Source organism: Pseudomonas sp. Leaf58 (assembly GCF_003627215.1).
In the GTDB taxonomy this organism is placed as follows: Bacteria; Pseudomonadota; Gammaproteobacteria; order Pseudomonadales; family Pseudomonadaceae; genus Aquipseudomonas.
Map to the genome: position 1 here is coordinate 387,734 of NZ_CP032678.1, position 113,726 is coordinate 501,459.

Annotated in this window: 118 protein-coding genes and 1 tRNA gene (2 of these 119 running past the window's edge); 24 read left to right on the forward strand and 95 right to left on the reverse strand. The window is 56.1% G+C overall.

The features are described from left to right. A protein-coding gene (locus DV532_RS27325; protein ID WP_056798993.1) for a hypothetical protein crosses the window boundary here: on the forward strand, positions 1-983 show its 3' portion. The gene continues 298 nt to the left of window position 1, outside the view; 983 of the gene's 1,281 nt are visible here — the last part of the coding sequence; the start codon falls outside the window, past its left edge; it ends in the stop codon at positions 981-983. Positions 984-993: 10 nt separating this feature from the next. Here DV532_RS27325 and DV532_RS27330 read toward each other — a convergent pair whose 3' ends face one another. The 27 genes from DV532_RS27330 to DV532_RS27460 all read right to left on the reverse strand — a co-directional run bounded on the left by DV532_RS27330 (position 994) and on the right by DV532_RS27460 (position 27,772). Beyond that, positions 994-1,539, reverse strand: coding sequence for a hypothetical protein (locus DV532_RS27330; protein WP_156675933.1), 546 nt, complete (start codon positions 1,537-1,539; stop codon positions 994-996). A gap of 62 nt (positions 1,540-1,601) precedes the next feature. Continuing rightward, entirely contained in the window at positions 1,602-1,853 is a 252-nt protein-coding gene (locus DV532_RS27335; protein WP_056798988.1) for a hypothetical protein, read from the reverse strand. A gap of 3 nt (positions 1,854-1,856) precedes the next feature. Beyond that, complete coding sequence (locus DV532_RS27340) at positions 1,857-2,198, reverse strand: hypothetical protein (RefSeq protein WP_120715458.1); 342 nt, start codon at positions 2,196-2,198, stop codon at positions 1,857-1,859. Continuing rightward, complete coding sequence (locus tag DV532_RS27345) at positions 2,126-2,923, reverse strand: hypothetical protein (protein ID WP_120715459.1); 798 nt, start codon at positions 2,921-2,923, stop codon at positions 2,126-2,128. The genes DV532_RS27340 and DV532_RS27345 overlap by 73 nt, the downstream gene beginning before the upstream one ends. A 116-nt stretch (positions 2,924-3,039) precedes the next feature. After that, positions 3,040-4,212, reverse strand: a complete 1,173-nt coding sequence (locus tag DV532_RS27350) for a hypothetical protein (RefSeq protein WP_056798984.1) — start codon at positions 4,210-4,212, stop codon at positions 3,040-3,042. Positions 4,213-4,214: 2 nt separating this feature from the next. Further along, a complete protein-coding gene (locus DV532_RS27355; protein ID WP_056798980.1) occupies positions 4,215-5,336 on the reverse strand; it encodes a hypothetical protein in 1,122 nt (373 codons plus the stop codon). A gap of 94 nt (positions 5,337-5,430) precedes the next feature. After that, positions 5,431-6,369, reverse strand: coding sequence for a hypothetical protein (locus DV532_RS27360; RefSeq protein WP_056798977.1), 939 nt, complete (start codon positions 6,367-6,369; stop codon positions 5,431-5,433). Next, entirely contained in the window at positions 6,366-7,028 is a 663-nt protein-coding gene (locus tag DV532_RS27365; RefSeq protein WP_056798974.1) for a hypothetical protein, read from the reverse strand. The genes DV532_RS27360 and DV532_RS27365 overlap by 4 nt, the downstream gene beginning before the upstream one ends. Before the next feature lie 95 nt (positions 7,029-7,123). Then, the gene (locus DV532_RS27370) at positions 7,124-8,374 is read right to left on the reverse strand and encodes a hypothetical protein (RefSeq protein WP_056798971.1); all 1,251 of its coding nucleotides are present in this window, start codon (positions 8,372-8,374) and stop codon (positions 7,124-7,126) included. Continuing rightward, positions 8,371-9,570 carry a hypothetical protein gene (locus DV532_RS27375; RefSeq protein ID WP_056798968.1) on the reverse strand — a complete coding sequence of 400 codons (1,200 nt, stop codon included), beginning with the start codon at positions 9,568-9,570 and terminating at the stop codon, positions 8,371-8,373. The genes DV532_RS27370 and DV532_RS27375 overlap by 4 nt, the downstream gene beginning before the upstream one ends. 64 nt (positions 9,571-9,634) lie before the next feature. Continuing rightward, positions 9,635-10,711, reverse strand: a complete 1,077-nt coding sequence (locus tag DV532_RS27380; protein ID WP_056798964.1) for a hypothetical protein — start codon at positions 10,709-10,711, stop codon at positions 9,635-9,637. A gap of 2 nt (positions 10,712-10,713) precedes the next feature. Beyond that, complete coding sequence (locus tag DV532_RS27385) at positions 10,714-11,844, reverse strand: hypothetical protein (RefSeq protein WP_056798961.1); 1,131 nt, start codon at positions 11,842-11,844, stop codon at positions 10,714-10,716. Beyond that, positions 11,841-12,206, reverse strand: a complete 366-nt coding sequence (locus DV532_RS27390) for a hypothetical protein (RefSeq protein WP_162949004.1) — start codon at positions 12,204-12,206, stop codon at positions 11,841-11,843. The genes DV532_RS27385 and DV532_RS27390 overlap by 4 nt, the downstream gene beginning before the upstream one ends. Next, on the reverse strand, positions 12,182-12,985 hold the full coding sequence (locus tag DV532_RS27395) for a hypothetical protein (protein ID WP_120715461.1): 804 nt from the start codon (positions 12,983-12,985) through the stop codon (positions 12,182-12,184). Before DV532_RS27395 ends, DV532_RS27390 begins: the two co-directional genes overlap by 25 nt. Beyond that, positions 12,982-13,863 (reverse strand): hypothetical protein, encoded by an 882-nt coding sequence (locus DV532_RS27400; protein WP_056798957.1) that lies wholly within the window; start codon positions 13,861-13,863, stop codon positions 12,982-12,984. The genes DV532_RS27395 and DV532_RS27400 overlap by 4 nt, the downstream gene beginning before the upstream one ends. A gap of 28 nt (positions 13,864-13,891) precedes the next feature. Further along, positions 13,892-15,229: a hypothetical protein gene (locus DV532_RS27405; protein ID WP_156675932.1), complete on the reverse strand. Its 1,338-nt coding sequence runs from the start codon at positions 15,227-15,229 to the stop codon at positions 13,892-13,894. A 6-nt stretch (positions 15,230-15,235) separates the two neighbouring features. After that, positions 15,236-16,498 (reverse strand): hypothetical protein, encoded by a 1,263-nt coding sequence (locus tag DV532_RS27410; protein WP_056798950.1) that lies wholly within the window; start codon positions 16,496-16,498, stop codon positions 15,236-15,238. 59 nt (positions 16,499-16,557) lie between these two features. Then, positions 16,558-17,826 (reverse strand): hypothetical protein, encoded by a 1,269-nt coding sequence (locus DV532_RS27415; RefSeq protein ID WP_056798947.1) that lies wholly within the window; start codon positions 17,824-17,826, stop codon positions 16,558-16,560. Positions 17,827-17,913: 87 nt separating this feature from the next. After that, positions 17,914-19,110: a hypothetical protein gene (locus DV532_RS27420; RefSeq protein WP_056798944.1), complete on the reverse strand. Its 1,197-nt coding sequence runs from the start codon at positions 19,108-19,110 to the stop codon at positions 17,914-17,916. Between the two features lie 17 nt (positions 19,111-19,127). Beyond that, complete coding sequence (locus tag DV532_RS27425) at positions 19,128-20,318, reverse strand: hypothetical protein (RefSeq protein WP_056798940.1); 1,191 nt, start codon at positions 20,316-20,318, stop codon at positions 19,128-19,130. Then, complete coding sequence (locus tag DV532_RS27430) at positions 20,315-21,154, reverse strand: hypothetical protein (protein ID WP_056798939.1); 840 nt, start codon at positions 21,152-21,154, stop codon at positions 20,315-20,317. The genes DV532_RS27425 and DV532_RS27430 overlap by 4 nt, the downstream gene beginning before the upstream one ends. A 60-nt stretch (positions 21,155-21,214) precedes the next feature. After that, a complete protein-coding gene (locus DV532_RS27435) occupies positions 21,215-22,189 on the reverse strand; it encodes a hypothetical protein (protein WP_120715462.1) in 975 nt (324 codons plus the stop codon). Continuing rightward, a complete protein-coding gene (locus DV532_RS27440) occupies positions 22,186-22,557 on the reverse strand; it encodes a hypothetical protein (protein ID WP_120715463.1) in 372 nt (123 codons plus the stop codon). The genes DV532_RS27435 and DV532_RS27440 overlap by 4 nt, the downstream gene beginning before the upstream one ends. Before the next feature lies 1 nt (position 22,558). Further along, the gene (locus DV532_RS27445; RefSeq protein ID WP_056798933.1) at positions 22,559-23,926 is read right to left on the reverse strand and encodes a hypothetical protein; all 1,368 of its coding nucleotides are present in this window, start codon (positions 23,924-23,926) and stop codon (positions 22,559-22,561) included. A gap of 1 nt (position 23,927) precedes the next feature. Then, on the reverse strand, positions 23,928-24,977 hold the full coding sequence (locus DV532_RS27450; RefSeq protein WP_056798931.1) for a hypothetical protein: 1,050 nt from the start codon (positions 24,975-24,977) through the stop codon (positions 23,928-23,930). A 3-nt stretch (positions 24,978-24,980) separates the two neighbouring features. Then, entirely contained in the window at positions 24,981-26,585 is a 1,605-nt protein-coding gene (locus tag DV532_RS27455) for a hypothetical protein (protein ID WP_056798928.1), read from the reverse strand. A 47-nt stretch (positions 26,586-26,632) separates the two neighbouring features. Beyond that, positions 26,633-27,772 (reverse strand): hypothetical protein, encoded by a 1,140-nt coding sequence (locus DV532_RS27460; RefSeq protein ID WP_056798925.1) that lies wholly within the window; start codon positions 27,770-27,772, stop codon positions 26,633-26,635. Positions 27,773-27,988: 216 nt separating this feature from the next. Between DV532_RS27460 and DV532_RS31095 the strand changes: the two genes are divergently transcribed. Beyond that, entirely contained in the window at positions 27,989-29,044 is a 1,056-nt protein-coding gene (locus tag DV532_RS31095; RefSeq protein WP_201785242.1) for an RNA ligase family protein, read from the forward strand. Between the two features lie 32 nt (positions 29,045-29,076). Here the strand turns inward: DV532_RS31095 and DV532_RS27470 are convergent, their stop codons facing one another. The 6 genes from DV532_RS27470 to DV532_RS27495 all read right to left on the reverse strand — a co-directional run bounded on the left by DV532_RS27470 (position 29,077) and on the right by DV532_RS27495 (position 34,201). Continuing rightward, on the reverse strand, positions 29,077-29,466 hold the full coding sequence (locus DV532_RS27470; protein ID WP_056798922.1) for a hypothetical protein: 390 nt from the start codon (positions 29,464-29,466) through the stop codon (positions 29,077-29,079). A 359-nt stretch (positions 29,467-29,825) separates the two neighbouring features. After that, a complete protein-coding gene (locus DV532_RS27475; protein ID WP_056798920.1) occupies positions 29,826-30,173 on the reverse strand; it encodes a hypothetical protein in 348 nt (115 codons plus the stop codon). Positions 30,174-30,492: 319 nt separating this feature from the next. Continuing rightward, positions 30,493-30,978, reverse strand: coding sequence for a hypothetical protein (locus tag DV532_RS27480; RefSeq protein ID WP_056798917.1), 486 nt, complete (start codon positions 30,976-30,978; stop codon positions 30,493-30,495). A 77-nt stretch (positions 30,979-31,055) separates the two neighbouring features. Next, positions 31,056-32,192, reverse strand: a complete 1,137-nt coding sequence (locus DV532_RS27485; protein WP_120715464.1) for a hypothetical protein — start codon at positions 32,190-32,192, stop codon at positions 31,056-31,058. Between the two features lie 84 nt (positions 32,193-32,276). Beyond that, complete coding sequence (locus tag DV532_RS27490) at positions 32,277-33,197, reverse strand: hypothetical protein (RefSeq protein WP_056798912.1); 921 nt, start codon at positions 33,195-33,197, stop codon at positions 32,277-32,279. A gap of 50 nt (positions 33,198-33,247) precedes the next feature. After that, positions 33,248-34,201, reverse strand: coding sequence for a hypothetical protein (locus tag DV532_RS27495; protein ID WP_156675931.1), 954 nt, complete (start codon positions 34,199-34,201; stop codon positions 33,248-33,250). A gap of 168 nt (positions 34,202-34,369) precedes the next feature. Between DV532_RS27495 and DV532_RS27500 the strand changes: the two genes are divergently transcribed. Then, the gene (locus DV532_RS27500) at positions 34,370-35,920 is read left to right on the forward strand and encodes a hypothetical protein (protein ID WP_156675930.1); all 1,551 of its coding nucleotides are present in this window, start codon (positions 34,370-34,372) and stop codon (positions 35,918-35,920) included. Between the two features lie 59 nt (positions 35,921-35,979). Here the strand turns inward: DV532_RS27500 and dcd are convergent, their stop codons facing one another. The 11 genes from dcd to DV532_RS27560 all read right to left on the reverse strand — a co-directional run bounded on the left by dcd (position 35,980) and on the right by DV532_RS27560 (position 47,199). Further along, positions 35,980-36,615, reverse strand: a complete 636-nt coding sequence (dcd, locus tag DV532_RS27505; RefSeq protein ID WP_056798900.1) for a dCTP deaminase — start codon at positions 36,613-36,615, stop codon at positions 35,980-35,982. A 294-nt stretch (positions 36,616-36,909) separates the two neighbouring features. Then, complete coding sequence (locus DV532_RS27510; RefSeq protein WP_156675929.1) at positions 36,910-37,587, reverse strand: hypothetical protein; 678 nt, start codon at positions 37,585-37,587, stop codon at positions 36,910-36,912. 24 nt (positions 37,588-37,611) lie between these two features. Continuing rightward, positions 37,612-38,979: a hypothetical protein gene (locus DV532_RS27515; protein WP_056798893.1), complete on the reverse strand. Its 1,368-nt coding sequence runs from the start codon at positions 38,977-38,979 to the stop codon at positions 37,612-37,614. 11 nt (positions 38,980-38,990) lie between these two features. Next, positions 38,991-40,487 (reverse strand): DUF6384 family protein, encoded by a 1,497-nt coding sequence (locus DV532_RS27520; RefSeq protein ID WP_120715465.1) that lies wholly within the window; start codon positions 40,485-40,487, stop codon positions 38,991-38,993. Positions 40,488-40,643: 156 nt separating this feature from the next. Then, positions 40,644-41,840 (reverse strand): hypothetical protein, encoded by a 1,197-nt coding sequence (locus DV532_RS27525; protein WP_056798888.1) that lies wholly within the window; start codon positions 41,838-41,840, stop codon positions 40,644-40,646. 126 nt (positions 41,841-41,966) lie between these two features. After that, positions 41,967-42,191, reverse strand: a complete 225-nt coding sequence (locus tag DV532_RS27530; protein ID WP_056798885.1) for a hypothetical protein — start codon at positions 42,189-42,191, stop codon at positions 41,967-41,969. Positions 42,192-42,776: 585 nt separating this feature from the next. After that, positions 42,777-43,532, reverse strand: coding sequence for a peptidyl-tRNA hydrolase (locus DV532_RS27540; RefSeq protein WP_056798881.1), 756 nt, complete (start codon positions 43,530-43,532; stop codon positions 42,777-42,779). A gap of 439 nt (positions 43,533-43,971) precedes the next feature. After that, on the reverse strand, positions 43,972-44,229 hold the full coding sequence (locus tag DV532_RS27545) for a hypothetical protein (RefSeq protein ID WP_056798879.1): 258 nt from the start codon (positions 44,227-44,229) through the stop codon (positions 43,972-43,974). 10 nt (positions 44,230-44,239) lie between these two features. Continuing rightward, the gene (locus DV532_RS27550; protein WP_056798875.1) at positions 44,240-45,310 is read right to left on the reverse strand and encodes a cysteine protease StiP domain-containing protein; all 1,071 of its coding nucleotides are present in this window, start codon (positions 45,308-45,310) and stop codon (positions 44,240-44,242) included. Positions 45,311-45,320: 10 nt separating this feature from the next. Then, positions 45,321-46,184, reverse strand: coding sequence for a hypothetical protein (locus tag DV532_RS27555; protein WP_056798872.1), 864 nt, complete (start codon positions 46,182-46,184; stop codon positions 45,321-45,323). 367 nt (positions 46,185-46,551) lie between these two features. After that, positions 46,552-47,199: a hypothetical protein gene (locus DV532_RS27560; protein WP_056798869.1), complete on the reverse strand. Its 648-nt coding sequence runs from the start codon at positions 47,197-47,199 to the stop codon at positions 46,552-46,554. A gap of 931 nt (positions 47,200-48,130) precedes the next feature. Here DV532_RS27560 and DV532_RS27570 point away from each other — a divergent pair. Together DV532_RS27570 and DV532_RS27575 are read left to right on the forward strand one after the other, a co-directional pair. After that, on the forward strand, positions 48,131-48,340 hold the full coding sequence (locus DV532_RS27570) for a DUF1127 domain-containing protein (RefSeq protein ID WP_082476810.1): 210 nt from the start codon (positions 48,131-48,133) through the stop codon (positions 48,338-48,340). 43 nt (positions 48,341-48,383) lie between these two features. Next, a complete protein-coding gene (locus tag DV532_RS27575; RefSeq protein ID WP_056798866.1) occupies positions 48,384-49,373 on the forward strand; it encodes a CNNM domain-containing protein in 990 nt (329 codons plus the stop codon). A gap of 209 nt (positions 49,374-49,582) precedes the next feature. On the opposite strand, the gene DV532_RS27580 is transcribed toward DV532_RS27575, so the two are convergent. The 10 genes from DV532_RS27580 to DV532_RS27625 all read right to left on the reverse strand — a co-directional run bounded on the left by DV532_RS27580 (position 49,583) and on the right by DV532_RS27625 (position 60,362). After that, on the reverse strand, positions 49,583-49,924 hold the full coding sequence (locus DV532_RS27580; RefSeq protein ID WP_056798863.1) for a hypothetical protein: 342 nt from the start codon (positions 49,922-49,924) through the stop codon (positions 49,583-49,585). Positions 49,925-50,014: 90 nt separating this feature from the next. Then, positions 50,015-52,240 (reverse strand): hypothetical protein, encoded by a 2,226-nt coding sequence (locus DV532_RS27585; RefSeq protein ID WP_120715467.1) that lies wholly within the window; start codon positions 52,238-52,240, stop codon positions 50,015-50,017. After that, positions 52,147-53,370 carry a hypothetical protein gene (locus DV532_RS27590; RefSeq protein WP_120715468.1) on the reverse strand — a complete coding sequence of 408 codons (1,224 nt, stop codon included), beginning with the start codon at positions 53,368-53,370 and terminating at the stop codon, positions 52,147-52,149. The genes DV532_RS27585 and DV532_RS27590 overlap by 94 nt, the downstream gene beginning before the upstream one ends. A gap of 61 nt (positions 53,371-53,431) precedes the next feature. Next, positions 53,432-53,740: a hypothetical protein gene (locus DV532_RS27595; RefSeq protein WP_056798856.1), complete on the reverse strand. Its 309-nt coding sequence runs from the start codon at positions 53,738-53,740 to the stop codon at positions 53,432-53,434. Between the two features lie 35 nt (positions 53,741-53,775). Continuing rightward, positions 53,776-54,339 carry a type I-F CRISPR-associated endoribonuclease Cas6/Csy4 gene (gene cas6f, locus DV532_RS27600; protein WP_056798851.1) on the reverse strand — a complete coding sequence of 188 codons (564 nt, stop codon included), beginning with the start codon at positions 54,337-54,339 and terminating at the stop codon, positions 53,776-53,778. Between the two features lie 60 nt (positions 54,340-54,399). Next, complete coding sequence (locus DV532_RS27605) at positions 54,400-55,602, reverse strand: type I-F CRISPR-associated protein Cas7f/Csy3 (protein ID WP_056798848.1); 1,203 nt, start codon at positions 55,600-55,602, stop codon at positions 54,400-54,402. Further along, on the reverse strand, positions 55,599-56,612 hold the full coding sequence (locus DV532_RS27610; protein WP_056798846.1) for a type I-F CRISPR-associated protein Csy2: 1,014 nt from the start codon (positions 56,610-56,612) through the stop codon (positions 55,599-55,601). The genes DV532_RS27605 and DV532_RS27610 overlap by 4 nt, the downstream gene beginning before the upstream one ends. Continuing rightward, the gene (locus tag DV532_RS27615) at positions 56,609-57,976 is read right to left on the reverse strand and encodes a hypothetical protein (protein ID WP_056798842.1); all 1,368 of its coding nucleotides are present in this window, start codon (positions 57,974-57,976) and stop codon (positions 56,609-56,611) included. The genes DV532_RS27610 and DV532_RS27615 overlap by 4 nt, the downstream gene beginning before the upstream one ends. 112 nt (positions 57,977-58,088) lie before the next feature. Further along, the gene (locus DV532_RS27620) at positions 58,089-59,237 is read right to left on the reverse strand and encodes a hypothetical protein (RefSeq protein ID WP_056798839.1); all 1,149 of its coding nucleotides are present in this window, start codon (positions 59,235-59,237) and stop codon (positions 58,089-58,091) included. A gap of 21 nt (positions 59,238-59,258) precedes the next feature. Next, positions 59,259-60,362, reverse strand: a complete 1,104-nt coding sequence (locus DV532_RS27625; protein ID WP_162949006.1) for a hypothetical protein — start codon at positions 60,360-60,362, stop codon at positions 59,259-59,261. Positions 60,363-60,496: 134 nt separating this feature from the next. Between DV532_RS27625 and DV532_RS27630 the strand changes: the two genes are divergently transcribed. After that, complete coding sequence (locus DV532_RS27630) at positions 60,497-62,122, forward strand: ATP-binding protein (protein ID WP_056798833.1); 1,626 nt, start codon at positions 60,497-60,499, stop codon at positions 62,120-62,122. 4 nt (positions 62,123-62,126) lie between these two features. Here the strand turns inward: DV532_RS27630 and DV532_RS27635 are convergent, their stop codons facing one another. From DV532_RS27635 to DV532_RS27645, 3 genes are all read right to left on the reverse strand, one after another. Beyond that, positions 62,127-63,758 carry a hypothetical protein gene (locus DV532_RS27635; RefSeq protein ID WP_120715469.1) on the reverse strand — a complete coding sequence of 544 codons (1,632 nt, stop codon included), beginning with the start codon at positions 63,756-63,758 and terminating at the stop codon, positions 62,127-62,129. An 81-nt stretch (positions 63,759-63,839) separates the two neighbouring features. After that, positions 63,840-64,586, reverse strand: coding sequence for a hypothetical protein (locus tag DV532_RS27640; RefSeq protein WP_056798828.1), 747 nt, complete (start codon positions 64,584-64,586; stop codon positions 63,840-63,842). 9 nt (positions 64,587-64,595) lie between these two features. Further along, positions 64,596-65,240 (reverse strand): hypothetical protein, encoded by a 645-nt coding sequence (locus DV532_RS27645; RefSeq protein WP_056798823.1) that lies wholly within the window; start codon positions 65,238-65,240, stop codon positions 64,596-64,598. A 129-nt stretch (positions 65,241-65,369) separates the two neighbouring features. Between DV532_RS27645 and DV532_RS27650 the strand changes: the two genes are divergently transcribed. From DV532_RS27650 to DV532_RS27660, 3 genes are read left to right on the forward strand one after another with little or no spacing between them, the layout of a single operon-like run. Next, the gene (locus DV532_RS27650) at positions 65,370-65,825 is read left to right on the forward strand and encodes a hypothetical protein (RefSeq protein ID WP_056798821.1); all 456 of its coding nucleotides are present in this window, start codon (positions 65,370-65,372) and stop codon (positions 65,823-65,825) included. Between the two features lie 7 nt (positions 65,826-65,832). Next, the gene (locus DV532_RS27655) at positions 65,833-66,333 is read left to right on the forward strand and encodes a hypothetical protein (protein WP_056798819.1); all 501 of its coding nucleotides are present in this window, start codon (positions 65,833-65,835) and stop codon (positions 66,331-66,333) included. Positions 66,334-66,363: 30 nt separating this feature from the next. Next, the gene (locus DV532_RS27660) at positions 66,364-66,609 is read left to right on the forward strand and encodes a hypothetical protein (RefSeq protein WP_056798817.1); all 246 of its coding nucleotides are present in this window, start codon (positions 66,364-66,366) and stop codon (positions 66,607-66,609) included. Between the two features lie 48 nt (positions 66,610-66,657). Here DV532_RS27660 and DV532_RS27665 read toward each other — a convergent pair whose 3' ends face one another. Both DV532_RS27665 and DV532_RS27670 read right to left on the reverse strand, forming a co-directional pair. Continuing rightward, positions 66,658-67,350: a hypothetical protein gene (locus DV532_RS27665; protein ID WP_056798815.1), complete on the reverse strand. Its 693-nt coding sequence runs from the start codon at positions 67,348-67,350 to the stop codon at positions 66,658-66,660. Then, positions 67,347-68,006 carry a hypothetical protein gene (locus tag DV532_RS27670; protein WP_056798812.1) on the reverse strand — a complete coding sequence of 220 codons (660 nt, stop codon included), beginning with the start codon at positions 68,004-68,006 and terminating at the stop codon, positions 67,347-67,349. The genes DV532_RS27665 and DV532_RS27670 overlap by 4 nt, the downstream gene beginning before the upstream one ends. A gap of 333 nt (positions 68,007-68,339) precedes the next feature. Here DV532_RS27670 and DV532_RS27675 point away from each other — a divergent pair, with 333 nt between their 5' ends. Both DV532_RS27675 and DV532_RS27680 read left to right on the forward strand, forming a co-directional pair. After that, a complete protein-coding gene (locus DV532_RS27675) occupies positions 68,340-70,286 on the forward strand; it encodes a VacB/RNase II family 3'-5' exoribonuclease (protein ID WP_056798810.1) in 1,947 nt (648 codons plus the stop codon). A gap of 264 nt (positions 70,287-70,550) precedes the next feature. Beyond that, a complete protein-coding gene (locus tag DV532_RS27680; protein WP_056798807.1) occupies positions 70,551-71,006 on the forward strand; it encodes a hypothetical protein in 456 nt (151 codons plus the stop codon). A 94-nt stretch (positions 71,007-71,100) separates the two neighbouring features. Here the strand turns inward: DV532_RS27680 and DV532_RS27685 are convergent, their stop codons facing one another. Together DV532_RS27685 and DV532_RS30545 are read right to left on the reverse strand one after the other, a co-directional pair. Continuing rightward, complete coding sequence (locus tag DV532_RS27685) at positions 71,101-71,511, reverse strand: hypothetical protein (RefSeq protein ID WP_156675927.1); 411 nt, start codon at positions 71,509-71,511, stop codon at positions 71,101-71,103. A 328-nt stretch (positions 71,512-71,839) separates the two neighbouring features. Continuing rightward, the gene (locus DV532_RS30545; RefSeq protein ID WP_162949007.1) at positions 71,840-72,013 is read right to left on the reverse strand and encodes a hypothetical protein; all 174 of its coding nucleotides are present in this window, start codon (positions 72,011-72,013) and stop codon (positions 71,840-71,842) included. Between the two features lie 378 nt (positions 72,014-72,391). Between DV532_RS30545 and DV532_RS27690 the strand changes: the two genes are divergently transcribed. Genes DV532_RS27690 through DV532_RS27700 form a run of 3 tightly spaced genes read left to right on the forward strand, consistent with a single transcriptional unit; the run spans position 72,392 to position 75,771 of the window. Then, the gene (locus DV532_RS27690; RefSeq protein WP_162949008.1) at positions 72,392-72,934 is read left to right on the forward strand and encodes a hypothetical protein; all 543 of its coding nucleotides are present in this window, start codon (positions 72,392-72,394) and stop codon (positions 72,932-72,934) included. Beyond that, on the forward strand, positions 72,934-75,168 hold the full coding sequence (locus DV532_RS27695) for an ATP-dependent RecD-like DNA helicase (RefSeq protein ID WP_056798800.1): 2,235 nt from the start codon (positions 72,934-72,936) through the stop codon (positions 75,166-75,168). Before DV532_RS27690 ends, DV532_RS27695 begins: the two co-directional genes overlap by 1 nt. Before the next feature lie 24 nt (positions 75,169-75,192). Continuing rightward, entirely contained in the window at positions 75,193-75,771 is a 579-nt protein-coding gene (locus DV532_RS27700; RefSeq protein ID WP_082476808.1) for a DUF882 domain-containing protein, read from the forward strand. A gap of 18 nt (positions 75,772-75,789) precedes the next feature. On the opposite strand, the gene DV532_RS27705 is transcribed toward DV532_RS27700, so the two are convergent. Together DV532_RS27705 and DV532_RS27710 are read right to left on the reverse strand one after the other, a co-directional pair. After that, positions 75,790-76,095 (reverse strand): hypothetical protein, encoded by a 306-nt coding sequence (locus DV532_RS27705; RefSeq protein ID WP_056798797.1) that lies wholly within the window; start codon positions 76,093-76,095, stop codon positions 75,790-75,792. 18 nt (positions 76,096-76,113) lie between these two features. After that, positions 76,114-77,496 carry an acyltransferase gene (locus tag DV532_RS27710; protein ID WP_236707503.1) on the reverse strand — a complete coding sequence of 461 codons (1,383 nt, stop codon included), beginning with the start codon at positions 77,494-77,496 and terminating at the stop codon, positions 76,114-76,116. 90 nt (positions 77,497-77,586) lie between these two features. On the opposite strand from DV532_RS27710, the gene dsbD reads away from it, so the two are divergent. After that, entirely contained in the window at positions 77,587-79,263 is a 1,677-nt protein-coding gene (dsbD, locus tag DV532_RS27715; RefSeq protein ID WP_056798792.1) for a protein-disulfide reductase DsbD, read from the forward strand. Here the strand turns inward: dsbD and DV532_RS27720 are convergent, their stop codons facing one another. The 5 genes from DV532_RS27720 to DV532_RS27735 all read right to left on the reverse strand — a co-directional run bounded on the left by DV532_RS27720 (position 79,264) and on the right by DV532_RS27735 (position 83,548). Next, positions 79,264-80,529, reverse strand: coding sequence for a hypothetical protein (locus DV532_RS27720; RefSeq protein ID WP_056798788.1), 1,266 nt, complete (start codon positions 80,527-80,529; stop codon positions 79,264-79,266). A gap of 91 nt (positions 80,530-80,620) precedes the next feature. Then, the gene (locus DV532_RS27725; RefSeq protein ID WP_218571361.1) at positions 80,621-82,114 is read right to left on the reverse strand and encodes an AAA family ATPase; all 1,494 of its coding nucleotides are present in this window, start codon (positions 82,112-82,114) and stop codon (positions 80,621-80,623) included. Beyond that, complete coding sequence (locus DV532_RS30550) at positions 82,027-82,608, reverse strand: hypothetical protein (RefSeq protein ID WP_162949010.1); 582 nt, start codon at positions 82,606-82,608, stop codon at positions 82,027-82,029. The genes DV532_RS27725 and DV532_RS30550 overlap by 88 nt, the downstream gene beginning before the upstream one ends. A 68-nt stretch (positions 82,609-82,676) precedes the next feature. Continuing rightward, a complete protein-coding gene (locus DV532_RS27730; RefSeq protein WP_056798781.1) occupies positions 82,677-83,006 on the reverse strand; it encodes a hypothetical protein in 330 nt (109 codons plus the stop codon). Continuing rightward, complete coding sequence (locus tag DV532_RS27735) at positions 83,006-83,548, reverse strand: hypothetical protein (RefSeq protein ID WP_056798778.1); 543 nt, start codon at positions 83,546-83,548, stop codon at positions 83,006-83,008. The genes DV532_RS27730 and DV532_RS27735 overlap by 1 nt, the downstream gene beginning before the upstream one ends. A gap of 179 nt (positions 83,549-83,727) precedes the next feature. On the opposite strand from DV532_RS27735, the gene DV532_RS27740 reads away from it, so the two are divergent. Both DV532_RS27740 and DV532_RS27745 read left to right on the forward strand, forming a co-directional pair. Beyond that, on the forward strand, positions 83,728-83,994 hold the full coding sequence (locus DV532_RS27740) for a hypothetical protein (protein WP_056798775.1): 267 nt from the start codon (positions 83,728-83,730) through the stop codon (positions 83,992-83,994). A gap of 219 nt (positions 83,995-84,213) precedes the next feature. After that, complete coding sequence (locus tag DV532_RS27745) at positions 84,214-84,942, forward strand: hypothetical protein (RefSeq protein WP_056798772.1); 729 nt, start codon at positions 84,214-84,216, stop codon at positions 84,940-84,942. Positions 84,943-85,178: 236 nt separating this feature from the next. On the opposite strand, the gene DV532_RS27750 is transcribed toward DV532_RS27745, so the two are convergent. The 6 genes from DV532_RS27750 to DV532_RS27775 form a co-directional block, all read right to left on the reverse strand. Beyond that, positions 85,179-85,601, reverse strand: coding sequence for a hypothetical protein (locus DV532_RS27750; RefSeq protein ID WP_156675926.1), 423 nt, complete (start codon positions 85,599-85,601; stop codon positions 85,179-85,181). Positions 85,602-85,686: 85 nt separating this feature from the next. Next, on the reverse strand, positions 85,687-86,241 hold the full coding sequence (locus DV532_RS27755) for a hypothetical protein (protein ID WP_056798765.1): 555 nt from the start codon (positions 86,239-86,241) through the stop codon (positions 85,687-85,689). Between the two features lie 52 nt (positions 86,242-86,293). Beyond that, positions 86,294-86,647: a hypothetical protein gene (locus DV532_RS27760; RefSeq protein ID WP_056798762.1), complete on the reverse strand. Its 354-nt coding sequence runs from the start codon at positions 86,645-86,647 to the stop codon at positions 86,294-86,296. A 65-nt stretch (positions 86,648-86,712) separates the two neighbouring features. Continuing rightward, positions 86,713-87,084: a hypothetical protein gene (locus tag DV532_RS27765; protein ID WP_056798760.1), complete on the reverse strand. Its 372-nt coding sequence runs from the start codon at positions 87,082-87,084 to the stop codon at positions 86,713-86,715. 36 nt (positions 87,085-87,120) lie between these two features. Then, entirely contained in the window at positions 87,121-87,567 is a 447-nt protein-coding gene (locus DV532_RS27770; protein WP_306109961.1) for an aminoacyl-tRNA hydrolase, read from the reverse strand. 185 nt (positions 87,568-87,752) lie between these two features. Next, positions 87,753-87,831: transfer RNA gene (locus DV532_RS27775), tRNA-Asp, on the reverse strand. A 244-nt stretch (positions 87,832-88,075) separates the two neighbouring features. Here DV532_RS27775 and DV532_RS27780 point away from each other — a divergent pair. Next, positions 88,076-89,308, forward strand: a complete 1,233-nt coding sequence (locus tag DV532_RS27780; protein WP_056798754.1) for a hypothetical protein — start codon at positions 88,076-88,078, stop codon at positions 89,306-89,308. A gap of 69 nt (positions 89,309-89,377) precedes the next feature. On the opposite strand, the gene DV532_RS27785 is transcribed toward DV532_RS27780, so the two are convergent. The 9 genes from DV532_RS27785 to DV532_RS27825 all read right to left on the reverse strand — a co-directional run bounded on the left by DV532_RS27785 (position 89,378) and on the right by DV532_RS27825 (position 98,294). Further along, a complete protein-coding gene (locus tag DV532_RS27785; RefSeq protein WP_156675925.1) occupies positions 89,378-90,493 on the reverse strand; it encodes a hypothetical protein in 1,116 nt (371 codons plus the stop codon). A gap of 150 nt (positions 90,494-90,643) precedes the next feature. Further along, the gene (locus DV532_RS27790) at positions 90,644-90,913 is read right to left on the reverse strand and encodes a hypothetical protein (protein ID WP_156675924.1); all 270 of its coding nucleotides are present in this window, start codon (positions 90,911-90,913) and stop codon (positions 90,644-90,646) included. Positions 90,914-91,021: 108 nt separating this feature from the next. Continuing rightward, positions 91,022-91,366: a hypothetical protein gene (locus DV532_RS27795; protein WP_056798745.1), complete on the reverse strand. Its 345-nt coding sequence runs from the start codon at positions 91,364-91,366 to the stop codon at positions 91,022-91,024. Between the two features lie 40 nt (positions 91,367-91,406). Further along, complete coding sequence (locus DV532_RS27800) at positions 91,407-93,695, reverse strand: hypothetical protein (protein WP_120715473.1); 2,289 nt, start codon at positions 93,693-93,695, stop codon at positions 91,407-91,409. Beyond that, positions 93,692-94,669, reverse strand: a complete 978-nt coding sequence (locus DV532_RS27805) for a hypothetical protein (protein ID WP_056798735.1) — start codon at positions 94,667-94,669, stop codon at positions 93,692-93,694. Before DV532_RS27805 ends, DV532_RS27800 begins: the two co-directional genes overlap by 4 nt. Positions 94,670-94,736: 67 nt before the next feature. After that, positions 94,737-95,669, reverse strand: coding sequence for a hypothetical protein (locus tag DV532_RS27810; protein ID WP_056798732.1), 933 nt, complete (start codon positions 95,667-95,669; stop codon positions 94,737-94,739). A 2-nt stretch (positions 95,670-95,671) separates the two neighbouring features. Next, positions 95,672-96,769, reverse strand: coding sequence for a hypothetical protein (locus DV532_RS27815; protein WP_056798729.1), 1,098 nt, complete (start codon positions 96,767-96,769; stop codon positions 95,672-95,674). Further along, complete coding sequence (locus DV532_RS27820) at positions 96,766-97,089, reverse strand: hypothetical protein (protein ID WP_156675922.1); 324 nt, start codon at positions 97,087-97,089, stop codon at positions 96,766-96,768. The genes DV532_RS27815 and DV532_RS27820 overlap by 4 nt, the downstream gene beginning before the upstream one ends. 113 nt (positions 97,090-97,202) lie before the next feature. Further along, entirely contained in the window at positions 97,203-98,294 is a 1,092-nt protein-coding gene (locus DV532_RS27825; protein ID WP_056798722.1) for a hypothetical protein, read from the reverse strand. 132 nt (positions 98,295-98,426) lie between these two features. On the opposite strand from DV532_RS27825, the gene DV532_RS27830 reads away from it, so the two are divergent. Next, positions 98,427-98,696: a hypothetical protein gene (locus DV532_RS27830; RefSeq protein ID WP_162241127.1), complete on the forward strand. Its 270-nt coding sequence runs from the start codon at positions 98,427-98,429 to the stop codon at positions 98,694-98,696. A gap of 81 nt (positions 98,697-98,777) precedes the next feature. Then, positions 98,778-98,993 carry a hypothetical protein gene (locus DV532_RS27835; protein WP_156675921.1) on the forward strand — a complete coding sequence of 72 codons (216 nt, stop codon included), beginning with the start codon at positions 98,778-98,780 and terminating at the stop codon, positions 98,991-98,993. 7 nt (positions 98,994-99,000) lie between these two features. Here DV532_RS27835 and DV532_RS27840 read toward each other — a convergent pair whose 3' ends face one another. The 11 genes from DV532_RS27840 to DV532_RS27890 form a co-directional block, all read right to left on the reverse strand. Next, positions 99,001-99,402 carry a ClpXP protease specificity-enhancing factor SspB gene (locus DV532_RS27840; protein ID WP_056798716.1) on the reverse strand — a complete coding sequence of 134 codons (402 nt, stop codon included), beginning with the start codon at positions 99,400-99,402 and terminating at the stop codon, positions 99,001-99,003. An 11-nt stretch (positions 99,403-99,413) separates the two neighbouring features. After that, positions 99,414-99,896 (reverse strand): NUDIX hydrolase, encoded by a 483-nt coding sequence (locus DV532_RS27845; RefSeq protein ID WP_056798714.1) that lies wholly within the window; start codon positions 99,894-99,896, stop codon positions 99,414-99,416. A 60-nt stretch (positions 99,897-99,956) separates the two neighbouring features. Continuing rightward, the gene (locus DV532_RS27850) at positions 99,957-101,615 is read right to left on the reverse strand and encodes a hypothetical protein (RefSeq protein WP_056798711.1); all 1,659 of its coding nucleotides are present in this window, start codon (positions 101,613-101,615) and stop codon (positions 99,957-99,959) included. Between the two features lie 48 nt (positions 101,616-101,663). Next, complete coding sequence (locus DV532_RS27855; protein ID WP_162949012.1) at positions 101,664-102,182, reverse strand: hypothetical protein; 519 nt, start codon at positions 102,180-102,182, stop codon at positions 101,664-101,666. Next, positions 102,131-103,384, reverse strand: a complete 1,254-nt coding sequence (locus tag DV532_RS27860; protein ID WP_120715476.1) for a hypothetical protein — start codon at positions 103,382-103,384, stop codon at positions 102,131-102,133. Before DV532_RS27860 ends, DV532_RS27855 begins: the two co-directional genes overlap by 52 nt. A gap of 115 nt (positions 103,385-103,499) precedes the next feature. Then, a complete protein-coding gene (gene nadE / locus DV532_RS27865) occupies positions 103,500-104,318 on the reverse strand; it encodes an ammonia-dependent NAD(+) synthetase (protein ID WP_056798703.1) in 819 nt (272 codons plus the stop codon). Between the two features lie 9 nt (positions 104,319-104,327). Then, positions 104,328-105,536, reverse strand: coding sequence for a nicotinate phosphoribosyltransferase (pncB, locus tag DV532_RS27870; protein WP_056800082.1), 1,209 nt, complete (start codon positions 105,534-105,536; stop codon positions 104,328-104,330). Further along, the gene (locus tag DV532_RS27875; RefSeq protein WP_056798700.1) at positions 105,536-106,162 is read right to left on the reverse strand and encodes an isochorismatase family protein; all 627 of its coding nucleotides are present in this window, start codon (positions 106,160-106,162) and stop codon (positions 105,536-105,538) included. Before DV532_RS27875 ends, pncB begins: the two co-directional genes overlap by 1 nt. Positions 106,163-106,245: 83 nt before the next feature. Continuing rightward, positions 106,246-107,088 carry a hypothetical protein gene (locus DV532_RS27880; RefSeq protein ID WP_056798697.1) on the reverse strand — a complete coding sequence of 281 codons (843 nt, stop codon included), beginning with the start codon at positions 107,086-107,088 and terminating at the stop codon, positions 106,246-106,248. Beyond that, positions 107,073-107,879 (reverse strand): hypothetical protein, encoded by an 807-nt coding sequence (locus tag DV532_RS27885; protein ID WP_056798695.1) that lies wholly within the window; start codon positions 107,877-107,879, stop codon positions 107,073-107,075. The genes DV532_RS27880 and DV532_RS27885 overlap by 16 nt, the downstream gene beginning before the upstream one ends. Positions 107,880-107,928: 49 nt before the next feature. Continuing rightward, positions 107,929-108,786 carry an ADP-ribosylglycohydrolase family protein gene (locus tag DV532_RS27890; protein ID WP_056798692.1) on the reverse strand — a complete coding sequence of 286 codons (858 nt, stop codon included), beginning with the start codon at positions 108,784-108,786 and terminating at the stop codon, positions 107,929-107,931. A 244-nt stretch (positions 108,787-109,030) separates the two neighbouring features. Between DV532_RS27890 and DV532_RS27895 the strand changes: the two genes are divergently transcribed. Further along, positions 109,031-110,167, forward strand: coding sequence for a hypothetical protein (locus tag DV532_RS27895; RefSeq protein WP_056798689.1), 1,137 nt, complete (start codon positions 109,031-109,033; stop codon positions 110,165-110,167). On the opposite strand, the gene DV532_RS27900 is transcribed toward DV532_RS27895, so the two are convergent. Next, a complete protein-coding gene (locus DV532_RS27900) occupies positions 110,168-111,145 on the reverse strand; it encodes a hypothetical protein (protein WP_056798686.1) in 978 nt (325 codons plus the stop codon). It abuts the gene before it with no gap. A 95-nt stretch (positions 111,146-111,240) separates the two neighbouring features. On the opposite strand from DV532_RS27900, the gene DV532_RS27905 reads away from it, so the two are divergent. The 3 genes from DV532_RS27905 to DV532_RS27915 form a co-directional block, all read left to right on the forward strand. Then, positions 111,241-112,236 (forward strand): hypothetical protein, encoded by a 996-nt coding sequence (locus DV532_RS27905; protein ID WP_162949013.1) that lies wholly within the window; start codon positions 111,241-111,243, stop codon positions 112,234-112,236. Between the two features lie 235 nt (positions 112,237-112,471). Beyond that, entirely contained in the window at positions 112,472-113,590 is a 1,119-nt protein-coding gene (locus DV532_RS27910; RefSeq protein WP_156675918.1) for a hypothetical protein, read from the forward strand. Positions 113,591-113,661: 71 nt separating this feature from the next. After that, positions 113,662-113,726 carry the 5' end (the start) of a hypothetical protein gene (locus DV532_RS27915; protein WP_056798677.1) on the forward strand. It continues 1,210 nt past the right edge of the window, so only the first 65 of its 1,275 coding nucleotides appear in the window; it begins with the start codon at positions 113,662-113,664; its stop codon lies beyond the right edge, outside the window.

Consider the following 113,726-nt stretch of genomic DNA (forward strand, 5'->3'; position numbering starts at 1 on the left):
CCGAAGCAGGAACATCCCACTGTTACCAGATCCGCTGCAATCAAGCGCGCAAGTGGATCGCCACAATTCATGAGCCTCGGGGCTGTGTGTCACTCCGTTTCGACCTGGAACTGTGGGACGGCGCCCATCTGCTCGGGCAGACCATGATTGAAAAAGCGTCTATCAAAGGGGCAGAGCACTCGCTCCTGATGCGCTATGCGCCTCGCGACTGCATCATCGGCATCCTGAGCCTGTGCTTGGCCAATGAACGCGGTTCCTGCGAGGTGCCATTGCGCAGCAAACTGTGGGCGCCAGGGGGAGCGAGCGCACTGGTCGAGGTCGGCCTCCAGCGTTCATCGCGTGTGCTCTGGGCTGACGATGCCACCCACGCGGCATTGAAACATACGCCTGCAGTGGCGCTTTTTCCCAAGCTTGAAGGGGTCGCCCCCGGTCGATACGCCTATTACAGCGGTCAGTTGCCGAAAGAGAGTCCCCATCCAATGGATGGGCGGCATGATCATTATGCGCTTCAATTTCCCGATGATCTTGGGGGAGCATACGCGACCCAAATCCACAGCGACGGATGGATTGCCTGGCAAGCTCGATCGGATCAGCAGGATCCATCTCAGGCCGATGGCCCCTTGAGCCTGGCACTATGCGTCGATCTACGGCTAACTTCAGGCGATGTGCTGCTTGGGTGTGATCCAGGTGACTTTAACTGGGCGCCCTACGGTCGTGGAACTATCGAAGCCTACCGGATTGTCAGGCAGCGCCAGCACCTGCTCGATGTCCATGTGCTGGGGGCCTATGAGCGTTACTTGGCAGAACTGATGGGGATGTACCCTTTTGTGAAAGTCGCGGAGACCTACAGTCGCTACGAGGACTGGGCGCTGGAGATCGTTGAGACCCGGTCGCGGTACGAGTTGGTCAGCGTCTATTCTAGCAGTCGCCATGGCCTGCTCTGCAAAGCGATTCCAAGAATTTTATGGCGTCTGGCGCAGTGAGTAATGGCTTTTACGGGCCTGGCTCTTGATCTTGCACCTTAGACTCGAACTTGCAATTTGGCAGCAACCCAATTTCCTGCATGGCGACTACATAGCGAGCGAGCGCCTCGCGTTCTCCCGGCAGGTAGTCTTCCAAAAGACCACTTGCCAACCATTGCGTCAGCAAAGCGGCTGCCTCATCGCCAATCAACTCGCCCGGCTCGTTAGCCAAGGCCAGATATTCATCCCTAAGCTCTTCTGACAAGCTCAGGCCTTTTGCATCGGCGAGATAACCCTGTGTCCCCGGCAAGTGGCAAAACGCATGCACAAGCGCCCACAGCGGCTCCCCCAGGCCATTCTCGAACGCATGCTCATCGACCAGCACGCCGATAGGCAAATGGAGCGTTTCTGCCATGGTCAGGGCGAATAGATGGCAACGGCCATGGCGATAATGATCAACGGTGTGCGTTCCAAACACGGGGAAGTCGTCGACCACCTGGCAGACATTGTCGTCACGCGGGAGCAGATCGGTTTTGGACAGCTGCGGCTTGGTTGGATTTTGCTGCACTCTTGGCATTTCCTGACTCCGGGTAGGGCGCAGAGGTGTGCGAGATGCAAAGCGATCGGAGCTGAGCCCGTTTAGCTGCGCATGAAATATTGGGCGAACATGCCAAAGAACCTGTTCAACTGAGCGGGTGTCATGGGTTTGTTCATCATGATGCGAAATTCAGCCTCATCAAGCAGGGCTTCGCTGGCCAGCTTGAGCCCGCGCTCCTCCAGGCAATCCATCGGGCAGCGCCGTCTGGGCCTGAAGGCCTTGATCAGGAGGTAGAGGCACAAGGCGTAGAGGAGCAGGTGGATCAGTAGCTGGAAAGTGGACTGCAGGCTCATTGATCAATCCTGAATGGACTTGAATTTGGGAGATGCGGGGCAGCCGGCAACCGCGCCGACCTTGTCGAGAATCTCCACGAGATCCTGACCCGCCACCTTGCGATCGTGTTCAAGCTGGTCACTGAGCAGCTGAAGGATGTTCTCATTGGCTATCAGCAGTTCACGCACCAAGGCTTGCTGCGAGCGTTTGAGCTCGATCAGGGTCTTGTGGTTGTGGTCTTCCTGCCAGGTGTTCTGTGGTGCGTGGAAATAGATGAGATCATCATGGCCACTCAGGTATTTTTGGGCGAGGGTGTTCCAGTTGCGGTAATCACTGGCACCGCCGAGGCTGATTTCGCCCAGCAACAGTCGTTCAGCCTCAATGCCCGCAAGGGCAACAGCATCTCCCATTCAACGTGGATTTTGCTGTCCAGGGCGTGGTTCCAGGCGGGCCCGGTGCAATAGCCCAGACTGCCACTGTCGTCGGTTTTTTTGCGCATCACGATTTCCATGCCCAGCGGGAGGTGGCGATGCAGGCCCAGCACCACGGCATGCCCGGCTTCATGCACGGCAATGATGCGTCGATCCAGGGCTGTCAGGGGCTGCGCGTGGCCTGCCACAGGAAGGCCAAACAGGCTTTGGGTGTGCGTGGCCAGTTTCTCGCCCAGTTTGCGCACATAGGCTGTACCGATGAAGCAGATCAGGCAGAGGGTAATTTCAGCGAGGTGTTGGTTGATGAATTTGGACACCTCTGTCACATCACCCGCAATCAGTGGGCCAACCTGCAAGGCACCCGCGAACAGACCGACCAGTAGCGTTTGTTCAACGATCGCGCCGATTGAAGTATTTTGACCCCGGCCATTGCGAATCAGCGTGTTCCACATTTGCAGCCAGATCATACCCGGTAGCACCATGGGGGCGAAACTCTCGATCTTGAGTAAATGGATCAGGCTGGTCAGGGGGGCGAGCACCAGAAATGCCATGGTACCAATGGACAGCAGGGAGTCGAGTAGTGACTGCTTTATGGACTCAGGCTCAACCGGCTCAAGAACGATATGATCCTTCGAGTCATGGGGCGAGAGGGTGCTCATTGGGTGTCCTTATGACAATTGGCAGCTATTTTCCATATGCCAATATACATAAAAAGCGCAGCAATAGCATCCCTGAGGGGGCAGTCGCTATTTACCCCGGCGTTGCCGGGGCTGCTTCACATGCCCAGGTCTTCCCCGAGGATGTCCTCGCGCAGACAGTCGAGCTGAAGGAGAACGCTTTTTGGGAAAGCGTCGGACAGCATAGCCAGCAAAGCCTGCTTTGCGTCCTTTTGCTTGATGCCATTGGAATCTTTGGCGCCGTCGATCAGGGTGGTCATAATACGATTGACTGCCGCCGGATTTTGCAGGCTACCCGTCTCCGCGCCTGAGTCAGACGGCTTGTTTAAAAACCTGATGACAGCCGGCGCTATCAAGTAGATGTTGCTGCTCTTTGCAATCATGTTCCACTGTTCTTTTGGAAACTCAAGATTGGGGTAGCGATCAACTAGGGTGAGAAGTGCGACGATTTCCTCGTTGCTCAGACCGACCTTGCCGCGCTGGATGGGGAAGAGCTGGTCGAGCTTGGAGCTCAGGCCTTTGTCACCAAAGTACTGATGGGCGATATCAAGGTAGGCGGAATCCATCTGCCGGATATCAAATTTGGTGTTGTCGAATACTGTTTGCGCCAGGTCATCATGGCCTGCCGCGCATAGCGGCGGGATGATCGTCAATGTTTCGACCCAATGCCCTTGCACCGCCGCAGCGGCTTGGATGACCGGCATATGGTTTTGCAAAATGCGGTTCATCTGCTCAGGCCACGGCGCCGAGATGGTGCTCATATGGTAGATGATCTCCTTCCCACCCATATCGTCCTGGCTGATATCAGGCATGGACAGGGCCGTCTCAAACAACTTCAGCGCAATATCTTGGCTCTTGGAAGACAGCGCCGTGCAATATTCGCCAACACAACCGGGTCGCGAATCTTCGAATAAGCACCACTGCAAGTTTTCAAGAATCTGGTTATCCAGGGCCTCCGTAATGCCCAAATGCGCCGCAAGATTCCGACCTGCAGCCACGAAGGGGATAGTGGCCAGCAGTACGTGCATGTGATCAGGGGCAATGGTCGGAGCCCCGGTGTCGGGGTCGCGGCGATCAGAACGAAGGAAGCCGCTGAGAAGTTGCTGTCGTAAGTCAGTGATGGCTCTATTTAGCCCGTTGGCAGCCAGGTCTTTGAAAACGGCATTCAGTGCTTCCAGCGGTGCAAGACAGGCTTGAAAGCCACTGTCTTCACAGGTTTCGATCAATGCACTGCCTTGATTTCGCATTTGCACAGCGAGCAACATATCCATTGTTACAGGCCCAGGTCTTCGCCGAGGATGTCCTCAGCATGGTGTTCAATACCCTTCATGAACTGGCGAAGCGCCGGCACTTGCTTAATATTGGCAAGCCATTGTGGCCGATGCTCCAACACGAAGCTGAGTGTGGTTTTCAGGTGGTCTTCATTCACGGTGTCCTTGTAGTTGACCACGGCAGTTTCCATCCAGCCAATCATCGAGCTGCTTGCTTTTGACGTGGTCAGGTGCAGATCATCAAATTTCACCAGCGGCGCCTTCGACGCAAGGAAATGCATCACCAGCAAGCCGGTGTGCTGCACATGGTCATCGTGGGTGAACGGCGTGTGTTTGATCTTTTCCACCAAGGGGGTCAAGTTCATGCCCGTGCGCTTTTCAATCTCCAACAGCGCCGTATGCTTCAGGGTGTTCGATTTCGGGAAGCATTTGAGCAGCATGACTTGCGCGGCATCAGGGTAGCCATGCTCATGCAACGCAATAGCCTCCTCAACACGAGGCAGGTCAAAGGAAGTGCTGGTGCGCTCCACCGCAGGGATGAACTCCTTCAACACCAGCCCCAGGTCGTGATGGATCTCAATATCCAGCTGCTCTTTCAGTCCGCCGTAATAGGCGGCGATGGCGTAGGCCACGTTCTCGGGCGGAAAGACCTGCGGGCAGCTTTTGGACACATCGGCCAGGAAGCGGATGAACCCCAGGGCTGGCTCGCCATGGCCTTTGCCCTGCGCGGCGATGTCCCGGCAGATGCCGCAAGCGTCCTGCTTGAGCGTGTAGTGTTCGAACACGTTGGCACTGTCCGTGTAGGTCTGCAGGGCCCTGAGCAGTGATCGCGGTGAGCCGCTGATGTAAAACCGCAGTGCGCTATGGTCAGGAACAGGCAGGTGCATGGCTAAGCTTTCCTGTAGCTCGCTCCAATCCTCGGGCGAAAATACGAAAGCCGCGCTAAACCCGGCCTCCAGGTAAAGTCGCTGAGCCTGCTGAGTCGCTTGCTTGACCACGCCATCAAACCCCTTGCTGCGCGCAGGGGCGAGCAGGGCGCCAATGTTGTGCGTCAGCCGAATGGCCTGGTCAACGGAGGAGCCTTCACTGGTGCAGACATGAATCAGGCTAGAGAAGGCGTTCATGACCCTTTCGTGGGTCACAATTGCGGAATGCGGTTTATGGGGCATGGCAAGATCCTCGATATATCCCCAGTGTACCACCAGCCATCATGGCCAATTAAAGCCCTAAATCATTTTCCAGGTTCGCTTGAACATCCAGCTCAAGCCCCTTGGCCTGATATTGCTCCTGAACCCAGGCCATCAGCCCCTGGCCACCTAGGTGTGGCAAAGCCCCCTGGCCACGGATTTCCCAGAGGATTCGGCTTTCTGCGCCCTTGGTTAGCCACGTTATTTGGCGCGTGACGGGGTTTCGAGTGGCCTGCGGAAACCGTGCATGGACAATCGCCGCGCCCGCCGCTTGAATGGTGCAAGCGATCGATTTGAACTCAAGTGACCCACCGCGCAGGAGCAAGCGATTGGACTCTTCGAAGAGTTGCAATACGACATCCAGTGCACCTTCCAAGGTGCTGGCGCCGCCGCGCAGCCCCTCACGGTCGAGCCACTTGAGCATGTCGACATGATCGCCAAATTTGTTCATTGCTTGGACTTGGCCAAGCTCCTGCGTGTGGTGGATGACCTCGAACTGTATTGGGCCCGCCAGGCCAGGGGCCAGGGAGAATGGCTCAACCTTCTGGTTTGGCAAAACAAAAGCCCCTGCCACATCGGCGACAAAAAGCGCGAAAGATGGATATTCGGTCACTGCGCTAATCAGTCGATCGAAAGCTTCCTCTTCCTCCGGATGCTGCTGCAACTCGGAGATCAACTCGTTCAAGGGGATCTGGGCGCCGCGCAGACTGGCCTCGATTTGCGCATCGCACAGGCGATTGAGCTGTTTCGCCAGGTGCGAAAACTGCAACTCATCCCCGAGCTCCAGGCGCATGTGATCGCCCAGCCATTGGAGGCCAGTCGGGATAGAGCCATCTAGGTACAGGGCGGGCAAGTAGCAGTCGTCTGCCGGGGAAGGTGTGCGCAATTCCTCCTTAAGCTTCAACCAGAAGAAAATGTCCAAGCGACTGTCGAGCAGTTTCAACACCTGTTTCTCTCGCGACTGGCTCATGGCTGCATCCACGGCTCATCATCGAGCTCATCGTCGAATTCAGGGCCATCATGGAGCGCGACCAGGTTGTTGAGCATGAACTCGGCAGTGACACCAAATGCCGGCAGGACGGCGTCGACTGCCTCCTGGTTGACCTCTCCCAGCGCGATCAGCTCGGGCAGGGTGGTTTTGCGCAATGAAACCGGGAGTCCCAGCATGGTGCCTTTGAAATGGTTGAGGACATCCTGCTGGGTACGCACCCCGTTAGCATCGAGTAGCAGATCACCCGTCGCATCGGCGAGCATGCTGTGCAATGGCGCGTCGTGCTGGTCGACGACCAGGATCAGGCTGTCAGGCGCCTGCAGATAACCGGCCAGCGCGACGGCGAAGGTGCAGTGGTGCTGGTGAGCGTATTTGAGGGTCAGGGAGGCAAGTTGGCCATATCGCTCAGGCTCGCTCGACAACAGGTCATACAGCACCGTGCTGTCCTCCAGCCCCTCGTAGAAGGGAATGATCTCGCCCGACATGAAGGCATCAGCAAACTGCCGGGCAAATACCTCAGCACCTTCCGGAACTGGAGGTAGCGGTGCGCGCAAAGCGTTGGTGAGCCGATGGAGGGTCAACTCGTCTTCTGCCGGCGCCGCGCTTAAATTTGTGGTGCCCGTAGTTAGGTGTTTCACAAGTTCAGCTCCTTGAAAGGCCGTCCTGGCGACCCCTTTAAACGAATGCTCAGTGTGCAATACTCGGGGCTAGCTGTCGATCGAGCTGCGTAGTCCTAAAGCCCCAGATCCAGGCACAGCTTCTCTTCCCTGACGCTCTCCATTTCCATGTAGGATTCAGGGAGGCCTTGTTTGATCAAGCGCTTGATCAGGTACTGATCCTTGGCCATGAATATCGAGAGTAAGTCCTGCCGTTTGTTGCGCGCCGTTTCGGTTATCCCCACCGATTTCAGCAGTTGGATCAGCTGCTGTTCGTAGAGAAAGCGACCCTCCGCGTTGGAGAATTTGCGCTGAATCAACCAGGGGAGCTCAATGTCCGAGAGATCGATCTGCAGCGCGTCCTTGTCCAGGAAATAGGAGGCGGACATTCTCCACTGTTCCTCAGCGTCCTCATTCAGCGAGGCGCGAATGAATGACTCGGGAATTTCCACGCCCAGATGGTCAAGGTCGTGGTACTTGCGCTCAGGCAGCTGGTGCTTGCGGTGCAGTACGCGCTGACCAACTTCCAGGGCAATTTGGCCAAAACCCGAATTTTTCATCGCGATCAGCAATTTTGGCTCCGGGGTGTTGTACCCCATGCTCAGCATCGGCAAAATCGTTTCGAAGGACTTCTCGTTGGCCTTGATGAATTTTTCCATGCCCGGATACAGGTATTGGGAGGTATAGGCCTGAGACTCAATGATCAATTGCCAGACGAAATCCGTCTTGACCATCGTGTAGGCACTGTCGATCGGTGTCGCGCTGCCCCAGGCTCTGAACGCAATGTCCATGGCCTGGAACGCTTGCTTCTTCGAAAAATTGATCGCCATGGATCTCAGTTGCTCTGCACTGAAGACCTCTTGACGCAAGAATCGTTGGAGTAGTTTAACGTCCAGTGCCTCAGGCGTTTCTTTGTGCCAGCTCACGTAGTACTCGGCTGTAAAGGGCAGCCGGCGTTCCATGATGGGAAGTGCGTACACGGTGTCTTTCTGGAAAATGGGGTGGCGTTCGACGGCCTTGTAGGCCATGGACAACATCTGACGCTGGAAATATTCTCCCTGACCTTTTGCATGATGCTCCAAAACGTAGCAGATGTCTTCTACGCAGTTCTCGAAGTTTTCACAGATGTTCTTGAACGTCGCGAATTCGTGTTCATGGAGAGCCTCCCATGACGGTTCTTTGTCGCCAAACTCATGGCTGCGCAAGTCCTCTTCGAAGCCCATGTGAAAACAATCGACAATACGCTGCAAATCTTGCTCGATTCGCTTGAATCTCCACATCATCAACTGATGGGCATCATGCTCGTTCAAAAAGTCTGGCGTTTTCACAGGCCGAGGTCTCCCAGCAATTGCTCTTCGCTCAAGGCCGCGCTGTGCCGCCAGTAGGGCGACTTTTTCAGCGTTTTGGCCATGTGCTCCTTCGCTCCGCGAACCGTTGCACACAGCTCGTCCAGGAAGGCCCCCGTGCGGACAAGGACGTGCTCATCCTCGGGGACATTCAGAAGCAACGCCACGCTGATGCGGTCGACATCGGCAGAGGTGAAATAACTGGCGTTGATGTGCATGTCGAAGTTTGCCCTCACAAGGCTGTAATCCAGCAAGTTGAGATTCATGTATGTCAATGGGTAATTCTCACCGGCCAACTCGCAATGTACTTGCTCCAGGAGCGCCTGATCAACCACAAAACCCTCGTCTTCCAGCATGCGGATCAGATCAGTCCCCTGATAGTCCTTGATCCATTCAATGCACAGGCACGTGGCGAGCTTGTCCAGACCGTTTCGGTACAAAGACCCGATAAAGTTCATGTCGTGGATGGAGGGTGCCTGTTTGGCGGTTGGACGCAAGGCCACCAACTGGTCTTGGTATTGCGCCAGCAGCTTGAAGTAGGGGTTGCCCATATTCATTTCTTCGGGGAACAGGGTCACGTAATGCCTGATAATCGTATCGGCAAACGCGGGTACATGCGGTACTGTCCGGGCTGCGCTCTTTACACCCGCTTGCCGCTGGGTTTCTAACTCGGCAAAGTAATCCAGCAGGTGCTCTGCCACCATCGCAAAAGCCTCAGCCCCCAAATTTTCTGACATCATTTTCGTGTATGAGCCCAGGTCGCCAGGCTGACAGAGCTCCAGGGGTGCAGTTTTCACAAAGCTCTGTGCGATGCGCATGCCGGTTTCAGCGGGCAGTCGGTTGGTGGACGGCAGGATTTCCAGCGGCATGGGGAAGTGATTCAATAAATGCTTAATGATGAAGGGTCTTGCATCCGGGTCGGCGGAACTGACCAAGGAGATATTCCCCTTGAGGAGCTTGGTCACACGCTCGTGGATCAGCAGTGAGCCCGACAGGGCAGGGTGTTTCAGCGCTTGCGCCAGATCCTGGAAAAATACAGGCACATCCGCCTCGAATTCCACCTGCTCAGCCTCGCTACGGCGAGCCATGAGATAGCAGCTGATCTTGGTTTGCCGATCATCAAGCTCATGAAGCAGGTTGGCAATGTCAGCAGGGGTAAGCATGTCAGGAAGCTGCATGGAGAAGGCTCGTTCCGAAGTGGGATAGCTTCAGGATACCTGGGGAGTTAACTCAGGAGGTAGCCTACAGTCCCAAATCCACCTCAAGCAGCGCGGTCATACAGATGGAGCTCTCTTTCAACCATTCTTGCGGGTAACGTCGCACGATTGCTACGGTAACCTTTTCGGATTGATGAGTCAGAAATGCATCAAGGAATGTCCCCACGCGGGCGCGCAACCCGTTGTCTTCACGGATGTAACCCGCTTCTACGGCAAATATAAGGGAATCCATCATCGGCTCCCACGCTTGCTGCATGGCGGGCCTAGTAGCGACTTCTAACAGCGCATCCAGATGGCAGTTGCGCAGCAGACAATAGCTGACTTTCGCATCCAGTGATGCACCCTCTGTTGAAAACAGATCATTGACGGACAACCGGAAGGAGCACTGCAGCTTGAAGTCATAATAAAGCAAATCGCTGCCTCGGGCCTGCAGGGAGAAATCGGAAAAATCCAGGGTGACTCCCGCTGCCTTCATGTCCACCATCTCGCGAAAACTCCACTGCGCCCCAAAATGACTGTTCATCAGTGGCATAATTTGCTTCTGATGGTCGCCCCTGGTCAGCCAGGCAAGCACAGGTTCGGACAACTGTTCTGGTGCCGCCCTCATGGCCCACATTATCAGCGAGGGAAGCGCATCCGGATTGTATTTGAAGATTTCGCTCATCAGTGCGCACAAAAGCGGGGCATCACCCTGTTTGATGAGCAGCTTCCCCAAGGCAATCGCTCGGGAGGACACCGAATCTTTGGGATCAAAAGCGACGGCCTGGTGTGTGGCAACGTTGTCGATCAGTGTCCCCCGCAAGTCCGTTGCTTCATGCAGGCGCATCAGGTCATAAACCCTGGCTAGGCTGACCGGAAAATTCTCGGCCAGCAGCTGAACAAATGGGGCGGAATCGGCTTCGGCGATAATCCCGTCAATTTTCTCGCTAATCGGAGTGAAAGCTGCATAGCGTCCACGCAGGGCGCATTCATGCATGAACTGATGAAGGGCATGCACCGCCTTCTCTGCGCTCAGCAAATCGTCATCTGCCGAGCACTCGGCCAGGCATTCGGCGAGGTACAGAATGTGATTGCTGTGGTTCTGGATGTGGTCGAATTGCATGGTTACAGACTCATGTCGACTTCAAGTTGATGCGTTCGGTACCCTTCGCAGGACAGTTTCATCTCGTCGGGCCAGGATTGTGCCTTGAGGGCCTTGTAGTTTCTGCCGGTGGCATGCCACCAATAATCCAGCAGAAAGCCGATTCGCGTTGGGTCATGAGGAACATTGCAGTCAGTCAGGATTCGCATGCTGTCATCGATGTCCCTGAGCACCCGGTCGGGGAAACTGGCGTGAATTTCAGGGGGTATTGGTGCATCCTCGAAGGCCATGGTGTACATGGTGAGGGCGATAATCTTGCCCGGCTGAAGCTGGCTGGTGTCTCCAGCCTGTTTCCACAGCGCCAGGATTTTTTCATCACTGAGGATGATCCCGGCTTCCAATCTCAGCCTGCAGAGCTCGCCCTGATCCGGGATCTTATCCGAATTGCGAATGATGATCTCCGCGAGCTGGTGCAGTTCAGCGCTGGCCAGACTCAGGCCCACGTCATAGGTGATATCGGACGCACAGGGGACTGAGACTGGGTCTAGATTGATAATGGCCTGCTGGTTGGCTACGGCCCACTGCAGGAACGGTTTCTGTGGCTCGCTGGCGCGCCCGGTGAGTTCGGCGGCTTTTTTCAATGCATCAATGATCACCGCTTGCAGCCCTTGAGGGTGACGGGTCGTCAGCAGCAATTCATCGAGCAGGGGCAGGGCGAATTCAAACTGATCATTTTCTAGCCAGGTAGTGATGATGACATCGATCCCCAGGGCCTTTTTGACCGGATGCATTTCCCAGGGCCTGAATTTCATGAGGTTGTCAAAGACGCATTCGTCGAACACGCAAGCCTTTTTCAGGTGCCGTTTGGCACAGACAATCTCGCAGGCTTCTTGCAGCGACAAGCTCTTGTCACCGATGACTTTGATTTGCAGGGGAGCGTTGCGATCGCCCATGGCGTTGATCTTCGACAGCAACGCTGTGCGATGCTCGACAATCGCCGTGATGTCCCCGTAGAGCATACATTCGATCTGGATCTTGTCCAGCTGCATCAGTTCATTGTCGAGCGTGCGCTCATCGCCAGTCTCGATGGCCCGGATCATCCGCGCCTGACGTTCCAGCAGGTTGGAGTGTGTGGAGAATTCAGTGAGACTCATAGCCCGAGATCCAGTTCTAGTCGGTGTACCTGAAACCAATCCGTTGCCCTGATCCAATCCTCGGGGATTTGAGTGAGTTTGGACAGTCTGGAAAGGTCACGCATGTTTTTGTGCTTTGAATTTTCGATAAGTATGTTGAGGTATTCGCCGACTTTCCCGCCATCGCCAGCTGGCGGAGCGGGTTGGCCATCGATATAGCTTTTGGCGATCTTGAACAGGATTTCATCACGCGCATTGTGTTCGGTGTAGCGGTGAATGAAGGTGCGCGTGTCCAAGTGATTGGACTCAAACAGTGCGTGGGCCAGCGGATTGGCCAGCGACAACTCACCTCTCCACGTCAAGCCCTGCACGAGCTTGACCAAGTCCACCTCATCCAGGTGAGAACAATGAAATTCAACAGTCTCCGGTAGTCCTTGTGGTGGCGCTTGTGTGTATTCAGCACGTCGATTTGACACCCCATACCAATCAGATGGCGCAGTGGGCGCACCATCCTAAGACGCTGGTATCCATGCGCGTAATCCAGGGTCAGGGTGATGTTCGGCAGCTTGAGCGTAGTCAGGACTGTCTCCAGCAGTTGATGGTGCTCCGTGCTGAGCTTCAGCCCAGACGGACACATGCCGATCGAGTGTACCAGGTGCCTGGCCACGCGGTGGAATTCTGCGGTCGTTGGCTCCAAGTTCTGCAGATGCCGGGCCATGTGGCTCGTCACGGCGCCATAGGCAGAACCGTTTGACAGCGCCTGGAGCCGTCTTAGGAGCGTCCGGTAGCCTTGCTCATCCTGCCCGAAGGTCAGGGTAGCGATGTCCAACTTGTGGCTGAAAATGTGCTCATCAATCTCAGGGTGAGCCCCGAGGTGCTTGAACGTCATGTGGTCGTTTTTTGGCAGCAAAGGCAACAGCGGTAACAGGAATGCAGGCGGGCGAAGACCCCAGCCTAAATGCTTGTCTTCGACCGTCGCGATGTTGCGCAGGGCGTCCATCAGGATGGTGTGCTGGGCGGCGAGATCGTCAAACCGGTTGTCTTCGATGCTCTGACGCATGTGCGCCTTGGCGTGCTCGACGCGCTCCAGAAACAGCAGCGCGTCATTGGCCAGCGCCGCCTCGCGAAAGCGCTCGGAAGGCACCAGCGCCTGAGGGTTCACTTTGCAACCTCAATGAAGGTGCCGCAGCTGGCGAACACATCTTTGCCCACACGCGGCACAATGCGTACGGCCTCTGGCTTGATCAGGGATGTCAGCAGGTCGGTGTTGCGGTGAATGACCGCTTCTTCAGGCTCCCGGCCATAGCGGGCGTCATAGGGGTTGTAGCGCACGATGTTGAGGTTGCACTTTAAACCCACTGCGTTGATGGCGTTACCGATGAGTTCCATGTCCTGCTCGGAGTCATTTTCGCCTTCGATGAATGCGAAGTGAATCTTGGGCGTCTTCCCAGTCGCTTCCTGCCAGGCCTTGAGCATCTCCAGACCATGCTCAGCCGAGTGAGCCTTGGCCAGCCAGCGCTTGCGAAACTCCGGCTTCATCGAGTACAGGGAGTAGTAGATCTCCGGATGCACCTCGGGGAAAATGTCCATCAGCGACAGATCGCCCAACGAGCGCGGCAGGATGGTCGAAATCAGGAATTTGGATTTCAGGTTGCGCTCGTCCGCCTGCTGCTTCAGCGCGTTCAGCAGTCGGGCACTGTTTTCGAGGATCAGCGGGTTGTTCAATGCTTCGCCACGGGCCATGAAATTGAAGTGCACCAGCTCGGCTTTTTCGGTCTTGTCGTAATACTCCATGACCAGGGCGGCCTGCTTCATGAAGTCTTCGAAGGTGGCGTTGTCCAGCTTGTTTTGACCACTAGCTGTCAACCAGCAAAATCGGCATGCAGCGGCACAGCCCGATTGACTGGACAAATAGGTGATGAAATAGGCCTGCTCGCGTCGCACATAACGCGCTTCGAACGAGAAGAAATTCGGGGCGCGGTACGTGAAATTCACGGACTGGTCGAGGGCGCTTTTGAGCACTTGAATGTCTTGATTCATAAATCCTCCGGCAATCGTGGCTGTGGCGTTAAAGGCCCAGTTCAGTTTCGAGGCAATCCACATACCATCCTGGTAGTTTAGACGCGACAGGGCCAATGACGGGGTCGCTGCCCATGGCTTTGATCGCTCCTGGTCGCTGAGCCATGAATTCTGCGACCAGGGATTTCAGGTGTTCTCGATTAACCGGGTAGCCTGCTTCGGCGGCACGTCCGGTATCACTCCCGATATTACCACTGATCACCTCTACAAAGGCCTTGTAGTCCTGATCCTCAGCGAATTCCAAGAGGTTTTCCTGAATGGTGGGCGCCGTAGTCATCAGCTGGTAGCCAACCACCACTCGCAATGCCTCCACGGGGTCTCGCCCGAAATTGTATAGCGTAGACCAGTGAGTGAGCATGGGCGCAACGTCAATGCCCATCAGGCGCTCCACATCGATGAGGAACGTGAAGGGATTGCCCCGGTGAAAATACTGAATGTGCTTGTACCCCTGGGACATTAACGGCGCAGCGACCTCAGCGAGGCCGGCACTCGCCATGTTGAGCAAATGCTGGATATGATCGCCGATTCGACTGAAGTGATGGTCGCTGACATCGAAATGACTGAAAAATGCCTCAAAGCGGGATTTTTGCAGAAGTGTGAGCGAGAGTGGTTGATCGAATGCTTCCAGGCCAAAACGCAGCAATGGCTCTCCCACCCAGGGTTGCAAGCCGTCGCCGTAGAAAAACTGAAGCGCCTCCATCAAATCAAGGGCTAGATCGACGCTACCCGCTTCAACTAGTTTTTGCCGGAGGCTGGCGTAGCCACCGCTCAGCATTTCATCCGCCGCGTAGTCTGTGGGCTGACCTTGAATGCTGATGGCTTCGCCGGGCAAGCAACCGTGGATGATGGCGTTGACCAGCAACCTGTCCAGATCAGGATCAATGCCGATAAGGCCTATGGCGTTGTGCATCTCCTGGGGAATACCCGTGAGGCTGACCAGCGTAGTGACTACGGCGACAAGCTCTGCCTGGACGGCAGGATCAATCCAGTCTTTTCGCTTACAGTGCTGCCCCCAGACCCTGCCGAGCACACCATACAGTGACGCAGAACTCGTGCGAATCCACGATCGATTGAGTGGATCCTGTTCGATGAGACGGGCGCCTTCACCTGCAATCTTCAGGAGTCTGCCAACCAGCGTATCTGGAGTCCAGTTGGCTGCTTCGCGCATAGGCAGCAGGTCTGACGCAAGGCTGTCCATCAGGAATTTGAAGGCACGCGCTTCACGCAGTTTTTGAGTCGCGGGACTGGGCACGGTCGGGTCGTCCTGAATTCGATTATTGCCAGTATTGCCTGCTGACAGGCTTGCAGGCAATCCTTTTTGCAGCAATGAGAATCAAAGCCCCAGGTCGGTCTCCAGCTTGTGCACGTAATAGCACGGCAGCGTTCTCACGATCGGGCCAAGATAGGGATCATCGGCCATTTGGTTGATCGCGTTCGGGCGCTGAGCGATGAATTCTGCGAGCAGGTCGTTGAGATGAGTTTCGTTGACCTTGAATTCGGTAGGGTCGAATTTCTCATGCCGTTCATTGGCCACGATTTGCGCGATGATCTTAAAATGCCCGTCATAGGAAAATTGGAGCAGATTTTCCTGGATGGTCGGCTCAGCTGTCAGAAGCTGATAGCCCATGATGGCCTGTAGTGCTTCACGGTCGTTTTCCCCGTTATTGTACGCTTCAGCTATCTTCGCGATTAAGGGCGCCATGCGCAATGTGGTATAGCGCTCAATGGCTGGCAAGAGGGTGATGGCATTGCTGGAGTAAAGGGCGGAAAAATGAGGCAGGGTGCGAACAATCAGTGTCTCGGCTTCTGGCACCAGGCCAGATTTGGCCATGTTGATGAATTCATTGATCGAACCCCCTGAAAAATCGTGCGTGTCGACTACTGGCCATATGGTTCTGAAAAATGTCTCGACCTTCGAGCGCTGAGCATCGCCTAGTGCCACTGGGTTCGTGAACATTTTGATGGCCGACTCAAACAACGCGGCGTCCTGCCATTTCGCTGGCGCGCTTGCATGAAGCAAGCCCATGGTGTCGATCACCTCCATCAGGGGCGCAAGGGCCTTAGCTTCTGCCAGGCGCTGAACCAGATGTTCTGTCTGACGCTGATGGAGCACTTCATCACTTTCGTTCTGGTTATGCTTACCCTGAATGCTCATCCCCTTGGCAGGCAGATGGCGCAAGATCGCCTCGTCGACAATGCTCCGATCTAGATCAGGGGTTAGGCCCAAGAGACCATAATCGTATGTTTCGGCTGGGAGTCCCAACACCTCAACAGCATTTACCATCAGCGCCGCAAACTCGGCTTTTAGGGTTGCATCAACCTCGTCGACTGCACCTGCATAGCGTTGCCACAACCCGGTGATTGCCGCGTAGAAGGGCGCGGAGCAACCTGCCAGCCATGTCCGATCGTATACCTTGGCCTGACAAAGATCAGTTGCGGCCCCCAGGAGATCCATGATCCTGGGCTGCACCCAGCCCCACTCGACGAGATTCAGGCCCTGGCCCTCCTTCAGACCCTGCAAGGTGGCACTGGTGGCTTCCAGCTGAGTGATAAAGCCAATGGCATTCTTCAGGGCGTCTTGTCTGGTGGCTGTCACGGGGCTTTCCTTGTCACTGATGAGCGATGTTTCTGATCCGACCAAAGCCAGGGGCTGGCCTACAGCCCCAGGTCGGACTCCAGACGGTGCGCAAGCCAGCCCGGCGATTGGACTACCACGGCGTGCAGGTTCGGGTCTCTGGCTATGTCATTGATGGCGCTAGGGCGCTGGGCCATGAATTCCGCCACCAATGCCTTGAGATGTTCCTCGTTGATCGGGTATTCGCGGGGATCGATTTCTCGACTGAGGTCGGCGCCCACCATGGCCGAGATGGGCAGATAATCGGCATTGGTTGAAAACCGGATCAGGTTTTCTTCGATGGTGGGGGAGTCGGTTAGCAGCTGGTAGCCCAGGACGATGCGCAGTGGCTGCATATCGCGGTCGGAGGCGTTGTAGAGGTTCGCCCAGTGTCGCACCAGGGGGCGAACGTCAATCGAGGTGTGGCGCTCAATATCGACGAGAAACACCAAGTCTTTCTCAATGGCGAACTGGTTTTTGTGTTCATGAATGGTGCTCAGCAAAGGCTCAACAACATGCTCAAGCCCTGACCTTGCCATGTTGATCAAGTACTCAGAATTGCCACGCACATCATCCAGCCCACGAGTGCGCTGCAGCGTCAGACGCGCAAAATAGTCCGAGAAGAAGTCACGCTGGGCGTCCGTCAGGTCATGCCGGCTGCGAAAAACAGTGATACCGATTTCAAACAGTGCATCGCCACGCCATTTTTCCGGGGCGCTTGCATGTAGAACCGACAGCGCTTCCAGGACTTCCAGTGCCTGGCTTAGGCCCCCTGACTCGGATAGGCGTGAAACCAGGCTGTTGAGTCGGTTGTGGTTGGTGGTCTCCGGGTACTCGTCTTCGTACTGACGATCACTGATGCTGATGCCACACCCCGTCAGGTTGTAGGCAACTATGTGGTCGGTGATTTTTTGGTCAAGGGCGGGCGCAATGCCAATCAGGTTGTGGACGTACAGCGAATCCGGCATGCCCATGACATCGATGGCACAGGAGATGAGTGCTGCGAATTCTGCGGCAAATGCCCGGTCTACGCCGTCCTCCTGCTGCACGTCATATTTGACCCACTGGCTGCCCATGATGGAATAGATCTGCTCAGATTCCCGCGCCACCAGCGACCTATGATTCGGATCGTTTTCGATCAGATCCGTTGCCGAGGTCAACACCTGCATGATGAGGTTCTGCACGCCAGTCCACTTGTCGCCTTCCAAATCCTCGTTTCTATAATTTTCCCAGAGGGCGGCATGTGCATCCGCGACCTGGCTGGAAAATTTCAACGATTGCTTGAATGCTTCAAGGGCCTTGCTTTTCATGGTATCATTCCGTCTCTGATTGCCTCAATTATGACCGGTGCGACAAGAGCATGACAATCAGGAGCACCGTGAACCAGGCGGGTTGGACTACAGGCCGAGGTCGAACTCCAGTAGCTCCCTGGCCACTTCCGGGTGCTCGACAAGGCTGGACGCCAGGAGCAGCTCTTTGGGCAGGTGTTTGGCGAAGAGGGCACCAGCCCGCGCCTGTGTACGCGGATCCGCCTGCATCTGCGCAAACAGATCTTCCAGCAGGGCGGAGCAACGCGTCTTGTCGTAGACGCCCAGCGTCTGCAGTAGATTGGCAGTTTTTGCGATGACTTGGAGTGAAGCTTCAGGGGTGCCGTTGTTGGCCCTCCAATTCGTCCAGGTCGAGACCATGGCTTCGGATAAGTCATAAATCGACAGATGGGGGTTGGCCAGGTACAAGGCCGTGGCAAAGGACTGCTCTTTGTTTCCGGCTCCCTGATCTACCTGGATGCAATAGGCCAAAGCCTCTGAATCAAAGGGAAGGTCACGATCAAGGAGTTTGGTCAGGTGCTCCTGCTCGTTTTCATGGAACTTCTTCAGGTGCTCGCTGCGCAGCAACACCTTGACGAGCTCGGGCACACACAACTCACGCACAGTGGCAATGAGCTCAATGGAGGCTTTGGCCCCACCCCCTGATTCCAGCATGTAATTCAATGTCGAGATGACCAGCTTTTGCTTAGCGCCGAAGGCTGCACGAAACTCCGAGTCGATGGGGCTCAGAGATGGCAAGGCCTTGAACATGGTCTTCACGAACTGCACGCCGACCATTTGAGGGTCGATCAGCTCGAACACACGGGTCACGATACCCTGCGTGATGACAGGGTCATGCTTGACCAGCAACGCGATGATCTCCTCCGGCACCGAGTTGACATCGTCAAATTGCTGAGCCATCCAGCCAGGGTTGATAAAGATCTGCTCCGCCAATTGTCCAGTGCAGGCAGGATACGCCTTCATCACCTGCAGGGTCAGTTGCGCATCCAGAGGCACCTGACCGATGAGCAGGCGCATCGTGGCGTCACTCAAGGATGGCTTGTCCCCATTCCCCTGCTGAATCAGGCGCTGGCGACATTTGAGGTTGATCGACATCAGCGACAGCTGCTTGTCTGCCAGGTGGCGGTGATGGCCTTCGGCACACAGCATCTGCGCATACTGACCATACGTTTTGAACAACCCATCCAGCGCCTGCGTAGCATCCTGGTCGATCGCGGTTTTGATGTCAGCCAGCACCTTGGTCAAGTTGCGCAGTTCTTCGAGCATATGAGGTTCCGGGAGGGTCAGAGGCCAAGGTCGATCTCAAGTACCGAATCGGCGTGGGCGCGGCCATACCGGGTCTTGAGCAGAACGCTGGATTGGATGTTGGTGGTCAGCAGCTTGTGAATGTATCCACGATCCTTGACCCAGACATCTGCAGACAATCCATCGATCAGGTCATCAAGCATCGTGGCCATGCGATTCTCATCCACCAAGTCAAACCTGACCAGCATCTTGTAAGCGCACACCAGCTGTGTAAAGGACGCCTGGGGATCATTAGCCTCCCCGTCCTTGCCATTGGGCCCTTGCCCTACCCAGGCGCGTTTGTAGAGCGACGTGGCCACGGTCGGATCCAGACTGGGATTTCCGGCAAACAGGGTCAGCATGAATGTATGGGTTTCGCCGGGGCAGCGCAGGTAGGAGGCTGCCAGGTCTTCATCGATCTGCAGGGGCTCCCGGATCATCGCCTCCATTTCGTACAGCTCAATGTCGGTAAAGCACTCTGCCGTGAACAGCTCATCCTTCAAACGTTCAGACCCCGTGCGGTAGGCGCCAAGCATGAGCGGGGGCGTTGCGTAGAACCGATTGACGCGAGACAGCTCGACCACCCCCTGACGCAGGTCGTCCTCACGGGCGCACAAGGCCTGCTGGAGTTCCGTCGAGATTTCTTCGCGAGGTAGCCGGCCAACGCAGTACAGCAGGTCATAGGCAAAACCGCCGTCGTTCCAGCCCTGGCCTATCTCGATAACAGCCTGGGTCAGCACACGCCCTGCCTGGCCTTGCGGCTGTTTGGCCAGGTCGCGTATCACGTCAAACACCGCATCTCGACGTTTGGATGCGAGTTGACTGGCCAGTTCGTAGGGGGCACTTAGCAGCGCCTCGCCGACCTGTTGGGTCAGAGCAGGGTAGTGCTGCAGTACAACCTTGGCCAACCCCGTGGTGACGGGGGCCCGCTGGAGGATGACCTCAATCAGCGATGATGGCTCACTCGCGCCATGCCTGCTCAGATGCCGGGCGATCATGTCGGTAACCGTGACCAGGGAGATGGCCTCCTGAAACACGATATGCCCAAGACCCTCTGCCAGCATCGATTGAGCCAAGCGGCTATAATGATCAAAGCGGGTGTGCAGGGTCGCTGGATCTCCAGAGCCGTAGCAATCCACAATCCCCAGGATGGCGTTTTGCAGATCCTGTGTGGTGTATGGCGATTTCATAATCCGAGGTCTCTTCCAAGCATCTGCTCTTGTCGCGAGGGAGTATACGCAAAAAGCTCAGAGGCAATCCCGCAGCGCTCAAAGCGATTGAACTGTTCGGCTTCCTGGTCACCAAACTCCTTGGCCACAGACCACATCAGGTCGACAAAGCGCTGTTGCTTCTTCCTCGGGACAGAGGCGGGTGCAGCGGCCAACGCCCGCGTCATCGCATCCAGGCGGTGATCATAGGATGCCTCAGTGCTGTTGCCAGCGTGGATGAACACCGCTGGAAACCGCTTCAGCGGCAGTCGGTACAAGTAGGCTTTGCATGCAAAATCCAGGAATTCGTTGGTATAACCCCTCACGCTTTTCAACATGGATCGCTCAACCATTTCGGCCAGGTGTTTATCGCTGGCCACCTCCAGCAATTCTTCGAACACGGATGAGTCATATTGCTTTTGGAGCTCTGCGCCGTAGAGGCTGCACCCTACCAGTAGGTCGAAGGGCCCGTTGGCCAGCGGCAGCATGCGCATGATCTGCTCACTGGTTTTGTCGCCGGCTTTCAAGAATACCCCGATTGTCACCAGATGGGCGCTGACGACCTCACAGAGGCCCTGGTTTTCAGGCGTCAGCAGCTCGGCCAGGTGATCAAAATTGCGCAACAGGTACTTCGTGTTGTCGTGCGCCAGCAAGGGGTCTTGCAACAAGTTATGCAATACCTCAGCGCCCTGCACCGAGTCTTGTTGCGCCATTTGATTGAACAAGTCGAACGCCGCAAACCCGGTGTCCATGCTGATGAACCGATTGACGAGATCGCGGGTCGCGTGAATGGGCAGGGCAGGGTTGCTGGTCGACATGAAACTCTCCTTTTATTCAGTGTACGTTATGCCAAGGGGCAGCCTGCAAGGCTTCCCAGCTTAGATCTCCAGTTCGTCTTCCAGCCTGGAAACGGCCATGTGTTCAATTTCCGACAAAATCCAGGCAGGCGATTTCGCGCATGCCAATTTGCGGTCACCTTTACTCCATTGGCCATAATTGGTTTCAATGATCTCGATGATGATTTCCCGTGGCATGGGTGAGCCCTGCTCTGCCGCGCCGATGAGAAACGCCACATCATCCCAACCGAACCTGTATCCGCCCCAAGGACGTGGCCAGTTCTGGGCAATCTCCGGATTGATGGTGATGTCGTGCTTCAAGGCTTGGAGGTAGGTTGTCGCAAATACCAGCGGGGCATCCCGGTAGCGGTAGGCAATAGCCTGGTAGGCCTGATCCATATCCTCGCTCGATATTGGGTAATTGTGGCGCTTTAGCCCCTCCTGAAGACCATCCAGCTTCTTGGCATCCAGGTGCCTTTGCCCCGCCATTCGCCCCATCATGGACACTCGGGCGGCATTGATCTTTATGCCGGCTGTCTCGGCTGTTCTAACTGCATCCAGGAGACGGTTTAGATCCAGCCCCCTCTCCAGCAGAGGATCAATGTCTTGCTCGGTGACCAGTGCATAGCACAGGCGCTCGTAGTCCCCCAGGTTGTACTGCAGGGCCATTGCCCGTGACTGGCCGACGATGTTTTCGAACTGCAGGTAGTCGTACTGACCGCACGACCCGATGGTTTTTTCCAGTGATTTGAGCCCCAGTGTCGTCATGCCGCGCTGGTACATGTTCAGACTTGTGCTAAAGCTTCGATCCTCGGCCAGGTGTTCAGCCCAATCCAGTTCGAGGAAATAGGCCTCCTTGCTCAAGAACCAGTCCATGACGGGCCCCGGCTCGTTGGCCCCAAAGCAGGTGCTCATGGCTCTGCGCATGGGATAGACCCAGTGATCCCAGTAGTCAGCGGTCTCCAGCAGCTTGTCGAGGAAATACAACGACGCGTCATGCTGGTCACTTTTGATCATCTCGCAGAGACCGTCGTCAATGCGGGCATCGTCGTGGTGTAGGCATTGAAGCGGAACAGGTTGTCGATTAGACAGTTGTTCAACTCCGGGGATTTATCGTCGCTCAAGAAACCAAAGATGTTGTCGACGCTGAGCGAAACGTTCTGCGCCAGCGCCATAACCACATCGGCCTCAGCCCCCTCTTTGTACAACTGCTTGTTGAGCTGCGCCATGACCTGCTCGATCACCCAGAACTGCCGGTCTTGGGCAAACTTGTCCAGAGATTGGAGGAGCTCCATCACGTGGTTGACCTGCGACTCGATTGAGTAACCGCCGCGCCCCAGTTGTTTGATAAGGGAGAGTTCGTGGTTGTAGTAATGGGTGTCCATGCTAGAGACCTAATTCGTTGGAGAGTTTGTCGGACAGGAGCTGGTCGCTCAGCTCAAGCAGAAAGGTCGGCGCCTGTTGGCGCAGTTCCTGCTGCTCCCTTTCCGGCCATTTGGGGTAGCGATCACGCATGATTCGCGTGAAGAATCCGTCTGACAGCGGCAATCCCTGTTCACGCGTATTGGCGTACATTATCGCCTGACCAACCTTTGCGGTGGAGGCGGCCTTGTTCAGCCGACTGGCCGCCAATTCGCCGGTCAACGCGTCCTCCAGCTTGATGCGCTCGGCTTTCGCCCAGATAAAGATCGTGCAGAGCTTTTCCAGTTCGACTTTGTCAATATTCCCAATTTTCTCATAAACCGAGCGTACGGTCTGCCTGTCCAGCTTACAACCCATGTCCGTTATCAGCTTACGAAATGGCTTCCACAGCTCGATGAATTCATCCGGCTTGTTGCCCGCGAGGTGCAGCACGAGCTCCTGCAGTCGCTCGTGAACGATCGGCTTCTCTGATTCACGCCAGCCCTGGGCATTCTTCATCAGTCGTTCCAGGCCGTTGTCATTCAGGGTTGCGAGCAGGTCTTCGCACGGGCGGGGCCAGGTGGCAATGAAGTTGATTGTCGGCTCGGCACCGGCTCTCTCCGCTTCAGAAGAAGTAATGCTGCGGTTGAGCATCTTTGCATACAAAACCAGGTCAAAACCATAGACCTGATCCAAGGCGTTGGGCAGCATGCGCAAGCCAAGGTCGACCAGGCCTTTCTCGTGAATGGCAAAAGCCTCCGGTATGAACATGCCGCTGCCCAGGGCGCGGTCGATGTCGCGCTTGAGCACATCCTGTTCGTGCACGACAAACCAGTTGAACAGCTTGGCCAGCTTGTCGCGATAGCAGGCGTGCACCGCCAGGCTGCTCACGCACCAGCCCATAATGGTAGAGTTGCGATCATCGGTGATGATGCCATCCAGGATCAGGATGGCGCCGTCCTCGTTGTCATCCATCCAGCGGTCTTCGAACCACTCACCCAGAGACTCAGTGTCATAGTCATCTTGGTCGACAAGGTTTTTCGCCAGGTTGAGTCTAGCTTGCGGGGCGAGATTGTTTCTGTGCAATAGCGTCATGATCAGCTGGGGATGCAGATCCACCTGATTGGCCAACAGCTCAATGAGGGTATCGTGGTTGTGCTTGCTGTTGAGGCTATCGAATTCCTCTTGAATGGCATTCATGGCGTCGGAAATGATGCGAAAGCGGCGCAGCTGGGCCAGCTCGTCCATTTGCTGAGAAAAATAGGCCATGCAGGTTTCAATTTTCTCACGCCCCTCAAGGCGGAACAGCTCCCGGACAGTCGCAAGGACTTCACTGCGCAGTTGATTGGCCATATCAGATCCCCAGGTCATTCATGAGTTGTTGTTCCATGTACAGTGGTGAGAGCTCCAGCACTTTACGGGGCAGTCTCTCGTAGACTGGGTGTTTGACACCCTCTGAATGCGCAACCAGGTGATCCAGGAGCGCGATGTAGCGTTCGCTGGTGTAGACCTCAGGCTTGTCCGCAAACAGCCTCAGGGCATGAAACAGGTGCTCTTGATGCACAGGCTCGTTCGCCGGCAGTTCAATGCCACCGTATTCGAGGTAATAGCGCACCACCGCCTCAACGGGTTTGGCGCTAGCGGATGCCCAGCAGCGCTCCAGCCGCGAATCGCTGGGGGTGCGGTCAAGGGTCGCCCTCATCCAGACGAGATCTTCCCCACTAGGGATCATGTCAGAGCCGGCGAAGATCTCCTCGGCGAACCGGCGAACGCCATACTCCCAAAGTTTTCGGCCACAGGACAGACTGCACGCACGCACCCCAACGCTGGTGCGGTCGGCAAGTCTGACAATCGTCTGTTCATGCCGGATCAATATCTCGCGGTGTTCGTATTGGGCGGCTTTTGCCAACACGTGGGCCAGAGGGAAATCGATCAGGACGGTATCCTCCTGCTCGCACGTGTTGACCAGGTGGTCAATAATGCGTGCTGCCAGGTGGGTGGGCAAATGCTCGTAACGCAACAGTGATAAGTAGGCGACTGCATTGACATACCGCACCGCCTCAAGTCTCGGCACGCAATGTGCCTCGATCATACGCTCAAGGAGCTCTTCGGACAGACCCCTCAGCCCATTTACTAGCTTGATCGACGGGGTGAAGTGATCGCAATAGGCCGTAGTTGCATCACTGAGGAATCCTTCCTTTTCCCATCGATGGCTGCCAATGGACAGCAAAATTGTTTCGAGAATCCCGCTTACCGTCGACGTCATGGCATCACGATCATGCCCTGGCGAGGATGATATCTCCACGTTCAGCTGGCCCATCAGCTTGTCTATATCAAGCGTTGCCGGGCCATGGCAATGTTGGCGGAAGTCATCAATCAATCGGTCTATTCGCAGGCTACTCATCGATCAGAGTCCCATATCCAGTTCGAGCATGGCGGCACGCGCCGCTTCAGGGACGTTGAAATTCAGCTGCCCCACCACATCACCGCCCCACTGCAGGAACTCGATCGCTGCCGTGTCCAACAGGTCGTGCGCATGTAGCATCTGCAGGGTATGGATCTTGACCTCATCACGCTCTGTCAAACCCCGCAATTTCTGGATGCCTGCTTTGAGCGGCAAGTATTCAGGCCCGTACAGGGGTTGCGTGCCAAGCGACCATCTGCGTGGAATATGGGCCTGCTGCGCCCAGACGCATGCTGCAAAGTAGGCTCCGCGCAACAGTGCCGGGGTGCTCTGATCAATGAACGGGGCCTGCTCGATCACCAGCGGCCACAGCTCTTGGGGTATGCCGTTACGCCAGTGTCGGCTGAGCTGGCTGTGTTGCTCACGTGAATTGTCCGCCTGGCACACCCGGCTTAGGGCGGCAAAGCCGGTCGGCGATGATTCAAAGCGGCTGACGGGTATGCACTGCTGGCGCTCCATCACGGCGAGCATCGCAATGCAGCCGTGCCTGTCCCCTGGTGACAGGCGCTTCCATTGCCGGGTGGCTTCGAGGCGCTTTTCTTCCAGAAGGTCGTGATCCGCAAAACGCAGGCCCCAGAACCGCTCGGTTTCAACGATCACACTGTGGGTCATGATCTTAGCCAGAAATTCCAGGCTGTCCTGACTTACCAGGTAGCGCAACAAGCCCTTCATCCTGTTCCGCAGATCGTTCCAGGTATCGGCGGGGTTACGCTGACTGGCCACCGCCTGGCGACCAGGAATCTCCACCAGCGGCACCATGGCCACGACCGCCGCATTCATGCGGGCGACGATCCCGGTGTCATCCTTGTCGACCACGACACTTCGGCGCGCTAACTCATCGATTTCGTGTTGGAGAGCAAGTTCTGCGGTTAGCCGCGCCAGGGTGCTTCTGTCGACGCCTGAGGTCTTAAGTGCCTCCAGCGCATCCTTATCTTCCACTTCAAACAGCGGGGTTGAGACGGACGTGACTGCCGTGAACTGTTGGGCGGTAAAGAATCCCCGGTAAGGCCTGGATCCGAATACCGCGCCAAGAGCCGCCATCGTCAGATGGCCGTTCTCATTGGATTGATCATAGAAATGCTTACGTATCTTGGTCTTTGACCAGGCTTGGTACACACGTTTGGCAAAAGCCTCGGTAAATTCAACCGTACGGGCGCCATGCACCAGCCCCATGCTGCGGAACAACCCTCGAACGCCGCCGCTGCCAAGCCGGTCAATGACGGGCAGTGTGTCGATATCAGAGTGAAAAATGCGCATGAAATCGCTGGCGCGCCCCCCGTCTTGCAGGAAGGCTTCCACGGCGGCCAGGTGCTCGTCCTCGACGAAGCAATTCAAGTCGAACGTTGGCCAGCCCAGTTCAGCGCCTTGCTCAATATAGGCCTCGGGCAGCTCTTTTTTCTTTGTGAAGGCGGCCAAATTCGGATACTTGTCCGGATCTTGCCCGATGCTGAGCAAAAATACATTGATAGACGCCGTGATGTCCTGGCAGCGGGCACGAAATTCGGGAACCATCAAGTCGTCAGGCAGGGAGGTAAAGAGGGCCTTCATCGCATCAATCCTGGATTTTTTTCACGATAACACGTGAGCAACGGGCACTACAGCCCAATGTCACGCTGCAGGTAGGCTTCGCGCAACGTTTCGATTTCCATCAGGCCTTCCAGGCGAATATCAGCGACCAGAATGTGGCTCACCAACCGTGGCTTGTGCGTCACCAGGGTGCGCAAGACCTCGACCAGCCGTTGTGGCCCATGTGGCTCCGGCAGCTCCATGGTGTTGATGTTCTTGATCCATCCAGTCAGTACGTCAAACGCGATGGCGCTGCGCACCAGGTGATCCAAAGGCAGCACCAGTTCAGGGTTTTGAATGGCGTAACAAAGGTGCTCCAGCGTCAGATTGCCCGGCACACTCACCAGTTTGTCGTTGAAGTAGGCGGGGGCTGGGGCTTTGCCGATCGACGCCAACCGGTGCATGGCATTGTACGAATTACCTGTATTTTCGGGCCTCAAATGGGCCGGGACAATGGAGCCTATGCCCAGTTTGTGCAGGGTGACGAACAAATCGAGACCAATCCAGCCATGCTTGCCGCCCACCATGTCACAGGGCAAATTGATCAGTTGTTGCAGGCACCGCTGTTTGCGCTGCAGTAAATTATGGGTATGCGGGTTGTCCGGGCAGTGACTGAGGTGGTTGTTGAGCGCCTTGAGGGCTGCAATGCAATGCTCGTGGCGCGTGCTGACTTGCTGATTGCGGAATTTTCCGTCCTTCGACAAGGCCAGGAACTTGCCAAATAGAGTGGCGAAGGAAGCTTCTGCGCCCTGGCAACACGCCGCGAATTTCCCGAGTGTGTGCAGGAATGGCAAGATGATGGATTGCCGAGGATCTGAGGCCAGAATTTCGGCCAGGCGCTCGCGCCCCGCTGGGCTCAGCGAGGGGAGTACCAGGCGATTGTAGTCATGGGTCGTGCCGAGGTGCTCGGCGATGGCCAGCACCACCTGGTCTGAGCGATGTGATGCCTCCAGGGAGGTGAGGGGTGTCAACGCATTGACCCAGGCACTGTGGCTGTACACCGAGCCTTGTGTGAACGCCGTGTTCAGCAACCCTCTGACCACACGCAGATGATCGGGCAGATCCGGCCACTGTGGATCGACCTTGATGCACCTGCAGATGTCCTGGATGTAATGATCAAAGGCTTGCAGATCCATCGGGTTGGTGAGGGCTTTTTCCTGGCTGTTCATGGTGTATTCCCTGGACTTGTACTGAAATAGTACTGTTCTACCTACCAATTATCAATTAAAGCGTTGACCATTTGGCCATGCCGAGCGATAATTGCCGAATCAACCACAATCCCCCAATCAATCACCCCATGACCCTCAACCACAGACTAACCACCATCCTCTAGTCTGCCTCTTCGCATTTCGGAAGGGCTCAGACCCCTTTAAGGAATGCATATCATGAAAACCAAGGCTCCCCCACGCCAACTGTGGCGTACCCCCGAACTGCTGACCCCGGATCGCTTTCGCTCGTCCGTGTTGAAGCGGGACAACCACTGCTGTGTCTTTTGTCACCAAAAGCCAGTGAATGCCTATCACATTATCGAGCAGCGAGCGTTCCCATCGGGCGGCTTCTACCTTGAAAATGGCGCTGCGCTGTGTGAACAGCATCGCCAGGACTGCGAGATGACACTCATCAGCCTGGATGACGTGCGCAAGGCGGCGGGTATCGACACGGTGTGTGTACCGCCTGACTGGTACGAAGACGAAAAATTCGACCGCTGGGGCAACCTGTACCTGCCCACCGGCATGCGCAGCAAAGGCGAGCTGTTCTATGACCCTGCAGTCCAGCACATTCTAAAACAGGCTGGGGTGCTGGATCAGTTCACCGATTTGCAAAAGTACCCGCGCACCCTCCATGCACCCTGGTCAGAAGGCATTCATGATGATGACCGCGTGATCGCCAGCATGGCTGCTTTCATCGGCAAAAGGGTGGTCGTCACGGAGAAAATGGACGGTGAAAACACGACCCTGATGCAGCACATCTGCCATGCCAGGTCGCTTGATTCGCGCCATCACTCCAGCCGCGATTGGGTCAAGAATTTGTGGGCGCGGTTCAAGCACGACATCCCGCTGGGCTGGCGCATCTGTGGGGAGAACTTGTTCGCCCAGCACTCGATCCGCTACAAACTTGACACCTACTTCCACGGCTTCAATGTGTGGAACGAAATGAATTATTGCCTGAGCTGGGCTGACACGCTTGAGTATTTCGATCTGCTGGGCATCAAGCCCGTCAAAGTGTTGTACGAAGGCATTTATGACGAAGAGAAGATCAGGGCGCTGTACAACAGCAAAGAACACCGGGAAAGCTGTGAAGGCTATGTGATCCGGGTGGCCGAGGCATTTCACTTGAGTCAGTTTCGCAATGTCGTCGCCAAGTTTGTGAGGGCAGGGCACGTTCAAACGGGCAAGCACTGGATGTACGACAGTGACATCAAGCCTAATGAGCTGGTTTAAAAAGGGCCTTCCGGGCCCTTCTTTTTAGCCTATCAAGTGGGATTGTTGACAGCATGCCAAGCCTTGGCCAGTTCTTCGGACTCAGGCACGCCAGCCTCCACAAGCCCTGCAATGAGCTGGTTCAGGGTGGCCCAGGCCTTGGGGTCGGCCCTGCGAGGGTTGGTCATTCTGTCGTCCAGGAGCACACGCGTGACAGTGGGGCTGAACGCGGCAATGTACTTGGCATTGATGATGCGCTGAGCGTTATTCGTGTCGCTGGGAACCTGCTGGGCAATAGCGATGTCCATTTCAGTATCGGCTGCATAGACATTGAACACTGCGCCATTATCGTTTACATCGGTGACCCAGGGCCCCTCTGACGCCAATTTTACAAGGGAATCTAGCGACGCGATATGTTCATCGCTCAGGGCGCAAGAGGTCATGGGAGGTTCCTTGGGGGCAAGACGGGTTTTTCTCAGGGTAGTGTTTCGAAGCTGATAGATCAACAACAATGCTGGGGTTTTCAGCGCATAATTAAGATTTACAATCCAAGGTCGCACTCCAATAAACCTGCGAGAAGCGGGCCATGGGCTGCAATTCCTTCGGCAAGTTCCCGCGAGCCAAAAACCTCCGCTGCGACCCGCAAATGCGCGTCGGTTTCTATGAGCAGGCAGACGTCCTTGAGAGGCTGTGCGCCTAGCTAGGCCTTCAGCAGAAACGCAAAGTTGCCAGGCGTGCCCTTGAGGTGGCGAAAGCAGTCAGCCACATCCTTGGGCTTCATCGGATTGCAGGATCGGGGCCATCAACCCTCCTTGATCTGAATGATCAGCTCGCTATAACCGTGGTCTTTGACCTGAGTTGAAATTTCGCTCAAGGCGAAATCGCGGAACACAACAGGGCAGCCAGGTTCGGCAGACAGGGAGGCCTGGGTTTGCAGGCGCTCCGACAGGTAAGCTTTCAGGTATCGAGGCATGAAGTCCACTGCCGCTGGATATAGTGCAACCAGTTCCGTCCCATGGAGTGCCATGAAGTTAAGGTTGAGGCGGGTGATGGCTTGCGCATTGGCGGTGACTGCCCGCAGCGCCAACTCCAGGTAGCTTGCGGGTTCGACGGCGCGAGCCGGAATCAGGCTAATCAGCCGGGGATCCATTCCACGATTAATCGCTGCAGATAGGCCGATTGGCCGTTGAACCATGGCGGCAGAAAGGCCGCATTGGCAGGCTGAAAGCCAATGTACGTGGCGGCCAGCTCCGGGTTAGACACGAGGCGGGGGAGTCGACAATTGGGACACGCGTAGCCTGGCGCTGCACTTCTTGGCTATTCGCGGGATTGAAACCGTGCGCGGCGATGAATTCTTCGATGTTCATGGGGGATCCTGTCAGCTGAGCATAGCGTATCAGCCGAACAGGAGAAAAGGGCGCTCGCGGAGCGTTGATTGGTGGACGCTACAACGCTGCTGGGTACCGCTATCAGGCCGCCTGGCAGTAAGCGGGGTCACATTCGGTGTTTGCGATGTCGCTGGCAATCTGCAGATTGTTGAATGGGATCATCAGTTCGGCATTGAATACCGGCTCATCAATACCAGGCATGCCAAAGATGGCCACCACCAAGGTGCCATTCACTTTGATGCGCTTGAGCCGGGCTTCAGCTACCCACTGTGAGAAACTTTTTGCCAGATGGGCTTGCATGGTTGCTTCTTCATGTGGCTTTACACTTTGGCGCATTCGCTGAATCTGCACCTGCAGGTTCGCCCGCGAAACCCCGCGCCACACGCTGTAGAAATGTGGAATCAAGCGATCACACTGATTGGCCAGGTATCGGGCCAGTTGCGAGTGATAGGCCATGGTTTCATCGGTCGACTTCACAATGATCAGGGTTTCGTTGTCAAGATCGGTGGGATCATTGACCGCCAGGGAATACACCTGATCATTGTCTACAGCCTGGATCTCATCCATCGCATCATCCTCGAAGGGGGGTCGAATGTGCGAAATCTAACCAAGCCTGCTCATGGTGTCAATATACCATTAACGCGTCACAGGCCAAGGTCTTCTTGCAGCACCCCTTCAACTGCTGAATCTTCCTCCATAAGGTTCAAATAGAACGGATCCTTGCAGTGGTAATAACGGCGTTTGCGGATCTTGTCGGTGTCCAGCCCGGTGGCCACCAGTTCCTTGGGAAGCGTATCCATGACCAGGTTACAGAAATGGCGCGAAGCTTCGTGGTCAGCCGAGTTGCGAAACGCAAAGGCACTGAGAAAGAGCTTGAGGGCCTGCTCCCGATCCGCCTCGCCCAGATCATCATCCAGCGCCGCTATGTTGCTGCCGTTTTGCGTGGACAAGGTGAAGGCTGAAAGCCAGTCCAGGCCTTGGCTGGACAAGTGATTGATGACCTGTCCAAGGCCGTGTATCCCATCGGCGCCAATGCCATAGCGCAAGCCGGTATTCACCAGATCGAAGATCTCCTGGGCGATCGCCTGGCCATAGCGCGTCATGAACGCCGGGGAGAGCGCCGGCATATCGACAAGCTTGCACTCACTGGCCAGGCCACTGGCCTGCCACACGCGTCTGGCATTGTTCACCACGCGGGCGTAGCGCTCCTCTGCACCCAGTTCAGCACAGCCAAACACCATCGTTCGGATTTCGGAGGCATCAACGCTCAGTGGCTGGGTGAACAAAATGGGCTTGATCAGCGACTGCAAGTAAGACGGGTAGCGGCGGTAGCCCTTGGCCGTCATGTCCATTTCACCCTCGATCAAGGCCGAGTAGGCGCTGAAGTGCTCCGCCAGGTTGTAGGCCAGCATGTCCCTGATCATGTCTCGGCGGTTGCTGAACAGCGCTTCGAAGGTGGCCAATGGTTCGACCGAAGCAGGCACGAGGGTCAAGATACTTAACCCCGCTGCATTCAGCGCTTGTGCTTTTTCCCCTACGAAATTGAGCAGCGGCCCCATCAGTATATTGTAATTCGGGCCTGCCGCTGTTTTTGAGAGCTGTGCAGCGAGCTCGACCCAAGGGCTGTCGGGGCGCTGCTCGATGGTGTCGACAATCAGGTGGGCGGTTGCCAGCACCGCGCTCTTGTAACTGGTTGGACTGTGCTCTTTGCCAGTTTTTCCGAGGATGTCAGCAATCAACGGGTCAATAGCTGTCCCATGTTGGTGGATGTAATCCTCCATGAATGCTGCTCTGGCGTAGCTGAACGGAGCTACCCATTGAGTTCCATGAAGTAGTTGAGCAGCTTGTTTTTTGATTCCATATCGTCAAAGCCCCAAATCCAGTGTTAAGAAATCTTGAAGCACCTGCTCCCCATGGCCCAGCTGAACCTCCCGCTCAAGCAGTGCCTGACAAAGCTCCTGGGTGGTGAAGCCACAGTGGGCGTTATAGTAGTCCGGTATGTCATCATGTTCATGCCCAGGTTTGTGCCACACGATACCCTGAGCCTCTTGATAACCTTCGAGCAGCGTAAACCCATAGAACTTTAATTGCAGACACATGCCGCGATGCAATGAGCCATCCCGTGCAGCCTGGAGCAGGGCATCCATGGCCTGCTCAAAGCAACCGTGGGTACTGATCAGGGTTTGCTCATAAAAGGGCGTCGGATCTTCCGCGCCGTCCACATTGAGCATCCGTCTTTCCCGGATGTGCTGCAACCAGAAGCGCTGACTGAAAATTTCAGCGGGGCGAAGCTGGCTGGTGCGATCACAACGGTACTGCCCCTCCTCATGAACATACGCCTTCAGGGCTTTCGCCGCCTGCTCGATCACCTGAGGCTGAGGTCGATACGCTTCCAGAAATGCATCCACCTTGCTCCCCACGAGCGCTTCGAACACCCGATCAACCACGCAGCGCTCGTGGCTAGACATTGCCTGCAGGGCCCAGACCAGTTTGTCGAAGCGCAGCAGGTGCTCATCTTCCGGGGTAAATTCTCGGGAAAAGCTCATGACCATCAATGTGCACATCAATGGATTAGGGGACTTGCTGCTGAAACCGCCCTCGACTACGGTCACGTGGAAACAATTGAAAAGGATGTCACAGACCACGGGGTTGCGCTCCAGATCGTTATCAGCGGCGATCCAGAAGTCAGTTGTGGTGATTTGACTATACCGATTGCGATGAATTTCTGCTGTCTTGGCAAACGCCTTGGACAGCGTGAAATTTTCGATTGGCTCTATGGGATTCATGGCAGCGCTCCTCTTACTCTCAGTATGCAGGCTGCCGAATCCGCAAGTCACTAAAGCCCCAAGTCATCCATCAAGAAACGCTCAGCGGACTTGACTTCGCCCAATAGCGCCACTTCCACCTCATACAACGTGTCGGCAATGATTTTGGTATTGACTGGGCATGGCGAGTCCCATCGGCCATAGGTGTGAGCGTGTTTTTCCCACGTGTATTCATCATTGAGTCGCATGCAGGAAAGCAGTTGGTAATCTTTGAGGTACACGAAGACACTGCGATCTTCGCTGTTGTCTGGCAAATGCGTGAAGACCGCTTCGATCGCTTGCTTGAGAGTTGCGTGGTAGCTTTCGGTTTGAGATTTAAAGTCTTGCTCAGGTGGGTTGCCCCACGAGTAAATCATTTCCATGTCACAGGTGACCACTGAAAACCGATACCCAAACAACGCATCGCGGTACCAGCGTCCTTCAAACGGGCATTTGCTATACGCTTGCTCCCCAACCTGCCGGCGCTGGCGGTCGGGCGGCAAGCGGCCAGGGCCCAGTACAGCCGCCTGGGTGGCACCAGCTTCCAGTTGTGCAAAGTCGATCCCTGCAACCTTGGTGAACACTTTCTGAAGCGTTCTGGCGCTTTCCTCATCACCGGTTAGCCGCCGTTCTACCTCATCCCAGTCCACCCAATCGGAAACCCGCCAGGGGTGCCGAGCTTGCCACAGCGAATGTTCGACACCATGGAGCACCTCGCTAACCCACTGCTGATCAGAAATCTTGTTGGCATACATGCATTGGAGCAGGTACGGCTCAGGCTTGCTGGCCTGGTACTCGCGGTACTTAATGGGCGGCAAGCCCAGGAGCGCGAGAAACTGCTCCACGTGCTTGGAAAAGACCTGCTCGGATTCCAGCCCCTGAGGCACGTGCTCTTGAAACGCAAAGGAGCGGATGTGTCGTCCACGGCGGGCCGCGAAATGCTGGGTCAGCCGCCATTGCTCCAGGGATGATCGTGGTCGATGCATGTAACACTCCAAGGCCCTGCTCTTTTCTTCACTTTACCCACGGAGCTCAAGTATCGTCAGCTATCACCTGGCTGACCTGGATGCTGTTCGCTCGCAATGCTCCCTTGTTAAACTCAGAGTATCTTCAGCCGGCGCCAGGCTTGGCTTATCTCGAATTGTGAGTGCACCATGTCGAAAGTGATTCCCAACCCTGAACTCATCCTTAAAAATCTCGTGAAGAAATTGTACATGGGCCTTGAGGATGAAACCTATGATCCGAAGAAGACCATCGGCAGCCAGCTGAAGGGCCCTGGTTTTTTGCAGCGTCAATTCTGGGAAAAATTCATCGACGCTTTCAATGAGCGTTTCAGCGGCCAGACCTATGACACGCAGGCCCTGTGGAAAGCTTTCCTCGACCAGGACATTGACCCGTTTCATGTCGAACACCAGATCGTGACAAAGTCCTACACCCGCAAAGAGAAATCGGCGCGTATGGTGCAACTGCATAACCCCTTGGCATTGCCCAAAGAGGAGGGTGGCGTAGGCCCGGTGGAGTATATCCGCCAGTGGGACGCGCTGCTGGATCGCAGCCATGGGTTTGTCGCGCCCTATGAAATTGACGACCAGGTTATTGCGCCCATGTCGCTGGCACCCAAGCAGCGCTTTTTCGAGAAGGCACTGCAGTCGGAACATACGGCTTTGTTCATGTATGCCTCGCGGCACTACGAGGACTACCTGAACGCCTGGGTTGACGGATTGCCCCGATACAGCAGCAAGGATCGTGTGGCCGTTGCCAAGAAGCTGATTGAAACCATCTGTGACTCTGGCATTAAGATGCCAAGCGCTACTGCACGTGCCGTGGGTCGCATGGGGCCTGCCTTGCTGCAAGCCGCCACCCTGCTTCAAAAGGTGGACTTTGGCACCGAGCTTGACGCGGGCTATCTCAGCAGCAACCTGCCAAGAGCGCTGGTATTGCATTTCCCCCAGCCTATGGAGCGTGTCGAAGCCGCGAAGGTCATCATGGGCATGAAGCTGCCTGAAGCCACGGCGGGTGCGCTGGAGTCAATGTTGCTGGAGCCTGAGTATGCGGTCGAGGCGCTCTCAAGCATTGAGCCTGAAGCGGCACTTGAGGCCTTTGGTAAAGAGTTGGGCTCCGCCATAGGCATTCACACGTACAACACCGTCAATAGCGTGCCCCAGCTGATTGCCCTGGTTGAAACCTACCGAGAGCTGTTTATCCAGTATGGCATCGGCGACATCAAGGGGCATTCCTGCCTGGACGCCCTTTGTGTATCCCTGGAGGCTGCCGAGTACTTCGCAGTTAAGGGTTACATCCGAAGCAGTCCTGAGCTGAACTACGGCTACTCACTGTCTTCCCGCACTCCCTTCATTGCTCGGCTCACAACCATCAGTGCCGAGGACAAGACCCTGCAGAAGGAGGAGGTGGACAGGGTTTTGGATATCCTGACCAAACTTAATGCCATCAACACACTGACTCCTTCCATTGAAGCCTATTTCAAGAATGACGTAGTGGTGGAGGTATTCATGAAACGCCCGGCTTTCGAGCACCTGGTGGTGCGGTTGATCGAGCGCGCCCAGGTTGATATCCATGAGCTGATCCGCACTGAAACACGCCTGAAGAAAGTTCAGGCGCTGGGTGTTGACCCACGCGCCCTGGAGGGCTTGAAGCTGTTCGACAAGCACCTGGACAGCTACCTGAGCAGAGACCTCGGCCTTTGAATGCAAAAAGGCCGGCAGTCGCCGGCCATTTTCTGCTTCTGAGCGCCTGAGTGAACGGCTCAAGCCTTTGGTAAGGTCACGCCCCGTTGCCCCTGGTACTTACCCCCGCGATCTTTGTACGAGACTTCACAGGCTTCGTCGGACTGCAGGAATAGCATCTGGGCAACGCCTTCGTTGGCGTAAATTTTCGCGGGCAGGGTGGTCGTGTTGGAAAACTCCAGGGTTACATGACCTTCCCATTCTGGCTCCAGCGGGGTGACATTTACGATGATGCCGCAACGGGCGTAGGTGCTTTTGCCCAGGCAGATGGTCAGCACATCACGCGGGATTTTGAAATATTCCACGGTGCGAGCCAGGGCGAACGAGTTGGGTGGAATGATGCAGACATCGCTTTTGACGTCGACAAAACTGCCGGCGTCGAAGTTTTTCGGATCGATCACCGCCGAATTGATATTGGTGAAGACCTTGAACTCGTCAGCACAACGCACATCATAGCCAAAGCTGGACACGCCATAGCTGATCACGCGGTTGTGTTCTTCCCATGTCGATCGAATCATCGGCGGCAGGTGATTATCCTCACAATGCTGAACATAAGCGCGGTAGTCGCCAAATCGCATCTGGCGATCGCAGAAGGGGTCGATCATGGCGTGCTCCTGGGCCATGGTGCGGATCCATTTATCAGACTTGATGGTCATGCATATACCTTTTTCAGGCGCCATGCGGCGCTAAATGAGAGAAACGTCAAGCATATCAGGATTTTGCTGATATATGAATAATGCGTATATTGAATAAATTGCGTGAGGGGACGGTGCAATGCCCCCTTGAATTTGGGCTCATAAGGGGCGCGATGCTGTTTTCCGGGGGGCGCTGGCTGATAGTGCTAGAATGCGGCAGGTGTCACCCTGCGCGATTGCTTGTTACCGTTAGGGCTGAACATCAATGTCTGTATGCCCCTTGAAGCGCCCGTGCGCTCCAGGGGCTTTCAATACTCATTTATTGCGTGGTGCATGCTTGGCAACATAATCCACGGCCCATTGCTTACTGTGCTGGCGTTCGACTTCCAACTCCATTTGAGCAATGCCGTAGGCAATCAGCCCCGCTTCCTGATCAGCCGTCAGCAGTGGCATGGGGATGTCCGAGGGTACAGAGGCGGTGCCCTCGATTTCGGCTACTCGCTCAGCCAGCCAGGTGTAAGCACCCCGCAAGCCCAGCTGGGCAATGCTGCCGATCAGCCGGCGCCCATTTTGCCGGTAAATCCAGAAGGGGGCTCGCTTGCCGACATTAAGCACGATGCCTGACACCGCAAAGGCGTCTTCTACATGCTCCAGCTTTTTCAGGCGCCAGGGCACCAGGCCCAAGGCCTTTTCGCAGCTGTCGCGGTACGCCTGCGCCTCCAGGGTGGCGCCCTCGAAACTGCCGACAGTCCCGAAGTAGAAGCTTTTCTGACAGCGCAGACGGTTTTGGTTCAGTGCCTGCCTGGCATCGGCAGTCGACTCGACCGACACCCGCCAGCCCCGGAAATCCTTCGAGGCATTGTCCACACGCTGATGGATGCGCCGTTGGGCATAGTCCTTGGTGGAGCGCCAAGGGGCGTAGACCATCCATGGCTCAAGCTGATGGATCGCCAGGTGGCGCAGGTCGGCCAGGGTCATGCTGGGAGAATTCATTCAAACCACTCCTAGTCGTGGGCTTCAGAAGCTATCGCTGGTGGAGATCGAACCACCGCCACTTGAGATGCTGTCACTGACAGTGAAATTGTTGTCCGAGCGTGTACCGCTGCTGCTCGAAATGCTGGAGCTGTTGCTCTGGTAGCTCTGCGTTTGTTGCACGATACTGGAGTTGCTGGCGCAGGTTCGCTCGAAGTCATCCAGGCTGTAGTGGCCAACCAGGTACCCGGCCATCAGGCGATCGATATCAAAGCTGCCCGGAAACTCTCGGCGCGAACTGTCATAACCATTGCTGGCGTAGCTGTCGCGCAACGCCTTGGTTTTTTTGAAATCTTGCGCAGCCTGTTGCAACCGCCCCTGGATCTCTCGTTCTTGCGCCGCCAGGATGGGCGCCTCGTCATTCAGTTGCTGGTACTGGCGCAACGCAAGGTCGTCTGCACTGCTGCCGGTGTCCTTGGTGAGGCGGTCAAGGGTCGCAAACGAGAATTGCGCCATCGTGTCACGGACTTTGCGGGTAATCTGCCCCATGATGCTGTCTTCCTTGGATTGGAAGTCATCAATGGCTTTCTGCTGCTCGGCAATCTGCTTGCGGCAGTCTTCGCGCTTGGCCTTTGCCTGGGTCACAGCCTTTTCCATCTCATCGTAGCGGTGCTGACGGCGCACCTGCTGCTCGATGATGCGGTAGTTGTCAGTGGCACGGGCAACGGCCAGCCGGGCTTCCACCACCTTCGCATCAGCAAGGCCCGGCAGCTGGGTCAACACATCAAAGTCATGTTTGGCCTGGGTGTAATCGATTTTTTTCGCCACCCAGCCATCAAGGCGGCGGAACAGCCCCTTTCCGAGGTAATCGGTGTTGCCGTAACGCCTAGCCAGCAAGTAGCTGAACAATGGGTCGGCCTGGTAAGCCACCAATTTCTCGGCAGTTTCCTTGTGAATCTCGGCGGCCACCTGTACGCAGGTGTCCACGCAGGCGTTTGCCTCATCCATCATGCGACGCTTTTCGCGGAAGTCGCCCGACCTGGCCAGTTCTTCATAGACGCGGATCCGCATGGCTTCGAAGTCGGCTTGGGCCTGGTCGACGGCAACATCGGAAAGACGAAGCGCTGTGCGCGAGCGATCCATCTGAAGGAGCACATCCTGGTAGGCTTGATCGCGGCGGCTGACGAGACTGTCCACTTCACTGGTAACCGCACGCACTGGGTTCTTGGTCTTATCCAGTAAGGCTTCTACATGAATCGAGGCGATCGTGCTCATGCATTGCAGGCGCTTGGCCTCATTGGCTTGCTGGGCATGCTGGTTGCGGCGCAGCTCCGCCTCGACACTGGATTTGGCGCGATCGAGCTGATTGACCCGCTCTTCAATCTTGGAATAAATCTGTTTGCCTGTGGCCATGATCTAGCTCCTTACCAGCGCGTCAGGGTGCCGTTGAGCATCGGCATGGTGTAGTTGAATTCATAAAAACCGGATGGTTTGTCACCGACGTTGGTGTTGTCCAGGATACCGTCAGCGATCTTGTCCTTCTTGACCGCGTTGTACCCCTTTTTACTCACCTCTTGGGCCCACAAGCTGACCCGCTCGACTTTCTTGGTTTCGATGTTGGTGATGTCCATGGCACGGGCTTTGCCTGTCGCATCAACAGCGCGCACCACCAGGTACCAACGCTTAGGGCCCGGCGTGCTGGCGCTCTGCCCATTCTCATGGTATTCACGCTCGATACCCGATTTGCCAGCGGAGCTGGTGGTGATTTCCATGTGTAAAGGGGTGGCCACATAGTCGGCCAGCGCTGACACCTGGTCGGTGATGCGCGTGTAGCTGTCCTTGTTGCCCTGTTGGGCGGCCAGCTGCGCCTGGGCCATCAGCTTGTTCAGGCGCGCCTTGCCCTCGGCGTCTTTGAAGATTGGCTCGACCTGATTCTGCAGGGCCTGTACGTTGGCGATCAGCTGTTTTGCATTTTGCCGCCCTTGCAGCAACTGATTCAGCTGCTCTACGCCGACACGCGCTTCTTCAACACGGCCTTGACTGAAGTCCATCTCGGCACGCGACAGCTTGAAAGCAACATCGGGTTCGTTGGCGTAACTGGCGTACAAGGCCGATGCTCGCACCTGTGCCAGTTGCTCTGAAGTGCTCTTTAGCGACTCGACCACCGCTACCCGCTTGGCCATCTCGGAGCGAGCAGCAGCAAGTTCCTTGCTGAAGGCGGCGACGTGCGTGTGCGTCTTGGCTTCCCAGGCCGCTTGAGCGGCGACCGGATCTTTCTCGACCAGCGCTTTGTCAACAACCATGCCGGTTTTGCCCCAGGCGCTGATCTCATCGCGCAGCTGGATCAACACCGTCAACTGGTCACTGACCGCCGCGAGTTGCTGGTGCAAGAGCAGGGCCGTGCTGGCGCCTTTCTTGGTGAGGGTGTTGAGCCATTGCTGGCGCTCAGTGATGTCTTTCCCCAGCTTCGCCAGGGACTGGTCGAAGTTTTCAACATCCTGCTGGATCGATGCGGCAGCCGACTCGCGGCCCATGCTGTCAAGTACCCCCGAAAGCTTCGTCGCGCCAATGGACAGCACCATGACCCCCAACACACCACTGGCGGCCATGAGCGACAGTTTCTTCCATTGTGGCCGCAGCCACAGGTACGCGCTGGCGAGCGATCGGCTGAAATTGCCGCCGCTCCACCCCTTGTAGGTGAAGCGATCCTTTTTGTAGGCGGCGACCGCTTTTTCAATCATTTCCGGGGTGACATCTTCCACCCCGTTGCGGCGATAGAATGCAGCAAACTCGGCTTCCAGCGCCTGGCGATCTTGATGCAGATTCAGGTGTTTCTCAAGCGACAAGCGCTCATGACGGATGTTATCGATGCTGGCAGCAATGGCCATTGCACTCGGTGTATTCATCAAGTTCTCAGACATGACCATTACGCCTTGGGTTTAGGTTTGCAAGGTGGCGCACGCTTTCACATCATGCGCCGTTCAGCCAATGGATTAAGTGGGAAGGACATCGTTACCGTGGATGACAACGACGGCCAATGTCGATACCCCTTCCCCTGGAATCAATATCTGGCTAAATCAGGCGCGGGTCAGCAGCGCCACATACTTGGTTTTGCCTTCTTCGGTGGCAAGCGCGGCCTTGGCAGCGTTTTCGGTGCTTTCGCGGCGCAGCTCAGCGGTCATGGTCAGCTGCTTTTCCTTCATCTCCACCACGTGGTCGATGAAGCGCACCAGGTGCTCTGCCATGATGCTTGGGCCATAACCGGCGCGCATGGCCGCCTCCACGTTCTTGCCACCGACTTCGGCCAGGTGCTCCAGGGCACGGCCAATACCGTCCGTCATGGCCTGGGCGGTGGCCGCAGCCTCTGCCATGCCGTTGTTCTGGGTGAACTTCACACTCAGGCCGGTCAGGACGATGTCGCTGGTGGAGAAGAACGACACCGCATGCTCGTACATGCGCGCCTTGAGGTCATTGTCCTGCTTGATGCTGGCAAAGATGAACTCCGAGGTGTTGTAGGACACTTTCAGGTTGTCGGCGCAGTCCTTGACGACCTGGTAGTCGGCATCCATGGCCGTGTACTCGCTGATCTTGAGGTCTCGCGCCAGCTCCAGTTCCGAGCGGCGAACGGCGTCACCCTCTGCCGGGAAGGCGGCCAGTTCGGCTTGCGCCTGATCCAGTAGTTGCTTGGCCTTATCCAGTTCAGCTTCGGCACGCTGGAGAAGCACATGTGCCTGCACTTCACTGTTTTTAAGGGCGAAGCGAAAATCCTGGTAGGCCAGGAGGATGTTGCGTTCACGCTCGACCTGATTACCCAGATCCTTGGAAACAGCATTATAGACGCTGCCGATCTTGTGGAATCGGGTCGGGAAGTTACCGCGACGGGCTTCCATCCACTTGATCTGAATTTTGCCCAGGAACGACAGCTTGCCGCCTTCTACCAGGGACACCTGGGTTCTTGCGTCGGTGATCACGGAGTTGAAGAGTGCAACGACCTGCTCCTGGCGATTGGCGAACTCCATGCCGGAGATCTGCTCGCGGGCCATCTGGTTGAAAGCCTGCTGGCGATTCAGCACCAGGGAGATCACCATGGCTTCGTCTTGACCATACTTCGCGACACGCGCCATCAACTTCTGCACAGGGCCTTCTTCCGCCGTTGGCAGGGCGATGCCCAGTGACTTGAAGCCTGCGACAGCCTTGTCCAGGAAGGTCAAAGCCTGGTTGGCTACCGGGGATTTTACGGGTACGCCGAGGGTCGTTGCGGTCATGGTGGTCATGCGAGAAACCTTTGCGGAGGGATGTGTACGCAATATAGGGTTAAATTGCCATTCCGTCAACACGTCTGGTTCAACAAAAATGGCAATTTATGGATAAAGGTTTGGTCGCCGACGCATCATTGGATTTCAGAAATGCAGGTAGTGGCCCAGGGCGCGAATGGCATCGTCTGCAGAGCATTCAGGGTGCCTGAGCACATAGGTTGAATCGGCGGCGCCCTGGAGTTTGGTGGCGATATCGTAGACCCCCGATGGATGCTTTAGGACACGGATGCAATTGCCCTTGGCGTCTTCCACCTCCACCAGGATTTCACTGCTGGCGGGGTAGGGGGCGGCGTTGGCCATGCTACGCATTGGAACACCAAGAAATTCGCGTATCTGCTCCTGCAAGCCCAGTATCCTGGATCAAGTAGAGGCGGGCACACTGTTCCGATCGTCACGCGACCCAGTGCCGACATGAAAATACCGGTGTTGCGTGTGAGCAGTCTGAAAGCACTTTGCTCGATGATCTGGACAAGTTCCTGATGGCCAGTCTGATGCAAATCAGCTTTGACCAATTCCCAGAGATCCTGGCCATGGGATTCGGGTAGGTCACATTGGAAAACGGAATTGAAGGTTTTTTTGAAGCAATCGGAAGCGGGCTCATGGTATATACTCCCAATAAACGATTAACTGGTAACATCGTCATCCATGCTGATAGCCCAGAGCAAGGCTGTCAAGGTGGCGTGTCATACACAACCTAAAAGGAGGGGGAGCGATGCGATCGGAACGAACAGAGAAAATGCTGGCGCTGATTGATCAGCGCTTATCCGCGTATTCAGTCGAGGAAATGATTGAGCGGTTGCATGCCTATGGCGGGGTCGGCCCAACGGTTAATGAGTTTTTGCAGGGCATGGGCTCCGGGGCTGTCCAACCAAACCCCATTGCCCATTCCATCGGTCACAGCAGCGATAGCATCCCTGATGTATAGATATCCGATTCACGTCCCATGATGGGAGCCACCGTTTCTGGGAATTGCGGCCCAATCACCAACAGGTGGTTGCCATTCATTTCCAGCGACACGGTGGGGATCTGCTGCCCTTCCAGGGCATCACGCAGGCCCTTGAGGGCCGCATCGGTCTTGATACCCATACCAATCTTGCCAAAGCCTGCGGTCAGCCACCCACGCAGGGCGGGATCTTGCAGTGGCAGCACGGCGTGAGACCCGGCATCGAGAGGCTGGCTGATCAGCTTGTTCATCATCTGCAGGCAACCGATGGCCGCCATGCGGGCAGCATGCTCTTTCGGTAAGGCTCGCTCCTTGGAGAACACAAACCATTGTCGGGCGATCAGGTCGGCGCCGGACATGGGCACCGCTTTATTCGGTGAGGCGCTGAACGCCCCCTGGGCAGCGGTGGTAAGTGTCGGCACGCCACCGAACTCGGTCAAACCACGGTCGATGATGATGGACGCGTTGGCCGGATCGGGCAGGGAATTGTGCAGTGCCACTTCGTTTTCAACGGGGTGGACACTCACCGCTTGTTCACGCAGCAGTACCTGAAGGGTCATGTAGGCGGCATAGGGCAGCAAACGCAGATCCCCGCCATCATCCATGGCATTGAGCAACTGCGCGCAGGCGGCGTGCGCGACTTGTGAGGCAAGCTTGCCCTTGCGCATACCCAAGTCTTTGCGGAAAAACAGGTTCAATTCGCTCATGCAACACTCCTTTCTAGAATGGGGTCATTATACGCAAGAGCACTGGCCGGCAATAGTCGCATTGACTTCCTCCCCGCCCTAAAGAGCGGGGAATCATTCTGCAAATGCTTGGGCTCCGCCGCTGGAAATCCACCCCGAGCATAGCGCCGATATAGCGCACATTGTCGTACAGCACGGGGGTGCAGTCGAGGAAGGTGAAGCCAGGCAGTCACTCGGCATGCCGGCGAAACAGCACGGAGGTCAGGTACATCGCATCCTCCTGGTCTGACCTTGGCCAGGCTTGCGCTGTGCGCCGCCCGGCAGGTACACGGCACCCCGCGCTTTGAGCGCCTCCCCGATGAAGGCGAGTCCCTGGTCAACTTCATTCAGGTTCCTTCGATCGGGCAGAGGTCAGCATCGCCCCATGGGTGGCGTCATGGGGATCACATCAAGATGCAGATCACTGAACAACTGGGCTTTCATGGTCAACCTGGACGATCAATTTATCGATATCCCGAAGTTTATCCAACGCGGTGTCCAAATGGCCGCAAGCCCGCCACATTTCCTCGCTGGTGACATTATTACCGTGACGAATGTCGTCGATGTTCGCCAAGGCGTGCTTGACCGGGTTGCGCAAGGATTGAACGGCCTCCACAACTTTTTCAAGATCCTTTAAGCGCGCCTCAAGGGATTGGATACGATGCTGTGCATTGTCCACGAACAACTCCTTATGGCGTGATGGCGCAGGCCTTGAGCGACATGTCTTCCCAGATCTCGATCTGCACGTCCTGGGCTCTGGCCATGGCGAGTAGATGTGCCACCTCGGGATCCTCGGTATCGCGCACGATCAACAGTGCCGGCTTCTTGCGCTGGAATAGGCGGGTGGATTCACCGATACCCGGTTTCAAGAACGTCGGATTGTTGATGTCCAGGCGGTTGGCCACCAGCTGGTAGAACTCCAGCATCCTGACGCTGGCAGTCTCTTTGACTGTCACTTGGTGCAGCGTGGTGTGGCCGCGATCGATGGCCTGCTTGATGCACCCGGCGATTGTGTCGACGAAGTAGCGGCTGAGGTCATGCGGCTCCATGTACTCCAGGTAGGCGGCACCGTGCATGCGCGGCGCTTCAGGCGTGCCCTGGTAGATAGAGCGGGAGACAAGTCCGGAAATCGGCCCGCTCAGCAACGCACTGGTAATCAGGCAATCTTCCCGCGTCGCGGCATATTCAGCCACGCCGGCAATGTCGCTCAGGACATACAGGGCGTCGTGGAATTGACCCAGGCGGTCGCCCATTTTTTTGAGGGCAAAAGACAGCTCGTTCCTGACCACGCCTTTACCCGTCCAGCCGTCGATGAAGTACAGCTGTTCAGGTTTATAGCCTTGGCTGAGGATGCTTTCGATAGCCACCTCGTCGAAACCTCGGCCTTGGACGATCGAGACGGTGAAGTGTGGTGCCTGTACGCCCCAGAAGGCCAGGGTGCGCTTGAGCAGAATGCCTGTCGGGGTGCCGGCACGCACCAGCGAGACCAACACCGGCTGTACCTCGCGGGTCTGGGCATCGAGCAGGATCTGCGAGGCGAGGCTGAGGAACAGGTGCGCCAGCTGATCGCCGAAGCGCTCGGTCTGGGTTTTGAACAGGTCGAGAAACGCCTGGTCGGGCACCTCTTCGCGGCTGATCACTTCGTTGTAGTGCGTGCCCGCCGCGATACGGGCGGCACGCTCGTCCTTGGACAGAAACTCGGGGTGCAGGCGCTCCAGCAGTACAGTGACGTCTTCAGGGGCATAGGTATGTGGGAACATGATGGCTTCCTCAGATATTCATGTGGCGCTGGGCGTGTTGGCCAGCCTGCTCGGCAATGGGAGAAACCGCTGGGGTGAGCATGAAATCACCCAGCCGCATGAAGGGCACATCGGTGTGCGAATCCCCCGCCGTCAAAATCAGCGCGATTTCACCGATTTCATGCGCTGCCTGGTCGAAGCGTGCATCACCAATGCCTGTCTTCAATGCTGAAATCAGGCGCTGGGCAGCTTTCTCCTTGCTGACATAGGTCGGCCAGAAGGCTAGGGTGTAGTCGTTTTGATGCTGGATGTACGTACCCTGCAGGGTCTGGAGGACGGGCTCCAGCTGCAACTGCACGATCTGCATGACCTTGGCGATCTCTTCGGCCTTGAGGTTTTTGATTTGCAGGGTGATATAAAACGGAACGTCACCGCCAAAGCTGTAGCTCAGATCGATCTTCGCCTTGGCGTGTGCTGGCAGGAACAGCTCGGGCAAAAAGGCACTGAGCGTGTCCAGGTCATGCTCCAGAGGCGCTTCGCAGACCCGAGCGGCATCACGGTAGGTGTCCGACCAGGCGGGCAATGGCGTCCAGATGGGGGAGTCGTCAATATTTCTGTAAAGGAGAGTGGCGCCGTGGTCGGTCAGGGCGAGCTGGTTGATATGCTCAGGTGCCCAGCCCCTGGTGCGCTGCATCTGATCAGGCGTGCGCGCCGTCACCGCAACGCAAAAGGCACGTGGCTTGAGGAGGTTGAACAAGGTGTTCTGAGCCTCGGTGGCGAAACAGTGGGCTTCGCCTGAAGCCTTGAAGGTCATCGGGTGGACACCGGCACTGTTGACCCGAAGGCTTTGAAACAGGCAGTTGTCCAGATCCGACAAGAAAAGAATGTCTTTCATGAAGGTGATCCCAGGAAATGAATTGGAAACATACCGCGTGATTGCCATTTTGTCAATTTTCTCCAAAAGCGAGCGAAAGATAGGTCTTGTCTACCCCACAGGCGGCATCGACTTGGTCTCGTAGCCGCCATCGGCGGGGTTGTGAAGGTGCACATTGACGGGTAAGCCATTCACGGCATGGCATCTTCTAGTACCTGGTGACTCCGCAGCACTTCATTCAAAACTGCAGGCAGAATGCGGCAGAAGCGATCCTTGAAATGGATCTCGGCCTTTGGGATCGGATTCTGTTTTATGGCCTTGATTGGTGGGAGTGCTCTGAAATTTTTCGGAAGATCTATTAAATTCAGAGAGTCAGCCCCACCCTCTCTTAAGGCTCATGGTCTATGTCAAGACTTACTACCTGGAACTTGGGCTTGGGTCTCGCAGTAACCACCTCCTCGCCAAGTTCAAGCAGAAAGTCGGAGAATTGCTTCGCAACTGGTTGGCCAACTAGCGCTTCTACAAGCCTGGGCGGGGCAATATAGGCTTCGAAGCGTGCAGAAGGCTGGAAACTATTCAGTTCGCCAAGCTTCTCAGAGAGTTCAAGCCAACGGGCTTCGTTCTGTGCAAAGTGTTCGGGGTACTTAGACAGGAACTTGTCCACGGCGCGGTTAACGACCACCAACTGCCGATTACGCCAGGCGAGGTAAGGGTTGTCTGACTGAGCGTCTGATTGATTGTGCTGTTCTGCGCAGGGGCGCTCGCAGGGTTCAATAAACTCAATGGTCAAAAGGCCGTAGCCATCGGGCATCAATGGCTGAATGTAGTAGCCTGTGGCCTTAATTGCCAGGCCAGGTTGCAGGAGCTGGGACACTTTTAGATCATACTCGCCTTCAATGATCGTCCGCTCATCCCATCCAGCGTAGGTGACCTTCTTATCTACGAAAGCGCCCTTAACGCTAAAGTGCTTCTTGTCCCTCGTAACCTTGGGAAACTTGTTTATGACGATCCTTTCGCCGACAATGCGTGTTTGCATAACTCTCTAACTCTCTTACGTTGCGCCCCCACTGCAGTGTAACACAACTCAACGAAAATCTGTAGTAGTAAGAGGCTGCTTATTCCTCCTAAGGTTGTGTTTCTGAGCTATTTCAAAATTACAACCACCAAGCTTTTTCCAAATCTGCAATCATCACGAGCAAAGGGTAATTCGTAAACAGGATCTCGGTCTTCGAGTCCAGGGCTGGTTTCGCAGCCTTCGCCATAGCTGCGCGCCAGTCAGGCTTGCAATTCAGTAGACATTGACGTCTAATCATGGCAGTGCTTCACCAATCCCTAAGGAGTCAGCATGCACGTAATTTTCAAAGAAGAAGAGTGGGTGTGAAGCTTTTCGATCATCTGTGGGCACCGATCCTACGCTAGCCCTCTCCACGTCGGGGAGGGCGCGAATGATCGGTGACACATGTCCTCCAACAAAGAAGCGCGGCGTATTCGGCGCCAGGCTGACGCTAAACAAATCTGCCGACAGTTTCGGATCGTGTTGTGCTACTCAGCAAACTCCGGCTACAGCCAAAAGCCCCTGGGTGCATGGCGCAAACAGCACGCACTCAATTGCGGGCGATCCGGCTGCCATATGTGCTGCAATCCACGGCGTGTGTTCAAGGCTGTAACCTTGGCAGAGGTGCGCATCCAAGATGCGTTTGCCCAGGCTCTTGCCGACTACCATTGCGGTTGAACAAGACGTTAATGGCTGCAGGGGCTCCTGCGGCCATCACGCCGTAGCTCTGGCTCCAACCAGCACCAGCACGCTGACGGTAAAAGCCATAGGGTATTGTGACTCGAAGGGTTTTCTCCCGAGATTGGCTGGCCTACGATCATTGAAAATTACCTCAATGGTTATGTGACTCTCGCATGGGAATCGATCGTCTCTTTATGCGTAAATTGACTTTTATTTTCCTCCGGGTAATCATATGAAATCCAGCTGCGGCAACGCCTTGCCTATCGCCTTGCAAGGGCCCACGCCCAATTGGTATACACGCCTTTTGCAAACACTGAATCGTTGGCGATCCAACGTCCACAACCGTCGCATCCTGGCTCAGCTCGATGCTCGGCTGCTGCGTGATTGTGGCATTTCAGAAACCGAGCGTCAGGCTGAGTTGTCGAAACCATTTTGGCGATAGCGGGAATCCCTACGTCTGTTTCCTATTTGAGCGAACAATAATTATGACTGAACTCGCCATCCTTCTGGGGTGCTCGTTGGCATCGATTCTGATTTCCGGGCTGATCTCCTGCCTGGAGACCGTGGCCATGCTGGCGGACGAGTTCAAGGTGCGCTCAGTGGTGCAACGGCGAAGCCTGACCCCGTTTCAGCTGCGCATGATTACGTCAGTCAGCAATCGTCGCGACCAGCACATGGCCGGGGCCATGATTCTTCAGGTCATCATCGGCGTGGTGAGCAACAGTACGGTCGGTATTCTGGCGTTCAACCTGTTCTCCGGGCAAGCGATGGCGATCTACATAGGGTTGTCGATCTACGCCAACATCGTGTTTGCCCGCTCACTGCCCAAGGTGGTGGCCCGTCATCACTTCGAAGGCCTTCTGGTGCACCTGGCATGGCTCATGCGGCTGGTATTCTTCCTGACCTATCCGGCAGTGATGATGACCACCGTGTGGATCCGCCTGTTCCGCCTCGATCGCAAACGCACCTTGCGCATGTCCGAGCTCAAGGACATCGTGACGTACTACTCGGAAAATGGCGTGATTGGCCATCTGGAGGAAAACATCCTCCAGAATGCCTTGCTGCTGCAGCGGGTATTGGTCAAGGACATGAAGCCAAGCAGGGGTATGATCAGCGTGGACGCCGGCTCACGCCTTGCTGACTTGGAGACGCAAATCCCCGGTCAGCACGATACCTACTTCATCATCCACAATCACACGGGCATCATAGGGGTGATCTCCACCAGGGATGCGGCCATGGGCGTGATGTCGGATCGCAATGCGCGGGCTGAAGACGTGGCGCGTGCCGTGGCACTGATTGATGAGGACAGCAGCATCATCGATGCCTTGGTCATGTTGCGTGAAGGCAAGTGCTCCCGCTTGCTGGTAACCCGCAACGGCATGCCCCTGGGCGTCATTTCCGCAAAAACGATCTACAAACGGATCTTCCAGGGCTCCGGGCACCATGAAGCCAGGGAAGCGCCAGTTGTGGCATGAGCAACTGTCTGCCACTGATTAGATCAGTAGCAGCAGTGGGGGGAGGGCACCTTAGGGGAGTCGCTGTTTCGCTTGCCGGCTGCTTCTGGTAAGCCAGTAGCCATGGCCATTTTCAAAGGGATGAACAACCAAGCCCGGACTGGCTCATACGCCACATGCGTGCCGAACACCATGATTATTCAACACGCTATGCAGCCAGCCTTAGTGGCTTAAAAGGGACTTGGATCATTTTCCGGCAGTTGTCCACGCAGAGACGGCACTGATGGCTGAGCTTCCATGTTTCGACGCAGCTCTGCCAAACGTGCCAGGGCAGATTTCCACTCATAGCTGTCAATGTCCTTGTGCAGCGCTTCCAGCGCCTCCAAAGCCTCAAGACCAGCTTGTGAGCCCGGTGCGTTTTTTGCCTGACTCAAGGCATGTGCTTGCCCATGGGCAATGCCTGCGTCATAGATCGCTTGCACCATAGCATTGAAGCTGACCGGTAGTCGACGAAAGGAATGACACTGCTTTTCAGTCAGGGTCGGAGAGGGTAGTTGCTTGTGCGTGCTCATACTAGATCCTTGATGATCAACCACCCGTAGAGTGGGTTGATGTTCATTTGAAAATACCTGAAGCGCTTCTGGCCGTTCAATAGAGAAGTGCTAAGGCGCCTGGCTGGCGTCGGTCTTGGCCACCAGCGCTAGCGTCTCCGGGTGCAGCACCAAGCCCAGCCCTGGGACATAGGCCGTGGTGAGCTCATCGGCCAACAAGACTTTCTGGAACTCACTGAGGCGGATGGTCAAAGCCCCGGCCATTTCCGTGGAATGCATGGCATAGCGATCCATCAGCTCCACCAGGTTGGGCGGCACCCACAGGGGGCCGAAGCCGATGTGCACAATGGGCAGACTGATGTCCGAGTAATTGTCCTGACTTTTCGTGGTGCGCTGCACCATCACCCGCCAGTGATCCACCAGCTCGCCTACACTTTTGGTGTCTTCATCGTCGGGATACAGGGTGACGTTTTCATCCGCTTCACGCAGCAGCCGCTTGGTCGGGTGATTGGCGTTGAGCACCGCCATGTTGCAATGGGCGTAGTGCAGACCATGCGGCCAGTTGAAGCGGCGATCACTGGACAGGCGCGGAATCCCTGTGAGGTTCATGGCCTGGTTGGCCAGTTCGGCACTGCTCATCACGTTTTTGACATAGATAGACTGCTTGCCTTCCTCAGGAACGCCAAAGCACATGCCGGCATGGACATTGGCCAGGTCTCGGTTGGTGTTGGCAAAATCGTCACACCAAAGATCCACGGTCTTCATCAAATGATCGTTAGCCCACTTGAAGGCTTTCAGTGGCCGCTTCACCACGACCCCCAGGTCATGGAGCAGGTGGGCCATGCGCTTGAGCTTGAAGTTGGGCGATTCCAGGTCGCAGAACCGGTACAGCGACACCCCTGGAATGTTGCGATCTTCATCGGAGTCTTCAATCCCAGGGAAGCGCCAGACATCATTGGATTCGCACCGGGTGAGGTACTTCACTGGGCCACTCAGGATCATCGAGTTGTACATCCCTTCCGGAAGCAGCTTGTTGCGATGGCGCCAGACCCGACCTGCTGCCTGCACCATCGAACGCGTCGAGCTGGGTTCCAGGATTGCGTAGTCATAGTCATGGTCGCGGCCAACCTCGATGATGTTGGTCGTGCACAAGATCAGCTGGATATTGCGAATGCCGTGCTGGCGGGCGATAGCCATTAGCTTCTGCACCAGGTCATGCTGGAAAATGGCGTCGTCTCCGGACACGCCATTCTTGGCCTTCCGGGTGTTGAGCGTCACAAGCACGTCTTCCACGGCCCGGCGTTCGGCACTGATCATCTTCGAGTGATAGCAGAAGGGGATGATCAGGGTGTCTTCCACCTGTTGCGCATTCAGCCACGCGGCATAGTGTTGCGCGGTTTTGATGTGGGTAAAGCGGATGAACCCCGAGCTCAGCTTGATTCCATCCCGTTCAACCCCGACATGTGGCAAATTGTGCAAGGGTTGGATGGCCTTGTTAAAGATTTCCCAGCACTGTTCGTCTTTCAGGAACTTGGCATTTCGCTTGTACTTCAACTGCGTCTCGGTGTAGACAGCGGGGGTGATCTGCACGATCTTGACTGCGTGCTTGCGCTGTTCGCTGCTGCGGGCATGTCGATCCACGCCACGCATGAACACTGTCAAATCCGCCGAGAAGTGCCGAGGGTCGACCAGGCGTGTTTCATAGCCAGGCACATGACTGATCAGTACAGCGCGGGGGATCACCCCAATCTTCATCCGCTGTCGCTTTTTGATCCCCTTGTACCAGGCTTGGTACAGCGCATCGACGATCACCCGGCTGGCAGTGGCCGAAGACACCACAAACGAACGCCCAAAGAAGCCAGAAATGAAGGCCATCCGGCTGATCGCCGGCAAGCTCTTGGGATCATAGTCATCCACTTCATCGATCACCATGTCCGTCGACATGAGGTGGAACAGCTGCTTGAGGCCAGAGGCCATATCCAGGCTGGCGCCGGAGATCAGGTGGTCAATGGTCAGTACTTGCACCGGGGTGGTGATCAGCTTGGCTTGTTTTTTGGCATCAAAAAGAAAGTCCAGCTCATGTTTTCGCCTTGAGGTGCTGTAGAGTTCGTAGCCATCACCCAGGGTTGCCACATCGAAGGCTTGATCGTTGCCGGTACCCTGAGGGAGCAGCGGGTCGTAGCCACTGTTCTGACTCAGCTTGATGGCTTCCGGGTTTGGCTTGGCATGGCCTTTTTCACCAATCAGAAGGGCGACGTTGCGCAGATCCAGGCCGATGAACGTCTCCTGGTAGGCGGAGAAGGTCTGCTGAACCAGTGCTGCAGGCCAATGGCGCACGTGAAGCGCAGGCTTTTCTTCATCGCATGCATGGTCAGAACGTTGCCACGGGTCTTGCCCGAGCCGGTCTTGCCAATCACGCAACCGAAAAATGGCTGGTCGGAGGCCTGCTGTGCCAGCTGCTCGCCGATCTTGTTTTGCCACTGGTACCGAGGGTCATTGGAGGTGAATTTCACCCCTTTCATTTGCCTGGCCCTGGAAGTTCGTGACAGTGAAGGGGCCTTGTCCATCAGCGTGCGCTTGTTCAGGAACATCTTGCGAAAGTAGCCCCTGGCGTACGCTCCGGTATGCAGCAGATGTTCATCCAGGGCGTCAGCAAACATGCCGTCGATGGTGTTTGCATAGATTTCCCCCTTGTCACGATCGGAGATGCTGGGCTTCTTCTGAGACGAATCCAAGTAATCGGCAAACACCAGTGCAGGCCTGGCCATGAAGGCAAGTCCCTGGGTGTAAGGATTGTGTTCGTCCAGAATGTCGAAGTCCCGGCTACGCCGCTTGAGCTGCCGCTCAGCCAGCTTGATCTCCTTGTAGGCCGTGAGCACCGCCTGGCACCAATCCAGGTTGTTCCAGGGCAGGCCGCCTGTGGCGACAGCAGACAAAGGGATCGTCAAATTCTGCTCGATGTCCGCTACGGTGGTTGCGTCGTATTCGGTCTCGCCACGCTGACGGATGAAATAGCTCCGGCTTTTACTGAACGCCACCCAGGGGGCTTCCACCAGTCCTTCTGAATCGGCGCCTTCTGGCAACCGGTGGTGGGACAGCGCCAGCCACAGGGCACTGGTCAACCCTACCTGTTCAACACGCCAGTGTTCTGCTGTCAGCCGGGCATTGACAGTCTGGCAGACGTAATCCAGCACCATCTCTGGATAGGGTGATACCCGTAGCACACGCCGGAGCAAGCGTGGGAGCTGACCGTTGCACCAATCGCGAAGCGATTCCGGCGTGGCCAACTGATGGATCTCTTTGAAAATCAGACTACCCATGAAAAACGACATGGTTTCGTGCCGGATCGGCTCATAACCGAGATTGCCCGCCAACTTTTCCTGAAAGCTGACACAGCATTTCCCCAGGTCGTGGATTAACGCGCCCAGCACGGTGACAGGCGCCAGCATCTTCAGGTACACGTTCATGGATTGCCAGGCGTTGAGAGATCTTGGAAAAAATGCAATTTACAGCTAAAGTGAACCGGCTTCAGCACTCTGTTGAGCAGGGCATGTATTCAGACCTTGGGGTAGGCGACACGCTGAGCATGAACATCAGAAACAGCTCGCGTTGCACACTCCTGTCAAAGACCTGCATGGCTCGCCAGATCTGTTCGGGGTTGGCCCCGCGTTGGCATTGATAAAACCCCATCGATTGTGGTCGGCCCTGCTCAGCCACCTGAAGCATCACAACCAGCGGGTGATCGCTGCGCACCATCATCTCTTGCAGAACTTCCTCCCCACTGATCACCACGCCTGCATTCTTGATGGCAGCCAGGAACTCTTGGATGTGCTTCATGATGGCCTCGCGTGGGCAGTAGGGTAGGTCTTGGACTAGAACCAGGGGACAGTCAGTTGGTTGTCCTGGGTTGCCAGGCCATAGCTGTTGAACTTGCCATCGGCCCGCGCTTGCGCATGCTCAAAGGCCACAAACATGTGCAAAGGCTTTTCAATGGTGAACACCTTGATCATTGCCAATGGGGTTGGGTCAGCCTTGTTGACGCTGTAGGGGGTGATTCGCTGTCCTGGAAACAACTCCCGCATCCGCCGCGCAATCCCCTCAGGCTTGCGACTGCGGATAAAGCAGACCTCTGGAACCCCCTCAGGCACAGGCATGATCTTCGACACCGCACAGTCACCGTTCAAAATATCGCTGGCGAACCATTCGCCGCCACGCACACTGAATAGTGCCACCTCACTGGTGGAGACGAGTCGAATGATGTTGCCTACCAGCGGCAGGCCATCAAGGGTGGTCTTGCCATACTCCGGAAAACTCAGGCCGATGTTGTCCAACGCCTTACTTCTGAGGTGGTGATGGATCCCAGACAGGATGCTGTTGGCATACTTGACCGATTCGCGCTTGCTCTTGATGTAGAAATCGAAGTAGTACCGCTGCATCGTTCTTCCTCGCAGGCAGGGCCTCGCCCTGCCGGTTTTCTTGTTGTTAGGGGCAGTGATTCAAGCGACGGACTTTTTCCGATTGCCTTTCTTGGCATCGGCTTCCGAGGTGTCTTTCTCACCGCCGAACAGCCCGCCCCGGATGAAGCATGCTGCCAGGTAATGCATGTCGTCGGTGAGGTCGGCCAGCCCGGTGGCGCTGGCCAGCTTCTGATTGATGCCACCTACCAGGTTGCGTAGGATTTCGAAGACGTCGATGTTCAAAGCCAGGCGGTAGGCGAGGTTCAGGGAGCGCTCGATCCCCAGCGGTTCCACCGGCATGGCTTCGAGCTCAAAACTGCCATCCAGAATTTTCGGGGTCAGCGCCTTCATGACGTCCAGCGCATCGCTGCGAGCCATGGCAGCTTCGAGCAGCGGCTTGTGATACCAATCATCAATTCTGCGAATGGCATTACCCACCTTCTGGCTGTGCATGATCGCCTGGCGCTGGCCCTGGCGGGTGGACAGGTAGGCGAGCTTCTTGCCTTGGTCATCCATGTTCATCAACTGCGAGGGATAGACCTGCATGCCGGGGAATACCCGGATACGTGCCCGGACTTCGAAGAATGCGGGGGTAGGGGTGTTGTCGGCACCGACCAATGTCCCGTCGAGCGCGCTGGCCATCAATGCGATAAGGCCCTGGCTACCATCGATCACCGTGAAGTCCGGTTTGGCGCTGAGCCCTTCAAAGGTGCAGGTGATGGGCTCAACCCCGTGGGCATAAGCCGTTACTTGCACACTGCCGTCGTGGCGAAACTCAAGGTTTCTATGCAGCCACAGACCGCGCAGGATGTTGCTGATGTAGCGCTCGGCTAGGTAGGTAGAACCGCCCAGGGCATAATACTGGCGAATGAAATCCATGCTGGCCAAGGCGATGTCGAGGTTGTTCGAGGCATGCGGCTTCAAGCTGTTCGCATTGACAATCATGCGATAACTCACCTGCAGGTACTCAGCCGCCTCGTGTTCGATAACCGCCTTGTCGACCACCTGGGGATTGAGTGACAAATCTGGCGCTTCGCGAGGGTGCTCTTGCAGGTGCTTACGCACTTCGCTGGCGTTTTTGTCGGAGCCCTTCATACCCAGCAGGCCGCGAGCAGTGACCAGGACTGGTAGTTCTTCTCCATCACGGGTGATGATCTTCATCAGTGCATCGGACAGGGCAATGCTGCCGCAAAAGCTGAAAATGCTCGGTAGAGTGTTGCGAGTCACACTGGACTTGCTCATGAATTTCGACCTGTAACTGTGAGGTAGGGGAAAGAGGATTGGCGTGTCCAGAAAATCGGAGCTGCTTGCTTTCGGCAACTAGCAACAATCTGTAGTCGGGCAAGCCCCGTAACCGGCTCAGCATAGGCATGGGGGTAGGGGTGTTCGTCGGTGTACCGATGACGGCGCTGCACCGGCTCCTCAAGCAGCCGATAGCCAATGTCAACAGGAATCAGGCGGCCAAAGTACTCTTCCAGCCACCCCTCCTGATCCAGAAGCACCTGCGCATCGACATCGCCCCATTCGTCTTCGCTGTCAAAGATGGAAAAGTCGAATTCCAGGTCATCTGACAGCATTTCGAGGGCCTGTTCAGGCACTTGCTCGCCACACTCGGCGACCAATACGCTCTGGCCGTCAGGTGCTTCGGCGATACGGGGTGTATCGGGCGTGTTCGGCTGAGTCACCAGCGCCAGGAGAGCTTCGAGATCATCCACCCCATGATGCAGTGCGTAGCGCTGAATCAAGTGCGTGTGATCCACGTAAACCCGTGCGTCGTAAGGCACCTTTGCCAATGCCAGGGCGCCGTCGCTGTCATTTTCGAACAGCTTCACCCCGCGTGGATCCGGGAAGAATTGGCCACCGGCCAGACGAAGCTTGCCCAGGTTGTGACTGATCAGGGAGAGCTGTTGGCGAACGGCAATGAACGCTTCGTCTTTGGCTTCAAAGCGCACGATAGCAAAGCCGGCGAGACTGCCTATGCGAAACTCCTGTACCGGGGCGCCGCCGACTGCCTTGGCATAGAGGGGGCGCTTAGTCCACGAAGGTCGCTGGTAATGCGGAAAATAGTGGTGCTCGGTCAGGGCGAGTGCAACCCCGTGATCAGCCAAAGGCAGTCCAATAACGCTGGAGATCATGCGTACCACCGCATGACCGAAGCCTGCCAGCCCGGTCATGGACAGGGTGCCAAAGACGTGAACGCTAGGGCTCATGTTGACGTTGTTGGCCATGAATGGAATGAGCAGGGTATTCACAGCAGTTTCCTCCCGACCATTTCAGCTGTGCGCACGATGACCTTCTTGCGCACCACCCCCAGACCTGCACCAAAACCCTTGTAAGGGAGCAGCCGCGCTTCGATCTGGTCAGCCACGTGCCTGGCGAGCATGGCATAGCTGTGCTTGTCGATGGCGCGCTTCAACAAATCTTCGTACAAGTCTTTGCAGACAAAATCTTTCTCGATTTCGTGCCGGTAGCTGAGGGCCAAGGTTTCTGGGCTAGCGCTGCTTCTCAGGTCGGCCAGGGGGCGCATGATCTTGAACAGGGCAGCAGGCAGCAGCCTGGCCCACTGCTTGAGTTCTGCCGGGGATTTGATAGCCGTGCGCAGGTACTCCAGTAATTTAGTGTCATCCAGCTCCATCACAGACGCATACTCGTAACTGTGCTGGCGCAGAACATGCTCGCTCAAGTAGAGGCGCTTGCTCAGCGGTGGCACATAGGCTCGCAAGGGGCGAAGGTTGTGCGCGAGCGGGCCGGATCCTCGGGATAGATTAAGCACCGAAGAGCCCATATTGATCGGGTTAGCGCCACCCAGGCGCATTTTCTCGAATTGGCGAATGCCCTGTCGCAAGCGTTTGTCTACCGCGTGGTCGATTGCATAGATCATGCTGACAGCCGGCGCTGGGGTCACCACGACATAGGCCTGCTCGCGGATGGCCTCAGGCCTCAGCGGGAAGGCCACCTGCTTGCCCTGGACAAGCTCCGGATGCCGTCGATAGGTTAGGGCCTGCGTTTGCTGCTCAAGCGCCTCAGAGAAGCGCTGAAGGCCCATTGCGCGCAGCTGGTTGTGCAGGGCGTGCTGCAGGTCAGGGAATGGTTGGCCAAGCACCGCTTCGATGCCGCTGGTCAAGCGACCTCGGTAGTAGAAGAGGGTGCAGTAGAAACTGTAAAAGGCCGCCCCTTGCAGGTGAAAGAGGTTCAGAAGGGTCGGAGCATCTATCCCATCCAGGGTCAGTCCCTGGCGAACCTGCGATTTGGGTGGCGGCCTCAGGAAGTGGTTGTCGTAGTCTGCCCGCACAGCCTTGCTCAAGTAGTGCGAGGTGTGGTCGTTGCAGAGCAAGGCTGTGGCAATGCTCACCTGCGCCGGGTCGACCAGCGCATCAATCGCCACTTGTGCAGAAGAGGGAACTTTCTTGCTGCCACTGAGCTTGAACGAAACAGCGGTGAGCAGCAGCTCGGCCAACTGGTTTTCGTTGTCCAGCTCCGGATGCACCGAGGCCTTGCCAGTGATGGCGGCAGCGAAGGTGTACAGGTGACGGTTACCGGCCTCTTCCTGCTGCTTTTTCGTGAGTGCAGGATCAGGGTCAAAGCGAAGAAAGGCTTCCAGGGGTTGGCTTTGCATGGCATCTCCTCGATATCCCATGCAATGTATTTAAACGTATATTGATAGTCAAGCGCTTTGCCAAATGACTATGGATGAGTATTGCCAATTTGTCAATAAAGCGAAGAAGAATTTACAATCCGAGGGCTGTGGACAGCTCTTCTTCGGCGAGCCTCGGGCATTGCTCCAATATCTCACGGGGAAGACCGTGTGCGGCCAACCCTGTGCTGTCGTTGAACTCCAGGAACCGCTCGATCAGTTGCACACATAACTCTGGGTGCTGGGCGCCGAAGGCCTGACATTGCTTGCTGATGAACACCGCAACGACTTTTCCACCCATGATGCTGAAGTCGATGGCAGCGGGAATGCTGCCAGCACTGGCCAAGTGCATGACGATGGCGGACAGCCCGTAACGCCCACTGCCGGCATCCTCACAAATGGCGATACGACGGGCAACGGCTTCAGGATCCAGTGTCAGCCCTGCCGCCAGCATGCCTGTAATCAGCTTGTCATCGACCACGATCATGCAATATTGATGAAACATGTGTTCTGCATGCTTGACCTGGCCAGCAGTGAACAGCCCCCTGATAACTGCAGGATCCAGCCATCCTCCATCCAGAAGGTCATCGCGGATATCGCTGTCTGGGTCGCACATGGCCTTCAACGTGTCGCCATGCGTTTCAAAGCCCTTGAGCGCCTGCAGCAGACCTGATCGGGTAGCGCCGTGGTCATGAGCGTCCTGGTTATCGTTCAGGCTGTCCCAGGCAGCATGCCGAGCAAACACGTTGAGCAGCTGGGCAGTTTCCGCCAGAAATCGATTGTCGCGATCGAATTGTTTACCGCGATGCCATTCCAGAAGCCAATCCATGATTCTGCCGACGAGCTGGTAATGGCCGGCTTTACACATCTTCTCAACCGGAAGGGCCAGTTCATGGGCGCTCCTGAGCTTTTTGCTGTGCAGAAACGACTCGACAAACCGCTCATGCATGGCCAGGGTCGGCGAATCAATGAGCGCAAGCATTTCAGGGATGGGGTCGAATTCGTTGCAGTAGGCGGTGGCCATAGCGGGCGCCAGTCGGGTGTTGTCCGGCAGATAGTTACCCATGCTGCCGACGTAGCTCATCGTGTGTTGCACAAGACCAAGGTGCCCCTCGATGGCGGCGGTGGCCATCACATCCTTGAGCTCACGGTAGGCATGGGTCAGCCGCAGCGTGCTGCCGTGCTTCACAAAATCTTCAACTTCAGCTTTGGCCTGGTTCAGGCGTTTCGAGAGGGTGTGCATGAAGGATTGTCCTTGGGTGACCTATAAGCCCAGATCTGCTTGCAAGCTGCCTTCCAGCAGGGAGGGGTGACGGTTGACGACTGCCTTGGGTAATGGCTTGGCGAAAAAGTGGGTTGCACCAGAACATCCTTCCAGGAAGCGCACGGCAATTTCGCCGGCCAGGGCAGGAGACTGATCACCATGGTCACGAATCATGGCTCTCATCCGCGCCCCATGGGCCTCCAGGATCTTGTTGCCAGGATCGACCAGCAGCGGAAACTGCCCTTTGGTGGCCAGGTGCAATTCGATCAAGCCCAGCAGGTAGGTGCCATTTTTTTGCTCGACCGCCCAGGCTGCATTCTGCTGGCAGGCCTCTCGGTCAGGGAACTTGTTGATAGCGATCATTTCCGCGATCAACACGTCGGAGGTATGGTGCTTGAGGTGAAGCTGAAACATCTGTTCGGCTAGGGTGTTGACCCCATGGGCATACAGCGCGGCGATCAGGTGCGATTGAAAGTTGCCAGACCAGCGCTGCTTAAGCTGCGTCTCATTGGATTGGGCGATGGCCGCCACGATCTTCTGCTCGTGCTTGGCATACACCTGCATGTACAGGCGCTTTTTGTCCTTACTTAGGGCAAGCCAGTCTATTCCATGGTTGAATTCGGGCAGCATGTGGGCTGTACTTCGTTGCCCCCGGTATTGCGGCACGGCCTGATCCAGCATGAGATCCATGAGTTTGGCGACCAATGAGTGGCGCTTGCGATTGATCAGGGCGGCGAAGTACGTACCCACCTTTGTTTCGTGGAACTGCTCAGGATTGGTTTCAAAACCGTGCAGCACCCGCTCATCCACTTCCTTGGGGAGCGAGGCCATGTCTTCGACCATGCGGTGATGGGGCACGAATTCCAGCGAATAAAGAGTAAGAAATTCTCGGCGAAGCGGTGCGCCCCAATACTTGGTTCGACGGATGGTTTCTTCGATTTCCGCCAGTACCCGCTGCGACGTAATGACATCGCCTTGCAGAATCTGCTGGGAAGCGATGATCTTGGCGGTTTGTAGTCCGGCCACTAGCCGCGCCGTGTCTTCATGGGTATTGAAGCCCTGGATGTCCTCCATGGCTTGCGCAAGATCATGTTTCCAGTTCACGGGGAGTGTCTCCAGGTGTGAAATACGGTTGCTCTTTGCATTTTACGCGAGGAAGAGGCACCAAGCCTACAGCAGAGCTTGTCTATCAAGGTATATCGAGTATACTTAAATAATCAATTCCCTGGAGACCCCCCATGATCGTTGATATCGATGACAAAAATTGCGTGCCCTTGCGCGACTTCCTTCAAAGCCTGGGTCTTGACGAGGGGGCCGAGCTGGTCGATTCCAAGCACAGGCTCATCAAGGGAAGTGACAATAAGGCCATCTGCGATCTGGGTCGGTTGAAACTGGAGCACTACGAGGCCATTCAGCAATTTGCCAAGGAGCAGGGCTTTCGCGGCCTGCAGATGTTGGCCACCACCATCATCAACGTGCTGACGAAGCCGGATCAAACCAAAGTCCGCACGCTCAAGGCGCTGCCCAATGTGCTGATCGAGCATTTTATGGGGCAAGCCATTGATGGTTGGGTGTACATGGAAAACAACGGCATTTTTCTGCCGTACCTGATCGGTAAAATTCGCTATGAGCCAGAGAAAAAGACCTCGTACGGCACCAATCCTGCCGAGGTCACCCTAGAATTGCTGGCGAACGTTGCGGCAAAGAGCAAGGGCAATCAGCAAGTCGGCTCGAAGAAAATCACTTTCCTGTCCGAAACGATCGCAGGGGTGACGCTACCCGAACTGTTGCGCAACCACGGTATCCATGTGGAGACGCCGGAGCTCAAGGCGGACTATGAGCGGCAAATGGCGCTGTTCCTAGATTATCAGCCACGGCACTCCGAGCAGTTTTTGTTGAGCGGCATGACGTTCAGCGGGGAGGATCTGGATCGAATGGGCGTCGCCCATCGCCTGGGCGAAGAGACCACCTTCCGAGCCATCAATGAGGAAGCGATCATTCAGCGCGTGTTTATTGATGAAATTGACAACGAGTTCTGGTCAGAGCGCTACCCTGGGGCATTTTCTGCGCTGCCTTATCATCCGCTCATCTACTTTTTCAATCTCGAAACCCACGCTTATGCCTGGGCTCACGTCGACCATGCAAAACCCTATGTCTACAAGCCAGAGCTGCGGGAAAAACTGGTGCTGCCCGAAGATCACAAGACCTTGATCGACATCCTGGCTTCGGACATGGAGATGCTCAGCGATATCGTCCAGGGCAAGTCCGGGGGCACCTGCATCCTGTGCAGTGGCGCACCTGGTCTGGGCAAGACCCTGACGGCGGAGGTTTATTCGGAAGTGGTGGCCCGTCCGCTCTACCGGGTGCATTCGGGACAGCTGGGTATCCAGTCGGATGATGTCGAGAATAACCTAAAAATGATCCTCATGCGGGCGCAACGGTGGAATGCGGTGCTCCTGATCGACGAGGCGTGTGTGTACATCCGGATGCGGGGCAATGACCTGGAGCACAATGCCGTGGTGGCCTCCTTCCTGCGCAACCTCGAATATTTTTCCGGGCTGCTGTTCATGACTACCAACCGCCCTGATGACGTTGATCAGGCGATCGTCTCCCGGTGCGTGGCCCACATCCGCTATGTGGTGCCGGATGACGTCACGCGCCGGAAGCTGTGGCAGGTGCTGGGTGAAAATTACAATGCGGGCTTGAGCGAGACGCTGCTTGATCAGCTGTGCGAGAAGTTCACCTCTGTGGGAGGGCGGGACATCAAGGAGCTCCTGAAACTAACGCTGAAGTTTGCCAAGGGACGCAAACTGCCCGTTAGCATCGAGCTGTTCACGCAGTGTGCCCAGTTCCGGGGCTTATAACTCCTCAGCGGGTACCACTTTTGTGTGGGCAGACAGATCCGACTGAACTACAAACCCAAATCGATCGCCAGCCCCCGATCCCAATGTTGCTCCCCCAGGCGGCGAAAGAGGACATCGAAGGGGTGATGTGGACAGCAGCGCGCTCCAGAAAGCGTTTGGCCACATCCCCCTTGACCAAATCCTTGTAGGCGTTGTCATAATGTTCTGGGTAGCACCGGGAAAAAGTGCGCAGCCCCTCAAGCGCCAACTGTTCTTCATGCAGCTTGTCCGACAGCATGGCGTGGAAGAAGCGCAGGAAGGTGTTTGCATCCGCCCAGTCTAGCCAACCCATCCGAAAGCTGACCAGCGGGTGAACCCAGTGCAATTTCGACGGGGGCTGGGCATGGTAGTCGCGCAGGGCTTGTGCGGCGCCAGGGTAGCCAAGAATGTCAGCCCTGAGCAGCCGCTTGCCTAGGCAATAGGCAGCAGTTCTGTGTAGCGTTTTGTCGCCAAACGCGTGAAGGGGGGAGATCGTCTCCAGGCGCTGGCGGGTTTTGAAGAAATTGAAGACATTCTTTTGCCGAACCTGATCCTCGGACTGGTCGAAGAAGCTCAGTGGCCCTGCCAAGAGTCCAGGTGCGGCCTTCAAGATGTCCAGCCGCTTGTTCTCATCCAGGGTCTTGGCGCAGTTGTAATCGATACCTGCCAGGTCGTCGTCTTGAATAAACGGTGCGGCTTTGCGCCATTTGGCTACAAGGAAGGCTCCGCTGGCTCCTACACGTGCGATCTGGTCGACATGGTCGCCTACCTTCATAAAGCTGAGAAAGGCCCGCAACCTGCGCTGTGCAAGGGCGAATACCTGCGCCGGATCAGTGCCTTGCTCCAGAAATACATGGCTTTGCGTCACAGCCAAGGCAGTCATCGCCGGGCCAGTTTCGTTGTACCAGATGAAGGGCGACAGCGGCTCAGCCTTGATGCGGTGCCTGATATGCAGGGCATCATGGAAAATGGTTTGCACGCATTCGCGGATAGCCTCATCCGTCAGAGCATTGGCACGTGCGAAGCTGCAGCGCCCCTCCCGGTCAACCCCAAGTAATCTGGAGTACAGAGCTCCATTCGGCGTCTCACCCAATGTTTTGGTGTAGTTGTCCGGATCACCGGCTGTCAGGCAGCACAGGGTGGCCATGAATTCGCTGCGCCCTCTGGTACTGACCCTGTACCACCCCGCAGCGGGATCCAGCATGGCACCGATGGTTGATCCTGGAATCAGCGATGGAAGTCCTGCAATGAGGGGAAGCATGTTGAGCGCCTCTGCGTTCCCTGAGCTGGCTAGGCTGTAGGCAACGAGCGAGCCGTAGTGCCAAACCCCTTCATACATTTCCAACTCATTCCATCCACCCTCCCAGGCCCAGGCCGCTTGTCTAAAGTCCAGGCTGCACTGCTCAATTGCGGCGACCGCGAACAGGTCAGGTCTGGCCAGTTCAGACGATAGGTTGAGGCTTCGATTGCCAACAACATTGCGGCTGATGCCAGCAGCGGTGTTTAGCTTCGGACAGGCCTGCAACAGCCGATACAGATCAGGGGAAAAGTGACGAACAGTATCGTCGGGGAGATGTTCAAGCAGGTACCCGGCAGCGGTTTTAGTGCCCAAGCTCATGGCCTAGCGCCTCGCAAAGAAGTGATTTTAGGCGCAGGCGCCTCATGCGGCTGTGCCAGCCCCCTCAGAATGAACGGTTGACTAAAGGGAAGGGCTATCGCCACCTGGTGAACACCTAGGGCGCGATTTTCGAGCCACCATTTCCGGGAGCTGAAGGTCGTCAATGAACTCCAGGAGTTGGGTCATCTCAGGGTGCTGATCGTATACGCCGGGCGCCCCAAAGGCTTTGTGTTGCTCAATCCCTTCCAGCACCTGCTGAATGCTGCAGCCAGGTGCAATTTCTTGAATCACCTTGCATTCTTTATACTGAAGGGCGACTTTACGATGAGCCGGGTCTTGAAGGTTCGCCAGGATGGTGATGTCGTCTCTCAGGCGCAAGCGAAACCACCCTAGGTCGTCCACTGTGCTGAGGGTCGGAGCCGTACCCTGGACGAACAGCTTGAAGGTGCTTTTGAAAAGCGCCTCGCGCTCACGGTCAATGTGCTGGTTGACCCGCTCTTCGAAGCCTACGCGTGGGGCTGCCGCTTCGGCGCAGAGGTCAGGCGGCACTAGCCCTGAATGTGCGAGGGCGCGAAGCAACGCGTGCTTCATCACACCGCCGTCCAGGCTCAATACCCGACCTTCACTGACGTAGGCGTAAAGCCCTGTCTCGATTCTGGCCGATACCCGCGCCAGGTTGACCAGAGACAGGAGTAACAGGTCGTTGGTGAAGGTCTCGACCATCAGCCCTTCCTGTTTTTGATACTCATGAAACTGGTTGCAGCAGAGCTGGAGCAGCGGTCTGTGCGCCCCATTTGCACATTCAAAACCCAGCGCAGAAGTTGCCATCAGATTTCCTCAGAAGGACGAGGCAGCAAACCGTTCTTCGGCGCGGCTATCCAGCGCCCGCTTGACCGAAGCAATGATGCCCAGCTGGGCATTCTGCTTGATTTCCGCAATCGTCTGGAGCAGCGGTGCACGCGGCAAGCGCGCCGCCCTGATGCTTTCAAGCACGCTAAATACATGCTTGAACACCATGTAATCCTGCTCATAGGGCATCACGGTGATTCTGGGCTTGCGACTCAATTCCACACCCAGGGCCACGATAGTCAGGCGAATGGCAAGCAGGTTTCGGCAGCTGGCGATTCTGTCCTTTACCAGCAGCAAGCCGGGAAGGTGATGCGCGCCAGCATGGTCGACATCTTCACGCGACTTTTCGCTGTCGACGAAGGCATTGGCCGCATGGGTTTTTTGCTTGTACTCACCCACCAATGCGCGGAGGTCGCCAGGATGGTTGATGCTATCCAGGACTTCGATCAGACGGGTATCGGCACGACGCTCCAAGGCCTCCCGATCGAACTTCAGTGGCTCTGCTGCGGAGGCCTGGTCAATCCATGAATCGATGCGAGCATGGAGCGCCGGAATATCCGAATCTTCCAGGGGTAATCGATCAATCAGGCCGAGGACAAGCTCAAGGCCCGGCTCTTTGAGTCTGTGAATCATGGCGAATCCTCTTGGTCTTGGGTATAGTGTGGGCAAAACCAGCGTCAATAGTCAATTATTGGCTAACTCGAAAGTGCGTGCAATTTTTACATCGGTCTCATAAAATCCGCTAAAGCACAGGAGTCTGGCATGCTGAGCAAGCGCGATTTACGAGCTGAATACCCTGCACAATTGGCGCTGACCGAGGCCAACCTGACCATTGCCCGCGAGGCCATCAAGAGGCTTTGGAACGAGCGCCAGGTCGAGCGCGGGCTGGCACCGAGCGCGGATCGTTCTGGCAGCTGTAAATTTGCAGCGCTGGTATGCCGAGACTTGTTTGGCGGTCGGTTGTCGGGCAATTATGACCACATGTTCGTGCGCGCTGATAATCGCGTGATCGATCTCAATGATGACCAGCAGGACGTCCTCATCCTGGGCAAGCGTGCGCACTTGCACGTTCGCAGCGCTATCGAGCACCCCGATTACCGAGAGTCCCTCGGGTACTGCCAGGCGCGAGCCAAGCGATGGGTCGAGTGGGTGATGCAACACCCAGCCATCGAGCGCTCTCGGCATGACCAATCCCCCACCTACGAACCCTTCTCATGAGTTAACCATGAAAACCCTTCAGGAAAATATTGATGCAACCCTGGCCTCACTCACCACCAAGGTGGTCTCCGATCTAGTGGAGCAGGGGGTCGTTGCCGGCCAGGCGGTTCTCTACCATGAAGATGGCTACCGCATCCTGGACGCCAAGGCGGCGGGCTTCCTCACCCAGGTGAAAGCCTATGTGACCCGCGAAAAACCGGTGGCTTATGCCCTGATCACTGACGGGCAGTACCAGTCTGATCAGCGAGCGAATCAGTCCTGCGTGCTCAGCGCATGTGTGTTGCCAAATGGCCAGGCGCGCATCGAATGCATCCTCTACCAAGAAGGTGACAATGGCATCAGCCTTGGCGACAGCCTGCCGTTGTTCTTGGACGACGATTTTCTGAAATATTTTGAGCAGCCGCTCGACTTTTCCAGGGTCAATGCTGCGGCCTTGCATGCAGCCCTGGATGAGCTGACCACTCAGCCGTTGAGGCCCTACATGGAGTTTTTCCTGTTTCAGGCCTAACTGGGCAACCGTGCATCAGGAGTATTGCCGATGAGCAAAACAGCGAAATCGAATACCAGTGGGTTCGAACCACCTTGGATTCGCGTGGTAAAAAGCCGCATCCCGGAAAACGTCGAGTTGCTCTGGGCCGATTGCGAAGGCAGTTATCATCTAGGCAGGCGCAAGGGCAACTACGTCAAGCTGGAAACCTACGGCGATGCCAGAGAAGTCTACCGCAAGGTTGACGACTTCGTTTGTTGCCAACACATTTCGCCGCCGATACCCATTTCGAATTGACCGTCGCGGGGCGCACTTTCTGCAACCGTGGTGCGCTCCAGGCAGGGGTTAAAGGCCCAGATCAACCCCGAGCACCGACTCAATCCCCACCTCATTGGCATGCACTTTCATTTCCGGCCACTTCAGGCGCCGGTACGCTTGCGCCATCGCAGCAGAGGGAAGCAGCGAAATCCCCTTGTCCAACAAGCCAGTCACAACCAGCGCCTCCTTGAGCGTTCCAGCAAAATCCTCGGAGTGCTGCAACCGTTCATCCTCGCCACGCAGTGACAGCAGAGTTGTCACGTCGCCAAAGCGCGACGCCCAATCTTCAATGATGTCGACCATGAAGCGCAGCGCTTGATGACGGTTACGCACGGCGAGAAAGTCATGAAACTCAATCATCATTGAGACGGCTTCACGCTTGACCCTGGGGTTTGAGATCAAGTCGACCATGATCTCCACAAAGGCTTGCGTATCCTCAGGGATTTTGTCGAAACCAGATCGGGGGATGTCATAGAAAACCGGCGTCTCATTGCAGGCATGACCATCCTTGATCGGCAGCAGCCCCATGTGCCAGGCAATGTAGAAGGGGGCGTACGCATAGGAAATAGGCCCATCACAGAGCATTTCCTCGGCGAATTCGGGCGGACGGTCATGCATTTGCTGCAGGAAGTCGTGGCAGCGTGTGAAATACACCATGTTTTGCTTGGTGTGGTAGTAAACGTAGTCGGACAGGGTAGAGTCATGCTGGTCAAGGTTCATAGGCCTAGCTCCTCGGCAAGTTGGGATTCGTGATCACTGGCTTTCATGTGTTCCATGGCCTCCCGCCAGCCCATGCGCCGATAAACGGTGCGATTGTCCGCTGCGCTCAGGTGTTCCCTAAAGTAGGCCCCGCCTGGGTAAGCGTCCTGGATGGCCAGCCGGATGCATTCGGACAGTGCCATTGAAATTGCAAGGTGATCGCCAGGCGCGTGGCCAGGGTCTGTTGCAGTCTTTAATCCCTTGGTAAGCAGCCGACTGAGTTTCTTTGGCGGCAGCTGAGTGACCAGCTCACCGACAAGGTGTCGGCTGAAGGCCGGGTGGCTTGTCGCGTAGTAATTGAACGTCACATCCAGCACCCGTTGATAGCGAGCAACCAGGTCGAAGGAAGGTTGCGTCAAACCCAACTTGGCAATATCCACCACACGCCCAAGGTTCTTAGACCACAACTCCCCGGACGCCTGATGCACCAACAACAGCAAGTCGGTGTAGATGACGGTGGGTGGTTTTTTCATCAGCTGCAGAAGGTTTACAGCGAGACCAGGAAAACCCTGGCGGGTGAACTGGGCAACCAGCAGCCTGAAGGTTCGTTCGGATGTGTAATCACTGTGCGGAAAAACGATTTCTGCAGTTGGAAAAAGCGCGGGATCTAGGGGCATCGGCAGGCCAACCGGGTGATGAATCAGGGAGATCCCCAGGCTACAGAGTAGTGCGTAAGGGGCGAAAGGATGTACTCAGCATAACGTGTCAGGGCTGCATGAATCTACCCATGGGTGTACGAAGACGAAGGTGTAAGCGGATTTTTGAGTGGCGAAAGCGCGTCGGAAGGGCCCGCATTGGGCGCAAGTGCGGATCAATCCAATTTAGAGCTAAATAAGATCCAGGAAAGCGCTAAATCCTTGCCTAGGGCGTCCACGAAAGCTAAGATCAACCAACCTTTACACAATTATTGATTATGACTGATCAGCAGCGCCTGGTCATAGGGAACCCAGATGTTCAAAGGCAACGCGGCGCTGATGGCGCTCAAGCAGGCAATGGCCGAACAGAAAAGCGAGCAGGAAGCGACACAGGCAGCCGAACCGAAGGTCGAAGGCCGTGTTAGTGGCCATCCCAAAGGCTACGGCTTTCTGCGCGTCGATTCACTGACCTCGTATTTCATCACCCCGCCTCAAATGAAACACTGCCTGCCCGGCGATCTGGTGCGGGCACGGATTGTTGAAGACAAGCCCGGCTCCTCCAACGCGGTGATTGAAGAGATTGTCGAGCACGGTGTTTTGGATTTTTTCGGTACCGTCCGGGTCAGGAGCGACTCCTACTTCATCGTGCCGGAATCGACCACACTCAAAGGGTGGTTCTACATTCCCCACTCCATGCGAGCGGGCCTGGTTGATGGCCATGTGGTCAAAGGGGTGGTGACCCAGCACCCGTTCCGCAGTGGCAAGGCACAGGCGCGGGTGAGCATGATCGTCGGCCATGAGTCTGACAAGGACGTGATCTGGAAACTGGCATTGGCCCGTCAGACCATTGCACGCCACGACAACCTGGGTGCAGAACTTGCCAAGAGCATCAGACCCACCTCGACTGTGATGCACGACTTGACCAACATTCCCTTCGTGACCATTGACGGCGAGTCTACCCAGGACATGGATGATGCGGTCTTTGCCGAAAAGTATGGGAACGGCTGGTATCTGTGGGTGGCGATTTCGGATGTCGACGGTCATCTGCTACCAGGCTCGCCTGTTGACCTTGATGCGCAACAGCGCGCCGTTACCACCTACCTGCCTGGCATGGTTGTCCCAATGCTCCCCTCGCAGCTGAGTGAGGGTTCTCTTTCGCTAATGAAAGGGGTCAATCGCACCGTGATTTGCGCGAAGATGGAGATTGGGCGCGATGGCAGCCTGCTATCTACCGAGTTTTGCCAGGCGACCATCAATTCCCGAGCCAAACTCACGTATCAAGCCGTGTCTGATTATGTCAGCGGCCAAACCGACCTGTTGGCTGCGCCCGACATCAGAGCCAACGTCAAGAACCTGTACTGGATGTCCAAAGCGCTGAACAACTGGCGCGAAAACCATGCGCTGGTGGCGGCAGATTCCAGCGATTATCGCTTGGCCGTGTCCGACTACCAACTGGCCAGCGTAATCCAGGAAGAGCGTAACGAGGCAATGAAAATCATCGAAGAGTGCATGGTGGTGGCCAACCGTGCGTTCGCCGAGGTCATGCGCGATGCCCAGGCGCCCTTCGTGTGTCGCCGGCAGGATGGGTTTACCGCAGATGCACTGCCCAAGATCAGTGCCATCGCCCGCCACCTCGGCGTTGCGGTGACTGATGACGAACTGCAGACCCCGGCAAAGATCAGCGAAGTGTTGCGAGCCGTGAACGCCAGTGGGCGCCTTGACTTGCAGCTGGCCACCCGATCGACCTTGTCATCGAGTTTCTATGATTGCGAAAACGGCCATCATGCCAGTCTCGGTCTGCCGATCTATGGCACCTGGACGTCACCGATCCGTAAATATGCCGACCTGATCAACCATCGACAGCTCAAGGCCCTCTGCCTGGGCGGTGGACAAACCAACCCCATCGATCCAGCCATCATGGAGCAGCTCAATCTGTGCAACCGTGGTGCGAGCCGGGCGGAGCGTGAGGTGGCCAACCGACTGTACTGCAAATACCTGGAGTATCGCGTGGGCGAATTGCTAGACGGCTTGGTAGTAGGCTTCCGCCCGAATGGCATCGATGTTGAAATCAAAGGCGTGGGGGCACGGGTGTTTGTGCACAAACGCACCTTCTCAGCACCTGATGATCTGGTCACGAACAACGACATGGGCACCGAATGCCTGGTGAATGGCCAGCTGCATGTTTCACTCGGGCAGGGCGTGCAGGTACGCCTTGATCCCAAGGATCTCCAGGAGGGGCAGCTGATTGCCACGCTGAAATAGCAAACATGAAAGGAGAAGCTTTGATTTACATCGGCCTTGGACTAATTTTGGCTAACACCCTTGCAAATAATCGGCCATCTAAAAGAACTGTGCTCCTGGCAAACCATACGCTTGTCTCCTGCTCTTTATGAACTGATTGGCTGTCGGATCATCACTTTAGAATCCAGTTCTTCGGGCAACACTCCTCACATCCCTTGGGATGAGGAGTGTTACTCCAAACCCGGAAATCTCGGGCTTTCACTATCCTAAAAGAGGGAGCAATACATGAAGTTCTGTATGACTATTGAGACGTACTGCCACAACCCTTTTTCCGTTGAGCAGGTCAATGCGATCAGAGCATATGTGTCAAAACGGCAAGAAGAAAATAAGCGTGCGGATAGAGTGTATGGTGCAATCGCCCTGGTTTCTAGCATAACCTTGCTCGTGTTTGCCCTTGCAGGGTCATTATCTGGCCTTGGTTTCTCGCTGGGCTTTCTGGCGGTTCTTGCTACAATCCTGCTCTATGTTGCAGGTGAGGCCAAGGCATATGAATGCATACACTTGGTCATACATGGCATAAATATGGCTACATATGAAACATTTGCCGATTACATTGCCCTGGTCGACGACAAATTGGTTAAATCACCTCTTGCAAGAGTACTTGTATCGAATATCAGATCCCAGAAAAGAAATATTATGCAGTTTGAAAAGGATTTGATTGACAAATTAAGCTCGGCCTAATATCGAGACTTTAGTCAAAGAAGCTATGGTGGGACTTCACACTAGCTATGCAAGTGATTTGGGACGTTTCAATTTCGGAAATCTGGTGGCACTACTATTTAGGCTGTCGCTGCATGCCAATCAGCCTGGCGGGCGTGAAGGAGGCACCCTCAAGTTCCATTATGAGAATCTCAGCGAATTGGGCTTCGTTGTAGCACGACTCAGTAGCACTCATGAAGTCGCGCATTTGCGCCGCGTCCAAGGGGTAATCGGCAACGTCCATCAGCAGATTCTGGAACAGCACATAATGCGAAATCAGCGCGATCGGCAGCGACAGCAGCACCGGGACGGAAATGGCGATGGATCCAGGGAAGCCCATTCCAGTAGCCAGGCCGAGTTGGAAGATCCCGACCTGCGCCGACAAAGCCAGCATATGGATGGTGAGGGTCTTACCTGGCGAAGCCTGTTCAATCTGATCGAGCATCTTGCGCTGCAGGGCGAACAGCGAGCCGAACAGCACAATCATGGCTGACACCACGATGGCCACACTTAGGAGAAGGCCAGCCAGTGGTGGGGCAGGGGTGAACTTTAGGATAGCCAAGACGGCGATGCCGGCGAAATTGATGCTGAGCAGCCACTGGTATTGGGTGGCTACAGTCCGGAATGACTGGCCTCCGATTACTAGCCATTGCTTGAGCAACTCATTCAAAGCCGCGCAATTGCACTGAAGTTCCGTGGGCGGACAGTCTCGTTGAGTGCGTCGGTAAAATGCCCGATGGAACGCGCCAGGCAATCGCTTGGGGGCTAGCCGACGCATGGTATGGGTGTAGAGTGATGCGATCACAAGGAAGCCCTCAGCGCACCCGCAGGGCCGCCTTGATTTGTGTGCGCCGATTCAGGCGCTTGTTCGTGGCCAGCTTGCGTTCTTTATCCGGATTCTCGAAGAGCCAGCGGACGACACCGTTGGGTTTACCCCGGTCGCTGCGGGCCCTGGAAATCCATTGCTTGATTTCACGTGGTGCTTTCATGCGTTTGCTCCAAGTAGCGCTGCCATGCGGACAGCATTCAATATTAGCACTAACTGACTAAAAGTAAAACGTAGATCGTTATCTATATTAGGCCTTAAAGGTTACCCACTACCGCGTAAAGGGTGATCAGGTTGAGAAGATGTCGTTTAATCTGTATATTGGCTTGATGAGAAAGATGATTGCGTTGCCGATCGCTCTGTTCTGGCTCTCGCGGAGGTTGGCCAGCAGCGGGCCTTTGCTGGCCCTGGGGCAGATACACCTCCAGCCATAAAGTGCCTGGCGGTCTTCAACCAGACCTTGCCGACGCTCAAGGAGACGCTGCGGTACAAGCTCCAGGTCAGCGCAGAGCCTGAGCGGGCCATCGATGAATACGTAGACATGCAAAAACTCTCCATCGTGGGCAAGCTGCTAACCGCTGAACTGTCGGGCAAGACCAGTGCTCCTGTGTTGGCCCAGGCTGCGGTTGAACAGCTGCAAACACCGTGTTACAAGCATTTTGCACAGGAACATTTCCCTGATTCGAAGGCGCTGCAGCTCAGTCGTGCGCAGATTCAAGCACTCGACCAGGACATTGATCTGAGCATGGTCGATTTGCTGCCTGAGCGCCGACAGGTGCCGATCAAGCTGGCCGCCGTGTTGCGCAGGGAGCTGCCTGAGCATTTTGCGGACGGATTGAGCATGCAGCGGGTACGCCAACGCCAGGGCAGGGTCGATGTGATGTTTTCTACCAGCCAGCCGGTGGCAGACATGTACCGCGAGGCAGTCGAGCGTAATCCCGTCCAGCAAACAATCTGCACGATCGCCTTACCGCATTTAACCGTGAGAGCGGCCAATTTGGTAACATTCACGCTCATCGCCCCAGAAGATAAAGTTCTTGGGGTTTTTGAGGCCAAAACCTGCCAGCAAGAAGAGAGTCTGTAGTGTTGGATTCAGTCAACGGTGTCATCGAAAAGGTTATCCATGCCAATGGCAAAGGATTCATCATCTTCTCGGTTCGCAATGCCAGCGGCGCCACCGTTGTCACCGGCAATGATGCAGGCCTCTACGAAGGTGACTATGTCGAGTGCGAGGGAACCTGGGAATGGCGCAATGGCAATCGCCAGCTCAAGGCGCGCAAAATCATGCCGCAGATTCCCACCACGACCGATGCCATCCTGGCCTACATCGCCTCAGGCCGCGTCCCTGGGATCAGTACCAAGCTGGCAGGACGGCTCGTGCAGGCTTTCGGCAAGGACACCTTGCACGTCATCGAGCATGAGCCCGACAAGCTGAAGAAAGTACCGGGCTTTGGCAAGGCGAAAATTGCGGCGTTGACTGAGGGCCTGGCAAAGGAGCTTGGTCATCGGGGGGTGATGCTGTTTCTGAACGGCTTTGGCCTGAGTCAGCGTCACATCAACAAGATTTTCGACACTTTCGGCTTGGCGGCTGTCGAGAAGATCAAGGAGAACCCCTACACACTCTTCTGGGAGATCAAGGGTATCGGTTTCAAGATCGCCGACAAGATCGCAGAGCAGTGCGGCCAGGCAGCGGACGATCCATACCGGATCCTGGTTGGCTTACTGACCGCCATCGACAATGCCGTGCACAGCCGTGGTGATACCTGCTTCACACCTCAGGCGCTCGCACAACAAGCCCACAAGCTGTTTGCCCGTACAGCCAGGCCACTGGATCGTGCAACCATCCTCATGGCGATGGATCTGGTCAAATCCAGCGATTTCGTCCGCGTGGACACGATCGATAGCGTGGAAATGATCTGGCCGAAGGAGCTGTACTACGCCGAGAAGAAAATCGCCAAGGATCTGTTCCGGTTGCACAACAGCACAGGCAAGATAGCCAGTGCTGACGCACTGAAAAAGGCGATTGCTGTGGCAGAGCAGGCCCTGGGCATTACCCTGTCACCCATGCAGCATCAGGCCGTGACTACGGCCCTGGCGTCCCCTGTCAGTGTGATCACTGGTGGCCCTGGCACGGGTAAAACGACCATCATGCGAGTGCTACTGCTGGCCCAACATGAACTGTTCCACGTCGCCAGCGAACAGGTCGTCCTGTGTGCCCCCACCGGCAAAGCATCCAAGCGGCTGCAGGCGAGCACCCAGATGGAGGCCATGACTCTGCACAAGGTGCTCAAGTACTCCCCTGAGGACAATGCCTTCACCTACCACGAAGATAACAAGCTGCCCTGTGAGGTCGCGGTCACCGATGAGTCGAGTATGATCGACACCCAGTTGGCCTGCTCGTTCTTCCAGGCCATCCCCTCGGGTGTCAAGCTGGTGATCGTGGGTGACTACGATCAGTTGGCCTCGGTGGGCGCTGGCAAGGTGCTCAGAGACATCATCGAAAGCGACACCATCCCGGTGGTCAGGCTTGACCGGGTATTCCGTACTGGCGAGGACTCTCAGATCAAGGTCAATGCTCACTTGATCAACAAGGGGCAGATGATCACACTGGACAACAAGTCCAAACAGAATGATTTCTGGTTCATCAAGTCATCGACCCCGGAGGCCATCGCCGACGAGATCGTGTCGCTGATTCCGCGTCTGGTGAAGCATTACGGCTACGATCCGCTGGACGACATCCAGGTGCTGACACCGATGCGGATGGGCCCGGTGGGAATGCATGCGCTCAACGCCCGCCTACAGCGCCTTTTGAACCCGAACGCCGGCACTGGCATCCGTTGCACCCAGGACGATGTCGAGGTGCAGTTCTGCGCGGGTGACAAGGTCATTCACATCAAGAACAACAACGAGCTGAAGGTGGTGAATGGCGACACCGGAAAGATCATCAGTGTCGACCTCAAGGAGCGCAAACTGATTGCTCGCTTTGAGGACGTTCAGGTGGAGTATGCCTATGCCGACCTCGATGAGCTGCGCCTCTGCTACGCCATGACCATCCACAAGTCGCAGGGCTCGGAGTACCCATGTGTGCTGATGCCTATGACCCTGGCCCACGACATCATGTTGTCGATCAACCTGGTGTACACCGGCATGACCAGGGCGCGTCAGAACATGCTGATGGTGGGTCAACTGGCGGCGGTAGAGCGCGCATTGACCAGACGGGCTACCGACCTGCGTTCCACCGGACTCCTGCACTTCCTGAAGCAACTCTGGGCCAACCAGCAAGCCTACAGCCAACCCAAACAGACCATTACAGCTTAAGGCTATATTGAACGGTGAACACGCATGATCCTTGATCCCATTGGGGAAAGCCGGCGCAAGTTTCTCAAGGGGTTGGCAGCGGCCCCCATTGTTCTGAGTGCCGTGGCCAACGCCGCCGATCCCCACCAGGACTGGCGCAAAGCCCTGCTCCAGCAAGACCGACACCTGGAGCTGTACCGCCCTGCCAGCAAAGAGCGGGCGAAATTTTGCTACTGGCGCCTGGGGCGTGGCTATGACAAGGCGGAATACCTCAAAGGCGCCTGGCTGCTGCGCGATGTTGAGTACAACAAGGAGCACTACATCGACCCGCAACTCCTGGACTGCCTTTTCGTCATACAGGAGTGGTTAAGAAGAGAAGGGCGTAAACCAGACATCCACATCCTGTCAGGATACCGCACCCCTGCGCATAATTTTAGGCTGGAGGGCGCCGCACGCCAATCCTTGCATATGAAAGGCCAAGCGGCAGACATTCACGTCCCAGGGGTGTCGACCAAATTGCTCGCGGCCATGAGCATGGTGATTTCTGCAGGCGGCGTGGGCATCTACATGGACAAAGGCTTCATCCATGTGGATACCGGCAGGGTGCGCACCTGGCGGGGCTGAGGGGAAACCTCGGCCCGTTTAAAAACTGGCGAGCGAGACTTCCACCTCGTCCCGCGCTTTACGCATGACCTCGTAATCACGTTGCCGATGTGTGCTGTTCGCCCGCAGGGTACGGATCCCCTGGAAGTCGTTGCGAACCAGATGGTTGGCCAGGCGCTGAATCGCCCGGTCGATGTCTTCCTCGGCCAGCTGCGGGTAGTCTTCCTGCAGCGCCGAACGCATCTCCGGCAGCCGCTTGTATTTACCGGACTTCATCAACAGCAAGGCCGTCGCGCTGGCCGCTTCGATTTGGTCATTGAGGGCTACATGCCGTGTCTGTTCCATGCGAACTCCATGCTAAGGCTAGGGGGCAGTCGATCCCTTCGCCACGGATGTGGCAGGCTGCTGTTTTGTGGACAATATCAGCTTTTCGATCCAGGCGCGAACACGCTCCACAAAGGCTTTCTGGAAATAAATGCAGACTAGGGTGAGCAAGACGAGAAACAGGGGGTAATGCCAGGCTGATTTGTCCCCAGCTGCCGCCAGGCAACCCGTCAATTCGGTAAAACAGAGCCCAGGATTACCATCGAACACTCGGTCGGCCCGTGCAAAGAGCATGAACAAGGGCATGTGCAAGGCGAACAGGGATAGACTGCAATTGCCGAATGGTTTCGCCAATTTGGACAGCATCGAGGTGGGGCCGGGGTTGGGAATATGCACACAGAGGTAGATCAGCGCCAGTTGTGCCGGCAGGAGCAACCCGTCATGCACCAGGAAATAGGAGACATTGCCCTTGCTGCTGAGCTCGCCTGCGTTGGTCAGTAGTAGGCTGGCGGCCACCAGGCTGCCCACCAGGATGGCCAGCAAGGCCATCAGCCAGCCACGGGTCAAGCGTACACCCAGGCGCGCATGTTGATGGTACAGCGAGCAGAGCAAGATGCCAGCGACGAACTCCGGCAGGCGGATAATCGGGTTTCGGTGGAGAATGCCAGTCTCTGGCGAACCAAACCATCCCATGGCAATACAGAGTATCACCGGCAGCAGGTACAGAAGGTTGGTCACCAGGAGCGCTTTAATGGGACTATTCAGGCGATTAAGCCACGGTGCCAGTACGGGGAAAAGCAGGTACAGGAAAAACAGAGTGGAGATCGACCAGGTGGGGAAGTTGAAGGTCAGGTAATACGGGTTCCATGCATGCAGCAAGGTCGCGTTCATAAACAGCGCCAGGTAGAGCTCAGCATCGGTCATGGTGTGCTGCATGTCGGCGAAAGGCGACCAATTGTTGGAGTCAATGGTCACTTGCCGCAAGCTCATGGTGGCGTCACTGGGGATGATGCCCAGCATGGGGAGTACCGCGAATACGGCAACCATCAGGAAGAACGAACCCAGGTGGATCGGGTAGAGGTTAGCCAGGCGTTTGACCCAGAACGATTTGCGACTGCCTGGCATGTAGGCTTGTATCTGTCCCTGGTCGCGCAGGTAAACGTGGGCGAGCAAGAAGCCCGACAAGACGAAAAATGCACTGGTGGAGAAGAAGCCCATCTCGAAGAATTTCCTCAGCCAACCCGGTACTTCAGGGTAGTTAAAGGTGTGGAAGAGGACGATGTAGATCCCCAACAAGTACCGCAACCATTCAAGGGACACGAATTTTTGCTTGGTGCCAGAATTCATGGTCTGGCTCACGAGAGATGACGACACGACAGAAATCCATGCACAAGGGGTGGTGGTGCCGCCAGTATACGCCAAAAATCAATATACGCATTAGTCGTGTTTTAGGTTGAGATGGTCTTGGGTAGCTGAGATGATAAGCCGTCAATAGAAATTGGATGCACCGCTATGCGCACCTGGCTGACCATTTTTTTGATGGCATGGTCGTTGTTGTCTCACGCCTCGATTCTCAATACCCTGCGCACTCAGCAAGCCCTGCTGGGGGATGCTGGCAGTGAGCGCCTACTGCCGGCAGAGCAGGCCTTTACAGCAGGCTCTGCACGGGTGGAGCGTGGCAAGGCGTTCTTTGATCTGCAGGTAGCGCCTGGGTATTACGCGTATCGGGAGAAATTTTACGTCAGGGATGCAGCTGGCAGGCAACTGGGCGAGTTGATTATCCCCCAAGGGCAGGTCAAATCTGATCTGGAGTTTGGGGATGTCCAAGTACTTGAGGGCCATGTGACCCTCACGCTTGCACCAGCTCCCACCGGTCAGGTCACCCTTGGTTTTCAGGGATGTGCTGCGCGGGGGGTGTGCTATCCAGCCATGACCAAGGTCTATGAACTTGGGGGCGTGTCTGAGGGTAAAACGAATGGTGACGCAGGCCATTCGCTCTGGTGGTTTTTCCTGGCGGGTTTGGGGCTGGCGTTTACGCCTTGCGTCCTCCCCACGCTACCGCTGTTGCTGCGCGTGGTGGCTGGCAATACGCAGAGCAAAGCGCGCAATGGTGCCTTGGCGGCGATTTTCGTCCTGGCGTCGGCGGTAGGCTATGCGCTGCTGGGCATTCTGGTTTCACTGCTGGGGGGTGGATCACGACTGCAGGCCCACCTGCAGAACCCTGTCGTGATCGTGCTCGCCACCGGGATCTTTCTGCTCCTGGCGTTCACACTGCTTGAAGTGCGTGGCTTCAGTCTGCGGCTACCCACGATTCCGGTTGTACAGAGGCTCTACCTACGCATGAGCGGAGGCTCTGTTGCCGGCGCAGCGGGCTTGGGACTGGTTTCGACATTCGTGCTCTCACCGTGTGTCTCGGCGCCGTTGGCAGGCATCCTCCTGTACCTTGCGCAGGGCGGGAATGCTCTTCAGGGCGCCGTCGAGCTCTTCGCTCTGGGTGTTGGCATGGGCATCCCCATGATGATCATCGCCCTGGGTGGCCAAGCCTTTATTCCGCAAGCGGGTGCTTGGCTGATGCGGGTCAAGGAAGTCTATGCCGTGCTGATGCTGCTGACCGCCGCTGCCATTTTCTCCCGGATCCTGAGCCCCCAGGCTATCCTGGCGTTGGTCGGGGTGGTGACGGCGGGTCTTGGCGGATGGCTGTACAGCCTCGCAGGGCGCTCCTTCGGCATCCTCAAGGCCCTGGCTGCGATCCTGATGAGCTTTGCGCTGGCAAGCTTCATCGGCGCCTGGCAAGGGCATGAGGATCCAGTCCGACCTTGGGTGGCCCTAGCAGTGCACCCGTACACTGAAGTCAACACCCTGGCCGCGCTGCAAGCCGTGCTGGACAACAGCAAGCAGGCTAAGCGCCCGGTGATGATCTATGTCTCGGCCAAGTGGTGCCTGAATTGCAAGGTCGTGGAAGCAAGGCTCACAGCTTCGGACATGCAAGGCACCCTCAAGGGGGCAGACTGGGTGAAGCTCGACATCACCGAATCAAGCACAGAAATACAAGGCTGGCTGGCCGATCGAAATCTTTTTGGCCCTCCTGCACTGATTTTCGTGAGCGCGGCAGGCGAGGAACAGGCAAACAGGCAGCTGGTCGGTGAGATCGAACCAGCACAGGTCAAAAAGGCCTTGGAAGGCCTTTGATTACAAACCCAGGTCGTCTTCAAGGACAGTGGTGATGGCGGCCTCGTGTTGCACGTCCTGCAGATAGCGAGCATCGTGAGTCAGGCCGTAGTAGAGGATTTTGACACGGTCATGGGTGTCCATGGCCGCTTGCTGCGCATCATCGCTCATGGCAAACAGCAGCGTCTTTTTGAGGCAAGGGCGGAAGTCGCTATCGATTGACCCCAAGTGATTCTGGCTGGTGAATGACAAGCTGTCTGCCAATTTCTTCGCGCCCCTGAAGGGGTCTTTTTGCACGGCATCAAAGGCTTCGCCAATATTATGAAAATGCAGGGATTGGAGGGCAATCATCGAGAGTTCGCCATCGCTCATCTTCAGTGCCTTGAGTAGCTGTATTAGTCTGGCGCTGAGCGCCTGACCATGCTTGAAGGTGCCGTGATCGTCGTTGCGCCTGTGCTCCAATTCATTTACCAGGTGGCCGAGGAGGTCTTGCTGCAGGCAGTGAGTACGGTAGCCTTGATTGCCCAGTAGCGCCGCGATATTTTCCACCATCAGGTCTTCAGCGATGATGTGGTCATTGAAAATGCGCGTTAGTATGTACTCCAGACGATCGGAGCATTCTCCGGAATGCACTCTGGTATCACCCAGCACGTGTGCTCGCAGCGCCAGCAGCGGCGCAATAGGCGCGGTTTTGAGCATAGAGGTCAGGTGCGGATGGATTAAGCCGAAATCCGGGTGGGTACGCAGTTCTTCATAGGCGGCTATGGACTGCTCTTCATTGAGTTTGCCACGGCACACGCCTTGCCAAATGGCATTGGCCAACCCCTCATGATGGATCGAGAACAGGCCTTCATAGGTCGCAATATTCACGAATTTCGAATTGTGCATGGGGAATGGTACATCCTCCTGATCCTTGATCCTGACCACGTGAGTAAGATACCCAAGATTGCTGATGGAGGAGCGCAGGGTGCCGACCCGACTGCGGCTCAGTGAGCCAAGGTCGAGTTTTTCCAGCAGCGCATAGAAACCCTCGGACTCATGGGTCAACGCAAAAGAGAACAGTGTGTTCGACCACTGGGTGTTAGCTTCGTCTAACAATATCCGCTCTAATCCCAATGAGTCGGCCAGATTTAATAGGACTGCCTGGCAACGCTCGGACATCGCCGCAATCGCTGTGCGCATGCTGTCGATTTCAGGCGACTCGATTTGATGCATGCGATCGGTAAGGCTTTCGCATTCATCATACAGACCCATCGCAATAGCAATGTCATCAGGTTGGCTGGGCATCTTCGCTCTCCATTTCCTCCATGTTAGCGGTGCAGCACCCAGGCAGCCAAGCCTGCAATGAAGAAACCCGGCTGTTGCCGGGCTCTAGGATTCAGTTCAGCAGCCGCTTTATCGGTGTGCTGGTGCCGCTGGATTTAGCGACCAAGACCTCCAGGGTGAGGTAGGTCTTGTGCCCCGGCTTGCACGTGCAGACGACGTTGCTCAGCGCACGCTCCAGCAGGCGACGCGTTTTTCGGAACTGCAGGTCTTCGTAGTACGCTTCTCTCAGGGCCATCAACACTTCCGGATCAATCTGCTCGTAGATCAAGTCGTCCATCTGATAGCTGCCTATCAGGCTTTTCCAAATGCTCTGATGTACCGCGTCAATCTGAGCCTCTTCCCGAGGAGGATAGACATAGATAACCTGAAGTCGGGTCAGCAGGGCGTACGGAATCTGGCGGGGCTGGTTGCAGGTGAAGATCCAGTTGACGTTCGACACATCGTGCGGCTCGTTGTTGTAGGCGTCGACAAAGTTTTTGGCCTCCACTGGCTCTAGTAGGCGCATGAGCGATACCTGGGGTGAGATGCCATTGCCATACACTTTCGGCGGTACGCGATCGAGCTCGTCAAAGACAATCAGTGGGTTGGTTTGCCGGGTTTTAAGCATCGCGTTGGCGACATCCCCTGGATGCGCAGTTCGCCAGCCCTGGGTCAGGCCCACCAGCTGTGAGCCGCAGGTGTATTGACTGGCGTGAAAAATATTCCGACCCATGTCAATAATCGCGCAGAGGTCACTGAGGAACTTGGACTTCCCGATCCCAGGTGGCCCGGCGACCAGCAATGGGGGGATGCGGAAAGCGGACGACTGCATCAAGGATGCTTTGGCATACGGCAGGATATGGTCGATGACCGGCGCAAAATGCGGGTGTCTCAGCGCTAGGGCTTGAAGCTTCTCCAAGCCGTCTAGACTCACGGACTTTCCACACAGTGTTAGTTTCTCTCGTTCAAAACAACCGTCACCGAGCACATCTTCCCAGAAGTACTCTTCAGCCTCAGTCAACTTTACCCTCTCGTAGGGATCGGGTGGAATTGAAAGACTGGCTGGAGCCACCCCTGTTTTCGCCAGGCTAAGGGCGCTCTCCAGTCCTTCATTCATGTCCAACTGGGCAATCAGCTCTGCTTTAGGGATAACATTGAGTTCGATGGCAGTGATTGAAGCCATCATCTTTTCAATCAATGGATATCTGGCAATGAAGATGTAGAACAATGCTGCCAACACCTCCAGGCATTCTTCGCTGAGGTCAAAACTGTTCGACAACAGGCTTACCCCAAGAAGCTTCTTCACCTCTTGATTCAGCATCAGCTCTGGCAGGACATTCGTTGCGAAAATGGTCTGCAACACATCAATATGTGACTTCAATGCCGAGAATTGCGGGATGCTGTGGAGTTCAGGGTATTTGTCTACCAGCGCCTTGAGGCTTTCCCAAATACGCTCCAGTCTAAGCTGGCCAATGAAATTCAGATTGGCATCGATGGTCGTCTTAAAGCGTTCAGAGTGGTCGTCAGAAATGCGCGCATAATGCGAATGCACCAAGGATCTGACCACGGGATTGACTCTGCCAATGCTTTTGGCCGGATCAAATGCTCCGGGGAAAGTGCCATATGGCAAATGCAGCGATTGCTCTTCCTGGCGCAGGCCTGACATTGAGCAAGGCTTGTGTGATTCAGGATCTCCTTCGTCAGCTTCAGCATCAGCGGCGCCTTTTCCAGCTTTGCCAGCGTGAATCCGACCCACTCATCCTTGGCGGTTTTTGCGCTCACTGGCCAAAGGGGCAGGAGCAAGAAGGGGAGCTCGGAGGCGGTACCTGGGTAGGTTTGAGTGTGGCCGTTGATGGTAATCTTATAGTTGGCTGACGGGTCAATTCCATCAGATGTCAGCAGTTTCTGTAGCTCAGCAATGGAGTCAATGCAAACCTCGGGGGCCATGGTAAAGGTCTGCGCTTGCCGATCAGGCTGGCATTGCGGGCGAGCTTGAGCCTGCACGCCCTCCGCTGACGATGACGGATTGGCTTTTTCGCTGCTCTCAATAGGATCGGACATCGGAATTCTCCAAAAAGATTCCGAAATCCTATCAGAAGCGATACTCGTGTCAATTTACTGGTAAGTCGTTATTGAGTGCTAGGCGCCTTGGACGACCCGATCAACAAGAAAAAGGTGGTTTTCACGGGGGTGATAGAGGCGCCTTGCACGTTGACCAGTCGAAGGGTCGCACTGGACTTGCCTTGTGAACGGGTAATGGACACGTCCCTCAACGCGTTGGAGCTGAGCAGGCTGAACCCGGCACCGGCTTTTTTGTTCGCAAAATCGGCTGGCAAGGTTTCATTGCTGGAGAAATGTCCCCAGAAGAACAGGAGAAGCACAAGGGTAAACAGTCCGGTGGCCACATAGGTGTACCAGGTGAGTGCCCAGCGAAGGAGGGTGGCAAGGAAGCCCAGCATCAGAACAGGCTCCCTTGGAGGGCTGCCTCAGCCTCAAGCCGGGCTTGAGCCGCTACGAAATCCATGTTGTGATGATCTGCCGCAGGGTTGAACTGCAACCTGACCTTTTCGAAATAGGCCAGGATCCATTCGGAATCCTTCGCCTGGGTGATTACCATTTTCCCGCCGTAGGATTTGGCATAGTAGTGCAACAGCGGCAGGGTGCTGTTGGCCAGGGCTTCCTTGATCTCGGGGTACGTGTCGAGTTTGGCCTGGTTGCCCAGGTTGATCATGCGCTGGAACTCTTCTTTGGGCAGTGTCTTGACCACTGGAAGGGAGCGCCCGTATCGCTTGGCTTCAAAGCCACTGAGCATGCGCAACCTGTCATCACGCCGACTGATCCAGTACCACAGCCCCTCGCCTGAGCAGAAGTCACCGAACACCGGGTGGTAGATCGGCAGTTCAGGAAAGTGCGATAGGTTTCGACCAACCGGGGTTTTACCGCCGCTGTAGATGTTGATGTGGGTGATGCCATCCTGGGTTGGATCTGCTTCAGGCTTCATGGGCGGCTCCTATTCATTGTCAATGTCAATATATCACTAATGGGAACCACGACGGAATATCGCTTTACCTGTGTATTGACAACAATGATTTTCGAAGGCAATATTGGCCTTGTCTGCGCCAGAGGGGCGCGGTAACCGAGCCTAAGGCTTTATACCGAGATTCCTGCACAGGAAACGACATGAGCACACCGAATATTCATTCGTTTGTGGAAGATATCAAAAGCGCTGGCATCAGCATCGACAACGAGCAGCAGTTCATCAAGATGATGTCCAATGCTAACGATCAAGGCCTGATGCTGAGCCGAGTGCTGCGCGACCGTCGCAACGACATCGACTTTCGCAGAACGCGCCATTTTTCAGATGAGGGCCTGGCCCAGGCTTTCAAGAACCAGGGTTTTGACGGCTTTGCCTGGAAAGAATTTGTGGATCACATGAAGTCGGAGTGACCTGTTTGGGCGGGCTGGACAAGGGTTGTCGAGCCGTGCCTTCGAACCCACGTCTTCGACCTACGCCGCGATCAAGCTGTTCTCCACACTGACCAAGCCTGGCTAACGCCGGGCATTGTCATTTATCTTGCACGATAACCCGCATGTGCGCACTTTGGTCGTTGACATGGATGGGGCACAGGCTTAACCTGAAATGTTGAATAATAAAAAAGGTGAACAATGCTCATCAATCGCGATTTCCAGGATTACTACGATTCGGCCATTGGTTACGGCGTGGACAAGAAAGTCGTCTATGACCGCCAATCGGTAGAATACCGCCCCAGCCTCAAGAACAACCCCAGCATCATCGACGCCGTCAGTAATACGGTGCGCCAGCTCGAAGACCAATGTACGCGCTTCGCCACCAACCCCTATGGGGTGTTCTACATCGGCTTTTGCGGCAAGATTTACACCGGGCTCTATGCCCGCGTTGATCCTAAGACCGGGGTGCCTCCCCAAACCTTCAGCTACAAAGAGGCGCATACATTGGCGAAGGCATTCTACTGGGGTGAGAAGGATTTCCTGCCGGGCGAGTTTGACCTGCCGCGCAAGCACGCCTGGCAGCGCAGCCGGGCGGCTGGTGGGCAGAGCCTGCGTGACTGGTATGAGCTGAACGCTCATCTCCTGGTGCATGAGGCGCTGGACGTGTTCATCGACCACAAGGTCGTCAGTTTCGTTTATCTAGAAGGTCTGTTGGTTGCCAACCCGTGCCTGAAGGATTACAACTTCCAGCGCATGATCGGCGGTGTGCAGGCCTTCCAGGACATCTCCATGTTCATCTCCGGAGTGCTGGGGAGCGCCGAGCGCGACCTGGTGGTGACCGAAGACAAATACATCATCATGTCCAAAGGCTTTGATGAACACAGCTTTCGCAAGGCACCGACGAAGCGGGGCAAGCCGGCGAGCTGATTTTGCCTGGCGGCTTTGCAGTGTGTGCAAGGCGTTTTCACCACCGGGGCGCCACCATCCATGATAGACCCAGCGTTGGAAGCAGGGCACCCCGGCTTCACACCAGCGAACATGGCGGGATCTTGTCCGCAGGAGACTACAGCTGGTTCAGGCGCCCCTAAGTAGCCCTACGCCCGCGAGACCGCAGCCAAAACGCTGCCGCCACTGTCCGGGCATGTCGCAAACGCCAGCAGCAGTCAGTCGGCCTCCAGGTCAAGGGTGTATTGATCTGGCGCCGGGTAGGCGCGTCGACCGGGATGGAGGATCTCAGGGGCAAGGCTCAGCTCCGGCTGTACGGCGACATGATCAACGGCATCATAAGTGTCCACATCCTTGAGGGGGTCGAACGCCTCCGCCGCCACAGCGTGCTCGACAGCCGGGGGCGTGGCCATCGCCTCAGTGGCTGGAAGCTCCATCGGCTGGTTGACACCTTTGGTAATGCTCATCAGGTGGGTGATGTAGATTGCACCGAAGAGCGGCGCTTGCGTGTCTGCCTCGACCAGCACGGGCTGCTCGACGCCACCCACGGTCTCACGGCGATCGACAACGAAGCGCTTTTTCATGGCGTCGATTTCGGCGCCAACGGGCAGTGCGTAAAACTGAGCATGGGACAGAGGCATTTCAAAATCCATCACGTTGCCGAAAATTGTGAGGGCCATCATAGCGAGCATGACCCCCGTCATCAAGCGATCGCGCAATTTACGACTAAATCATGCGCTCCTTGAGCGCCAGCAGAGCTGCGATCTGCTTGCCACGACGATCGATGTGCTTCCACTTCATCTTGAATGACGTGGAGTCGATGCCGCCAAACATGGAGGCGTTGGCATGTATCTCACACAGCCCGGTCAGCAGCAGGGTGGCGGCTTCGGGGCGGGCGGCAAATTGCTCCAGTCCTTCGGCCTTGAGCAAGTGGATGTCCATGTCCATCTCGATCAAGCGCGCTTCTGCTTCGGCGCCGCCAGCGGCCCGCCAGGCTTGCGCAGACACCTTGGCATGGTCTGGAAAATGCACTTTACCCTCCTGATCGACCTCGCGGCACAGCGGCTTCCCACAATCGTGGAACACCTGGTAGTTCTCAATGGTCGTGGCGGGCAACAAGCTGGCCCACAACGCTGGCGCGGTGGCCCATGCCGGCAGCTTCCACTCATACCTCAGGGGCGCGCCCTCGGTGACGTGTCCTTTCAGATCGAGGTAGAAATCCCGAACCATTTCCCCGTGCTGCAGGATGGACATCCCCTGGGTCTGTTCACAGTCTTGCATGGCCTTGAGCAGCTGTTCTCTGTCGAGATGCGGTCTAATCCGTGCGCAAGGGTCATCGCTCGGCTTCGGCGATCAGGCTCGGCTGCTCCAGCTCATCCCAGGTTGCCTTGTGGGAATAACACTGTCCGTCCTCGCTGCGCCAGGTCAGCAACAGGCCATCCCGTTGCGCCGTGAGTGTGGAGGGCTCCTGTGGCTGCCCCTGGGCATCGACAGGCGCTTTGCCCAAGCCACAGGCTAGCTTGAATGCAGCGGCGCTGTAGTCGGCCTCCAGACGATCCAGGGCGCGGTAATGATCCCTCGTGTTCGCCATGAACTGGTCATCCGCCGCTTTATGCAGTTGATGACGCTGGCTTTGCTGGTTTTCGATCTCGGTGTGTGCGGCGTTAACGATGTCGTGCAGGCGCATGTGAAGTGCTCCAGTTTGATCAAGAAATGAGGCCCGGATTGGGCCTCGGTTTGGGCGAGTGGGCTTCAGGCGGCGAGGGCGGCCTTGAGCAAGGCCAGCAACTCGTGCTGGTCGGCGTCCTTGCCAATGTATCGTGCCCATCGGTACGGCACCGAGTCGGCATCTTTGCCCTTGGCAATGTGCTGGGCCAGCGCATCATGCAGGGCTACCAGCGCCTCCCTGGCATTCGGAGCACCCTCTGCCGCCAGGTGGCTGGTTTTTCTCCAATCGGCACCTCGGGCGACTGCGTAGAGCACGTAGTCGGCGAAGAAAATTTTCCGGGCGCGGTACCCGTACTCATTGCGCGGCGGGCGCATGTTCTCGGGGTTGGTGATCAGTGCCTTGATGTGGGCAATCAGGGCTTTGCGAGTGGTGGTGAATTCTACGTATGCGTTCATGGTATTACTCCAGATATGGTTTTTGGTTTTTTGGTATCAAAGGCATTGGAATTTTTTGACGATATGGCGCGCCTCGGCTTTCGTGCAGGGGCCAATCCCCAAAGCCGTGATGATGGGCGTACCGTCAAAGTGAGGCGGTAAAATGTGGGTTTTATCGACCACCAGGGCGCAGGGAAGTCCGGCTTCCAGGGCTTTGCCCCAAGCAACAATCAGCTCGCGGTGGTTTTTGGCTTTTAGTGCGACTTTCGAGCCACCTTTGCCAAGATCGCGATATTGCGCTGCGAGTTCAGGGTGGGTTTCCTTGGCGGCGCAATAGCTGTCGACGTAGGCATGACCGGCTTGAGGGCACGTCTTGCCGACTGGCATTTCAAGGGAAGTCGGAACAATCGCATAGATATACAGGTGATCCTCGGCATTGCCGATGGGATGATTGCCTGCAAGCAGCTCTGCAAGAGCTTTTGGGTCGATTGTGTTAAAATCGATCGATGCGACTAAATCAGAAAGGCTCTGATTTTCGACCGAAGGGGATTCGATCGTTTGAAGCGGGTCGGAGTGCGGTCTAATCCGTGCGCAAGAGTCAGTGACCCATGATATTACCCTCTATTGATTTGGCTTCACTTGGATCGAGAGGAAGCGAATCTCGTGGAATATGCATCTTGAAGCGAATTTGGTAAGACATGCCGGAATCGAACCGACGACCTTCCAGGTTGACGACCTGGGTGCTCTACCTAGCTGAGCTAATGTCCTGCTGTGATTTCCATACTACCAGCACAATTATGGGTGTCAATATCCGCGTTAAACATTTTCCAAAAATAATTGTTTTCGCCATTTCCGGAGTAATTCGCAAGGGGACTCAGGGGGCCTCGGTGACGGTCTTTGACTTTCGTCTGGCTGAAGCGCGAGGCTTTGGAGGACGGCAAGCAGCTGATTGACGGGGTTTGGCTTGGCGGATGAAAGACGCAGCAGTTAAGATTGAAAAAAGGAGATTTCAATGCCGCGCTTCGACCTGTTCAGCCTTTCACCCAACCCCACACCCGAGCAGCTGCTGTCCACGGGTAAAGAATTCGTAGACTTTCTGATCGGCGACAGGGGCAAAAAGCCTGCCGTGTATGAGCTTTTGCAGGCCGCTGAAGACCTGGCTGAGCAGATTCTCGGGCATTACCACAGCTTGCAGAACGTGGCCGATGTGTTGGCCTACCGCTGCACACCGCCGCAGAAATTGCCCTACCAGGTGTTGTACGTCTTCCTCTACGCTTGCGTTCGAGAACACCCGAGCCTCGGCGTCATGCTCGATGAGGTGGATGCCCTGTACGGAGACGGCTTAGATCACAAGGCTTATGCTACTGTGCGCAGCCTGCTTCGGGAGGTCATGCTGATGATGGTGCCACGCCCCAAGCTGTGGGGGGAGAACGGCGAGCTAAAATACCAACCGAAAGCCTTCTCACATATGCATGGTGCTTCCTTCACCCGTCAGGTGTCCGATTTCTTCTTCGATCAGGCGAACGGCGTGCAAAAGATCCTCGATGATTACCCGCGCATGAACGAGGCCAGTCGCGCCTTGATGGATGAGGAGCTGTCCAAGCGTGTGTATCGATCAATGATGTCGGCTGACGATCCTGTGCGTGTGCTGCTGCGCGACAAGCTGGATGACGTTAAAGATGGCCGCGCCCGTTTCGCCACGCTGTTTTCAGAACTCGACAATCTGGATGACCAGATGGGTATCGAGATGAGGTTGGAGCATGCGTTTGCGCTGGTGGCCGAGTTGCCCACAACGCAGGCAAGCCAAGTCCTGGATGAAATCAACGTCTGCATCCGCGACTGGATGACCGACCATGGAGAGGGGATCATGCGGTTCAATCACCCTACTGTGGTTGTACCACGGCTTGTGGCTGTACTCGAACGCGCCCAGTCGTATGGCTTCAACGCCTTGGAAGAGGTGGCCCGGAACGTTGGCTACATGTCGCTGCAGACGCTCAACAAGGCCATGGTTGAGTGCCTGCTTGACGAAGGCTTCTGCACCAACCCCTGGGAGCTCGACGCTGCAGACGCCTGGAAAGAAGCCGCGCTGAGAGTCACCGATGAGGCATATTACCTCTCGCTGGGCCTGCGCCCGAAGCACCTGACCCAGTTGCTGAAGATCAAGGATACGCCAGGTATTCGACAGGCCTTGCTTACAAGTGACGTGGGGCGAGAACACATCCTTTGTCAAGACCTGGGTTTGTGACATCTCCCCCGGCGCCTGGCTTGATCTGGGGCCAGGCGAAATGCAGGCGAGCTGCCGGCGAAGCTCAGGTTAGCGAATTTCGTAATCCAGCGCCGAGCCATCCACCATCAGATCCTTGTTCACAATGGACTCGGAAATCCTGACCAGCTCGGGCGTCTTGTCTTCACCCGTGCCTTTCCAGCGAATGCCGAACGTGCCCCGCCTAAAATGCGGTTTTCTGCGGCCTTGGCCATATTCCGCCCCCTGAAAACGCTCGGCAATTGGAATGTAGGATTTTGGGCCGATGATGATACGGTCGTAGACTTTGGCCGCCTGGCGTTCCAGCTTGGCGCGTTTCTTTGGATTGGCATCCTTCAATTTGAGGTCAAGGGCTTCTGCGCGTTTTTCCACCAACTGATCGCGTAGGTTCAGGTTGAGGTAGAGCAGCAGTTTGGAGAGGTCGACCATCATTTTTTTGATGTGCTCGGCGTTTTCTTCCACACGCTGTGGGCTAACCCCTCGTTTCAGTTGTTCCTGAGCAATGACATCGAGCTGGTGCGACACCAGCTGGGTCAGTGAAGCCTCCTCATCCTGAATGGAGATGCGCACGGCGGCATACCGGCTTTGGACATGGTAGTCATTGTTGCCACTGCCATCCTTGCAAGGGGCGTAGCTGAACATGATGTCCAGGATGCGGGTTTTCGCCGAAAAATCCAGGCTCATCGCTTTGCAGACATCCAGGTCGGCATCCATGTGCCCCAGGTCTTCACAGATGGTTTCCTGGATGTAGCAGCCTTCAGGGTAATGATCAGCTACGTCGCCAGCATTGAGCTTGGCCAAGCGGGTCTCGTAAGGTTCGAATTCCAGGTAGCAGGTCTTGAATGGCGGACACAGGAATTTGGCTGGGATGTCACTTTTGACCCCTGTGTCCTCCAGCATTTTGCTGAGTCCTTCAGACACGGTGAAAAGTGGGGCTTTGGCCAGCTGGTGGCGGCGGGTCATGTACAGAAAGTGCAGCTGACCCAGCTCGGCATTCCGATCCATCAACTGGTGGATGATGGATTGATTGGCATTCATTTGATCGATGAACTCAAAGAGCGGGCGCTGGGCCTTGGCCAGTGGGTCGATCAACTTGTAGGCGGGAGCATAATCATACAGGGCGCATTCGTAGATGGACGGAATTGCCCAGCGTCGTGGCAGGGGCATTGCCTGGAAATCCGAATGAACTGAGTTGAGAAACTCTTCCCTTTGCTTGTGGTGTGCGGTGACGTACATGGCCTGGTCTCAATTTATGCTTTACTCAATGTACCACTGGAGTCAAGGGGTTTTGTACCAGGACTCCACCCTGAGTAGCCGTCAACACGCAATGATGGCCGGGGCCTGTAGCAGTAACAGCTCGTAGCCACCAACAGTCTTGTGCAGTGCCGCCCACAGTTGGCTATCCACGGTTCTGAACACCGCCAGAGGCGACGCTTGGTCAAACCCATCACCGAGTTCAGGTTGGCCTAAATCCGCTTGCAGCGGGCCGAGCAACCTCAAATAGACGGGGTCTTTAGCACTGACAAATTGTGGAGCCTGATGAGCTTCCTGGCTGTAGGTCGACAAGGGCTGCAGGAAGGCTGCCACTGGATCGCCTTGCAGGAGCTGCTGTCCAGAAAGGTAGATCCTGAGGCGCAGGTCAGTCTTGCACATCTGGCAGACCGCTAGTTGCGGATTGAAAACGCCGTTGCGAACCTACGCCTGATCAACTTCATGAAGCTTTGCCTGCAACCCTGACATAAAGGGCAGGCCAGCCAGTTCTGTTTCTGGTGTGCGTACCTGCCGAACAGCCTCCAGCAGGCACAGCGAGGGCCGTTTGCTGCAGTCTGGTGCAAAGGCAAGATCATCTGAAGGCAAGGGGTTTACCTCGAACAATTCGCGGGCATTTGGGTGGGTGATCGGATTGATTGCATCGCGATCGGAGCGCTGATTCACTGCGTCCATAACCGCCGTGGAACTGCTCGTAACGCCCTGCGACTTCAACATGATCATTCGAGTCCCAGCGATCATCATTACCAGGCCCAGGACGATCATCAGCATGATGACGGAAGGCCTGATGTTGGTTCTCCTGGCCATCGGACTATTTCTCCCAGCCAAGATAGTATTGATGGCGTTTTACGCAGCGTGAGTACTTGGGGTTGCTGAGCATGACAAGCTCATAACCGTGCTCAGCCTTCGACAGCGCAACCCATACCTGCGAGTCAGGGTAATCAAAAAAGGCCAGTGGCGGTTTGGTATCAAATCCATTGCCAAGCTCTGGCTGACGCAGGCCGTGGCCAAGTTTGCCTTCAAATGAGACGACCAGGGGGTCTTTGGCACCCAGGAATTGTGGCGCTTGCTGGGTCAGCTGACTGATGGTGGACAACCTCGATAGAAACGCCTGAGCGGGATCGCCGAGCACGGTGGCATGAGAAAACGCGTATGCGGCGTCTTCCAGGCCGCCCTTGGTCTTGCATACGCCGATATAGCCCTGGTCGACCGCCTGCCTGAAAGCGCTTGCGTCAAGTGATCTAAAGAACCCCGATTGGTGCGGAGTCGCTTTCGATTGAATGACTGCCATCAAAAGACAGCCACCGGGACTGGTTTTGCAGGCTTTCCAGAAGGGTTGTTCTGATCGCGACCATCGTGAGTTTAGAAACGCGAAATCATCTTCATGGGCATCGAATAACTCGTGCACACCCGCATAGGTCATGGGGTTCTGAATCACCCCGGCTGCAATTTTTGGCGTACTGGTGTTTTTTTCTGCCTGATCATCGTGAAAGGTAAGCCATAGGAGCACCGCCGAAATTGCAATGGACAGCAGGCTCATGGCGAGGTCACGTCTGTTGCGTTTGTAATTGTTGCTCATGCTATAACCCCAAGTCAGCGGCAAGGATGGTCTCGTGTAAGTGCTGGGCAAGCGCTCGATCTGCCCTGGCGTTAACCGAGTGAGGGTCGCTAGCCGTGCTGCCATAGAGCGCTTGGTTACTAACGCCAGCACGCTTTCGATCACAGCCGGGAACGTTTCCAGCGAGGATTTGGCCCGCTGCAGGTTGGCGTTTCCACCTGATTCGAGATAATCGGTCACCGCGCTTTTGGCTGCAGCTTCATCAAATAACGCAGAAACCCGCGTGCCCTCCAGAGCCTGGTGCCAGATGCCTGCCTCCATCATCTGGTTGATTTCGTGCGTAGCGGGGGTGAAGTCCTTTACGCCGTTCACCCAGGCAATGTTACATGTTCCCCACCGTCTGACGATGTACCGGGGGTCAAACAAGCCGTACCTGTTTCCGAGTGCTTTCAGGGCGCATTTCCCAAAGGTGCCATCGCTGCCATCCCGAGGTATGAAGGCCATGTCTGCCAGGAACCCCCCTGCTGTTAGCCGTCGCTCCCCTGAATTTTGCAGCATGTGTTTGTAGTCAAAGCCCAGCAAATCTGCCGCTACCAGTGAAAAATCAGCCCAATGCTCAGGGTGGTTCCACAGTAGGGACATGAGGGTGCTTTTCATGCCGGCATCATAGGCTTCTGGCGCCCCGATATTGAAACTTCCAGGCTCATCGGCAATCTGCCGGAAAACGAAATCCAGTGTCTCCCTGACCGTCTCGGTGACACTGACAATGTCCTGACCAAACAGGACGGCCATCGGCGCAATCACCCGCACCAAGGCGTAAAGGTAGGGGCTGACGACCAAATTCTTCGGCATCAGCTTGCCTAGGTGCCAGGGAATGTCCTGCTGACAGAACGCAACCAGGCCTGCCTGGCGCTGCTCAAACGGCAAGGACAGGTCAACCAGAGCCTGGATGACACCGACAGGCAGGTTATGAGCGCTGCTGTGAGGCATTTCAAGTCCGCAGACATGGGCGATTGCACTGTAAACGATCAGCGCGGATGAAGAGGGTCGATCGCTGCTGTAGAACGATCGCCCTGCCTGATCTTTCATGCCGTCAATCATTTGCTTGCGGTACTGACCGTGGTTAAGCCAGTCTTCGACCAGACTCTTTTGTCCTGGAGACTTACCCAGAATCAGCGGTGCAACTTGCTCGATCAGCCCCTTGAGATCGACGTCTGGAAACTGCAGCTGGTTGCGCTGAAGGTTCAGCGATCCACACAGGTCGCCAAGACTGGTGGCTGTTCGTCCGTTGAACAAATGCCCTTCCAGATGGGTGCCGGTGCTGGCGAGGACAAGGCCGAGCAGCCCTTCGGCGCTGTGCTTGTAAGCGGCATTCAGCAGCCTGCCGGATTGGTTGTACACCAGGACGTCGTCAAATTCTTCACGTTCACCGGGGTAGTGGTTCTGCTCGTAGAACGCCCTGAGCTCTCGCCCAAGAGGGCCCTTGAGGGCCTTCTCGGGGACAGAAAAAGGCCACGGCGCGACCTTTGTCTTTGTTGTCATGCCTCGCACTCCAGGATGACGTTGCGCGCCTCCTCACCGAGCTCAGCATGGCCCAGCAACGTCTCGCGCATGCCATCGTCAAGCTCACGCCCTTCCATGAGGATCAGCGGGAACTGGTTGAGCGCCGCCAGGAAGAGTTTGGCGTCTTCCATGTCCTCGTCAAACGGCAGGGCTGGATCGACCTTGCACAGCAATTCCAGGATTTCCGGAGCCTCCTCGTACGTGAGGTCATGGTGCGCCAGGGCATCTTCAATCAAGCTCAACTCGCCCGTACAGTCGTACACCATGCCGCGCTCATTGCTGGCGTGTGGGCGAACCAGCACCTGGATGCCGAAATCGCTGAGCAGCAGGAAGATTTTTCCGAGGCTTTTCAATTTACCGTAAAAGCCCTTTCCACGGCTGTCGAGCCACTGCGGATTGCCGAGCAGTGCGGCAGTCTCCTCGATCGCCTGCGGGTCGCAGACACTCAACCCGTCGTGTTCAAGGATGAGCGTGCGCTCGAAGACTTCCTCGGCGTCCAGGCTGGCCAGGAGCACATTGGAGATCGTATTGAACGACTCAGCGTGCTCGGCCAGCACCAGGTTCACCTCGCGCAGCGACTGGTACGCGAGAATATCGCGTTGCTCAAGCGGCAGGTACTGGCTTTTGACACTGAACGCCAGCAGGGTCTTCCTGGCAGCCAGCCCCTGACGGTCGAAGTCCAGGTCGAAGACACGTTCCGGGGTCTGGCGGTTCATCCGGTTGAGGATCCAGCGCAGGTATTTGCCTTCGCGGGTGGGATCACAGCTGCACAGAAACACCTTGAACGCTTCCAGATCACCCTGGAACAGGTTCAGGCCCTGGCAGGTAGCATGGGCGCGCTCGACATCGGCGTGCATGTGCGACAGCCGACGCATGGGTTTCGAGTGGGGGTCGCCCACGGCAGGCAGAACGCTGGCTTTCACGGTTTGTTCTTGTGTATTGCGGGTAGCCATGATGCTCTCCTGTTATTGGTAGGGGAGAGCTTATCCTGGCATAACAATATACGCAATAATCGAGATGCTACAAACCGAGATCCTGGCTCAGCGAAGCTTCCAGCATTTGCTCCTGGGTAAGGGCATGGGTATAGGCCCTCAAATGCCCGCCCGCCGCTACCAGTTTGCGTCCGAGTCCGAGGTGGGCTTCGCTGGTTGTCATTTGTGCCAACGCCTCAGGGGTCGCGCAGTGGGCGGCATACCACCGCTGAGCTTTGTCTAATGACAACACCGCCAGCCCACTCAGATCGAATTCGTAGCTTTTCGAGACATGATGGTAGAAGCTGTAGGCGTGAAACTTTTCCTCCTGGGTGAGGATGCGCGGCCCCTTCACCGTTTCCCAGGCCGCCAGAGTGTCGCGCTCATTGCCCTTAGGGGGGAAGTGCTGGAGGAGTACATCCATCAGCAGTGCGTGTAAACGAACCGTTGCGCAGTCCGAATCCTGGAGCAAATCCAGCGCGAAATAGGCCGCGCCGAGCGCTTCGAGACGATCGCTAGCTATTTGGCCACGAACATGCCTTCCAAACACCACGGCTTCGAGTTTTTCTGGAGAAACGGTGTGCGTGCTGAGCAACCCGGAAAGCCTGAACGCGGTTTTTTTCGCACTCTCGAAGCTGAGCAAACGGTCGAACAGTGCGTCGTTGTAGTCAAGGCCTTGAAATGCGCTCAACGCCCTGGTGAACTCACGGGTTGACTTGGTGACGATGGGAACCGGATCGATCAGGGCGTGATCGATGAGCTTCAGCCGCAATGGCTCGTCGGCCATGATGCGCGCCAGCACATAATTTTCCCCTGTGGTGTGAAAGCTCAAGGCCCCGAAACTCATCACCAGCGATGCATCCGAAAAGGGCGTGGTGGACTCACCCAGGTGTTCCAATATTCGATCGGTGAGCTCCGGGTAACCATCACGATCAGAGGCGCTACGCAGCTCCTTTCTGACCTGCTTGATCCAGTCTTTCATCGTCACAACCCCAGATCCGCTTCAAGCTGGTAGGTTCTGATAGCCTCCGGCGCCACATTCAGCAGTTCCTGCAGGTCGAATTTCCCCGAGTCCCGCGCATACTGGAAGTCTTTGACGGTTCTGACCAAGGAGCCGATGTCTGTGGTTGAGAGCAGCGTATTGTCGGTCAGGTTCCGGAACAGGATGTTGGCAACCATGGGCGATTCAATATGATCCAGCAGCCTGCCCATGAGTTCGACAGTGGTGGCCGTTTTCATTTGCTCTGGCTTCAAGGCCTTTGGCAGCAGGGCGCACACGCTTCGGGCCAACAGCCTGGGCTCATCTGGACTGCACGTGCGCGCCAGGTGCAAAGCCCATTCGCGACGATCACCGTCCTTCAGCGAGATGATGCCCTTGCCGACAAATTTCCGAGCTTCGAACTCGACAATCCTGGCGAGGTATTCGTGATCATAGTCGGCAGTCCCCTGGCAGAGGGACAGAATCGCCTTGTCAGGCTTGCCCTGGGAAAACTGGGCATCGATGACTTCTCGATTGCGCAGGCGCATGACGTCACTGGAAACGCCCAGGGACTGCAGCAGCTTGTAATTGAATTCGAAGCACCCTGGGTACCTGGCGCCTGGCACGGCGTGCTCGCCAGGGTTGTAGGTCATGAAGCTTTCCAGCAGCAGCGTCCGTGCGTCTGGCACCAGCTTCAGAATCATCTCATAGCAAGCCCCCAGAAATTTTTCCGTTTGGTTGTGCCTGACCTGTTTCGCCCTATCGTCCTGCGCGCTGGCATCATCCACCTGTATCAGGAGTTGCTTCACCCGCATGCCGTAGAAATGCTCGATGCCCTCCGGGCGGGTTGCGGCCTCGGCGAGCAATAGGTGGCAGGCCGCGTTGATCGAGTCGGCTAGGAAACACCCGTCCGGCTTGTAGTGAGCAACCAGGATTGCCTGTGCAATGATGGGAGACTCGGTTTCGATCATCGCTGCCACCAGGTAGTGGTCAATGTTCTTGTCCCGAAGCTCGGCTGGATCGCGGCCAATGGGCGTGCGCAGCAAGTTCTCAGCGGCGGCATAGTCACATGTGACAAGGGTGGTGCGCAGATCGGAATTCACAGACCAAGCTCCTGCTCATCACGCTTGAGATGGCTTCGATCAGGCGCCAGGCTTCTCAGCACAGCCCCGGCACTCAAGCCCACCGATATTTCTTCAAGCTCCTGGTAGGTCAGGTCTTTGCAGTCGCGCTCCACAATACCTGCGATTTCATCGCGACTGCCGTAGTAGATGAAGGTGTGGTCGACAATCTTCGCGCTGCAGCCCTTGGTGACCGGGGCTTTCTGGTAGATGCCGGTGGCCATCGCCTCGTAGACGGTGTGCTCAGACTCCAGTTCCTCGCCTTTCTGGCGATAGGCGTACTCATGTGTGGTTAGTTTCACGGACTCACCACGCTCAAAAGCCCTATCGATGGCTTTGCACAGTCGAGCGATGGCGGCGGATCTGGTGGTTTGTAACGGCTGCATGGTTATCTCCGGTCGGATTAGAGTTCGTGTTAAAGCCCTATATCGCGTTCCAGTCGTCCGGCTTGCACGGTTTCAGGGGCGTGTGGCAAAAGGTCGAGCAGCTTGAAGTTGCTGTGACGCACGGCAAAATCAAGCTCCTTGTTGGTGTTCAAGCGTGGGCCAATCTGTTCGGCGGTTAGTATGTTGCGCTGATACAAGGCAGCATGGCGCTTCGAGTTGTTGGTCGAGGTATGCTGGATGAAGTCCAGCAACAGGTCGCCTCCAGATCTGCCCGGCAGCAAGGACGGATCCATGCCGGCGATGGCCTTGATGCATAGGCCAATGTCCTCCACCTGGTCAACCTGCGCATTGGCGATCAAAGCATCACCCAAGACGCGCAGGTGGTTGTTGTTGCTCTGCTGCATCATTACTCTGGGTTCATTGGGCTTGTAATAGTGCTCGGCCACCTTGGCCAGGTAGGTCATGTCGAATTCAGGTTGTCCTGAGAGCAGCAAGACCAATTGCGCATCCGCAGCGCCTTGAGCAAGCTGCACGTCCAAGACCTCCCGCGCCCGATCGCGTATGAGCTGATTATCAAGCCCAATGTAATTCATGATGATCAGCATTCTGCCATCGATCCGCCCAAGGCTTTGGGACATGGATGTCAGATCCATCGGGTCATAGGACAGGAAGTTGTCGCGGATCCACTGTCTGGACTCGGGTGCTTTCTGGAACATCGTGCGATACAGCAGCCGGGTCAGGTACTCTCGCACTGATGCCCCTGGGTTGGTGCTGGTGAAATGATTGAGCTCGTCATACAGGGTGCGCCCGCATTCCACGGGGAAATGTTCAGCAGCATCTGAGCTGTTGTACAGGGTCGTGGTGATATCCACGGTCTGGTTCAACAAGCGAAGCGAGAGGGTGTCGGGCGCCAGTTGTAGTAGCCTCAGCACGGCCCTGGCGAGAATCGGGGTTTTGCGCTCCAGGAGTACATTGGTGATGTATTCCGGCTTCTCGGTATCATGGATGTGCGCAATGGCGCCTTCGAAATCCTGCTCAAAAACCCATTCAATGTCGGGGTAGAAAAGCTTTTCCAGCGCGGCGTCCAGGCGGGTTGCAAATTGAAAGGGGGATTGGGTCATGACTGCCTCACTATTTGATTCAGTATTCCCTTTGCATCACATCAGGGTCAAGCGCGAAGGATTGGATGAGTGGCGATCGACAAAAGGGTGTAGCAAGGTCATGTGCCTAGCAATTTCGTAGCAGCCTTGTTCTTGCTTCTCAGCAACTCGCTTTACGTGTATATAGTGTTGCGCGATGGAGATCATGCCCAAAAACAACGGATCGCCCAAAGGGCTACCATCATGCGCTTGTCTTTTCTCGCTTCCAGTGTGGCGCTGCTCAACTCATCTGTCGCCCACGCCGCCCCGATCATCAGTGGCAATCATCATGTTTCAAACGAGGCCATCAATCAGTCCCTTGGCCAGGGCAAGCCTGCCAATATCAACCAGGCAGCACGCATCATACTCGACCTGTACCACTAGCACGGCTGTGCTCTTGACCCCGGACTGAACTTCGGGGCTTCTCACACGCCTGGTGAAGTGCGGCTCTCGGCTGAAAACACCGTGCTTGCCAATTTTGGGTTCAAACCCTACTTCTCGCTGAACGGCGCAGAAACGACCAGTACGCTGGGCGATGACGTTGTCATTCATTCCGGGGAAGTGGGCGTGAATGTACAGTGGAAAGGTCTTGGCGCGAAGCTGAACTACGCCAAGTCCCTGAAGGTGGAAAACGCTGCCGATGACTCCCGGATCAACCTGAGCCTGAACTACATCTTCTGACCACGTTTTAGTTCGAAACGACCACTGAGAGTGCCGGTCGACCCTTGCGGGCAAGGTGCGCAGGGTCAATCGGCGCTTGGTTCGACACCTCGAATTCGAGCCCCTCCTTGGTTTCCCCGGAAAAACACGATTCCACAGCCTCCGCTGGAAAGCTCACTGACGTGTGCACGCTACTGAACGAGGCATAGAACGAAATTACCCCTGTCTCAACATTGATCGACAGTCCTTGCACGCATTTGGGGGAAATATTGAAGCGCATGCGATCTGCCTGGCTGGCGAACTGGGTTGGAGCACGAACACCTGGGTAATCAGTGCGCACAACCAGGTTGGGGCTTTGGTTCAGTGAGACAATCCATTCGTAGAGCGCCCTGATCGAGAATACCTTGAAACTGGGCGAAGGTGTGTTCATGTCGAAGCGCCTTATTGCGCCACCAGGTACGCAAAGGATGCGAGGCTGTGGCTATCCGTTATCTGGCCGGTACTTACCAGCACTTTGAGCTCATTTTTGCTGACTTCCCTGGTGTTTGCAACTTCACCATCGGTTGCTTCAACCACGCGGACGGCATTGCGGATGACATACAGGTCGATGTGGCTGGCCAGCAGGGAGTTATTGGTGTGCAATTTGCCAAGCAATTTCGGTACATCACCGGCATAGCCGGTTTCTTCCAGCAGCTCGCGGGTGGCGGTCTGAGCGGTGTCTTCACCGGGATCGCGGGCGCCACGCGGGAACTCCAAGGACGTTTGGTTGATGGCGGGGCGGAAGTGCTCGACCATCAGGTAGTTTCCGTTGGCCAGCTGGGGGACAATGACAGCGCCATTGCATTCGTTTTGTTCGGTGACGACAAAGTGGCGATTGCGCAATTCGACGCTGAAGTACTTGTTGCTGTAGAGGATATCGGGCATGGCGAGGCTCCTGTGTAAGTATACTTAGTATACCTTAAAGAGACCCATCATTCAATCCATTCAAAGACCCAGATCACTTTCCAGGTGGTTTGCCTGCTGGGCTGGGGTCATTTTTTCAACCAATCGGCGCGGGTTGTCATGGTCACCGACCAGGGCTGCGACTTCCGCCAAGGAAAGTGCAACATGCTCCGAGGCCTGGTCGAGCATGTCATGGGCCACCATTCGCAACAGTCGCCCTGGATCGAGGTCGCGGAAAGTTCTGAGCAGGCTATCCGCAGGGAAGGCAAGCAATGGCTCTGCTTCGCCTTGCGAGGCGAATTTAAGATCCCGCGTCACAGCCATGTTCAGATAGTCGCGCAGTGTCTGCTTGAAAATCTCCAGTGACGGGGTCTTGCCATCCACCTGCAAACCAATCCCGTAAGGGTTCATGAGACTGGGTTTCCCCAGCGTGACCGTAACACCGCCGTGATCAAATTGCGTGGACACCGCCGCAGGCGGTACCGTTTGGGCAACCATCGCTTCCAGTGCATAGCTGACCACCTTGTAGGCCTTGAAGAAGCGGTCATGACCGGTCTTTTCGAGGAAATACGCTGGTTGCCGCTCAATCGCCAGCGGCGCTGCCCAGGGCATGCTGTTTTTCCAGTCGAACTCAGAAAAGACAGCATCGATGACAGCCCTACTCACGCCGTCTGGCATCCCCTCTGGGATCAGCATTAGGAAACTGGCCTCGACCATGGCGCGGCTCTTTTCCCAATTACCAGGGTTGAACACCCCGCGAGTGGGCAGAGCATGGCAAGCGCCAAAGGTCAGCATCTTCTCTTGCTCAGCCGGCGCCAGGTCTTGGAACAAGGCGGCCAGTTGCGCTGGCATAGGGCTCAACATCCACGCCAGGAGGTATCGGTCTTCCTGCTCGATGCCAATGACACGCGACACCCTGTCCATTATAGCCTCGGGATCTGGCTTAAGCCCACGCTCGACCATAGCGCGAATCGCGGCAAAGGGCATCTCATAGGCCGCCCGAAGCTCTGCGCTCACATAGTCATCCCATTCTAGGTGGTTGACAAACTCCTGGTGTTCTTCGAGCCATGACAACATCAGTGGCGAAGCCTTGGGGTGCAGATACAGCCCCCAATTCAGATCAGGCCTTAGGCCTTTTTCCTGCATGTGAGGTACGCAATTCGACAGGTACTGCAGGATGACACGCTCGTCGTTCGTGGTCTTCACATGATCCATGATGGTACAAATCAGGTCGCAATGGTAGAGTGAGAAATAGGTCGAGCAGCCGACGTCATCATCGCTCCAAGCGAGCGCGTCCAGGCCCAGGCGCCCATCGTACTGCTCCAGGATCTTCATTCTGAGCGCAGCGTCCTGGTCAGAGAGCAGCCCAAACACCGATTGGCTTTCACACTTCATATAGGCTGCTGAGCGCTCTTTGACAAGCTCCAGGAAGGTGATGCCTTGCTGTTGGAGGGCGCCAACAGCAGCGGGATCGTCCGTTAGCAATTGACGCAAGCAGGGGATGAAGGTTTCAATCTCCATCTTGGCCATGAACGGGACGAAACGCATGCTTTCCCGCTGGGTGCGGATCATCAGGCACCGCATGAGGTCAGCCACATCACAGTAGTCACCTGTGACGCCCAAAGATGCAAGACGTTCGTGTCCACTGCTCAGATTGATCTTCTGTTTCAGATTCTGAAAAAAACGCTGCAAGGGAGTCATGGGTGAGTCTGCCTGATGAAGAAACACGTTAGCAAAATGGCCTGTTGATCACAAACCCAGGTCTCTTTCGAGCACGGCAGCCTGCTGCCCTGGGGTCATTTTCTCAATGACCGCATGAGGGAAATCGACTCCGGTGAGTAAAGGCTTGAGGCTCTTCAAGCTCAAGGCAACCTGCACACCCGTCTTATCAAGAAGGTCGTGAATCACCAGGTTCAGGCAGTCCTTCTCCTTCACGCTCTGGAAGTAGTCCTTGAGAACAGCCTTGATCGGGCGGGGCTTTGATCCGACCTGCCCGCGCTGGATAACCTCAAACGCCATCGCTTGCTGCACGGTGTGATCGAGTGCTGTCCTGATGGTGTCAAACAGCGGTTCAAGGTTGACCAGGGCGCCCTGATGTTTGAGCAGAATGCCCTGGCTATTCCGGGTCGACTGCTGACCGATGGTGATCGACACATCACCATGCGCAAGCTCAGGTTCTGGGCGCTCAGGAACCGAGGTGTACGCGCCGATTGCCTTCACCGTTTTGACAATGAACCGGAAGGCATCCTGGGCATCCAGCTTGGCCAACTGATCCAGAAAATACGCCGGCTGAGCCTGGACAATAGGGGTGACCACCAGGAGCTTTCATCGGAGTTCCGGCGCGCCAGGTCATGGTCAATCGCGGCTCGGGCAAAGCGCTCTGACAGGCCTGCCTGGGCGAGGCTCAGGAAACAGCTTTCCACCATGCCTCGCTTGAGCTCGCTCTGCCCAGGCACATAGGAGCCGGGCAGCGGCAGGCGGTTTTTGAAACCAAACAGCAACAGCTCCTGTTGCTCGTCAGCATCCAGGGCGTCGTACATCGCTTTGAAGGCTGCTGGATCAGGGCATAGCAACCAGCCCAGCTTTACCTGATCCTGTGCGGAGACGTCGAGTGCCTGTGCGATACGCTCAACAGCCTGGCGGACATCCACGGCAACGCCCCTGGACATCAAGAAGGCAAGGGTGGCTGCAGGTCTTGCGTAGGCGTTTTTAAGCGTGGCGCTGATCAGCGGGCTGTCTGTCATCAGGCTGTTTGGTCGCTGGTTCGCTGGAATCCAAGCCTGGATGTAAGGGGTGGCATTGGGGTGCAGGTATACGCCCCAGTTGATTTCCGGGGTGTACCCAGTGGCGCGGCAGCTCGCCAGGTAGTCAATGACAGCCTGTTCGTCGGTATCGTCCTGTACCGCTTCCACGATCTTCACGATCAAATCTGTGTGGTAGCCTTCTTCGTTGGACGAGCATCCCAGCTTATGCGCACTGAACATCATCGCATTCAAGCCCTGGCGGGCATCGTAGTGCTTCCAGAAGGCCGCCTTGAGGGTTCGATCGGTATCGGCAAGGTGCGCGAACAATGAGCGCCCTGCGGTAAGTTGGTCGAAAAAGCTGGTTTGAGCCGCTCGCTCCAGAAAGGATATGCCGTAGGCCTGCAATTCGGGAATGGCTTCCGGGGCGTTCAACAGCAGCGACCTAAGAAAATTCATCGTCCAATTCGCCGCTTCCATCTTCTCCTTGGGAATGAACCGAAGCTCACTCGGCGGGTACTCCATGAGCATGCACTTGATCAGGTCGGCGGCATCGCGGTAGTCACCCTGCTCAACGCAGTGCAGTGCGTCGCCGCCACCTTTTTGAAATTCAATGGTTGCCCGCACCGCCGAGAAGAATACCTGAAGTGGGCTCATGCCATTGCGTCCTTCGCCAGGTTGTTTCCAGACGATGGTTTGGGGTGGGGTCAATGCTTGGCGCAGGCTCATGATGCAGTTCCGCAGTCGGTTTTCTTCATGATACCGAGCCCCGGCAAATCAATTCACCCCTAAATGCAAAAAAAACACGCCCGAAGGCGTGCTTTTCGTACGGCCAGAGCCGTAATTACTTGTCGAAGATCGTGTAGGGCAGCGCCCGTTTGTGCCGGGTGGCCTCGTAGGCCGTCAGAATGATGTCCTGGGCACGCTCACTGACCTCATGCCCCAGCAGGAACGCGTCGATCTCCTGGTAGGTGACGCCGTAGGCGTCTTCATCGGCTTTTTGTGGCGACAGATCTTCGAGATCCGCTGTAGGGGTTTTGAAGACCAGTCGCTCCGGCGCCCCGAGGGTCGTGGCCATTTCCCGCACCTGCCCCTTAACCAAACCTGACAGCGGCACAATGTCACAGCCCCCGTCGCCAAATTTGGTATAGTACCCGAACACACATTCACTGGCGTGATCGCTGCCGATCACCAGGCCTTTGTGCCGACCTGCTACGGCATATTGGGCGATCATCCGTTGCCGCGCCTTGACGTTGCCTTTGACGAAGTCTTGCTCGGCGTCGCTGGTAAATGCCTCGCTCGCTACCAACGTCTCCATCATACCATCGGTGGCGGGCTTGATGTTCACGGTCAGGGTGACATCCGGCTTGATGAACGCCAAGCAAGCCTGGGCATCGGCTTCATCCTTCTGCTCGCCGTAAGGCAGGCGCATGGCGATGAAGCGGGCCTCGTAGCCCTCCTGGCGGAGCTCAGTGGCCGCTTGCTGGGCCAGGGTGCCGGCAACGAGGGAGTCGACGCCACCGCTGATCCCCAACACCAGGGCCTTGAGGCCGCTGCTGGTAAGCTGCTGCTTGATAAAGTCCACGCGCTGGCGAATCTCGACTGCGGAGGGCAGGGCGCGGACATTCAGTTCGCGGATAATGTTTTCACGTTCAATGTTCATGGCGACCCCTTACTCTTTCACTTTGAAAACGTTTTTGAGGTAATTCAGAAACTCGGGCGACTCGCACTGGCTCTTGCCGGGCTCGTCAGAAATTTTCGCGACTGGCTGGCCTTGGCAGGACACCATCTTCATGACGATGCTCAGCGGCTTCACGCCCTCGACCCCGTTGGTGAGGTCGGTGCCAATGCCGAAGGACACATTGATGCGACCCCGGAAGTGACGCAGGATCCGAAGGGCACGATCACCCAGGTTCAGGCCGTCGCTGAAGATCAGGGTCTTGGTGCGCGGGTCAATGCGCATCGATTCGTAGTGGGCGATCAGGCGGTCGCCCCAGACCAATGGGTCACCAGAATCGTGGCGCAAGCCATCGAACAGCTTTGCGTAATACAGGTCGAAGTCGGCGATGAAGGCATCGAGGTTGATGACATCCGTGAGGCAAACGCCAGCTTCGCCACGGTATTCTCTGATCCAGCCGTCCAAGGCTGCTTTTTGGCTGTCGATCAGGCGCGGGCCCACTTGCTGGTGGCCCTGCAGCCACTCGTGGGCCATCGTCCCTGATACCTTGATGCCCAGTTCGCGGGCCAGGTGCACGTTGCTGGTGCCAACAAATACACCAGGGAAGTCATGCGCCATGGTTTTGACGACTTCCTCTTGGGCGTTGAAGGAGATACGGCGGCGGGTGTCAAAATCCGCAACCTTGAAGACCTGGAGTTCTTCCGGTGTGGCATTGGCGGTGAGCCATTCGAACTTCTTGTACAGGCTCTCCCTGACCTGTTGCAGCGACAGTTCGGGGTATTTGTGCCGGTTGCGAATCTCACTGACGATGGCCAGAATCTTGATCTCGAAGCCGCTGACCGCCACCCAGGGGCCGCGTGCGCGGATTTCCAGCTGGCCATTGGCCTGCCCCACCTTGACGAAGCTCGGGTCGAGGCGGAAATTGCCCAGGTAGTTGATGTAGTCGGGCTTCAGGAACGGAATGCCGCGCAGGTGACGCAACATATCCTGCGTGCTGTGCAGCTCCTGAAGCTGTTCGACGGCCTGGCGGATCTCACCGATGTAAGGCGTCAGATCCTCGTCCGAACGCACGCGCAGGGCCCATTCGGTATCGGCGGCAGGGTAGGAGTGGTGGATGGCCTGACCCATGGTCAGCTTGTAGAAGTCGTCGTCGTAAGGCGAGCGGACGATGGGCTTGCTGGTGTCGAATACGCTTTCCATGATCAATTCCTTTCGCTGAGTTCTTTGATCGTTTCGACGATCTCGACGCCGGCTGCGAGCATGGCCTGAGTGGCCGCTTCGGCGGATTCGTCGGCGATTGCCCGGCAAGCTTCTCGCACCACGATGACTTCGAAACCGGCCTTGGCCAGTTGAATGGCGGTGTCTTTGACGCAGAAGTCGAAGGCCAGGCCGCCGACAATGACGCGCTCGATGCCCCGCACTTGCAACACTTCAATCACACCTGTGGTGAGACGTGCAGAGTGGTAGCAGATCCCGAATGGATGCAAATGATTCTCAATTCCCTTCCAGACAAAAAAATCAAAGTCCTCTGGCCGAGGAAGACCATCGAGCAACTCGAAGCCCTTTGTGCCCACAACGCAGTGACTTGGCCAATACAAAGGGGCCTCGGCAAGTCCGGTGGGGGTCGCTATCAAGGCGGGATCATTAGTGGCCCATACAGGGTTCGGGCCATGCGCGTCCTTGGAGCCTACGCGGAAACAGCCCAGTGCGGCCATTTCGTTGAGAATAGGGGCAAGGGTCTCCCCGCCTGGGACGGGTAATTCCTCGGGACAAAAATTGGTGAAGCTGAGCTGAACGTCAATATTTACCGTAGCTGTTTTGTTTTTCATCGTCGTTGTCTCCTGACCATGGAGACAATGTACACCCGGTATACTTAATGCGCAAGCACTTTCGTATACCGAGTATATGTAGACTAGCAGTAGTCGAATGAGGAAGGTTTCTGGCCGGGCATAGGCAGGCGCTGGAAATCATGGCCTTGCGATTGCATCAGGGTTTTGAACACATAGGTGTTGATCGCCATGCCATTGCCAGCGCGCTGGGTGAGGTCAATGCCCAGCGCCTCATACTCAAGGTTCATTTCCCGTGCAGGCAGCAAGCCGATCTCCACCTGACCCAGACGCAAGGAAACCAGGGCCAGCAGGTGATCCGGGAAGGTGGTCAGATGCCGCAAGCGGTTGCCGTAGTACCCGTGCTCCCGATCATAGAATCCGAAGGTACGTGGCTGGGCATTGCCAGTTCTGCAGAATTTCAGCAGATCGGCAAGGGTCTCCTCCTTCTCTTGTCGAGCGCCCGACCAGTCCCACGAATCGGTGTAGTAGCTGAACAAGCTGATCATGTTGGAACTGTGTTTCAGCAGCGGGGAAGGCGAGCTTGCTGTCAGGGTGTGCTTCACGCGTGCATTGCTGAAGGGGTAGCGGCGTTGGCGGATGCGCCCCGCGACAAACCGGGTGACATCGGCGAAGCTGTTGAGCTTGCTGTAATCAAGGCCAACCAGCTGTGGCATCGAGCAGAGAAAGGATCCGTTCACCAGCAGCGTGGCGTGGCCATCCATGTCATGGTGGTGCGAGCAGAGTATGCCCTGCTTCGTACGGCCATCACCCAGTTCGATATAGGAGCCGGCATCGGTCGCCACTGGCTCGAAATGGCGAGGGATCTCGTCGTTGCGACTGGCCATTCGACCTAGGGCCGACGTGATGTCGGAGGTGACTTTGTGAAGCATGTCATGACGCACAGCCATGATTACCTGGGCGCCCATGCCGCCTCCCGCGCTTGAACGGCGTTTTTTGCAACCAAATCCAGTCCCAGTCCACCAGACAAGGCCCTGATCTTGGCGCGATCCATGAGGCGGTTTTTGTGCCCTGATTGGAACTGCTGGCTGGTGATTGCCACCTGATGCTCAGGAGAAACCTCCAGCGGCGCGTAGGCCAGAGGAATTACCGAGAAAGCCCCGCGTGACATGGTCACCAGCACGGAGGTATCGGCATTAAAGGTACCCAGCGACTCGATTCTGAAGTCCCTGTCATTGATGCCCTTGTTAGCCTGGCCCGTTCGACAGTGTTGAAGAATGTACGCCATCAGGTCGGGCTTTTTTTCCAGGTCATGGCAATAGTCGGTCTTGAAACCGAAGACGGTGAACGCAGAGCGAACCGCATTTTTCTGAAGCGCCTGGGTTGAAGGCTGAAGCCTTTGATCAGGGTGGTCTTTGACCAGGGAGCGCAGGGCTTTAATTGCCAGTTCAGGTGGATAGGCCGAGGCATAGGAAGGGGTCGGGCGATGCTTGACCAGGTTGAGCCCCCAAGGCATTAGGGTTAACCACTGGTTCGAGACCAGCAGGTCACAGTGATCCTCCGAATGGTGGTACTGACTGCAGGCCACCCCCGAGAGTGTTGAAATGTGCGTAAAGCCGCTCTCCCAGCAGGCCTCTGCCTGATAGGTCTTGACCTGATTATCAGGTTCACTCATCAGGCCGGAGAGGTCTTGAAACCGATCCGTGCTGATCGTGTGCATCAGGTCATGCCGGACGCTGAAAGTCACCAAATTGCCCATACTGGACTCCTTTTCTGCATTCAGCGTACCACGGGGCAGCGATGGCTTTCTATTGTTTGCCTTTCTTGAAGAAGCGGGTGAAGAAGCCCTCGAACCTGGGGCTCTGCGTAGTCTTCACCACCTTGCCGCAGCCGTACTGACGCTCAAATTCCAGCACCATGCCCAGCAAGGCGGGGCTGTGCTTCATCAGCATTGCCTCGGACTGGCTGCGGATATCCTCAGGAATGCCGTACAGGGGCTCGGCAACCGAGCCGGCGATTGCGAGCAGGGTGTCTACATCACCCCCTGCGTGCAGCCCCAAGCGCATCGTCTCTTCGAAACTGTCTGCTTGAAACACGCAGGCCAGCGCCACGGGCACAGTGCCTTGGCAGGTGGGGGTGAAGGTGTACTCTTCGTGCAGGACGTCGAAATCAAAGACCGTCTGATACTCGAACCACTCCTCGATTGCCAGGCGGATCGACTCCTTGTCCATGCCGGTTCGGGCCATGAAAATGGCCGAGGCGATGGCTTGACTACCTTTTATGCCTTCGGGGTGCATATGGGTCACACTGGCGCTCTGATGGGCCTCCATCATTGTTCGCTGGATGGTGTCGAATGCCCAGCCAATCGGCCCGACACGCATAGCCGATCCGTTACCGTAGCTGCTGTTGGGGGTGCAATAATTGGGCGACACCTGAGCCCACTCCACAAACGATCCGCCGTACCCATAGGTGGGGTAGGCTCTACAATATTTTCGGTACATGTCTGCATAGTGTTGATTGCGCAGGATGCTTTCGGCGGTCGCAACACTCAGGATGCTGTCATCGGTGATGGTGGAATCGGGAAGAAAAAGTTCGGTGTCGCGGTCTTTTTCATCCCGAAATTCCCAGTAACTGCCAATGATGTCCCCTGCAATTGCGCCAATCATGGGTTTTCACCTCTTGTTGTTTTTATGGCAAGGCACCACGACCCCGCAGAAATTATCTGAAGGATACGAATATGGATAACTTAAATCAAATCAATATTCATCAAAACGACTGATTTTTTAACGAAAAGCGACGAAATTGATTGGTCTTTACTTGTTGCTCCAAGGGCCTCCCAGGTACCATTTGTCTATACGTTGATTAGCGGTGAGCAGCATTATGTCGCCATCCCACAGGGTACTCAAATCATTGCTGGAAGACTTCACGGATTCGGTCACACAGGAAGTCAATGGCACCTGGGTGCTGACTGCAAAAGCGTCTGAGCGTGTCGTGGCGAAGGCGCCTGTGTATCGCCCCATGATTGCCGCCTGGTTTGCCGAAGGGGGCAAGGCGCTGGATTTTGAATTCTATAACCTGCTCAATATCCTCAATGACGTTAATCCTACTCAGAATTTGCCCTCGGTAAATTTCTGCTTCGCCCTGATCGCCGGGCAATTGGTCAGCGCCGCCACCCCAAAAGAAGTGATCGCGGCCATCACCGGGCATTTCGACAAGGAGTTGTCCTGCGGTCTTTCCATCGCGGGCGTGGAGATACGACAGCACCTGGGTGAAAACCACCCTCTGTTGATACAAGACCTGCGCACCGATGCGCTGGATCTCAAGGCGCGCCGGGGCTGGCTGGATGCCAACGGACTGTGGGGGCGCCACCTGATGGAGTATGCGCTGAAGTATGACGATGCCGGCGCTGCTGAGGTCTACATCCAGCACGCTAGCAGTGATAACCTGCTGTCAAACCTGTATGTGGCGCAAGTGGGGAAGTGTCCGTCTATCCGTATGTTATTGCTTGGCCAGGAAGAGGCGATGCCAGAAGAACTGTTGCGGCGCCTGGAGATGGCCCTGTCCAATACCGATCCAGATCCAAAGCGTCTTCAGGCCCTCGACTTCGATCCGCGCATATCGCCTGAATTCATCCGTGACAACGCCGAGCGACTGCAAGGGATCATGAATGCCTTCACCGGTTGGGGCATGGACAACGCCATCACCCGCAAGATGCTGCTGTGTCTGGACGATGCCGGCTTTGAGTGGAGCGACTACCTGGCAGACCTAACGCTGAAAACTCGCCTTTCTACGCACATGGAGGCGATGAATCCCATCAAGGTGGCGATGGTACGGTGCCTGGAGGCCATGGGCGATCGCCCGCAGCTCGCCGGCATCTTCGCCTGCCTGTCACGGCAACTCAAGCCGATCAAGCTGCTCCAGCACATCAAGGAGCATGACGCACTGCTGCTCAGGGCCTATCAGTGCAGCGGGGATCAGGGTTTCCTACGTTGTGTGTCCAACCCTGACCTGCTGGATGATACATTGACGGAAGACCTGGGACTTTGATCACAAGCCCAGATCAAGTTCAAGCAGCATGGAACGCCCAACTTCATTGACGATTTCCAGGTGGTTGTGATTCAGAACCCCGATGGAAATCAGCTTTTGGCATTGGATGGGGTCAAGCTTGGCCAGGGCGTTCGCGAAGCCTTTGGGGTCAGACGCCAACGCCACCTTCAGCTGTTTTACACCACGCGGGACGTTGGGTGAGTGACTGACCAGATCCACCAAAAACTTCGCCTGCGCAGCATGCGGAAGCAATGGAAAAACGCCAGTTGCTCGCCAGTTGTAACCGGCTTGTAACGCCAGATCTTCCGTGCCTGACACCGCACCGCCCAGCAGACCGATGGCCATGGGGTTAAAATGCGCCCCTGCTTCGATCGCCTTGTTGACATCACTGAAGCAGCAGGCGTGAATCCGAGCCAGGGCTGGATCATTGCATTCTATCAAGGGGTCAAGCAACTCGCGGTAGCACGCTGGAAAGGTCAGGGGGTGTTGGTTCTGCGCCAACACGCGAACGATGTTCAGCCTTACTGTTTTTGGTGCCAATTCCATTGCCATATGCCCGGCAATAAGGGGGTGCTGATACAGACTGAGGATATCCTGGAACCTTTCGGGGGCGAGGGTTTGAGTCAACTCTAGGGCCTGTTCAAGGGCCGCAGAGAAACATGCCACGTTGATATTGTCGCCAATGAGCATTACCCCGGCATGCGCGGCTTGCTCCAGGGATCCTAGCGGGTCGAGCAGCACCCTGAAGGGAAGGAGGCCAAGCAACAGCGTTTGGCGAATAGGCAATGCCAACACCGCGTCGGCAAAGTCCTGACGTTGACTGTCATTGAGCGCTTGAAGCAGGGCGGCGGGCTTGAAGGCCTGACCGTCGAGTATCAAGGAGCTGGCCCGCATGTACGCCTGGGCAGTCTGAGCAGTGAACTCGACCGGCTGGTTGACGCGGTAGCGGACATCTTTGGTGAGCGGGTATTCGTACATACGGATTCTCTTTTGCTCCATTATTGCAGCAATGCGCTAAGATTTGCTTGGAAAAATCGGCGCTCGGTACAATGGGGGAATACCGGAGATGCTGCATGACCCCTACAATCAATCCCTACCTTGCCTACAGCGTTCGACGCAAGCTTCGCACCCGATCTCCCAGAGAAGTGCTGGATCCTGGCTTGCTCATGGCCGTATCTGCGCGGGCACTTGACCAGTTTCTGCGCATCATGCAGGTGCGGGCGTACGATATCCTCATCCAGGATGCCGCGCATTTTGAATCACTGCACCGCAAAGCCTGCGTTGACATGCGGGGCTATGTGGATGGCTTGATTGTCACCAAGCTGGATGTGCTGGCCACCGAATCGGCGACCAACTATCTGGCTAACCAGCTGCACCGGTCACAACACCACAAGGACTACGACTGGCCAGATCCGCAGACCTTCAAGGAGTTTGTGGATGCGCTGTCGGAGGAGGATAAGACGGCGTTCTCGCAGTTATTGAAAGCCTTCACTGGCAATGATTGCGCCACGGTTTTTGAGCTCCCGCATGCGGACTGGCAAACACCCCATACGATTGATGAGTTCAAGGGAGCTGTGCTGATCCTGGGCAGAAAGTTCGTACCCTTGGAAAATGGCGATAGCATGCGGATCGACCGTTTTGCCCAGCGGTATGTAATCGAGGAGTACTCGCAACGCGAGCGAGAGGACGAAGGCGGCTTTCAGACAAACAACCACCTACGCATTGTCGGCACAGCGGGCACCCTTGCTGGGGCGATCGAGGTTGCCGAGCGCTCGATTGAGCGCATTGCACCATGTTTCAGTGACGTGGCCACCCCCTGGGGCAGTCCGTTCCCTTATCGCTACAAAATCATCGCCACGAACAGTAATAGACCGGTGCTGCAGGCCAACATCGAGTTTTCCAGCCGGCGCACACCGGAGGGGTTTGTCCTCACCCCGCACAATGAATGGGAAGCCCCCCTGACAGCCCTTGAATGCACCCAGGTGCAGCTTGAGATTGAAACGGTGGAGAAGAAGATCACTGGCGCTACCCATTCGAAGTCTGGCTACGACACCTCAACAACCGATTGAGCACCCTGAGGGATCGGTTGCCAGCCCCTGGCCACACACCTGAAACCATCAGTACCACTTTGCGTCAAACGCTGCATCTGCTCGGGAAAGAACAGGCTCTGGCCACGCTCTTGGAAGTGGACATGGGCCTTTGATCGCTTTGCATTTAAATTGATACGGGCTTGTGGAACCCGGCATACTGGAAACATCCAGGAGAATAGTCATGCAGCCGAAAATCAGCCCGTACCATTTCCGCGTGATCACCCAGCGCTTTGTATTGAGTGATCCTGAGCCGAATATGCCGGACGCCTGGGTCAACGACATTCCGCGCCCGGTAATGGATCGCTTCATTCGCCTCCTTCAGCCATGCATTGGCAAGGAGCAGGTCAAGAACCTGGCACACCTGGAGGCGCTGCGTGACAAGCGCATTGCCCAGTATGAAGAAGACCGCCTGGCGGGCGAGGACTACGAGGGCTGGGATCGCGAGGTGCAGTCAGTGACCAACTTCCTCCACCTTGCGCTCGGAAGCGTTCGCTATGGGGATGGCGTAGACTGGCAAGGCTTCTCCGATTTTGTCCAGGCGCTTGAACCCAGGACGCGCAGCAAAGTCGATACCTTGTTGAACTGCTTCATTGGCATTCCCTCGTCGCAATTGCTGGCACCGGCCTCGAAGTGGTACCTGTCGCCCACCAAAATCAACGAGCTCGAAAGTGGCCGTGATATTTTGGGTCGATTGTTCGTGCCGAAAGATGAAGGCAGATGGATACGCGCCGATCGGGTGGTGCAAGCGTTCGGCGTGCTGATGCATAGCGCTGAGACGGAGTGGGATGATGAGGAATATCGCGAGTACACCACCATCAGAAGGCATGTGATTGGCACCACGGCCACCCTGGCAGGTGCATTCGAGATTGCCGAGCAAGCCGTAGCGCAAGTCCAGGTTCGCTATGATGACCACGGGGTGACAATCGGTGGTGGGCGCCCAATGCCCTTCAAAGTGCAGATTTTTGAGGGCACAGATTCCTGGATTAATCGGCAGCCGATCATTGCAGCGGATATCACCCCGGATAAGTCCCAGGCTGGCCAACCCAGGATCGACACGGCCAGGGCCCGCTGGATCGAGCCTTACAGTGAGGCTGAATGCGCGGCGGCGACCATCAAGCTTGAACAGTTGCGCAAAGAACGCGTTGAAAATTCACTGGCCGATAACTACAGCACCTGCAAACAACTGACCCAGGAAATGGAACTGATCCAGTCCCGCTTCCCGTTGGAGGGCCACCCTGGCCATGAGGTCATGGATACTCTACGGCGCACGCTGGTGGTCATAGGGGCACAGAAATCTCTCACAGGGTTGCTGGAGGCTGATCTTGGCTTGTAGGCTCGGCCTCGGCCACGTATCTTCCCCCCCATGCGTCGACCTCGGTACCACCAGCCAAAGACCTTAGCACCATGCCAGCACTGATAGAAAAACTCGACCCTTACCACTACCGGTACTACTCCGAGAAATTGGAGCA

What these genes read in the sequence shown, in the direction of transcription:
- DV532_RS27330 (WP_156675933.1), bottom strand. Translation starts at nt 1,539, where the DNA reads ATGCCAAGAGTGCAGCAAAATCCAACCAAGCCGCAGCTGTCCAAAACC.
- DV532_RS27335 (WP_056798988.1), bottom strand. Translation starts at nt 1,853, where the DNA reads ATGAGCCTGCAGTCCACTTTCCAGCTACTGATCCACCTGCTCCTCTAC.
- DV532_RS27345 (WP_120715459.1), bottom strand. Translation starts at nt 2,923, where the DNA reads ATGAGCACCCTCTCGCCCCATGACTCGAAGGATCATATCGTTCTTGAG.
- DV532_RS27350 (WP_056798984.1), bottom strand. Translation starts at nt 4,212, where the DNA reads ATGGATATGTTGCTCGCTGTGCAAATGCGAAATCAAGGCAGTGCATTG.
- DV532_RS27355 (WP_056798980.1), bottom strand. Translation starts at nt 5,336, where the DNA reads ATGAACGCCTTCTCTAGCCTGATTCATGTCTGCACCAGTGAAGGCTCC.
- DV532_RS27360 (WP_056798977.1), bottom strand. Translation starts at nt 6,369, where the DNA reads ATGAGCCAGTCGCGAGAGAAACAGGTGTTGAAACTGCTCGACAGTCGC.
- DV532_RS27375 (WP_056798968.1), bottom strand. Translation starts at nt 9,570, where the DNA reads ATGCAGCTTCCTGACATGCTTACCCCTGCTGACATTGCCAACCTGCTT.
- DV532_RS27380 (WP_056798964.1), bottom strand. Translation starts at nt 10,711, where the DNA reads ATGCAATTCGACCACATCCAGAACCACAGCAATCACATTCTGTACCTC.
- DV532_RS27385 (WP_056798961.1), bottom strand. Translation starts at nt 11,844, where the DNA reads ATGAGTCTCACTGAATTCTCCACACACTCCAACCTGCTGGAACGTCAG.
- DV532_RS27400 (WP_056798957.1), bottom strand. Translation starts at nt 13,863, where the DNA reads ATGAATCAAGACATTCAAGTGCTCAAAAGCGCCCTCGACCAGTCCGTG.
- DV532_RS27415 (WP_056798947.1), bottom strand. Translation starts at nt 17,826, where the DNA reads ATGAAAAGCAAGGCCCTTGAAGCATTCAAGCAATCGTTGAAATTTTCC.
- DV532_RS27420 (WP_056798944.1), bottom strand. Translation starts at nt 19,110, where the DNA reads ATGCTCGAAGAACTGCGCAACTTGACCAAGGTGCTGGCTGACATCAAA.
- DV532_RS27425 (WP_056798940.1), bottom strand. Translation starts at nt 20,318, where the DNA reads ATGAAATCGCCATACACCACACAGGATCTGCAAAACGCCATCCTGGGG.
- DV532_RS27430 (WP_056798939.1), bottom strand. Translation starts at nt 21,154, where the DNA reads ATGTCGACCAGCAACCCTGCCCTGCCCATTCACGCGACCCGCGATCTC.
- DV532_RS27435 (WP_120715462.1), bottom strand. Translation starts at nt 22,189, where the DNA reads ATGATCAAAAGTGACCAGCATGACGCGTCGTTGTATTTCCTCGACAAG.
- DV532_RS27440 (WP_120715463.1), bottom strand. Translation starts at nt 22,557, where the DNA reads ATGGACACCCATTACTACAACCACGAACTCTCCCTTATCAAACAACTG.
- DV532_RS27445 (WP_056798933.1), bottom strand. Translation starts at nt 23,926, where the DNA reads ATGGCCAATCAACTGCGCAGTGAAGTCCTTGCGACTGTCCGGGAGCTG.
- DV532_RS27450 (WP_056798931.1), bottom strand. Translation starts at nt 24,977, where the DNA reads ATGAGTAGCCTGCGAATAGACCGATTGATTGATGACTTCCGCCAACAT.
- DV532_RS27455 (WP_056798928.1), bottom strand. Translation starts at nt 26,585, where the DNA reads ATGAAGGCCCTCTTTACCTCCCTGCCTGACGACTTGATGGTTCCCGAA.
- DV532_RS27460 (WP_056798925.1), bottom strand. Translation starts at nt 27,772, where the DNA reads ATGAACAGCCAGGAAAAAGCCCTCACCAACCCGATGGATCTGCAAGCC.
- DV532_RS31095 (WP_201785242.1), top strand. Translation starts at nt 27,989, where the DNA reads ATGAAAACCAAGGCTCCCCCACGCCAACTGTGGCGTACCCCCGAACTG.
- DV532_RS27470 (WP_056798922.1), bottom strand. Translation starts at nt 29,466, where the DNA reads ATGACCTCTTGCGCCCTGAGCGATGAACATATCGCGTCGCTAGATTCC.
- DV532_RS27475 (WP_056798920.1), bottom strand. Translation starts at nt 30,173, where the DNA reads ATGGATCCCCGGCTGATTAGCCTGATTCCGGCTCGCGCCGTCGAACCC.
- DV532_RS27480 (WP_056798917.1), bottom strand. Translation starts at nt 30,978, where the DNA reads ATGGATGAGATCCAGGCTGTAGACAATGATCAGGTGTATTCCCTGGCG.
- DV532_RS27485 (WP_120715464.1), bottom strand. Translation starts at nt 32,192, where the DNA reads ATGGAGGATTACATCCACCAACATGGGACAGCTATTGACCCGTTGATT.
- DV532_RS27490 (WP_056798912.1), bottom strand. Translation starts at nt 33,197, where the DNA reads ATGAATCCCATAGAGCCAATCGAAAATTTCACGCTGTCCAAGGCGTTT.
- DV532_RS27495 (WP_156675931.1), bottom strand. Translation starts at nt 34,201, where the DNA reads ATGCATCGACCACGATCATCCCTGGAGCAATGGCGGCTGACCCAGCAT.
- DV532_RS27500 (WP_156675930.1), top strand. Translation starts at nt 34,370, where the DNA reads ATGTCGAAAGTGATTCCCAACCCTGAACTCATCCTTAAAAATCTCGTG.
- dcd (WP_056798900.1), bottom strand. Translation starts at nt 36,615, where the DNA reads ATGACCATCAAGTCTGATAAATGGATCCGCACCATGGCCCAGGAGCAC.
- DV532_RS27510 (WP_156675929.1), bottom strand. Translation starts at nt 37,587, where the DNA reads ATGAATTCTCCCAGCATGACCCTGGCCGACCTGCGCCACCTGGCGATC.
- DV532_RS27515 (WP_056798893.1), bottom strand. Translation starts at nt 38,979, where the DNA reads ATGGCCACAGGCAAACAGATTTATTCCAAGATTGAAGAGCGGGTCAAT.
- DV532_RS27520 (WP_120715465.1), bottom strand. Translation starts at nt 40,487, where the DNA reads ATGTCTGAGAACTTGATGAATACACCGAGTGCAATGGCCATTGCTGCC.
- DV532_RS27525 (WP_056798888.1), bottom strand. Translation starts at nt 41,840, where the DNA reads ATGACCACCATGACCGCAACGACCCTCGGCGTACCCGTAAAATCCCCG.
- DV532_RS27530 (WP_056798885.1), bottom strand. Translation starts at nt 42,191, where the DNA reads ATGCGTAGCATGGCCAACGCCGCCCCCTACCCCGCCAGCAGTGAAATC.
- DV532_RS27540 (WP_056798881.1), bottom strand. Translation starts at nt 43,532, where the DNA reads ATGAGCGAATTGAACCTGTTTTTCCGCAAAGACTTGGGTATGCGCAAG.
- DV532_RS27550 (WP_056798875.1), bottom strand. Translation starts at nt 45,310, where the DNA reads ATGTTCCCACATACCTATGCCCCTGAAGACGTCACTGTACTGCTGGAG.
- DV532_RS27555 (WP_056798872.1), bottom strand. Translation starts at nt 46,184, where the DNA reads ATGAAAGACATTCTTTTCTTGTCGGATCTGGACAACTGCCTGTTTCAA.
- DV532_RS27560 (WP_056798869.1), bottom strand. Translation starts at nt 47,199, where the DNA reads ATGCAAACACGCATTGTCGGCGAAAGGATCGTCATAAACAAGTTTCCC.
- DV532_RS27570 (WP_082476810.1), top strand. Translation starts at nt 48,131, where the DNA reads ATGAAATCCAGCTGCGGCAACGCCTTGCCTATCGCCTTGCAAGGGCCC.
- DV532_RS27575 (WP_056798866.1), top strand. Translation starts at nt 48,384, where the DNA reads ATGACTGAACTCGCCATCCTTCTGGGGTGCTCGTTGGCATCGATTCTG.
- DV532_RS27580 (WP_056798863.1), bottom strand. Translation starts at nt 49,924, where the DNA reads ATGAGCACGCACAAGCAACTACCCTCTCCGACCCTGACTGAAAAGCAG.
- DV532_RS27590 (WP_120715468.1), bottom strand. Translation starts at nt 53,370, where the DNA reads ATGAACGTGTACCTGAAGATGCTGGCGCCTGTCACCGTGCTGGGCGCG.
- DV532_RS27595 (WP_056798856.1), bottom strand. Translation starts at nt 53,740, where the DNA reads ATGAAGCACATCCAAGAGTTCCTGGCTGCCATCAAGAATGCAGGCGTG.
- cas6f (WP_056798851.1), bottom strand. Translation starts at nt 54,339, where the DNA reads ATGCAGCGGTACTACTTCGATTTCTACATCAAGAGCAAGCGCGAATCG.
- DV532_RS27605 (WP_056798848.1), bottom strand. Translation starts at nt 55,602, where the DNA reads ATGAGCAAGTCCAGTGTGACTCGCAACACTCTACCGAGCATTTTCAGC.
- DV532_RS27615 (WP_056798842.1), bottom strand. Translation starts at nt 57,976, where the DNA reads ATGCAAAGCCAACCCCTGGAAGCCTTTCTTCGCTTTGACCCTGATCCT.
- DV532_RS27620 (WP_056798839.1), bottom strand. Translation starts at nt 59,237, where the DNA reads ATGCACACCCTCTCGAAACGCCTGAACCAGGCCAAAGCTGAAGTTGAA.
- DV532_RS27630 (WP_056798833.1), top strand. Translation starts at nt 60,497, where the DNA reads ATGATCGTTGATATCGATGACAAAAATTGCGTGCCCTTGCGCGACTTC.
- DV532_RS27635 (WP_120715469.1), bottom strand. Translation starts at nt 63,758, where the DNA reads ATGAGCTTGGGCACTAAAACCGCTGCCGGGTACCTGCTTGAACATCTC.
- DV532_RS27640 (WP_056798828.1), bottom strand. Translation starts at nt 64,586, where the DNA reads ATGGCAACTTCTGCGCTGGGTTTTGAATGTGCAAATGGGGCGCACAGA.
- DV532_RS27645 (WP_056798823.1), bottom strand. Translation starts at nt 65,240, where the DNA reads ATGATTCACAGACTCAAAGAGCCGGGCCTTGAGCTTGTCCTCGGCCTG.
- DV532_RS27650 (WP_056798821.1), top strand. Translation starts at nt 65,370, where the DNA reads ATGCTGAGCAAGCGCGATTTACGAGCTGAATACCCTGCACAATTGGCG.
- DV532_RS27655 (WP_056798819.1), top strand. Translation starts at nt 65,833, where the DNA reads ATGAAAACCCTTCAGGAAAATATTGATGCAACCCTGGCCTCACTCACC.
- DV532_RS27660 (WP_056798817.1), top strand. Translation starts at nt 66,364, where the DNA reads ATGAGCAAAACAGCGAAATCGAATACCAGTGGGTTCGAACCACCTTGG.
- DV532_RS27665 (WP_056798815.1), bottom strand. Translation starts at nt 67,350, where the DNA reads ATGAACCTTGACCAGCATGACTCTACCCTGTCCGACTACGTTTACTAC.
- DV532_RS27670 (WP_056798812.1), bottom strand. Translation starts at nt 68,006, where the DNA reads ATGCCCCTAGATCCCGCGCTTTTTCCAACTGCAGAAATCGTTTTTCCG.
- DV532_RS27675 (WP_056798810.1), top strand. Translation starts at nt 68,340, where the DNA reads ATGTTCAAAGGCAACGCGGCGCTGATGGCGCTCAAGCAGGCAATGGCC.
- DV532_RS27680 (WP_056798807.1), top strand. Translation starts at nt 70,551, where the DNA reads ATGAAGTTCTGTATGACTATTGAGACGTACTGCCACAACCCTTTTTCC.
- DV532_RS27685 (WP_156675927.1), bottom strand. Translation starts at nt 71,511, where the DNA reads ATGATTGTGCTGTTCGGCTCGCTGTTCGCCCTGCAGCGCAAGATGCTC.
- DV532_RS30545 (WP_162949007.1), bottom strand. Translation starts at nt 72,013, where the DNA reads ATGAAAGCACCACGTGAAATCAAGCAATGGATTTCCAGGGCCCGCAGC.
- DV532_RS27690 (WP_162949008.1), top strand. Translation starts at nt 72,392, where the DNA reads ATGCAAAAACTCTCCATCGTGGGCAAGCTGCTAACCGCTGAACTGTCG.
- DV532_RS27700 (WP_082476808.1), top strand. Translation starts at nt 75,193, where the DNA reads ATGATCCTTGATCCCATTGGGGAAAGCCGGCGCAAGTTTCTCAAGGGG.
- DV532_RS27705 (WP_056798797.1), bottom strand. Translation starts at nt 76,095, where the DNA reads ATGGAACAGACACGGCATGTAGCCCTCAATGACCAAATCGAAGCGGCC.
- dsbD (WP_056798792.1), top strand. Translation starts at nt 77,587, where the DNA reads ATGCGCACCTGGCTGACCATTTTTTTGATGGCATGGTCGTTGTTGTCT.
- DV532_RS27720 (WP_056798788.1), bottom strand. Translation starts at nt 80,529, where the DNA reads ATGCCCAGCCAACCTGATGACATTGCTATTGCGATGGGTCTGTATGAT.
- DV532_RS30550 (WP_162949010.1), bottom strand. Translation starts at nt 82,608, where the DNA reads ATGTCCGATCCTATTGAGAGCAGCGAAAAAGCCAATCCGTCATCGTCA.
- DV532_RS27730 (WP_056798781.1), bottom strand. Translation starts at nt 83,006, where the DNA reads ATGCTGGGCTTCCTTGCCACCCTCCTTCGCTGGGCACTCACCTGGTAC.
- DV532_RS27735 (WP_056798778.1), bottom strand. Translation starts at nt 83,548, where the DNA reads ATGAAGCCTGAAGCAGATCCAACCCAGGATGGCATCACCCACATCAAC.
- DV532_RS27740 (WP_056798775.1), top strand. Translation starts at nt 83,728, where the DNA reads ATGAGCACACCGAATATTCATTCGTTTGTGGAAGATATCAAAAGCGCT.
- DV532_RS27745 (WP_056798772.1), top strand. Translation starts at nt 84,214, where the DNA reads ATGCTCATCAATCGCGATTTCCAGGATTACTACGATTCGGCCATTGGT.
- DV532_RS27750 (WP_156675926.1), bottom strand. Translation starts at nt 85,601, where the DNA reads ATGCCTCTGTCCCATGCTCAGTTTTACGCACTGCCCGTTGGCGCCGAA.
- DV532_RS27755 (WP_056798765.1), bottom strand. Translation starts at nt 86,241, where the DNA reads ATGCAAGACTGTGAACAGACCCAGGGGATGTCCATCCTGCAGCACGGG.
- DV532_RS27760 (WP_056798762.1), bottom strand. Translation starts at nt 86,647, where the DNA reads ATGCGCCTGCACGACATCGTTAACGCCGCACACACCGAGATCGAAAAC.
- DV532_RS27765 (WP_056798760.1), bottom strand. Translation starts at nt 87,084, where the DNA reads ATGAACGCATACGTAGAATTCACCACCACTCGCAAAGCCCTGATTGCC.
- DV532_RS27780 (WP_056798754.1), top strand. Translation starts at nt 88,076, where the DNA reads ATGCCGCGCTTCGACCTGTTCAGCCTTTCACCCAACCCCACACCCGAG.
- DV532_RS27785 (WP_156675925.1), bottom strand. Translation starts at nt 90,493, where the DNA reads ATGCCCCTGCCACGACGCTGGGCAATTCCGTCCATCTACGAATGCGCC.
- DV532_RS27795 (WP_056798745.1), bottom strand. Translation starts at nt 91,366, where the DNA reads ATGCTGATGATCGTCCTGGGCCTGGTAATGATGATCGCTGGGACTCGA.
- DV532_RS27800 (WP_120715473.1), bottom strand. Translation starts at nt 93,695, where the DNA reads ATGACAACAAAGACAAAGGTCGCGCCGTGGCCTTTTTCTGTCCCCGAG.
- DV532_RS27805 (WP_056798735.1), bottom strand. Translation starts at nt 94,669, where the DNA reads ATGGCTACCCGCAATACACAAGAACAAACCGTGAAAGCCAGCGTTCTG.
- DV532_RS27810 (WP_056798732.1), bottom strand. Translation starts at nt 95,669, where the DNA reads ATGAAAGACTGGATCAAGCAGGTCAGAAAGGAGCTGCGTAGCGCCTCT.
- DV532_RS27825 (WP_056798722.1), bottom strand. Translation starts at nt 98,294, where the DNA reads ATGACCCAATCCCCCTTTCAATTTGCAACCCGCCTGGACGCCGCGCTG.
- DV532_RS27840 (WP_056798716.1), bottom strand. Translation starts at nt 99,402, where the DNA reads ATGAACACACCTTCGCCCAGTTTCAAGGTATTCTCGATCAGGGCGCTC.
- DV532_RS27845 (WP_056798714.1), bottom strand. Translation starts at nt 99,896, where the DNA reads ATGCCCGATATCCTCTACAGCAACAAGTACTTCAGCGTCGAATTGCGC.
- DV532_RS27850 (WP_056798711.1), bottom strand. Translation starts at nt 101,615, where the DNA reads ATGACTCCCTTGCAGCGTTTTTTTCAGAATCTGAAACAGAAGATCAAT.
- DV532_RS27860 (WP_120715476.1), bottom strand. Translation starts at nt 103,384, where the DNA reads ATGAGCCTGCGCCAAGCATTGACCCCACCCCAAACCATCGTCTGGAAA.
- nadE (WP_056798703.1), bottom strand. Translation starts at nt 104,318, where the DNA reads ATGAACATTGAACGTGAAAACATTATCCGCGAACTGAATGTCCGCGCC.
- DV532_RS27875 (WP_056798700.1), bottom strand. Translation starts at nt 106,162, where the DNA reads ATGAAAAACAAAACAGCTACGGTAAATATTGACGTTCAGCTCAGCTTC.
- DV532_RS27880 (WP_056798697.1), bottom strand. Translation starts at nt 107,088, where the DNA reads ATGGGCGCCCAGGTAATCATGGCTGTGCGTCATGACATGCTTCACAAA.
- DV532_RS27885 (WP_056798695.1), bottom strand. Translation starts at nt 107,879, where the DNA reads ATGGGCAATTTGGTGACTTTCAGCGTCCGGCATGACCTGATGCACACG.
- DV532_RS27890 (WP_056798692.1), bottom strand. Translation starts at nt 108,786, where the DNA reads ATGATTGGCGCAATTGCAGGGGACATCATTGGCAGTTACTGGGAATTT.
- DV532_RS27900 (WP_056798686.1), bottom strand. Translation starts at nt 111,145, where the DNA reads ATGTACGAATACCCGCTCACCAAAGATGTCCGCTACCGCGTCAACCAG.
- DV532_RS27905 (WP_162949013.1), top strand. Translation starts at nt 111,241, where the DNA reads ATGACCCCTACAATCAATCCCTACCTTGCCTACAGCGTTCGACGCAAG.